100 protein-coding genes and 2 tRNA genes (1 of these 102 only partly in view) are annotated in these 115,343 nt (G+C 41.4%); 75 read left to right on the top strand and 27 right to left on the bottom strand.

What is annotated here, in order from left to right; translation table 11 throughout:
- On the bottom strand, positions 1–366 hold the start of the coding sequence (locus tag Bovatus_RS22355; RefSeq protein WP_004301818.1) for a DNA translocase FtsK. It extends 2,121 nt beyond the left edge of the window; only the first 366 of its 2,487 coding nucleotides appear in the window; it begins with the start codon at positions 364–366; its stop codon lies off the left edge, out of view.
- Between the two features lie 125 nt (positions 367–491).
- Here Bovatus_RS22355 and Bovatus_RS22350 point away from each other — a divergent pair, with 125 nt between their 5' ends.
- The 23 genes from Bovatus_RS22350 to Bovatus_RS22240 all read left to right on the top strand — a co-directional run bounded on the left by Bovatus_RS22350 (position 492) and on the right by Bovatus_RS22240 (position 27,950).
- Positions 492–1,157: a DUF5063 domain-containing protein gene (locus Bovatus_RS22350; RefSeq protein ID WP_004301816.1), complete on the top strand. Its 666-nt coding sequence runs from the start codon at positions 492–494 to the stop codon at positions 1,155–1,157.
- Between the two features lie 2 nt (positions 1,158–1,159).
- A complete protein-coding gene (locus Bovatus_RS22345; RefSeq protein WP_004301815.1) occupies positions 1,160–1,819 on the top strand; it encodes a 3'-5' exonuclease in 660 nt (219 codons plus the stop codon).
- 63 nt (positions 1,820–1,882) lie between these two features.
- On the top strand, positions 1,883–3,061 hold the full coding sequence (locus Bovatus_RS22340) for a class I SAM-dependent rRNA methyltransferase (RefSeq protein WP_004301814.1): 1,179 nt from the start codon (positions 1,883–1,885) through the stop codon (positions 3,059–3,061).
- Between the two features lie 408 nt (positions 3,062–3,469).
- Positions 3,470–4,720, top strand: a complete 1,251-nt coding sequence (locus tag Bovatus_RS22335) for a nucleoside permease (protein ID WP_004301812.1) — start codon at positions 3,470–3,472, stop codon at positions 4,718–4,720.
- A 13-nt stretch (positions 4,721–4,733) separates the two neighbouring features.
- Positions 4,734–5,327 carry a bifunctional nuclease family protein gene (locus Bovatus_RS22330; protein ID WP_004301811.1) on the top strand — a complete coding sequence of 198 codons (594 nt, stop codon included), beginning with the start codon at positions 4,734–4,736 and terminating at the stop codon, positions 5,325–5,327.
- An 8-nt stretch (positions 5,328–5,335) separates the two neighbouring features.
- A complete protein-coding gene (locus Bovatus_RS22325; protein WP_004301810.1) occupies positions 5,336–6,034 on the top strand; it encodes a 16S rRNA (uracil(1498)-N(3))-methyltransferase in 699 nt (232 codons plus the stop codon).
- Positions 6,035–6,085: 51 nt separating this feature from the next.
- Positions 6,086–7,633 (top strand): DUF4836 family protein, encoded by a 1,548-nt coding sequence (locus Bovatus_RS22320; protein WP_004304609.1) that lies wholly within the window; start codon positions 6,086–6,088, stop codon positions 7,631–7,633.
- Between the two features lie 20 nt (positions 7,634–7,653).
- Positions 7,654–8,298, top strand: coding sequence for an ATP-binding cassette domain-containing protein (locus Bovatus_RS22315; RefSeq protein ID WP_004301808.1), 645 nt, complete (start codon positions 7,654–7,656; stop codon positions 8,296–8,298).
- A gap of 88 nt (positions 8,299–8,386) precedes the next feature.
- A complete protein-coding gene (locus Bovatus_RS22310; RefSeq protein ID WP_004320882.1) occupies positions 8,387–9,592 on the top strand; it encodes a hypothetical protein in 1,206 nt (401 codons plus the stop codon).
- Positions 9,593–9,615: 23 nt separating this feature from the next.
- The gene (locus tag Bovatus_RS22305) at positions 9,616–12,267 is read left to right on the top strand and encodes a TonB-dependent receptor plug domain-containing protein (protein WP_004301806.1); all 2,652 of its coding nucleotides are present in this window, start codon (positions 9,616–9,618) and stop codon (positions 12,265–12,267) included.
- Positions 12,268–12,988: 721 nt separating this feature from the next.
- Positions 12,989–13,909, top strand: coding sequence for a tRNA (adenosine(37)-N6)-dimethylallyltransferase MiaA (gene miaA, locus Bovatus_RS22300; protein WP_004301803.1), 921 nt, complete (start codon positions 12,989–12,991; stop codon positions 13,907–13,909).
- A 58-nt stretch (positions 13,910–13,967) separates the two neighbouring features.
- Positions 13,968–14,894 (top strand): diacylglycerol/lipid kinase family protein, encoded by a 927-nt coding sequence (locus tag Bovatus_RS22295; protein ID WP_004301802.1) that lies wholly within the window; start codon positions 13,968–13,970, stop codon positions 14,892–14,894.
- 75 nt (positions 14,895–14,969) lie between these two features.
- Positions 14,970–15,770, top strand: a complete 801-nt coding sequence (gene kdsA, locus Bovatus_RS22290; protein WP_004301801.1) for a 3-deoxy-8-phosphooctulonate synthase — start codon at positions 14,970–14,972, stop codon at positions 15,768–15,770.
- Positions 15,771–15,851: 81 nt separating this feature from the next.
- A complete protein-coding gene (locus Bovatus_RS22285) occupies positions 15,852–18,689 on the top strand; it encodes a M16 family metallopeptidase (protein ID WP_004301800.1) in 2,838 nt (945 codons plus the stop codon).
- A 23-nt stretch (positions 18,690–18,712) separates the two neighbouring features.
- On the top strand, positions 18,713–20,206 hold the full coding sequence (locus Bovatus_RS22280) for a DUF5687 family protein (protein WP_004301799.1): 1,494 nt from the start codon (positions 18,713–18,715) through the stop codon (positions 20,204–20,206).
- Between the two features lie 38 nt (positions 20,207–20,244).
- Complete coding sequence (locus Bovatus_RS22275; protein ID WP_004301798.1) at positions 20,245–20,952, top strand: ABC transporter ATP-binding protein; 708 nt, start codon at positions 20,245–20,247, stop codon at positions 20,950–20,952.
- 25 nt (positions 20,953–20,977) lie between these two features.
- Entirely contained in the window at positions 20,978–21,601 is a 624-nt protein-coding gene (locus Bovatus_RS22270; protein WP_004301797.1) for a C40 family peptidase, read from the top strand.
- Between the two features lie 26 nt (positions 21,602–21,627).
- A complete protein-coding gene (locus Bovatus_RS22265; RefSeq protein ID WP_004301796.1) occupies positions 21,628–22,512 on the top strand; it encodes a TraB/GumN family protein in 885 nt (294 codons plus the stop codon).
- A 38-nt stretch (positions 22,513–22,550) separates the two neighbouring features.
- Positions 22,551–23,189, top strand: a complete 639-nt coding sequence (locus Bovatus_RS22260; RefSeq protein ID WP_004301795.1) for an HAD-IA family hydrolase — start codon at positions 22,551–22,553, stop codon at positions 23,187–23,189.
- Positions 23,190–23,383: 194 nt separating this feature from the next.
- Entirely contained in the window at positions 23,384–23,701 is a 318-nt protein-coding gene (gene rplU / locus Bovatus_RS22255; protein WP_004316691.1) for a 50S ribosomal protein L21, read from the top strand.
- Between the two features lie 21 nt (positions 23,702–23,722).
- Positions 23,723–23,986, top strand: coding sequence for a 50S ribosomal protein L27 (gene rpmA, locus Bovatus_RS22250; protein WP_004301792.1), 264 nt, complete (start codon positions 23,723–23,725; stop codon positions 23,984–23,986).
- A gap of 230 nt (positions 23,987–24,216) precedes the next feature.
- The gene (gene serS, locus Bovatus_RS22245) at positions 24,217–25,491 is read left to right on the top strand and encodes a serine--tRNA ligase (protein WP_004301791.1); all 1,275 of its coding nucleotides are present in this window, start codon (positions 24,217–24,219) and stop codon (positions 25,489–25,491) included.
- Between the two features lie 158 nt (positions 25,492–25,649).
- The gene (locus tag Bovatus_RS22240; RefSeq protein WP_004301790.1) at positions 25,650–27,950 is read left to right on the top strand and encodes a bifunctional dihydroorotate dehydrogenase B NAD binding subunit/NADPH-dependent glutamate synthase; all 2,301 of its coding nucleotides are present in this window, start codon (positions 25,650–25,652) and stop codon (positions 27,948–27,950) included.
- A 210-nt stretch (positions 27,951–28,160) separates the two neighbouring features.
- Here the strand turns inward: Bovatus_RS22240 and panD are convergent, their stop codons facing one another.
- Positions 28,161–28,514, bottom strand: a complete 354-nt coding sequence (gene panD, locus Bovatus_RS22235; protein WP_004301789.1) for an aspartate 1-decarboxylase — start codon at positions 28,512–28,514, stop codon at positions 28,161–28,163.
- A gap of 18 nt (positions 28,515–28,532) precedes the next feature.
- The gene (gene panC / locus Bovatus_RS22230; RefSeq protein WP_004301788.1) at positions 28,533–29,378 is read right to left on the bottom strand and encodes a pantoate--beta-alanine ligase; all 846 of its coding nucleotides are present in this window, start codon (positions 29,376–29,378) and stop codon (positions 28,533–28,535) included.
- A 142-nt stretch (positions 29,379–29,520) separates the two neighbouring features.
- Between panC and Bovatus_RS22225 the strand changes: the two genes are divergently transcribed.
- Together Bovatus_RS22225 and Bovatus_RS22220 are read left to right on the top strand one after the other, a co-directional pair.
- A complete protein-coding gene (locus Bovatus_RS22225; RefSeq protein WP_004301787.1) occupies positions 29,521–30,354 on the top strand; it encodes a glycogen/starch synthase in 834 nt (277 codons plus the stop codon).
- Positions 30,355–30,374: 20 nt separating this feature from the next.
- Positions 30,375–32,081: a DUF4270 domain-containing protein gene (locus tag Bovatus_RS22220; protein WP_004301786.1), complete on the top strand. Its 1,707-nt coding sequence runs from the start codon at positions 30,375–30,377 to the stop codon at positions 32,079–32,081.
- A 224-nt stretch (positions 32,082–32,305) separates the two neighbouring features.
- Here the strand turns inward: Bovatus_RS22220 and Bovatus_RS22215 are convergent, their stop codons facing one another.
- From Bovatus_RS22215 to Bovatus_RS22205, 3 genes are read right to left on the bottom strand one after another with little or no spacing between them, the layout of a single operon-like run.
- Positions 32,306–33,760, bottom strand: a complete 1,455-nt coding sequence (locus Bovatus_RS22215) for a glycoside hydrolase family 57 protein (RefSeq protein WP_004301785.1) — start codon at positions 33,758–33,760, stop codon at positions 32,306–32,308.
- Positions 33,761–33,777: 17 nt separating this feature from the next.
- A complete protein-coding gene (locus tag Bovatus_RS22210; protein ID WP_004301784.1) occupies positions 33,778–35,043 on the bottom strand; it encodes a glycosyltransferase family 4 protein in 1,266 nt (421 codons plus the stop codon).
- Positions 35,044–35,059: 16 nt separating this feature from the next.
- Positions 35,060–36,997 carry a glycogen debranching enzyme N-terminal domain-containing protein gene (locus Bovatus_RS22205; protein ID WP_004301783.1) on the bottom strand — a complete coding sequence of 646 codons (1,938 nt, stop codon included), beginning with the start codon at positions 36,995–36,997 and terminating at the stop codon, positions 35,060–35,062.
- 213 nt (positions 36,998–37,210) lie between these two features.
- Here Bovatus_RS22205 and Bovatus_RS22200 point away from each other — a divergent pair, with 213 nt between their 5' ends.
- Entirely contained in the window at positions 37,211–37,864 is a 654-nt protein-coding gene (locus Bovatus_RS22200; RefSeq protein WP_004320884.1) for a rhomboid family intramembrane serine protease, read from the top strand.
- Positions 37,865–37,992: 128 nt separating this feature from the next.
- On the opposite strand, the gene Bovatus_RS22195 is transcribed toward Bovatus_RS22200, so the two are convergent.
- Positions 37,993–38,592, bottom strand: coding sequence for a MarC family protein (locus tag Bovatus_RS22195; protein ID WP_004301781.1), 600 nt, complete (start codon positions 38,590–38,592; stop codon positions 37,993–37,995).
- A 137-nt stretch (positions 38,593–38,729) separates the two neighbouring features.
- Between Bovatus_RS22195 and Bovatus_RS22190 the strand changes: the two genes are divergently transcribed.
- Complete coding sequence (locus Bovatus_RS22190; protein WP_004301780.1) at positions 38,730–39,398, top strand: Crp/Fnr family transcriptional regulator; 669 nt, start codon at positions 38,730–38,732, stop codon at positions 39,396–39,398.
- 94 nt (positions 39,399–39,492) lie between these two features.
- On the opposite strand, the gene guaA is transcribed toward Bovatus_RS22190, so the two are convergent.
- Both guaA and mscL read right to left on the bottom strand, forming a co-directional pair.
- Positions 39,493–41,016 (bottom strand): glutamine-hydrolyzing GMP synthase, encoded by a 1,524-nt coding sequence (guaA, locus tag Bovatus_RS22185; protein WP_004301779.1) that lies wholly within the window; start codon positions 41,014–41,016, stop codon positions 39,493–39,495.
- 131 nt (positions 41,017–41,147) lie between these two features.
- Positions 41,148–41,594 (bottom strand): large-conductance mechanosensitive channel protein MscL, encoded by a 447-nt coding sequence (mscL, locus tag Bovatus_RS22180; protein WP_004301777.1) that lies wholly within the window; start codon positions 41,592–41,594, stop codon positions 41,148–41,150.
- A 142-nt stretch (positions 41,595–41,736) separates the two neighbouring features.
- On the opposite strand from mscL, the gene gap reads away from it, so the two are divergent.
- From gap to Bovatus_RS22145, 7 genes are all read left to right on the top strand, one after another.
- Positions 41,737–42,747 (top strand): type I glyceraldehyde-3-phosphate dehydrogenase, encoded by a 1,011-nt coding sequence (gene gap, locus Bovatus_RS22175; RefSeq protein ID WP_004301776.1) that lies wholly within the window; start codon positions 41,737–41,739, stop codon positions 42,745–42,747.
- A gap of 172 nt (positions 42,748–42,919) precedes the next feature.
- Positions 42,920–44,980 (top strand): M3 family metallopeptidase, encoded by a 2,061-nt coding sequence (locus Bovatus_RS22170; protein WP_004301775.1) that lies wholly within the window; start codon positions 42,920–42,922, stop codon positions 44,978–44,980.
- A 31-nt stretch (positions 44,981–45,011) separates the two neighbouring features.
- Positions 45,012–45,527: a DUF4847 family protein gene (locus Bovatus_RS22165; protein WP_004301774.1), complete on the top strand. Its 516-nt coding sequence runs from the start codon at positions 45,012–45,014 to the stop codon at positions 45,525–45,527.
- 8 nt (positions 45,528–45,535) lie between these two features.
- On the top strand, positions 45,536–45,985 hold the full coding sequence (locus Bovatus_RS22160) for a dCMP deaminase family protein (protein WP_004301773.1): 450 nt from the start codon (positions 45,536–45,538) through the stop codon (positions 45,983–45,985).
- A gap of 30 nt (positions 45,986–46,015) precedes the next feature.
- A complete protein-coding gene (locus Bovatus_RS22155; protein WP_004301772.1) occupies positions 46,016–47,764 on the top strand; it encodes a S41 family peptidase in 1,749 nt (582 codons plus the stop codon).
- The gene (locus Bovatus_RS22150; RefSeq protein ID WP_004301771.1) at positions 47,742–48,269 is read left to right on the top strand and encodes a 5-formyltetrahydrofolate cyclo-ligase; all 528 of its coding nucleotides are present in this window, start codon (positions 47,742–47,744) and stop codon (positions 48,267–48,269) included. The genes Bovatus_RS22155 and Bovatus_RS22150 overlap by 23 nt, the downstream gene beginning before the upstream one ends.
- The gene (locus tag Bovatus_RS22145; protein ID WP_009000519.1) at positions 48,214–49,005 is read left to right on the top strand and encodes a histidinol-phosphatase; all 792 of its coding nucleotides are present in this window, start codon (positions 48,214–48,216) and stop codon (positions 49,003–49,005) included. Before Bovatus_RS22150 ends, Bovatus_RS22145 begins: the two co-directional genes overlap by 56 nt.
- Here the strand turns inward: Bovatus_RS22145 and Bovatus_RS22140 are convergent.
- Both Bovatus_RS22140 and recF read right to left on the bottom strand, forming a co-directional pair.
- Positions 48,992–49,279, bottom strand: a complete 288-nt coding sequence (locus Bovatus_RS22140) for a DciA family protein (protein ID WP_004301769.1) — start codon at positions 49,277–49,279, stop codon at positions 48,992–48,994. The genes Bovatus_RS22145 and Bovatus_RS22140 overlap by 14 nt on opposite strands.
- Entirely contained in the window at positions 49,266–50,384 is a 1,119-nt protein-coding gene (gene recF / locus Bovatus_RS22135; RefSeq protein WP_004301768.1) for a DNA replication/repair protein RecF, read from the bottom strand. Before recF ends, Bovatus_RS22140 begins: the two co-directional genes overlap by 14 nt.
- Positions 50,385–50,544: 160 nt before the next feature.
- On the opposite strand from recF, the gene Bovatus_RS22130 reads away from it, so the two are divergent.
- The 9 genes from Bovatus_RS22130 to Bovatus_RS22090 all read left to right on the top strand — a co-directional run bounded on the left by Bovatus_RS22130 (position 50,545) and on the right by Bovatus_RS22090 (position 60,670).
- Positions 50,545–51,228: a tetratricopeptide repeat protein gene (locus Bovatus_RS22130; RefSeq protein WP_004301767.1), complete on the top strand. Its 684-nt coding sequence runs from the start codon at positions 50,545–50,547 to the stop codon at positions 51,226–51,228.
- 156 nt (positions 51,229–51,384) lie between these two features.
- A complete protein-coding gene (gene ribH / locus Bovatus_RS22125) occupies positions 51,385–51,879 on the top strand; it encodes a 6,7-dimethyl-8-ribityllumazine synthase (RefSeq protein ID WP_004301766.1) in 495 nt (164 codons plus the stop codon).
- Between the two features lie 50 nt (positions 51,880–51,929).
- Positions 51,930–52,012: transfer RNA gene (locus Bovatus_RS22120), tRNA-Tyr, on the top strand.
- An 8-nt stretch (positions 52,013–52,020) separates the two neighbouring features.
- A tRNA-Gly gene (locus Bovatus_RS22115) sits at positions 52,021–52,093 on the top strand.
- A gap of 63 nt (positions 52,094–52,156) precedes the next feature.
- Positions 52,157–53,416 carry a Gfo/Idh/MocA family protein gene (locus tag Bovatus_RS22110; RefSeq protein ID WP_004301765.1) on the top strand — a complete coding sequence of 420 codons (1,260 nt, stop codon included), beginning with the start codon at positions 52,157–52,159 and terminating at the stop codon, positions 53,414–53,416.
- Positions 53,417–53,722: 306 nt separating this feature from the next.
- Positions 53,723–55,132, top strand: coding sequence for a Gfo/Idh/MocA family protein (locus Bovatus_RS22105; protein ID WP_009000517.1), 1,410 nt, complete (start codon positions 53,723–53,725; stop codon positions 55,130–55,132).
- Between the two features lie 114 nt (positions 55,133–55,246).
- Positions 55,247–56,137, top strand: a complete 891-nt coding sequence (locus Bovatus_RS22100; protein WP_004301761.1) for a YitT family protein — start codon at positions 55,247–55,249, stop codon at positions 56,135–56,137.
- Between the two features lie 72 nt (positions 56,138–56,209).
- A complete protein-coding gene (locus Bovatus_RS22095; RefSeq protein ID WP_369748742.1) occupies positions 56,210–59,551 on the top strand; it encodes a glycoside hydrolase family 2 TIM barrel-domain containing protein in 3,342 nt (1,113 codons plus the stop codon).
- Positions 59,552–59,581: 30 nt separating this feature from the next.
- Positions 59,582–60,670 carry a phosphotransferase enzyme family protein gene (locus Bovatus_RS22090; RefSeq protein WP_004301757.1) on the top strand — a complete coding sequence of 363 codons (1,089 nt, stop codon included), beginning with the start codon at positions 59,582–59,584 and terminating at the stop codon, positions 60,668–60,670.
- 162 nt (positions 60,671–60,832) lie between these two features.
- Here the strand turns inward: Bovatus_RS22090 and Bovatus_RS22085 are convergent, their stop codons facing one another.
- The 3 genes from Bovatus_RS22085 to truA are packed head-to-tail and all read right to left on the bottom strand — an operon-like array spanning position 60,833 to position 63,278.
- A complete protein-coding gene (locus Bovatus_RS22085) occupies positions 60,833–61,498 on the bottom strand; it encodes a DUF3256 family protein (protein ID WP_004301756.1) in 666 nt (221 codons plus the stop codon).
- Positions 61,499–61,542: 44 nt separating this feature from the next.
- Positions 61,543–62,445, bottom strand: a complete 903-nt coding sequence (locus tag Bovatus_RS22080) for a DMT family transporter (protein WP_004301754.1) — start codon at positions 62,443–62,445, stop codon at positions 61,543–61,545.
- A 29-nt stretch (positions 62,446–62,474) separates the two neighbouring features.
- Positions 62,475–63,278: a tRNA pseudouridine(38-40) synthase TruA gene (gene truA, locus Bovatus_RS22075; RefSeq protein WP_004301752.1), complete on the bottom strand. Its 804-nt coding sequence runs from the start codon at positions 63,276–63,278 to the stop codon at positions 62,475–62,477.
- Between the two features lie 129 nt (positions 63,279–63,407).
- Between truA and Bovatus_RS22070 the strand changes: the two genes are divergently transcribed.
- The gene (locus Bovatus_RS22070; RefSeq protein ID WP_004301750.1) at positions 63,408–63,905 is read left to right on the top strand and encodes a hypothetical protein; all 498 of its coding nucleotides are present in this window, start codon (positions 63,408–63,410) and stop codon (positions 63,903–63,905) included.
- Between the two features lie 20 nt (positions 63,906–63,925).
- Positions 63,926–65,578 (top strand): flotillin family protein, encoded by a 1,653-nt coding sequence (locus tag Bovatus_RS22065; RefSeq protein WP_004301748.1) that lies wholly within the window; start codon positions 63,926–63,928, stop codon positions 65,576–65,578.
- A 629-nt stretch (positions 65,579–66,207) separates the two neighbouring features.
- Here the strand turns inward: Bovatus_RS22065 and Bovatus_RS22060 are convergent.
- Positions 66,208–66,645, bottom strand: a complete 438-nt coding sequence (locus Bovatus_RS22060; RefSeq protein WP_004320897.1) for a DUF6078 family protein — start codon at positions 66,643–66,645, stop codon at positions 66,208–66,210.
- 191 nt (positions 66,646–66,836) lie between these two features.
- On the opposite strand from Bovatus_RS22060, the gene Bovatus_RS22055 reads away from it, so the two are divergent.
- The 22 genes from Bovatus_RS22055 to miaA (Bovatus_RS21955) all read left to right on the top strand — a co-directional run bounded on the left by Bovatus_RS22055 (position 66,837) and on the right by miaA (Bovatus_RS21955) (position 88,928).
- Positions 66,837–67,697 (top strand): hypothetical protein, encoded by an 861-nt coding sequence (locus tag Bovatus_RS22055; protein ID WP_004301744.1) that lies wholly within the window; start codon positions 66,837–66,839, stop codon positions 67,695–67,697.
- 84 nt (positions 67,698–67,781) lie between these two features.
- Positions 67,782–68,459: a DUF5715 family protein gene (locus Bovatus_RS22050; protein ID WP_004301742.1), complete on the top strand. Its 678-nt coding sequence runs from the start codon at positions 67,782–67,784 to the stop codon at positions 68,457–68,459.
- Between the two features lie 101 nt (positions 68,460–68,560).
- A complete protein-coding gene (locus Bovatus_RS22045; RefSeq protein ID WP_004301740.1) occupies positions 68,561–69,577 on the top strand; it encodes a PhoH family protein in 1,017 nt (338 codons plus the stop codon).
- Between the two features lie 71 nt (positions 69,578–69,648).
- Complete coding sequence (locus tag Bovatus_RS22040) at positions 69,649–70,593, top strand: phosphoribosylaminoimidazolesuccinocarboxamide synthase (protein WP_004301731.1); 945 nt, start codon at positions 69,649–69,651, stop codon at positions 70,591–70,593.
- 162 nt (positions 70,594–70,755) lie between these two features.
- Positions 70,756–71,493, top strand: coding sequence for a bifunctional demethylmenaquinone methyltransferase/2-methoxy-6-polyprenyl-1,4-benzoquinol methylase UbiE (ubiE, locus tag Bovatus_RS22035; RefSeq protein ID WP_004301729.1), 738 nt, complete (start codon positions 70,756–70,758; stop codon positions 71,491–71,493).
- A 17-nt stretch (positions 71,494–71,510) separates the two neighbouring features.
- Entirely contained in the window at positions 71,511–72,539 is a 1,029-nt protein-coding gene (locus Bovatus_RS22030) for a hypothetical protein (RefSeq protein ID WP_004301727.1), read from the top strand.
- Between the two features lie 6 nt (positions 72,540–72,545).
- Positions 72,546–73,292, top strand: coding sequence for a shikimate dehydrogenase family protein (locus Bovatus_RS22025; protein ID WP_004304542.1), 747 nt, complete (start codon positions 72,546–72,548; stop codon positions 73,290–73,292).
- Positions 73,293–73,310: 18 nt separating this feature from the next.
- Entirely contained in the window at positions 73,311–74,261 is a 951-nt protein-coding gene (locus Bovatus_RS22020) for an alpha/beta hydrolase (protein ID WP_004301723.1), read from the top strand.
- Positions 74,262–74,333: 72 nt separating this feature from the next.
- Complete coding sequence (locus Bovatus_RS22015) at positions 74,334–75,251, top strand: TPM domain-containing protein (protein ID WP_004301721.1); 918 nt, start codon at positions 74,334–74,336, stop codon at positions 75,249–75,251.
- 48 nt (positions 75,252–75,299) lie between these two features.
- Entirely contained in the window at positions 75,300–75,881 is a 582-nt protein-coding gene (locus tag Bovatus_RS22010; protein WP_004301719.1) for a LemA family protein, read from the top strand.
- A gap of 69 nt (positions 75,882–75,950) precedes the next feature.
- Positions 75,951–76,295 carry a hypothetical protein gene (locus Bovatus_RS25340; protein ID WP_130060920.1) on the top strand — a complete coding sequence of 115 codons (345 nt, stop codon included), beginning with the start codon at positions 75,951–75,953 and terminating at the stop codon, positions 76,293–76,295.
- A 34-nt stretch (positions 76,296–76,329) separates the two neighbouring features.
- A complete protein-coding gene (locus Bovatus_RS22005) occupies positions 76,330–77,649 on the top strand; it encodes a toll/interleukin-1 receptor domain-containing protein (protein WP_004301715.1) in 1,320 nt (439 codons plus the stop codon).
- A gap of 33 nt (positions 77,650–77,682) precedes the next feature.
- On the top strand, positions 77,683–79,452 hold the full coding sequence (locus Bovatus_RS22000; protein WP_004301713.1) for a TIR domain-containing protein: 1,770 nt from the start codon (positions 77,683–77,685) through the stop codon (positions 79,450–79,452).
- Positions 79,453–79,580: 128 nt separating this feature from the next.
- Positions 79,581–80,747, top strand: a complete 1,167-nt coding sequence (locus tag Bovatus_RS21995; protein WP_052588016.1) for an AIR synthase-related protein — start codon at positions 79,581–79,583, stop codon at positions 80,745–80,747.
- A 3-nt stretch (positions 80,748–80,750) separates the two neighbouring features.
- The gene (gene prfA, locus Bovatus_RS21990) at positions 80,751–81,863 is read left to right on the top strand and encodes a peptide chain release factor 1 (RefSeq protein ID WP_004301709.1); all 1,113 of its coding nucleotides are present in this window, start codon (positions 80,751–80,753) and stop codon (positions 81,861–81,863) included.
- Positions 81,864–81,945: 82 nt separating this feature from the next.
- Positions 81,946–82,770, top strand: coding sequence for an orotidine-5'-phosphate decarboxylase (pyrF, locus tag Bovatus_RS21985; protein ID WP_004301706.1), 825 nt, complete (start codon positions 81,946–81,948; stop codon positions 82,768–82,770).
- A gap of 30 nt (positions 82,771–82,800) precedes the next feature.
- Positions 82,801–84,030 (top strand): HD domain-containing protein, encoded by a 1,230-nt coding sequence (locus Bovatus_RS21980; RefSeq protein ID WP_004301704.1) that lies wholly within the window; start codon positions 82,801–82,803, stop codon positions 84,028–84,030.
- Between the two features lie 82 nt (positions 84,031–84,112).
- Positions 84,113–85,153 (top strand): UDP-3-O-(3-hydroxymyristoyl)glucosamine N-acyltransferase, encoded by a 1,041-nt coding sequence (lpxD, locus tag Bovatus_RS21975; protein ID WP_004301700.1) that lies wholly within the window; start codon positions 84,113–84,115, stop codon positions 85,151–85,153.
- 3 nt (positions 85,154–85,156) lie between these two features.
- Positions 85,157–86,542, top strand: a complete 1,386-nt coding sequence (locus Bovatus_RS21970; RefSeq protein WP_004301699.1) for a bifunctional UDP-3-O-[3-hydroxymyristoyl] N-acetylglucosamine deacetylase/3-hydroxyacyl-ACP dehydratase — start codon at positions 85,157–85,159, stop codon at positions 86,540–86,542.
- An 18-nt stretch (positions 86,543–86,560) separates the two neighbouring features.
- The gene (gene lpxA / locus Bovatus_RS21965; RefSeq protein WP_004301698.1) at positions 86,561–87,328 is read left to right on the top strand and encodes an acyl-ACP--UDP-N-acetylglucosamine O-acyltransferase; all 768 of its coding nucleotides are present in this window, start codon (positions 86,561–86,563) and stop codon (positions 87,326–87,328) included.
- Between the two features lie 21 nt (positions 87,329–87,349).
- Entirely contained in the window at positions 87,350–87,904 is a 555-nt protein-coding gene (locus Bovatus_RS21960; protein WP_004301697.1) for an IS1096 element passenger TnpR family protein, read from the top strand.
- 121 nt (positions 87,905–88,025) lie between these two features.
- Positions 88,026–88,928 (top strand): tRNA (adenosine(37)-N6)-dimethylallyltransferase MiaA, encoded by a 903-nt coding sequence (miaA, locus tag Bovatus_RS21955; protein ID WP_004301696.1) that lies wholly within the window; start codon positions 88,026–88,028, stop codon positions 88,926–88,928.
- A gap of 6 nt (positions 88,929–88,934) precedes the next feature.
- Here the strand turns inward: miaA (Bovatus_RS21955) and Bovatus_RS21950 are convergent, their stop codons facing one another.
- From Bovatus_RS21950 to Bovatus_RS21940, 3 genes are all read right to left on the bottom strand, one after another.
- Positions 88,935–91,052 (bottom strand): M56 family metallopeptidase, encoded by a 2,118-nt coding sequence (locus tag Bovatus_RS21950; RefSeq protein WP_052588015.1) that lies wholly within the window; start codon positions 91,050–91,052, stop codon positions 88,935–88,937.
- A gap of 23 nt (positions 91,053–91,075) precedes the next feature.
- Complete coding sequence (locus Bovatus_RS21945) at positions 91,076–91,444, bottom strand: BlaI/MecI/CopY family transcriptional regulator (protein WP_004301694.1); 369 nt, start codon at positions 91,442–91,444, stop codon at positions 91,076–91,078.
- Between the two features lie 139 nt (positions 91,445–91,583).
- On the bottom strand, positions 91,584–91,886 hold the full coding sequence (locus tag Bovatus_RS21940; protein WP_004301693.1) for a hypothetical protein: 303 nt from the start codon (positions 91,884–91,886) through the stop codon (positions 91,584–91,586).
- Between the two features lie 154 nt (positions 91,887–92,040).
- Here Bovatus_RS21940 and Bovatus_RS21935 point away from each other — a divergent pair, with 154 nt between their 5' ends.
- From Bovatus_RS21935 to Bovatus_RS21925, 3 genes are all read left to right on the top strand, one after another.
- A complete protein-coding gene (locus tag Bovatus_RS21935) occupies positions 92,041–94,251 on the top strand; it encodes a S9 family peptidase (protein ID WP_052588014.1) in 2,211 nt (736 codons plus the stop codon).
- Positions 94,251–95,099, top strand: coding sequence for a lipoyl synthase (lipA, locus tag Bovatus_RS21930; protein ID WP_004301691.1), 849 nt, complete (start codon positions 94,251–94,253; stop codon positions 95,097–95,099). The genes Bovatus_RS21935 and lipA overlap by 1 nt, the downstream gene beginning before the upstream one ends.
- A gap of 63 nt (positions 95,100–95,162) precedes the next feature.
- Positions 95,163–96,281: a hypothetical protein gene (locus Bovatus_RS21925; protein WP_004301690.1), complete on the top strand. Its 1,119-nt coding sequence runs from the start codon at positions 95,163–95,165 to the stop codon at positions 96,279–96,281.
- Here Bovatus_RS21925 and Bovatus_RS21920 read toward each other — a convergent pair.
- The 3 genes from Bovatus_RS21920 to Bovatus_RS21910 form a co-directional block, all read right to left on the bottom strand.
- The gene (locus Bovatus_RS21920; protein WP_004301689.1) at positions 96,247–96,951 is read right to left on the bottom strand and encodes an SAM-dependent methyltransferase; all 705 of its coding nucleotides are present in this window, start codon (positions 96,949–96,951) and stop codon (positions 96,247–96,249) included. The genes Bovatus_RS21925 and Bovatus_RS21920 overlap by 35 nt on opposite strands.
- Positions 96,952–97,042: 91 nt before the next feature.
- Positions 97,043–98,050 (bottom strand): gliding motility protein GldB-related protein, encoded by a 1,008-nt coding sequence (locus tag Bovatus_RS21915; RefSeq protein WP_004301688.1) that lies wholly within the window; start codon positions 98,048–98,050, stop codon positions 97,043–97,045.
- Positions 98,051–98,056: 6 nt separating this feature from the next.
- Entirely contained in the window at positions 98,057–98,914 is an 858-nt protein-coding gene (locus Bovatus_RS21910; protein WP_004301687.1) for an enoyl-ACP reductase FabI, read from the bottom strand.
- A gap of 351 nt (positions 98,915–99,265) precedes the next feature.
- Here Bovatus_RS21910 and Bovatus_RS21905 point away from each other — a divergent pair, with 351 nt between their 5' ends.
- The 3 genes from Bovatus_RS21905 to Bovatus_RS21895 all read left to right on the top strand — a co-directional run bounded on the left by Bovatus_RS21905 (position 99,266) and on the right by Bovatus_RS21895 (position 104,122).
- A complete protein-coding gene (locus Bovatus_RS21905; protein WP_004301686.1) occupies positions 99,266–100,885 on the top strand; it encodes a glycoside hydrolase family 28 protein in 1,620 nt (539 codons plus the stop codon).
- Between the two features lie 164 nt (positions 100,886–101,049).
- Positions 101,050–102,291, top strand: a complete 1,242-nt coding sequence (locus tag Bovatus_RS21900; protein ID WP_004301684.1) for a DUF4861 domain-containing protein — start codon at positions 101,050–101,052, stop codon at positions 102,289–102,291.
- A gap of 154 nt (positions 102,292–102,445) precedes the next feature.
- Positions 102,446–104,122: a glycoside hydrolase family 43 protein gene (locus Bovatus_RS21895; RefSeq protein ID WP_004301683.1), complete on the top strand. Its 1,677-nt coding sequence runs from the start codon at positions 102,446–102,448 to the stop codon at positions 104,120–104,122.
- Between the two features lie 82 nt (positions 104,123–104,204).
- On the opposite strand, the gene Bovatus_RS21890 is transcribed toward Bovatus_RS21895, so the two are convergent.
- Together Bovatus_RS21890 and Bovatus_RS21885 are read right to left on the bottom strand one after the other, a co-directional pair.
- Positions 104,205–104,633 carry a DUF6575 domain-containing protein gene (locus tag Bovatus_RS21890; protein ID WP_004301681.1) on the bottom strand — a complete coding sequence of 143 codons (429 nt, stop codon included), beginning with the start codon at positions 104,631–104,633 and terminating at the stop codon, positions 104,205–104,207.
- A 2-nt stretch (positions 104,634–104,635) separates the two neighbouring features.
- On the bottom strand, positions 104,636–105,010 hold the full coding sequence (locus tag Bovatus_RS21885; protein ID WP_004301677.1) for a hypothetical protein: 375 nt from the start codon (positions 105,008–105,010) through the stop codon (positions 104,636–104,638).
- A gap of 179 nt (positions 105,011–105,189) precedes the next feature.
- Here Bovatus_RS21885 and Bovatus_RS21880 point away from each other — a divergent pair, with 179 nt between their 5' ends.
- Positions 105,190–105,840 (top strand): HAD family hydrolase, encoded by a 651-nt coding sequence (locus tag Bovatus_RS21880; RefSeq protein ID WP_004301675.1) that lies wholly within the window; start codon positions 105,190–105,192, stop codon positions 105,838–105,840.
- 23 nt (positions 105,841–105,863) lie between these two features.
- On the opposite strand, the gene Bovatus_RS21875 is transcribed toward Bovatus_RS21880, so the two are convergent.
- Both Bovatus_RS21875 and Bovatus_RS21870 read right to left on the bottom strand, forming a co-directional pair.
- Positions 105,864–106,265, bottom strand: a complete 402-nt coding sequence (locus Bovatus_RS21875) for a HEPN domain-containing protein (protein ID WP_004301673.1) — start codon at positions 106,263–106,265, stop codon at positions 105,864–105,866.
- The gene (locus Bovatus_RS21870) at positions 106,262–106,585 is read right to left on the bottom strand and encodes a nucleotidyltransferase domain-containing protein (RefSeq protein ID WP_004301671.1); all 324 of its coding nucleotides are present in this window, start codon (positions 106,583–106,585) and stop codon (positions 106,262–106,264) included. The genes Bovatus_RS21875 and Bovatus_RS21870 overlap by 4 nt, the downstream gene beginning before the upstream one ends.
- A gap of 264 nt (positions 106,586–106,849) precedes the next feature.
- Here Bovatus_RS21870 and Bovatus_RS21865 point away from each other — a divergent pair, with 264 nt between their 5' ends.
- Positions 106,850–107,989 carry a glycoside hydrolase family 88/105 protein gene (locus Bovatus_RS21865; RefSeq protein WP_004301669.1) on the top strand — a complete coding sequence of 380 codons (1,140 nt, stop codon included), beginning with the start codon at positions 106,850–106,852 and terminating at the stop codon, positions 107,987–107,989.
- 65 nt (positions 107,990–108,054) lie between these two features.
- Here the strand turns inward: Bovatus_RS21865 and Bovatus_RS21860 are convergent, their stop codons facing one another.
- Positions 108,055–112,341 (bottom strand): hybrid sensor histidine kinase/response regulator transcription factor, encoded by a 4,287-nt coding sequence (locus tag Bovatus_RS21860; RefSeq protein ID WP_004301667.1) that lies wholly within the window; start codon positions 112,339–112,341, stop codon positions 108,055–108,057.
- Positions 112,342–112,441: 100 nt separating this feature from the next.
- Positions 112,442–114,973 (bottom strand): hypothetical protein, encoded by a 2,532-nt coding sequence (locus Bovatus_RS21855; protein ID WP_004301665.1) that lies wholly within the window; start codon positions 114,971–114,973, stop codon positions 112,442–112,444.
- Positions 114,974–115,343: the final 370 nt, after the last annotated feature.

Raw genomic sequence — 115,343 nt, 5'->3', positions numbered from 1 at the left:
ACGTACAACACGTACACGCATTAACTTCAATCCTGCCACTGCCAGGAAAACAAGTATGAAGAAAGAGGAAACGCCGAAACAGTCATTAATCAGATAACTGGCCAACTGCGCTCCGCGTGAACCTGCATAATTCTTCACTTGATTATTAACAGCTGCCAAATCTGCCGAACTACCACTATCAATAATACTTTGATCGGCAGCCCCCGTGAAGAAGAAGGAAGAAAAAGCCAACAACAGGTAAACGGAAAAGATGACCAGCATCAATCCGATTACAAAATGAATGGTTTCATTCTTAAATACAGCCACAATTTTACTGGGGGAAGAGGGAGTACGTTCCGCCTCCTTATCTAATTTCTTCTTTGCCATGAGTCTTTAATTCTTTTTTATAAAACTGGAATGAGATTCTAAGCTGCAAAAATAATAAAAAAATAACGAGCACTACGCTCATTCAATCCTTTTTCTTACCTTTGCGTTTCAAATCAATATAGATCATGGAAAAAGAAAGCCAAACGATATTTGATAAAAACGTAATTGAGTTCGTAACGGTAGCTGCCGAATTTTGTGCATTTCTCGAACGTGCCAAACGCATGAAGCGTAGCACTTTCGTTGATACATCATTAAAAATACTTCCACTACTCTATCTCAAAGCATCTATGCTGCCCAAATGTGAGACTATCGGGGACGAAGCACTTGAAACGTATGTCACAGAAGAGATTTACGAAATTCTGCGTATCAACCTTTCCGGATTGATGGCTGACAAGGATGATTATCTGGACGTATTCGTGCAAGATATGGTGTATAGCGACCAACCTATCAAGAAGTCTATATCGGAAGACCTGGCCGACATTTATCAGGATATTAAAGATTTCATATTTGTCTTCCAACTGGGACTGAACGAAACAATGAATGATTCATTGGCCATCTGCCAGGAAAACTTCGGTACACTGTGGGGACAGAAACTGGTAAACACACTTCGCGCCCTTCATGACGTGAAATACAACCAGGAGGAAGAAGAAGAGGAAGTAGGTAATGAAGAAGGATTTTACGAACCAAGCGACGACACCGATTGTTGTGAAGAAGATGGCTGTCATTGCCACGATGATGATTGCCACTGTCACGAAGACGGTTGCCATTGCCACGATGATGAATTAAAATAAAAATGATTGTAAGAAGAACCATAGATAAAGATGAACTAAAAGAACTCCCGAAAACAGTCTTTCCGGGACGTATTTATGTTATCCAGTCGGAAGCTGAAACGGAAAAAGCTGTAGCTTACCTCCAATCCAGACCAGTGATAGGTATCGACAGCGAAACTCGCCCTTCCTTTACCAAAGGACAATCGCACAAAGTAGCACTTCTCCAGATTTCTTCCGAAGAATGCTGTTTCTTATTCCGGCTCAATATGACGGGATTGACTCAGCCATTGGTTGACTTGTTAGAAAATCCGGCTGTAATCAAAGTGGGACTTTCACTGAAAGACGACTTTATGATGCTGCACAAACGTGCACCTTTCACCCAACAAAGCTGTATCGAATTACAGGACTATGTGCGTCAATTCGGAATACAGGACAAAAGTCTGCAAAAGATTTACGCCATCTTATTCAAAGAAAAAATATCCAAATCACAACGCTTGTCCAACTGGGAAGCTGATGTATTAAGTGACGGACAGAAACAATACGCTGCTACCGATGCATGGGCATGCCTCAATATCTACAATCTGTTGCAAGAACTGAAACAGACGGGAGATTGGGAGGTTTCTCCGCTGACAGCTACTGTCTCTCCCGCGGAAGAAGTGATAAGTAATAAAATAAGTGATTAATAACCAATAATAAAACGATCTGAAGCCCTCCCCCTTGGGAGAGGGTTGAGGAAAGACTACATTATGCATAAAGTATATCTCAAACCTGGTAAAGAAGATTCTCTTAAGAGATTCCACCCCTGGATTTTTTCCGGTGCTATCGCTCGTTTTGACGGAGAGCCCGATGAAGGTGAAGTTGTAGAAGTGTACACCTCAAAAAAAGAATTTATTGCCGAAGGACATTTCCAGATCGGAAGTATTGCTGTACGCGTACTGTCTTTCCGCCAGGAACCTATCGATCACGATTTTTGGAAAAGCAAACTGGAAATTGCATACGATATGCGTCGCAGTATCGGCATCGCCACTAATCCGACCAACAACACCTACCGTCTCGTTCACGGTGAAGGAGACAATCTCCCCGGACTGGTGATTGACGTTTATGCCAAAACCGCTGTTATGCAGGCACACTCTGCAGGAATGCACGTAGACCGCATGACAATTGCCGAAGCTTTATCCGAAGTAATGGGTGACAAAATCGAAAATATCTATTATAAATCAGAAACAACTCTTCCTTTTAAGGCAGACCTTTTCCCCGAAAACGGTTTTCTGAAAGGAGGAAGCAGTGACAATATCGCACAAGAATATGGCTTGAAGTTCCATGTGGACTGGCTGAAAGGTCAGAAGACCGGATTCTTTGTAGATCAGCGTGAAAACCGTTCTTTGCTGGAACGTTACGCCAAAGACCGTTCGGTACTGAATATGTTCTGCTACACCGGCGGATTCTCATTCTATGCCATGCGCGGAGGTGCGAAACTCGTGCACTCTGTCGACAGTTCAGCCAAAGCGATTGATCTGACTAACAAAAACGTGGAATTAAACTTCCCCGGTGATTCCCGCCACGAGGCGTTTGCCGAGGATGCTTTCAAATATCTCGACCGCATGGGCGACCAGTATGATTTAATCATCCTTGATCCGCCCGCATTCGCCAAACATAAAGATGCACTGCGGAATGCTTTGCAAGGTTACCGTAAACTGAATGCCAAAGCATTCGAGAAAATCAAACCGGGCGGCATCCTGTTTACTTTCTCTTGTTCGCAAGTGGTAAGCAAAGATAATTTCCGTACTGCTGTGTTTACCGCAGCAGCCATGTCAGGGCGTAGCGTACGCATTCTACACCAGCTGACTCAACCGGCCGACCATCCGGTAAACATCTATCATCCCGAAGGAGAATATCTGAAAGGATTGGTACTCTACGTAGAATAACCGGCAAGGTGCCGGAGCCAAGTTTCCATTCGGATATCAGGCATTTCTCCGGAAGTATGGCTGATTAGAGAGGGCAGTAACAGAAAAACGGAAGATTCAAAGTTAATTAGAGTTAACAAATAGAAGATTTTCGAGAAAACATTATGTTGTATAACATAAACCCTATATCTTTGCACTGTGTTTTTCATGGTATTAGATTTAAGGTTAACAAAGATTGGCTGTCTGGGATAGATAGCCTTCTTTTTTTTATACCCCCTTCATTTGTTTTTTCACACCCAAATCTCATCTTTTCTTCGCATTTATGCCATTTTTATCCCCTTTTTATCAAATTACTTATCCACCTATTCAACGAAAATATTATATTTGCAAGGTTTATGAATGTGAAGAGAAACACAAATTAAAAAAGTCATGAGTATAAAAGTTCGTTTGATTATTATGAACTTCCTGCAATTCTTTGTATGGGGGTCATGGTTAATATCATTAGGTGGTTATATGGGAAGAGAACTTCATTTTGAAGGAGGACAAATCGGAGCCATTTTCGCCACCATGGGGATTGCCTCTTTGGTAATGCCGGGTATTATCGGTATTATTGCCGATAAATGGTTTAATGCAGAACGTTTATACGGACTTTGCCATATTGCAGGAGCAGGATGTCTCTTCTACGCTTCCACCGCAACGGGATACGACCAGATGTATTGGGCCATGTTACTCAACTTGTTGGTATATATGCCCACTTTATCCCTCGCCAACACGGTATCGTACAATGCACTGGAGCAATACAAATGTGACCTGATTAAAGACTTCCCTCCTATCCGCGTATGGGGAACAATCGGTTTTATTTGTGCCATGTGGGCTGTCGACCTTACCGGATTCAAGAATTCAAGTGCACAACTTTATGTAGGAGGTGCTTCCGCATTGCTACTCGGACTTTATTCATTTACGCTCCCGGCCTGTCGACCGGCTAAATCTGAAAACAAATCATGGCTCTCCGCTTTCGGACTGGATGCGCTGGTGTTATTCAAGAAAAAGAAAATGGCTATTTTCTTCCTTTTCTCCATGCTTCTAGGTGCAGCATTGCAGATTACGAATACTTACGGCGACCTTTTCCTAGGCAGTTTTGCCAGCATCCCTGAATATGCAGATTCTTTCGGAGTGAAACATTCAGTCATCCTGTTATCCATTTCACAGATGTCCGAAACATTGTTTATTCTTGCCATACCTTTCTTCCTGCGTCATTTCGGAATCAAACAAGTCATGCTAATCAGTATGTTCGCTTGGGTGTTCCGGTTCGGCCTGTTCGGTTTTGGAGATCCGGGATCAGGACTATGGATGCTGATCCTTTCCATGATTGTTTATGGTATGGCCTTTGATTTCTTCAACATTTCCGGTTCGTTGTTTGTTGAACAAGAAGCCAAATCTTCTATCCGTGCCAGTGCACAGGGCTTGTTCTTTATGATGACTAACGGATTGGGAGCCATCATGGGCGGATATGCCAGCGGTGCGGTAGTTGATGCATTCTCTGTATATGCCGACGGCAGACTGGTGAGTCGCGAATGGATGAACATTTGGCTGATCTTTGCCGCTTATGCGCTGGTAATCGGCATTCTGTTTGCCTTGGTATTCAAGTACAAACACCAGCAGGAGAGTAAAACAAATTAAGTAAAAGAGAACGATGGACAAAAAGGTAGAATTACAAGTTATAAATATCACGAACAGCCAGGCGCAAGTAGGCGCGTTTGCTATGCTATTGGGCGAAGTGGACGGTGAAAGGCAACTGCCTATCATCATCGGTCCAGCGGAAGCCCAGGCTACCGCTTTATATCTGAAAGGAGTGAAAACTCCCCGTCCGTTGACACATGATTTATTTATAACAAGTCTTACTATACTGGGAGCCAGCCTGATACGTGTATTAATTTACAAAGCAAAGGATGGTATTTTCTACTCCTATATTTACCTCAAAAAAGACGAAGAAATTATACGTATCGACGCACGGACTTCAGACGCAGTTGCCCTGGCAGTGCGTGCCGACTGCCCGATTCTTATTTATGAATCTATTCTTGAACAGGAATGTCTTCACATGTCGTCAGAAGAAAGAACCCGTTCTGAAGAAACGGACAACGACGAAGTGGCTGAAGAAGAACATGATTTGCCCGGTGCTACTTCCAGAACGCTTGAAGAAGCACTGGAACAGGCTATTAAAGATGAGAATTACGAGTTAGCCGCGCAGATACGCGATCAAATCAATTCAAGAAATAAAAATCAGTAAGTAATATTATGCACGTATTTTATACTCCAGATATACAGAAAAGCAACGAGCTTCCCGAAGAGGAAGCACAACACTGTATCCGTGTTCTGCGGCTAAGTATCGGAGACGAAATCACGCTTACCGACGGTAAGGGTAACTTCTACAAAGCTGAAATTACTGTTGCAACCAACAAACGTTGTTTCGTAAACATCAAAGAAACCATTTTTCAGGAACCGTTATGGCCGTGCCATTTACACATTGCCATGGCACCAACGAAGAATATGGACCGCAACGAATGGTTTGCAGAGAAAGCTACCGAAATAGGTTTTAACGAACTGACTTTCCTCAACTGCCGTTTCTCGGAACGTAAAGTCATCAAGACCGAACGGATTGAAAAGATTCTGGTATCAGCCATCAAACAATCTCTCAAGGCACGACTGCCAAAATTGAACGAAATGATTGAGTTCGATCAGTTCATCAGGCAGGAGTTTAAAGGACAGAAGTTTATCGCCCACTGTTATGAAGGGGAGAAACCTCTATTGAAGAATGTTCTGAAACCAGGAGAAGACGCCCTTGTCCTGATAGGTCCCGAGGGAGATTTCAGTGAAGAAGAAGTGAAGAAGGCCATCGAACGGGGATTCGTTCCGATTAGTCTCGGCAAATCACGGCTCCGTACAGAAACAGCGGCATTGGTGGCCTGCCACACGCTGAATCTGCAAAATCAATAACAGCAGTAAATGTCTGAATCAATGATTATACAACTTTTAAATAACATAAGTATGGCAAAGAAAACGATTTCACGACTCTCGGTACTGGCAGTACTGATTGTTTTTCTGGCAGCATGTTCCAAAACATCGGAATATACAAATGTGATACCGGCTGACGCTTCGGTAGTTGCCTCTATCAACCTTAAATCCCTCGCAAGCAAAGCGGGATTGGATGATAAAGAGAATGAAGCTGCTAAACAAAAAGTACTGGAAGCACTGAAAAGCGGAATGAATGCGGCCACATTCCAACAACTGGAAAAGGTTATGAAGAATCCGGGCGAATCGGGAATCGATGTTGAATCTCCATTCTATGTGTTCTCTTCATCTTCTTTCCCTTATCCTACTGTTGTAGGTAAAGTGAACAATGAAGATAAGTTGCATGCTTCACTCGACGTGATGGCAAAAGAACAGATCTGCCAACCGGTAGGCGAAGCTGACGGTTACAGTTTTACAACGATGAACAGCGGTTTGCTTGTTTTCAATAGTTCTACTATATTGGTAGTCAATGTCAGCGGAACAACTCAAACTGATAAAGCCAAAGAAGCCATTACTAATTTGTTGAAACAGACAGCAAGCAATAGTATCGTGAAATCAGGAGCTTTCCAGAAAATGGAGAAACAGAAAAGTGATATTAACTTCTTTGCTTCCATGACAGCTATTCCTTCAACCTACCGCGATCAGATAACCATGGGATTACCTACTGAAGTGAAAGCGGAAGACATCACTCTGATAGGAGGACTGAACTTTGAAAAAGGAAAGATTGCCCTCAAAACAGAAAACTATACTGAAAACGAAGCAGTGAAAGCTCTCCTAAAAAAACAAATGGAATCTGTTGGAAAAGCGAATAATACTTTCGTTAAATACTTCCCGGCTTCTACCCTGATGTTCTTCAACGTAGGTGTAAAAGGAGGCGAACTGTATAACCTGTTGAGCGAAAACAAGGAATTCCGCAACACAGTATCTATCGCTAAGGCAGACGAAGTAAAAGAGTTGTTCAGCTCGTTCAATGGTGATATTTCTGCAGGATTAATCAACGTAACGATGAGCAGTGCTCCCACTTTCATGATGTACGCTGACGTGAAGAACGGCAATGCTCTTGAAATGATTTACAAGAACAAGGAATCATTGGGATTGAAGAGAGGGGAAGATATCATGCAACTTGGCAAAGACGAATATGTCTACAAGACAAGAGGCATGAATATATTCTTCGGCATCAAGGATAAACAAATGTATGCAACCAATGATGAGTTACTCTACAAAAACGTAGGTAAAGCTGCCGACAAATCAGTCAAAGATGCTCCTTATGCATCGGATATGAAGGGAAAGAGCCTATTTATAGCAATCAATGCCGAAGCAATCCTCGATCTGCCTATTGTTAAAATGGTAGCAGGTTTCGGAGGACAGGAAGCTAAGACATATATCGAACTGGCCAACAAGGTTTCTTACCTGTCCATGAGTTCAGAAGGGGAAGTCAGCGAGATTGACCTCTGCCTGAAAGACAAAGATGTAAATGCCCTCAAACAAATTGTAGACTTTGCCAAGCAATTTGCCGGCATGTAATAAATGTATAAACCAACGGTATGAATAGTATTCACTTACAGCAAACACTTCCCCAAGTGTTTGCTGACCGTAATTCGGTGACTTCGGACGTATGGCATCAGGATCTTTTCTTCCGGAAAGGAGAAATGTATCTGATTGAAGCTGCTTCCGGCACCGGCAAATCTTCGTTGTGCAGCTATATCTATGGCTACCGCAACGACTATCAGGGGATTATTAATTTCGATGAAACCAATATCAAAGCATACTCCGTGAAGCAATGGGTCGACCTGCGAAAGCATTCACTAAGTATGCTTTTTCAAGATTTACGCATCTTCACCGAACTTAGCGCTCTTGAAAATGTGCAATTGAAGAATAACCTCACCGGATGCAAAAAGAAAAAAGAAATCTTATCGTTCTTCGAACAACTGGGGATCGCAGATAAAATAAATGTGAAAGCCGGCAAGCTATCTTTCGGACAGCAACAGCGCGTCGCCTTTATCCGGGCGCTCTGCCAGCCGTTCGACTTTTTATTTCTGGATGAACCGATCAGCCACCTGGACGATGATAACAGCCGCATCATGGGTGAACTTATCATCGCTGAAGCAAAGGCACAAGGAGCCGGAGTGATCGCCACTTCCATCGGTAAACATATCGAGTTGCCTTACAGCCATACACTTCAACTGTAGTAAGCTGGTTAATAACAGGTAGCAGGTAATGAACAACCTCTTTTTCACAGCATCATTTCAAATCGTAAATTGTAAAATCGTAAATAAAATGCCAACTCTTGTCTGGAAGCTTCTCCGCCAACATATCAGTATCGGTCAATTAGCCGGTTTCTTTTTAGCCAACCTATTCGGCATGATGATTGTATTGCTTAGCGTACAGTTTTATAAAGATGTCATTCCGGTATTCACCGAAGGAGACAGCTTTATGAAAAAGGATTTCATCATAGCTACAAAGAAAATCAGTGCTCTCGGTTCTTTTGCAGGAAAGAGTAATACATTCTCTGCCGAAGAAATTGCGGATCTGAAAAAGCAACCGTTTACCAAAACAATAGGAGCTTTCACTCCTTCTCAATTCAAAGTTTCAGCAGGATTGGGAATGAAGGAAGCCGGTATTCATCTTTCCACAGATATGTTTTTTGAGTCTGTTCCCGATGAGTTTGTCGACATCAAACTCGATAAATGGCATTTCGATGAAAACACACATACCATACCCATTATCATTCCGCGCAACTATCTGAACCTTTATAACTTCGGTTTTGCGCAAAGCCGCAGCCTCCCCAAACTATCGGAAGGGTTAATGAGTCTGATTCAAATGGATATTATGATGCGTGGCAACGGACGGGTGGAACAGTACAAAGGAAACATTGTCGGTTTTTCCAATCGTCTGAATACGATTCTTGTTCCCCAGTCCTTTATGAAATGGGCTAATGAGAATTTCGCACCGAATGCAGAAGCCCAACCGGCACGATTGATTATCGAGGTTAGCAATCCGGCAGATTCCGCCATCGCCAGTTATTTTCAGAAGAAAGGATATGAAACGGAAGATGGTAAGCTGGATGCCGGAAAAACAACTTATTTCCTCCGTCTTATCGTAGGTATTGTATTGGGAGTGGGTTTATTTATCAGTATCCTTTCATTCTATATACTGATGTTGAGCATCTTCCTGCTTTTACAAAAGAATACAACCAAGCTGGAAAGTCTATTACTAATCGGATACAGTCCCAACAAGGTAGCATTGCCTTATCAGTTGCTCACGGTAGGATTGAACGTTATTGTGCTTGTATTATCCATCGGATTAGTCTCCTGGTTGCGCAGTTATTACATAGACAGCATCCGCATCCTATTTCCACAGCTGGAAACCGGATCATTATGGGCAGCAATCAGTATGGGTATTCTATTATTTATCGTTGTATCGGTGATTAACATACTGGCAGTAAAAAAGAAAGTGCTTTCGATCTGGATGCACAAATCATAGATGTAGAATCAAACACATAACGTATGAAAAACAAAACTACATTTTCTATCCATAGAGGCTTAATAGCTTTCTTTTTCGGAATACTGTTCTGTTTTGCCCCATTGTCAGGGCAAAACGTACAAGATACAATTATTGCGTATTTTAATCTACTGGAAAAAATCCCACAGGAGAAACTCTACTTACATCTGGACAAGCCCTTTTATGGGGCAGGAGAAAAAATATGGTTCAAGGGATATCTGGTAAACTCTGTTACACATCAAGATAATACACAAAGCAACTTCATCATTACAGAGCTTGTCAACCGTTCCGACTCTATTGTAGAACGGAAAAAGATCCGCAGAGATTCATTGGGTTTTCATAATGCTTTCACCCTCCCTCCCACTCTCCCTGCAGGTGATTATTATTTGCGGGGATATAGCAACTGGATGCTTAATCAGGAACCGGAATTCTTTTATTCACGCAATCTGAAAATCGGTAATTCGATTGATAATACGATTGTTTCAAATATTGAGTATCAGCAAGAAGACGAATCACATTATACAGCCAAGGTAAGATTTACCAGCAATACCCAAGAGGCTTTCGGAAATACTGCCATCCGCTACCGCTACATTGAAAACGGAAAGATTAAAGATAAAGGTAAAAGAAAGACAGACGAGAATGGGTTGATTTCTATTTCCCTGCCGGATTTGAAGCCTATTGCCACACGCCACATTGAAGTAGAGTTCGATGATCCCCAATATATTTATAAAAAGACTTTCTATCTGCCTTCGTTTACAAAAGACTTTGATGTTAAGTTCTTCCCGGAAGGAGGTGCTCTCCTGACCGTTGCTCATCAGAATATAGCTTTCAAGGCTCAAGGATCGGATGGCTTTTCTACAGAAATAGAAGGATTCCTGTTCGATGCCAACGGAGACACATTGACAGCTTTCCGCTCGGAGCATGACGGCATGGGAGTTTTCACACTGAATCCGACTGTGGGAAACTCTTACTATGTGATTGCCAAATCCGGTGACGGTATCAGTAAACGATTCGACCTCCCAGCTGTAGAAGAAAAAGGAATCACACTTTCCATGACACATTATAAAAAGGAAATCCGTTACGAAATCCAGAAAACAGAAGCTACCGAATGGCCTCAAAAGTTATTCTTGATTGCGCACACTCGTGGAAAGCTGGTCATCCTGCAGCCAGTCAGTATCGACAGGACTTTTGGAAGAATGAACGACAGTTTATTCAACGCAGGCATCACCCATTTCATGCTGATCGACCAACAGGGCAACGCACTTAGCGAACGCCTGGTTTTCATACCCGACCGGAATCCGCATCAATGGCAAATTCTTGCAGATAAGCCGACATACGGAAAAAGAGAAAAGGTATCCCTGCAAATTTCAGCAAAAGACGATAACGGTACTCCGGTAGAAGGTAGTTTTTCCATCAGCATTACCGACAGAAAGAGTATCCGCCCGGATTCGCTTGCTGACAATATCGTATCGAATTTTCTATTGACCTCCGACTTAAAAGGATATGTAGAAAATCCCGGATATTATTTTTTGCAGCAAGACCTCCGGACTCTCCGCACGGTAGACTTCCTGATGATGACGCACGGATGGCGCAGACACCATATCCAGAATGTACTGACTGCACCTTCAATGAACCTCACCAACTATATGGAAAAGGGGCAAACTATCAGCGGACGTATCAAAGGTTTCTTTGGAGGTAACGTTAAGAAAGGACCTATTTGTATTCTGGCTCCCAAACAGAACATCATCGCCACTACCACCACAGACGAAAAAGGAGAGTTTATCGTGAACACATCTTTCAGAGATAGCACGACTTTCCTTGTTCAGGCACGTACCAAAAGAGGATTTGCCGGAGTGGACATCGTGATTGACACTCCTCAATACCCGGCAACTTCGCACAAGTCTCCTTTCCATGATGGAACAGCAACGTTTATGGAAGATTATTTGCTCAACACCCGCGACCAATATTACATGGAAGGTGGAATGAGAGTGTACAATCTGAAAGAAGTGGTAGTCACTGGAAGTCGTAAAAAGGCCAGTTCAGAAAGTATTTACACAGGAGGTATCAACACCTACACGATCGAAGGGGACAGACTGGAAGGATTCGGTGCACAAACAGCTTTTGATGCAGTCACCAGACTTCCGGGCATTAGCGTGACAAATGGAAATGAAATACATATCCGCAACAATCCCGAGCAACCTGTCATTGTTGTTGACGACGTGGTGTATGAAGACGATAACGACATCCTGACCATGATACAAACCAGTGATATGTCGAGCTTGAGCCTTCTTCGCGGTGCCGATGCAGCGATCTTAGGTTCCCGCGGTTCGGCAGGTGCTATCGTTATTACGCTGAAAGACGGCAAAGATATCCCGGCAAGACCGGCACAGGGCATTATCACATGTACTCCACTGGGGTACAGCGACTCGGTCGAGTTCTATCATCCTACTTATGATACGCCTGAAAAGAAGAATGACCAACGCTCGGATTTACGAAGTACGATCTATTGGAATCCTACCCTTCAACTGGATGCTAATGGAAAAGCAACCATCGAATACTATACTCCGGACAGCACTGCACCGGAAGATATAACCATAGAAGGCGTGGATAAAAACGGAAAGGTATGCCGGATAGTACAAACGATCAACAACAGATAAATGTGGAAAAGATTTTGAATGTCAGGTTTATAGACTTACGCAAGTAAGCACAACTCTATTAAGGCACCTTTATCTTTATTCTATCAAGCAGGTATACATCTGTTAAGCTACCGATATCATTCATTCACCACGGCCGTGGAGAACTAACAAGAGCGGTACTTTAGCTGAACAATAAAGGCACTCTAGCTGAACAATGCCAGTATCTTTAAGCTACTTTACCCGTATCTCCGTGTTATTCTATCAGCATACTAGAGTTATCACACCTGATTTTTCAACACAACCTTAGTGGTAATATAACGTAAAAACATACAGATATACAGAAGTTATCACAAAAATAGCATCATGATAAAAAAGGAGATAAACAACTGTTTATCAAATAGCTATACTATTTAATCAGCAAAAACAAAGCTGACAATAAAAAACAAGACCTTTATTGTCAGCCTATTGTCAGCTCCTATCATCAGCCATATTCCACTAAAAATCAAAAGATTAGCCACTACCCTGACAGATTGACAATAAAAACAACACAAATATTATAGTAGATAATATCAGATGGCGGTATTCTCATACACTTCATTATTATTAGATTGAATACCACCAATTAGAGGTTAAAATGCAAATTAACCTTCCCTATCCCCTTATTAATCTTGATAAAAAAGCGATTGAATACCAAACAGGTTAAAAATATTTCGTAATTTTGCAGATATAAAAGAATGAAGCTATGCCGGACTATGATTTAATCGCCATACTCGGACCTACAGCCTCGGGTAAAACTCCCTTTGCCGCTGCCTTGGCCTATGAACTCAACACAGAAATTATCAGTGCCGATTCCCGTCAGATATATAGAAGAATGGATCTCGGTACAGGAAAAGATTTGGCCGACTATACCGTAAACGGACGTACAATCCCCTATCATCTGATTGACATTGCAGACCCCGGATATAAATACAATGTGTTTGAATATCAACGTGATTTCTTGAATTCTTACGAAAGCATCAAACAAAAAGGCTGTCTTCCCGTTTTATGTGGAGGGACAGGTATGTATCTGGAATCCGTGTTGAAAGGATATAAACTGATGCCCGTACCGGAAAATCCGGAATTGCGTAACCGTTTGGCAAATCATTCGCTGGAAGAGTTGACGGAAATGCTAAGTCAATACAAGGCTTTGCATAACTCCACCGACGTGGATACCGTGAAACGGGCGATACGTGCGATAGAAATTGAAGAGTATTATGCAGCCCATCCGGTTCCCGAAAGGGAATTCCCGGAACTGAACAGTCTCATCATCGGAGTGGACATTGACCGGGAACTGCGCCGTGAAAAGATCACCCGCCGATTGAAACAACGATTGGATGAAGGAATGGTGGACGAGGTAAGACGATTGATCGAACTGGGAATTGCACCGGACGATCTCATCTACTATGGACTGGAATACAAATACCTGACATTATACGTCATAGGCAAACTGACTTATGAAGAAATGCTCAACGGTTTGGAGATAGCCATCCATCAGTTTGCCAAGCGACAAATGACCTGGTTCCGCGGCATGGAAAGAAGAGGATTTACGATCCATTGGATGAATGCAGAGCTGCCGATGGAAGAAAAGATAGCTTTTGTAAAAGAGAAACTGCAAGGGAATTAGTATCTTTGGCAGTTATTATAGTGCGATTTTTAATACACAATAGGATAGATAAACAAATATGAGTGTAGAACCGAAGAAATGGGGAGTGATTTACAACCCCAAAGCTGGTACCCGAAAGGTAAAGAAGCGCTGGAAAGAAATTAAGGAGTACATGGACAGTAAAGGTGTAGACTATGACTATGTACAATCCGAAGGTTTCGGTTCGGTAGAGCGTCTCGCTAAAATCTTGGCCAACAATGGTTATCGCACGATTGTCATTGTGGGAGGTGATGGGGCATTGAACGATGCCATCAATGGCATTATGCTATCCGATGCCGAAGACAAAGAGAACATCGCCCTCGGCATGATTCCGAACGGTATCGGAAATGACTTCGCCAAATATTGGGGACTTAGTACCGAATACAAGCCGGCTGTCGACTGTATCATCAATCATCGGTTGAAGAAAATAGACGTAGGCTACTGCAACTTCTACGACGGAAACGAACACCAGCGTCGCTATTTCCTCAATGCCGTTAATATCGGACTGGGAGCACGAATCGTCAAAATCACCGATCAGACCAAACGTTTCTGGGGTGTGAAGTTCCTTTCATACGTTGCCGCCCTGTTCTCCCTCATCTTCGAACGGAAACTTTACAGAATGCATCTCCGCATCAATGATGAACATATCCGCGGACGCATCATGACCGTATGTATAGGAAGTGCCTGGGGATGGGGACAAACTCCCAGTGCCGTTCCATACAACGGATGGCTGGATGTATCTGTAATCTACCGCCCGGAATTCCTGCAAATTATTTCCGGGCTATGGATGCTGATTCAGGGAAGAATCCTGAATCACAAAGTGGTGAAAAGCTACCGGACGAGAAAAGTAAAGGTACTCCGGGCACAGAATGCAGCGGTGGATTTGGACGGGCGTTTGTTGCCTAAACATTTTCCTTTAGAAGTAGGCGTGCTCCCGGAAAAGACAACGCTTATCATCCCCAACTAATCAGGATCACTCCACCCAAGGAGAGAAACATATACTCACAATCTAATTGATAATTTGTAATTGGTAAATAATAAAATGATAGAACTTAAGAACAACCCCGCCGGCAACTTTTTCCTGTTGGCCGGTCCGTGTGTGATAGAAGGTGAAGAAATGGCAATGCGCATTGCCGAACGAGTAGTAAAGATCACCGAAGCACTGCAAATACCTTATGTATTCAAAGGTTCTTACCGTAAGGCAAACCGCTCACGTCTGGATTCGTTTACCGGCATTGGCGATGAGAAAGCACTCAAAGTATTGAGAAAGGTACATGAGACTTTCGGAATCCCCACCGTAACCGATATCCATACTGCAGATGAAGCTGCAATGGCAGCCGAATACGTGGACATACTTCAAATCCCAGCTTTTCTTTGTCGCCAGACCGACTTGTTGGTTGCCGCAGCCAAAACCGGAAAAACGATTAACATCAAGAAAGGACAGTTCCTTTCACCGCAGGCAATGCAGTTTGCTGCCGACAAAGTGGTGGAAGTCGGAAACAAGAATGTGATGCTTACCGAACGTGGAACAACTTTCGGCTATCAAGATCTTGTTGTAGACTACCGTGGTATCCCCGAAATGCAGTCATTTGGCTATCCGGTGATTCTGGATGTCACTCACTCCTTGCAGCAACCCAACCAAACCAGTGGGGTAACGGGAGGAATGCCGCAGTTGATAGAGACTGTCGCCAAAGCAGGTATCGCCGTAGGTGCCGACGGAATATTCATCGAAACACATGAAAACCCTGCCGTAGCCAAAAGCGATGGTGCCAATATGTTAAAGTTAGACCTTCTGGAAGGACTGTTAACTAAGCTAGTCAGGATACGGGAAGCTATAAAATAACTCTTTTCCCTGTCTATTTGTGATTTACAACCAAGCACAACGACAAATAACACAGAAATATTTATTTAAACTAAATAGAACATGAAACATTTATTACGTGGATTATTTATTGCAGTCCTTTTTATATGCTGCAATTTCCAGCTCGTACTTGCACAACCCATGCAAGAATTACCTGTGGACAAAAATGTTCGCATCGGTAAACTAGACAACGGGCTTACTTATTACATTCGCCACAACGCCCTTCCCGAAAAACGAGTTGAATTCTACATCGCCCAGAAAGTAGGTTCCATTCTTGAGGAACCGCAACAACGTGGTCTGGCTCACTTTTTGGAGCACATGGCTTTCAACGGAACAAAGCACTTCCCAGGTGATGAAACCGGACTTGGCATCGTGCCCTGGTGTGAAACAAAAGGTATCAAATTCGGCACGAACCTGAACGCATATACCAGTGTCGACCAGACGGTGTACAATATCAGCAACGTACCGACTGAAAATATAAACGTGGTAGACTCTTGTCTGCTGATCCTTCACGACTGGTCGAGCGCTATCAACCTTGCCGACAAGGAAATTGACAAAGAGCGTGGCGTTATCCGCGAAGAATGGAGAAGCCGCAACAGTGGTATGCTTCGCATCATGACTGATGCACAGTCTACTCTGTATCCGGATTCTAAATATTCAGACTGTATGCCTATCGGAAGTATTGATGTTATCAACAACTTCCCTTATCAGGATATCCGCGATTATTATGCGAAATGGTATCGCCCGGACTTGCAAGGAATCGTTATTGTAGGTGATATCAATGTAGATGAAATTGAAGCCAAACTGAAAAAAGTATTCGCAGATGTAAAAGCTCCGGTAAACCCGGCCGAACGTATCTACTATCCAGTGGCAGATAATCAGGAACCGCTGATCTATATCGGTACAGACAAGGAAGTGAAGAATCCTTATGTGAACATCTTCTTCAAACAAGACGCTACACCGGATTCTTTGAAAAATACCATTGCTTATTATGCTACTCAGTATATGGTCAGCATGGCTATGAATATGCTGAACAATCGTTTGAACGAACTCCGCCAAACTGCTAATCCTCCTTTCACTAGTGCAAGCGCAGAATATGGAAACTATTTCCTTGCCAAGACTAAAGAAGCCCTCGCACTTGATGCAAGCAGCAAAATAGACGGTATCGATTTAGCAATGAAAACAGTTTTGGAAGAAGCTGAACGTGCACGCCGCTTCGGATTTACCGCATCAGAATATGAACGCGCACGCGCCAACTATCTGCAAGCCGTAGAATCTGCTTACAACGAACGTGAAAAGACTAAAAGTGGTTCTTACGTCAACGAATACGTTAACAATTTCCTTGAAAAAGAACCGATTCCGGGAATCGAAGTTGAATATACACTGGTAAACAAACTGGCTCCGAATATCCCTGTAGAAGCTGTCAATCAGGTGATGCAACAACTAATCACTGACAACAATCAGGTGGTTTTGCTGGCCGGTCCGGAAAAAGAAGGAGCAAAATACCCTACTAAAGAAGAAATTGCTGCTTTATTGAAACAAATGAAGTCATTCGATCTGAAACCTTATGAAGATAAAGTTTCTAACGAACCGCTAATCTCTGAAGATATTAAAGGTGGCAAGATTGTTTCTGAAAAAGCTGGTGAAATCTATGGTACGACTAAGTTGGTACTTTCCAACGGCGTAACCGTATATGTGAAGCCAACTGATTTCAAGGCTGACCAGATTGTAATGAAAGGTGTAAGCCTCGGTGGTACCAGCGTATTCCCGAACGAAGAAATTATCAATATCTCTCAATTAAACGGAGTAGCTCTGGTAGGTGGAATCGGTAATTTCAGCAAAGTGGATCTGGGTAAAGCTTTAGCCGGCAAACGTGCAAACGTAGGTGCGGGTATCGGCAACACTACGGAAACAGTTTCCGGTAGCTGTGCTCCGAAAGACTTTGAGACAATGATGCAGCTTACTTATCTGACTTTCACATCTCCGCGTAAGGATAATGAAGCATTCGAATCTTACAAGAACCGTCTGAAAGCTGAACTTCAAAATGCGGACGCTAACCCGATGACTGCTTTCAGCGACACTATTACAAGCGTACTATACGGCCACCATCCACGTGCTATCAGAATGAAAGAAAACATGGTAGACCAGATCGACTATGACCGTATTCTTGAAATGTACAAAGACCGCTACAAAGATGCAAGTGACTTCACTTTCTTCCTGGTAGGAAACGTAGACTTGGCTACAATGAAACCGTTAATCGCTAAATATCTGGGAGGTCTGCCATCTATCAACCGTAAAGAGACTTTCAAAGATAACAAGATGGATATCCGCAAGGGAGAGATCAAAAATGTATTTGCAAAGGCACAGGAAACTCCGATGGCTACCATCATGTTCCTTTATAGCGGCACTTGCAAATATGACTTGCGCAACAATGTCCTGCTCAGCTTCTTAGATCAGGCTCTGGATTTGGTTTACACTGCTGAAATCCGTGAAAAAGAAGGAGGTACATACGGTGTAAGCTGTAACGGAAGTCTTGGTAAATACCCGAAAGAGGAACTTGTTCTTCAGATTGTATTCCAAACTGACCCTGCCAAGAAAGATAAATTGTCTGCTGTTGTTGTAGAACAACTTCACAAAATGGCAAAAGAAGGTCCGTCTGCCGAACACATGCAGAAGATCAAAGAATATATGCTGAAGAAGTATAAAGACGCCCAGAAAGAAAACGGCTACTGGCTTAATAATATGGACGAATACCTCTACACGGGTGTGGATAATACAAAAGACTATGAAAAGTTGGTCAACAGCATCACAGCGAAAGAAGTGCAAGACTTCCTCGCCAAATTGCTGAAACAGAACAACGAAATTCAAGTCATCATGACCGTGCCGGAAGAAAACAAATAAAAATTCTCTAGTATATCTACTGAATGATGATATTCAACGAATTACGCAAACATGGAAGGCTTGCCGCCAAACGGCATCCGATGTATGAAAAGAACAAAGTTGCTAAAATACTCGGTTATGTCATGGGCGCATTCTGGGCCGGTTACCTGATATTCTTCGGTACGACGTTCGCGTTCGGATTTTCTGATATGGTTCCCAACCGGGAACCATATCATGTGATGAACGCAGTGGTTCTGATCTTTATCCTGGCACTAGACTTTCTGTTGCGTGTTCCGTTTCAAAAAACACCGACGCAGGAGGTAAAACCTTACCTCCTGCTGCCGGTTAAACGAGTTCGTGTCATCGACTTCTTACTAATCCGCTCGGGACTAAGCCTGTTCAACCTGTTCTGGTTGTTTCTGTTTGTCCCTTTTTCCTTCATCACTATTACCAAGTTTTTCGGTATCCCCGGTGTCATCACCTATCTTATCGGTATCTTGCTATTGATTATTGCCAATAATTACTGGTACTTGCTTTGCCGCACTCTTATCAACGAACATATTTGGTGGATTCTATTACCTATCGCTTTCTACGGTGGAATAGGCTGCCTTCTTTTCATTCCCGAAGATAGTCCTCTCTTCTATTTCTTCATGGATCTGGGAGACGGATATATACAGGGCAACATTCTCTATTTTCTCGGCACCATACTTGTGATTGCCATTTTATGGCTGATTAACCGCAAGATCATGTCCGGACTTATCTATGCAGAGCTGGCAAAAGTAGAAGATAGCCAGATTAAACATGTCTCCGAATATAAATTCTTCGAACGCTACGGGGAAGTTGGCGAATATATGAGGCTGGAACTGAAAATGCTTTTACGCAACCGCCGCTGCAAAGGTGCATTGCGCAATATCGCGATTGTAGTGGTAGCTTTCTCCGTTGCACTTAGCTTTTCCAGTGTTTACGACGGCAATTTCATGACTTCTTTCATTTGTGTATACAACTTTGCCGTATTCGGAATGATTATCCTTTCACAGATTATGTCATTCGAAGGTAATTACATTGATGGCCTGATGTCTCGTAAAGAATCAATTATGAGTCTGCTGAAAGCCAAATATTACACATACAGCATTGGCGAAATCATACCTTTCATACTCATGATTCCCGCCATCATCATGAATAAACTCACTTTACTGGGCGCCTTTGCCTGGTTTTTCTATACCATCGGCTTTATTTATTTCTGTTTTTTCCAACTGGCTGTCTACAACAAACAGACGGTACCCTTAAACGAGAAAGTGGCAAGCCGGCAAACGAATAGCGCTATACAGATGGTGGTTAATTTCGCTGCTTTCGGTGTGCCTCTCATCTTATACAGTCTATTAAATGCATTTTTAGGTGAAACAATCACTTACATAATTCTGTTAGTTGTCGGTCTCGGATTTACCCTGACTTCTCCTTTATGGATTAAAAATGTATATCATCGTTTCATGAAACGGCGATACGAAAACATGGAAGGCTTCAGAGACAGCCGCCAATAAACGCTCATGAATCATTAACCATATAAACATTGAAGATCATGATTATCATTGACAAACTTAAAAAGAATTTCGGTGAGAAGATTGCCGTAGACATAGAACACTACGAAATCAATCAAGGCGATATGCTCGGATTGGTGGGAAACAATGGTGCCGGTAAAACAACTCTCTTCCGAATCATGCTGGATCTGCTAAAAGCAGATGATGGTAAGGTGATTATTAATGATATTGATGTCAGCCAAAGCGAAGACTGGAAAAGCATTACCGGTGCTTTCATTGACGATGGTTTTCTGATTGATTATCTCACTCCGGAAGAATATTTCTATTTCATCGGAAAGATGTACGGACTAAAGAAAGAAGAAGTGGACGAACGTCTGATTCCTTTCGAACGTTTTATGAGTGGAGAAGTGATCGGGCACAAGAAGCTAATCCGCAACTACTCCGCAGGTAATAAGCAAAAGATCGGAATTATTTCTGCCATGCTTCATTACCCGCAATTACTGATACTGGACGAACCGTTCAACTTCCTCGATCCAAGTTCTCAGTCTATCATCAAACATCTGCTCAAGAAATATAATGAGGAGCATCAAGCTACGGTTATTATATCCAGTCACAACCTCAATCATACCGTAGATGTATGTCCGAGGATCGCTTTATTGGAACACGGTGTCATCATCCGGGATATTATCAACGAGGACAACTCCGCAGAGAAAGAACTGGAGGATTATTTTAATGTAGAAGAAGAGTAAACGGTAAATAGGGAATGATAAAATAATGAATGGTAAGTATTCATCCTTACCAAAATTATTGCATAAACTAATTATGATGAGATATATAACAGAAAAGTCTGATACCCATAAGTCTAGTATAAAGAAACCTGATAGAAAGAAAAGATACTTCCTGCAATTCATCCTTTTATTAGGACTGGTTGCCAGCCTTAGTTCCTGCCGCACTTCCGCGCCCCGGCTGGATTATCAAGCATTGGCGCGAGCTTCTATATTGTTGGGGGTAGATATTAATATGGAGGATAACCATAAGCTCTATCTGGAAGCAGCCGACTGGATAGGGGTTCCCTATCGTGGTGGAGGTGATTCGAAACGAGGAGCCGACTGTTCGGGATTAGTTTATCAAGTGTACCGTAAGGTATACCGCACCCAAGTGCCGCGTAACACGGAAGATCTAAAAAAAGAAAGTAATAAAGTCGCCAAACGGAATCTCCGGGAAGGAGACTTGGTATTCTTCACCAGCAGTCGTTCAAAAAATAAAGTAGCTCATGTAGGCATTTACCTCAAAAACGGTAAGTTTATTCATTCCAGCACCAGTAAAGGAGTGATCGTCAGCAACTTGAACGAGAACTATTATACCAAACACTGGATAAGCGGCGGCAGGATACGTTAATTATCAACTTCTAATGATATAAAATTATGAAATCATTCATCGGAGCAGTTCTATTTATTTGCGTGGCATTCAGCGCCAATGCACAGCTTTTATGGAAAGTGTCCGGCAACGGACTGAACCAACCTTCCTATATCATAGGCACTCACCATCTGGCACCGTTCAGCATCATGGATAGCATTGCCGGACTTAAAAAGGCTATGAATGAAACTCAACAAGTATATGGAGAGATGAAAATGTCGGAAATGCAATCGCCTGCCACCATGGAAAAGATGCAAAAGGCAATGATGATTGAAAGTGATACCACGCTGAACTCTCTCCTTTCTCCGAAAGACTTTGAGACTGTTAATAAATTCTGCAAAGAAAACCTGATGGTAGATTTAAATATGGCTCCGAAGCTAAAACCTGCCTTCTTATTAAATAATGTAGTGGTAATGGCTTACGTAAAACATATAGGGAAATTCAACCCGCAAGAGCAACTCGACACATTCTTTCAGAGCCAAGCCATCCAAAACGGAAAAAAGGTGGACGGACTGGAAACTGCAGAATTCCAATTCAACCTGCTTTTCAATGGCAGTTCACTACAACGGCAAGCACAACTATTAATGTGCACTCTTAACCATATAGAGACTGAAGTAGAAAACCTGAAGAAGCTCACAAACGCCTACATGAACCAAGATCTGAACACCATGCTTAAAATCAGCGAAGAGCGTAAAGGCGATCAATGTGACGCACTTCCCGGCGAAGAAGATGCTATGATTTACAACCGTAATAAAGCATGGGCTGAAAAACTACCGGCAATCATGAAGGCTGCCCCGACTTTTGTTGCAGTAGGCGCCCTGCACCTCCCCGGAGAAAAAGGATTATTAAACTTACTAAAAAGACAAGGATACACGGTAGAAGCTGTGAAATAAGAAAAGTATTTAGTACTTTTGCGGAAAAGTTTTCCCCAATGAACTACAAAACCTATTTATTCGATTTCGACTACACACTAGCCGATTCGTCGCGTGGTATCGTTAAGTGTTTCAGAATTGTGCTTACCCGGCATCAGTATTTAACCGTTACTGATGAAGCTATCAAGCGTACAATCGGCAAAACATTGGAAGAATCATTCAGTATCCTTACCGGAATTACCGACCCGGCACAGCTGGAGGCCTTCCGGCAGGAGTACAGACTGGAAGCTGATGTACACATGAATGTAAATACCCGTCTTTTTCCCGACACATTGTCTACGCTGAAAGAATTGAAGAAACGGGGTGCCCGCGTCGGAATTATCTCTACCAAGTATCGTTTCCGGATATTGAGTTATCTGGAAGAATATCTGCCTAAGGATTTTCTTGATATAGTAGTGGGAGGAGAAGATGTAAAAGCACCGAAACCTTCGCCGGAAGGAGTTAAATTTGCATTAGAACATCTGGGAAGTAGCCCCGAAGAGACATTGTATATTGGAGATAGCACCGTAGATGCCGAAACAGCGCAGAATGCAGGAGTCGATTTTGCAGGTGTGCTGAACGGAATGACAACGGCAGAGGAACTTCGTGTTTATCCACACAAAATCATTATGCAGAATTTAGGAGAATTAGTCCAATAGGCTACAATGAGAGCTAAAATGCTCATTTATTTGCCGTAATCATTTTATCTCCTATAAAAAATAAAAGAAATATTTGTCGGGAACGAATAAAAATAGTACTTTTGTGCCCGATTATTCCGCAACGGGTTCGATAAAGAGTTCTTTAAGTGATTAAAGACCACCCGCCGGAGCTAACTTATACATTTATATATAAGATGTACGCAATTGTAGAGATTAACGGTCAGCAATTTAAAGCAGAAGCTGGTCAAAAGTTGTTCGTTCACCACATCGAAGGTGCAGAAAACGGTTCAACAGTAGAATTTGAAAAAGTTCTTTTGGTAGACAAAGACGGAAACGTAACAGTAGGTGCTCCTACCGTAGAAGGCGCTAAAGTTGTTTGCCAGGTTGTTTCAAACTTGGTTAAAGGCGACAAAGTTCTTGTTTTCCACAAGAAAAGAAGAAAAGGACACAGAAAACTGAACGGTCACCGTCAACAGTTCACTGAATTAACAATTACAGAAGTAGTAGCTTAATCAATTAAAAAGTAAGAAGAAATGGCACATAAGAAAGGTGTCGGTAGTTCTAAGAACGGCCGCGAATCACAAAGTAAAAGATTAGGCGTTAAGATATTTGGTGGCGAAGCTTGCAAAGCAGGTAACATCATCGTTCGTCAAAGAGGTACTGAATTCCACCCGGGTGAAAACATCGGAATGGGTAAAGACCACACTCTTTTCGCTTTAGTAGATGGTACAGTTAGCTTCAAAGTTGGCAAAGAAGACAGAAGATATGTTTCTGTTGTTCCTGCTACTGAGGCATAATTGCACAACTGAAAATATTTAAGAGAAGGAGATGTAATCCAATGGATTACATCTCCTTTCTTTTTATGTCTAATTCACTTCATTGTATCAGCACCTAACTAAGATTTCCCTCATAAAATGTGTACTTGATATGCATATATGTATCAGATAATACACATATACTTGCTCGATTATTCGTTTTTTCTTTATCTTTGTAGCCTTAAATAAGAAAGTTCATAAAAAGTATAGATATGCTTACCATTAAACAAATTACAGAAAACACAGAGGCGGTACTCCGCGGACTGGAAAAGAAGCATTTCAAAAATGCAAAGGAAACGATCGACCAAGTGATCGCTCTTAACGACAAGAGACGTAGCACACAAAATGAATTAGATAAGAATCTGGCAGAGGTTAACTCGCTTTCACGCACCATCGGTCAACTGATGAAAGAAGGCAAGAAAGAGGAAGCTGAAACTGCACGTGCCCGCGTTGCCGAACTAAAAGAAGGTAACAAAGAACTAGACGCCGCTATGACACAGGCTGCAACAGATATGCAGAATGTACTTTATACCATCCCCAACATTCCTTACGACAGTGTACCCGAAGGTGTAGGCGCTGAAGATAACGTAGTGGAAAAAATGGGAGGTATGGAAACTGAACTTCCTAAAGATGCACTCCCCCACTGGGAACTGGCTAAGAAATATGATTTAATAGACTTCGACCTGGGTGTAAAAATCACAGGTGCAGGTTTCCCCGTATATAAAGGTAAAGGCGCACAACTTCAACGCGCTCTTATCAACTTCTTCCTGGACGAAGCACGCAAATCCGGATATACTGAAATCATGCCACCGACAGTAGTTAACGCTGCTTCCGGCTATGGCACAGGACAGCTTCCTGACAAAGAAGGACAAATGTATCATTGCGAAGTAGATGATTTATATCTGATCCCGACAGCAGAAGTACCTGTAACCAACATCTACCGTGATGTAATTTTGGAAGAAAAACAGTTGCCAATCATGAATTGCGCCTATACACAATGTTTCCGTCGTGAAGCTGGTTCCTATGGTAAAGATGTGCGCGGACTGAATCGTCTGCACGAATTCTCCAAAGTAGAATTGGTTCGCATTGACAAACCGGAACACTCCAAACAATCTCATCAGGAAATGCTCGACCACGTAGAAGGTCTGTTGCAAAAACTGGAACTTCCATATCGTATCCTCCGCCTCTGTGGTGGTGATATGAGTTTCACTGCTGCCCTTTGTTTCGACTTCGAAGTATATTCAGAGGCACAGAAACGCTGGTTGGAAGTAAGTTCCGTATCCAATTTCGATACCTATCAGGCCAATCGTCTGAAATGCCGTTACCGTAATGCAGAAAAGAAAACCGAACTCTGCCACACACTGAACGGTTCAGCATTAGCACTGCCACGTATCGTTGCTGCCCTACTCGAAAACAACCAGACTCCGGAAGGCATTAGAATTCCGAAAGCATTGGTTCCGTACTGCGGCTTCGACATGATAGACTAAGACTTGATCTGACAGACTAATAAAAGCACCCTTATATAAAGAGCCACTCATCAAAAGAGTGGCTTTTCTTTTATATTTCGCAAATAAGCTGTATCTTTGCCAAAATTTATATCATTCTGATAGCAGTTACGTAATAAAAACAACAAATTAATTAGATAATGAACAAAATCATTAGCAAGGAACGCTTTTCTGAGAAAGTATTCAAATTTGAAATTGAAGCTCCTTTAATTGCTAAATCTCGTAAGGCCGGACACTTCGTCATCGTACGTGTAGGCGAAAAAGGAGAACGTATGCCATTGACTATCGCAGGTTCCGACCTGAAAAAGGGCACCATTACTCTGGTAGTGCAGGAAGTCGGGCTTTCTTCTACCCGTCTCTGCGAGCTGAATGAAGGCGATTATATCACTGACGTAGTAGGCCCACTCGGACAAGCTACCCATATAGAAAAATTCGGAACAGTAATCTGCGCTGGTGGTGGTGTAGGTGTGGCTCCGATGCTTCCTATCGTACAGGCTTTGAAGGCTGCCGGTAACCGTGTTATCACTGTATTGGCTGGACGCAATAAAGATCTTATCATCTTGGAAAAAGAAATGCGTGAAAGCTCTGACGAAGTAATTATCATGACGGATGACGGTTCTTACGGCCGGAAAGGTCTGGTGACAGAAGGTGTAGAAGAAGTTATCAAACGTGAGAAAGTAGACAAATGTTTCGCTATTGGCCCTGCCATCATGATGAAATTCGTTTGCTTGCTGACTAAAAAATATGAAATTCCGACAGATGTTTCGCTAAATACGATCATGGTGGACGGAACAGGTATGTGCGGTGCTTGCCGTATCACTGTAGGAGGAAAGACTAAATTCGTTTGTGTAGATGGTCCGGAATTCGACGGTCACCAAGTGAATTTCGACGAAATGCTGAAACGTATGGGTGCGTTCAAGAATATCGAACGCGAAGAAATGCATAAGCTGGAATCGGAATGTGAAGCAACCAAAGAAATAGATGAAAAAAGTCGTAATGCTGCTTGGAGACAGGAATTACGTAAATCCATGAAGCCAAAAGAACGTACGGCTATTCCTCGTGTAGAGATGAATGAACTCGATGCTGAATACCGTTCACACAGCCGTAAAGAGGAAGTTAATCAAGGATTAACAGCGGAACAGGCTGTTACAGAAGCGAAACGCTGTCTCGACTGTGCTAATCCGGGATGTATGGAAGGTTGTCCGGTAGGCATTGATATTCCCCGCTTCATTAAGAATATCGAACGCGGCGAATTCCTCGAAGCTGCTAAAACATTGAAAGAAACAAGTGCGCTCCCTGCAGTTTGCGGTCGTGTGTGCCCACAAGAAAAACAGTGCGAATCAAAATGTATTCATCTGAAAATGAATGAAAAGCCGGTAGCTATCGGTTATTTGGAACGTTTTGCTGCTGATTATGAACGTGAAAGCGGACAAATCTCCGTACCTGTCATTGCAGAGAAAAACGGCATCAAAATAGCTGTTATCGGTTCAGGACCTGCAGGATTGGCATTTGCCGGAGATATGGCTAAATATGGATATGATGTAACTGTATTCGAAGCGTTGCATGAAATTGGCGGTGTATTGAAATACGGTATCCCCGAATTCCGTTTGCCAAACAAGATTGTAGACGTAGAAATCGACAATCTCGGTAAGATGGGCGTTAACTTCATCAAAGACTGTATTGTAGGAAAGACTATCGGTGTAGAAGACTTGAAAGCGGAAGGTTTCAAAGGAATATTCGTGGCTTCCGGTGCCGGACTGCCAAACTTTATGAATATCCCGGGAGAGAACTCTATCAATATCATGTCTTCAAATGAATACCTCACCCGTGTCAATTTGATGGATGCCGCCAGCGAAGATTCGGACACTCCGGTAGCTTTCGGTAAGAATGTGGCAGTAATCGGCGGCGGTAACACAGCTATGGACTCTGTCCGTACGGCAAAACGTCTTGGCGCTGAACGTGCTATTATTATCTATCGTCGTTCGGAAGAAGAAATGCCTGCACGTATCGAAGAAGTAAAACACGCCAAAGAAGAAGGAGTTGAATTCCTCACTCTGCATAATCCTATCGAATATATTGCTGATGAACAAGGTTGCGTAAAACAGGTTATTCTGCAAAAGATGGAATTAGGCGAACCAGATGCTTCCGGACGTCGTAGTCCTGTAGCCATCCCGGGAGCAACAGAAACAATCGATATAGACCTGGCCATTGTCAGCGTTGGGGTATCTCCCAACCCGATTGTTCCAAGCTCTATCAAAGGACTGGAATTAGGACGAAAAGGAACTATCGCAGTAAATGACAACATGGAATCTTCTATCCCAATGATTTACGCAGGTGGTGACATCGTTCGCGGTGGAGCTACCGTAATTCTGGCGATGGGTGATGGCCGTAAAGCTGCCGCTGCTATGAATGAGCAACTGAAAACAAACGCCGGCAACTAACTGCCGCTTATTAACACCCGGGCTAAACTTCCCTAACACGTGGGATAACTACATCTGACACGTGGGCGGAAGTTTATCGAGAGGTGGGCTAAAACCAACTCACACGTGGGTAGAACATCGATCACCCCCAGCATAAAAAGTAGAATAAGAAAAGCCCCGTTTACAAAATGTAAACGGGGCTTTTCTTATTTCAAATATCAAAGATACTTTCTACTTTACTACTTTGTTCGTCGCAGGATCAGGGAAAATTACAGCCGGTTTAAACGACTTGGCTTCCTCAAAATCCATCAATGCATAGGACATGATTATCACAATATCATCGGGTTGCACCTTGCGGGCAGCAGCACCATTCAGACAAATTTTGCCCGAACCGCGTTCACCTTTGATAATGTAGGTTTCAAAGCGTTCACCGTTGTTATTATCAGCGATATACACTTTCTCTCCCGGAATCATGTTTGCAGCATCCAGCAGGTCTTCATCAATCGTGATACTACCCATGTAGTTCAGATTTGCCTCCGTGACACGTGCACAATGAATTTTCGACTTCAACACTTCAATCATCATAAGGTTTCGTCTTTTTAGTTATTCTTTATATTTAATGTTATCGATCAGCCGGACCTCTCCACAGAACACTGTGATGCATCCTACTGCATAGGAAGTATCTTCCCAATTGCTAATTTTCTGCAATGTGTTTCCGTCTACGATCTCAAAATACTCCATACGCAAACCCGGAGCGGCTTCAATCGCATCTTCAACCATCTTTTGCGTCTCGCTCACTGTATGAGTGGCTGCAAAGTTACGACTTTTAAATAAGGTGCGAGAAATATTTAAAGCATTTTCACGTTCTTCTGCAGATAAACGTTTGTTCCGGCTACTCAATGCCAGTCCGTCTTCCTCACGTACAATTGAACAACCTACAATTTCAAGGTTATATTTCAATTGTCGAACCATCTCACGAATAATCGCTAACTGCTGGAAGTCTTTCTCTCCGAAATATGCACGATCCGGCTGTACAGCATCAAATAGCTTGCTGACAATTTGGCAAACACCGTTAAAATGTCCCGGACGGAAAGCTCCTTCCATCACCGTATCCAATGGTGCATAGCTAAATTGACGGGTATCCGGTTCCGGATACATTTCGCTAACTGAAGGAGAAAAAGCGAAATCCGCCCCGCATTCTTCCAACAAACGGCAATCTGCATCCAATGTACGCGGATATTTCTCCAAGTCATTTTTATCGTTAAACTGTGTGGGATTCACAAAAACACTCACAACAGTTACACCATTCTCACTTACGCTGCGCTTTACCAGAGATGCATGTCCCGCATGTAAAGCACCCATTGTAGGAACCAGTCCCACCTTTTTACCTTGGGCTCTTAGGGCAGTCAATTCTGCCTGTAAGTCCTTGATAGTGTGCACTACTTTCATTTTCGTCAATTGGTTTATGTTTTACTCGTTTGCAAAAACTCTGCAAAATAAACTAATATTTGCCACATAAAGAAAGAATATCTTATTTAATGTGTCTTTTTTTTCGTATCTTTGCAGAATATTATAGTGAACTATTGTTATTATGACAAAGGCGAATAAAGTTTTATTTATTACTCAAGAGATTACACCTTACGTTTCAGAATCCGAAATGGCCAATATAGGTAGAAACCTTCCACAGGCAATACAAGAAAAAGGCCGTGAAATCAGAACCTTTATGCCCAAATGGGGAAATATCAATGAGCGCAGAAATCAACTGCACGAAGTGATCCGCCTCTCTGGTATGAACCTGATTATCGACGATACTGACCACCCCTTGATTATAAAAGTTGCTTCTATCCAATCCGCACGCATGCAGGTATATTTCATCGATAACGACGATTATTTCCAGAATCGTATGCAGACAACGGATGAAAATGGTATAGAATATGATGATAACGATAGCCGTGCCGTTTTCTATGCACGCGGTGTATTGGAAACAGTGAAAAAGCTTCGCTGGTGTCCTGATGTCATTCACTGTCATGGCTGGATGACAGCTTTAGCTCCTCTTTATATTAAGAAAGCCTATAAAGACGAACCTTCTTTCCGCGACGCTAAAGTGGTATTCTCTGTTTATGAAGATGATTTCAAGAGTACACTTAGCGACGATTTCGCAACAAAACTGATGCTGAAAGGTATTACTAAGAAAGATTTAGGTGATTTGAAGGAACCGGTAGACTACGCCGCTCTTTGCAAACTCGCTGTTGACTATTCGGACGGAGTAATACAAAACAGTGAAAAGGTAGACGAGTCTATTATTGAATATGCCCGCCAATCTGGCAAATTGGTACTTGACTACCAGAACCCGGAAAACTATGCAGATGCCTGCAACGAGTTCTACGATCAAGTATGGGAAGCCACTGCAAACGAAGAAGAATAAAAAATCAAGATACGACGATCATGAAAGCAAAATACGCCTTAATAGCTTTACTGGCAATCACCTTTTGGGGTTGTGATGACAACACTGCCGGACTGGGATTGGGAATGTTTCCGGGAAGCGACCAAAATATCAATGGAAAGCTATCTACATTTGATGTAACTACCGAATCCGTTCATGCCGGTGAGATTTATGCAATGACTAATGTGGGGTATGTAGGTAAGTTCACTGATGAAATATTTGGAACTTATCAGGCAGGCTTCTTGGCAGAACTCAACTGTCCGTCAGGAATGACATTCCCTGGAGTATATGATGGTACTGCTTTGGACGAAAAGAAGAAAGCTACCCGCGTAATGGTAGGGGATGATAATGAAGATAATAAAGATGTCACATTCATACGTGATGACAACAATAAAATCATTGGTAACATCCACACTATCGAACTTTATTTATGGTATAGCAGTTACTTTGGAGATTCATTAACAGCTTGTCGTTTGAGTGTCTATGAATTGAGCGAGAACTTAGATACTGAACATGCCTACTATACAAATATTAATCCGGAAAACTACTACGATCACGCAGATCCTAATAGCTTATTAGGCACGAAAGCTTATACAGCAGTCGATCTTTCAGTAAAAGACTCTATTCGTAATCTTAGTACATATGTCCCTAGTGTTCATGTTTCTTTCAGAGACGAAGCTGCCAAGGAAATTGGTAAAGAGATTATAAAAAAAGCCAATGAGTTAGGTGTCAATCTTGACAATAAAGAGTTTAGGAAGATTTTTAAGGGAATTTATGTGAAGAGTGATTATGGTGATGGTACGGTACTTTATATAAATCAAGCTCAGATGAACGTAGTATATAAATGCTATGCTGTTGATACAATTACTGGTGTTAAATTGCAAAAGAAAGTAGCTGAAAATGGAGTATATAAAGACTCTACTTACTATGGATATCGTACGTTCGCTACCACTCGTGAAGTTATTCAAGCAAACCAGTTAGAGAATGATAAAGCAGCCATTCAAAATTGCATCAATAAATCTGAATGGACTTACTTAAAAAGTCCAGCTGGAATCTTTACTCAGTTAACTCTCCCTGTTAGTCAAATAGCAGAAAAGCTTCAAGGAGACACTTTGAATGCGGTAAAATTAGGAATTCCTATCTATAATGAAACCAGTGATAAGAAGTTTGGCATGTCTACTCCTAATAACGTTTTATTAATACGTAAAAAGTATAAAGATAGTTTCTTCAAAGGTAATCAACTTAGCGATGGTATAACTTCATCTCTATTTACTTCTACTACAACTAGCTTTACCCAATATACATTCAACAATATCACTCAAATGATAAATAATTGTTTAGGAGATGGAGAAAGAGAAGAAGCAGAAAAGAAACTCAAGAATGGTACGATAACTCTCCAAATAACTAACTCCGAAGGCAAAACAGAATCTAAAGAGGTTCATAATATTGAAGAATGGGAAAAATATAGTGATTGGAACAAATTCATACTTATTCCAGTACTTGTAACCACAGATTCTTCTTCAAGTAATAGCTATTATGGTTCTTCGAGCAATGTTATTAGCATACAACATGACCTGAAACCTGGTTATGCACGTTTAAAAGGAGGTAGCAAAGGAAGTATACAAGATGCTCAAGGCAACCCTTCATATCCAGAGTATTTACTCAAACTTGAAGTTGTCTCTACAAACTTCGGAACAAAATCGAAATAAAAGACAAGTAAGATAATCTATAAAATAATAGCACAGGTTACATTAGAGTAATCTGTGCTATTGTTTTATAGATATATATTCAGATGAAAACTGCCAAGGTAAATTTCACTCTTTGTATTATACAAAAAAAGACATTCATTGAAATCCCTTAAAATCTCTATCATAAAAAACCGTGAGTGCCTTTTATCTCACCCACGGTTCCATATATAACAATCTTATACTCCTTATTTAGCAGCAACCTTTTTAGCTTTACCTGTAGTCTTCTTCGGTTCCGCAGCTGCTTTCTTAACTTCAGCTTTCTTTGCAGCAGGTTTTGATTTAGCAACAGCTTTTTCTTTTATTACCGGTTCTTTAGCATCAGCAGCCTTTTTGACTGTCGTTTTCTTTGCCGCTTCTGCTTTTGCCTGCCATTTAGCCACTTCTTTTTCTAACTCGGTAATCTCATCCCCCTGGTTCTTAATTGTAGTCAACAAAGAATTTAATTCTTCGCTGTCTACATCAGCAGGATATAGTGCATCTACCCGTTTGATAAAGTCACCTAGAATATTCATATAGTTGGTGAAAGCATCATAAGGAGAATCATAGATTCCGCGATTCAACCACATACCATTATTCTTCGTCGTCATGAAACGGAAGTTATTGCTAGCTTGCAAATAATCCCAATCCTGCTTGATACGGCGGTCGTCACACAAATGAACACGTTCAGCTACACTATACAATTTATTGAAAGCCTCGCGTTGCATAACATTACCCAGCCAACAACTAGTATCTCTTTCCTCATCAACCCATGACATCGGATATGCGACATCAAGCTGTGACACCGATTTCAGTTTCGTTACAATTTCTGTCGGTGTAGAGAAAGTGATTCCCTTAGCCTTTGCACATTCCGGCAACGCTTTCAAGAATTCAAGAATATTAGAAGACAATGGTTGAGCCATACCAAGCGAGCTCAATTCCATGAAGATATTAATCACTTGTTCCTCTTGCGGCAATACATCAATCCAATTAATATATTTATCGGCAAACAAAGGATATTCAGCCCAATCCGAATTGGAGAAGCGCAAGCTGATGTCGTCAGAAAGTTTGAAATCCCTCAACAAAAGCTTAAGACTGGGAGCTTGATTACAGTGATAAACATAATGCGGACTCTTCCATCCCAAGATATGTTTAGCCCCTTCCGTCAACATCCCCTTGAAGCCCATAGAAGCTACCAAGCCACCAATTTCATCAGAATAAATCAGACTAGAGTTGCGGAATACTTTCGGTTCTTTACCAAACATCTGTTTCATCTTATCACGTTGACGAAGCACTTCTTCGCGGAAGCAATCCTCGTTGGCAAGTGAAGACAAACCATGTGAATAAGGTTCACACAAAAACTCACAACATCCTGTTTCATTCAACTGGTGCAATAAATCAATGACTGCCGGAGCATGAATTTCCAATTGTTCCAAAGCTACCCCCGAGATAGAAAGCGCTACTTTAAAAGCACCACCCGAGTTTTTCACCATCTCAATTAAAGCATTGAGAGCAGGAATATACGAACGTTCAGCAACCTCATTCATACCCGTTTCATTCGCATAGTCATCGTAATAATAATGGTCATTACCAATATCGAAGAAACGATAACGTTTCAAATGGATAATTTGATGTATTTCAAAATAAAGACAGATAGTTCTCATTTTTATTTATTGTTTTGTTATTTACCATAGTTTCTTAACACAGCCTCATAGAGAGCACGGATTCTCAAGCCGACTTTCTCCCAAGTAATCCCATCTACTTCCTTCTTTCCCTCTTCCTTGAGGTATTCGAAAAGAGACGGATTAGTACAAAGAGAATGGATAGCGTCAGCCATTGCATGAATATCCCAGTAGTCAGTTTTTATCACCTTATCAAGAATCTCGCCACACCCCGACTGCTTAGAAATAATGGAAGGTGTTCCACACTGCATAGCCTCCAATGGAGCAATACCGAAAGGTTCAGAGACAGATGGCATGACAAATACATCACTGTTCTTATAAACCTCATATACCTGCTTACCTTTCATAAAACCCGGGAAATGGAACCGGTCAGCAATACCGCGTTCAGCCACCAGGTTAATCATGGCATTCAACATATCGCCCGAGCCAGCCATGACGAAACGAATATTACGAGTACGACGCAACACAAGTGCAGCAGCTTCTACAAAATATTCCGGTCCTTTCTGCATCGTAATACGTCCGAGGAAAGTGACCACCTTTTCTTTTGAATGATCGGGACGTGGAATGTCCAACAGCTCCTGCGACAATGGATAAACAGCATTATGCATCGCAAATACTTTTCTGGGGTCCTGATGATACTCGTTAATAACAGTGCGGCGAGTCAACTCGGATACGCACATGATACAATCAGCATGATCCATACCATTCTTCTCAATCGAATAAACAGTAGGATTGACTTTGCCACGAGAACGGTCAAAATCAGTAGCATGCACATGGATACAAAGCGGCTTTCCACTTACCATCTTGGCATGTACGCCGGCAGGGTAAGTCAGCCAGTCATGAGCATGAATAATATCAAACTCCTGCTGACGAGCCACTACTCCGGCAATGATCGAGAAATTGTTAATTTCTTCGTGTAAGTTCCCGGGATAACCACCTGCAAACTCCATACATCCCAAATCATTCACATGCATATAAGAAAAATCGGCATAGATGTGATCACGGAAAGAATAATACTCCTCTGGTGTCATTTCCAACAAGCGGGACTTCAAGTAGTCGTAGTTGACATCACGCCACACGATGGGTACTTGATTCATACCGATTATTTTCAAGAACTTTTCTTCTTCACCGCTCGGTTTAGGCATACAGAAAATCGTCTCCATATCACCTTGCAGACTCAATCCTTTAGTTATTCCATAAGAAGCAACCGCAAGACCACCATATATTTTGGGAGGGAATTCCCATCCAAACATTAAAACTTTCATCTTCGTTCCTCCTTTTTTAATAATACTTAGACAATAGCTTTAAGACACGCAGTATTTCTGCTACATTCATCGCAAACGATACTGCGCCGCGTCCTTTGAAAGGCGGGTTCCCATCGAATAGCTCGGGAATGGAACCAACACAGTGGCTTGTCATTTCGTCATCATAACTAATCAGTTGGCGTTCAACGAATGACAATCCGCTCATCTTATAAATTCGAAGATAAGCTTCCAGATAGAATCCCATCAACCAAGGCCAGGCCGTTCCCTGATGATAAGCATAATCGCGTTGTATCTGCGGACCTACATAGTTCGGATTATATCCGCCACTCTTCGGACTCAACGAACGAATTCCTTTCGGAGTGAGCAGCTCTTTGGTCACAATATCAAGCACCTGTTTCTTTTGTGCACGATCCAAAGGAGAATAATCAAACGCTACGGTAAATATCATGTTAGGACGTACACTCCAATCCATCATATTACCGTCTACATAATCAAGCAGATAACCATATTCGTTACGGAATACCTCGACAAAAGACTTTCCGGTTACTTCTGCCTGCGCATCGAGTTCATCCGCCAAGTATACGTCTCCTCCTTCGCGCACCAAATCAGCTATAAAACGCAACGCATTATACCACAACGCATTAAATTCAACAATATACCCCGTACGAGGAATCACCGGATGTCCGTTCACTGTAGAATTCATCCATGTAATCGCCTTATCCGTACCGTTGGCAAAAAGTAATCCATTATCATGCAAGAAAAGATTCTCATGTTTCCGCTGACGAATAAACTCCATTATATCTTTCAGGAGTTCTCCGTATTTCTGACGACATTGCTCACGGGAAGTTTCTTTTGCATATTGCTGCAAAGCCCAGACAGCCCAAAGCAAAACGTCAGGATGCTCCATTTCATAAATCTTGTAGCCTACTGGTTCTTCATTTATAAAATTGCGAATCGCCTTTTCCGCCGTTTTCATCACATCCTCAAACTGGTCGACCTCATCGAGTGCAAGCGTCAGTCCCGGCAGGGCAATGAACATATCACGTGCACGACATTTAAACCACGGATAACCGGCAAGAATATAATGTTCGTCTTCCTGCTGGTTATGGAACTGATGAGCGGAATTCTTCAGACAATGGTAAAAGCTATCACGAGGGGTACGATCAAGCACTTCAGCCTCAAATGTTTGTTTCAATCTACGGGGAGTCACTTCTGAAGTTCCGGCAGAGAATACGATGCTCTCCCCTTTCTTTATATCCACCTCAAAATAACCGGGAACATAAAGGTCTTCATTGAAGTCATACCCACGCTCTTGTTCTTTCGGGTATTCAATCCCCCGATACCAGTCAGGCATGAAATGAAACTCACACTTTTTATTCAACTGCATATATAGTTCCGGATATCCGGGATACATACAGGTTTTAATACCATTTTCCACAAGTTGATACTCGCGGCTTGCCTGCGCATTTTCATGTGTGTACTCACGTACACTCCTGAAAGCGAGGAACGGGCGGAAGCGCAAAGTCGTAGCCGAATGCGCATCCAGCAAAGTATAACGAATCAGGATTCTATTTTCATGATGTACAAAGATTTTTTCTTTGCGGAGGATAACACCTCCGACACGGTAAGTTGTTGCCGGGATATGCTCACAATCAAACTCGCGGATATACTTGTGTCCGTTAGGACTAAAGTTGTTTCCCTGATATTTGTGCAATCCCAAGTTAAACTCCGCACCGTGTTGAATTACCGTTTCATCAAGAGAAGATAGCAGCACATGATTTTCATCGTCGATATTGGGAACTGGAATTACCAACAGGCCGTGATATTTGCGTGTGTTACAATCAACAATCGTCGTACAATGATAAGCTCCTGCTTTGTTCGTCCGGAGGATTTCTCTTTGAAGAGACTCTTCCAGATTCGTCATGAGGGTCTTGTCAAATCGTAAATAACTCATAGTTGTGCATTATTAAAGGTTAATTATTGGTCATTATATCGTATATCTATTTATTGTTACATACCGCATATATTGGTTGTAGCATCATATACAACGGGTATAACGCCCAAATGTACAAATTATAGATAAAAACAAAAATAAAAAGGCTTTTTATTTTCAGATTTTGTGCAAATATTCGTAGTATTGCGTAAAATATCTAAAGAAAAGAATGTCATGAAGCAAGATATTCAGCGTATCATGCTGGCTGCAGCAAAGCCTTTGTTTCTTATTTTTATTCTCTATATACTCAAGATTATGGAAGTCGGAATGGACTGGAACTTCTCTCGCTTGGGGGTATATCCTATGGAGAAACGGGGGCTGGTAGGTATTTTAACTCACCCATTGATACACAGCGGATTTAGTCATTTACTGGCAAATACAATTCCTTTATTTTTCTTGTCATGGTGTCTTTTTTACTTTTACCGGGGGATAGCAGGTAAGATTTTTATCCTAATCTGGATCGGAGGCGGACTACTTACTTTCCTGATTGGAAAACCGGGATGGCACATTGGCGCCAGCGGATTAATTTACGGACTTACCTTCTTTCTCTTTTTCAGTGGTATTCTCCGCAAATATGTTCCACTCATTGCCATCTCTCTACTCGTTACCTTTTTATATGGAGGGATTATATGGCATATGTTTCCTTATTTCTCCCCCACCAATATGTCGTGGGAAGGACATCTTAGCGGAGGAATTATGGGAACACTCTGTGCTTTCGTTTTCGTAAATCACGGACCGCAACGCCCGGAACCTTTTGCGGACGAAATGGAAGAGGAAGAAAATACAGAAGAAGAAACAACAGCAGCAGAAGAAGAAGAAACGTTATAAATGCCAACTCGTGCCACCACATTGGCACACTTGTGACATCAAAGTGGCACGATTGCGACAAAGACATGTCACAGTTGTGCCAACACGATGGCACATCCGATACAATAGCTTTCAATTTAATAAGAAAATCAAGACCGATGCAACGCCTCAATCAATAACGTTATATTGGCTGTAAACAACCTCACAGAAATAGCTAATAAGATGATACCAAAGAATTTACGAATAATATAGATGCCTCCTTTTCCCAGGAAACGTTCTACACGACCGGTCATACTCACTACAAAGTAAACCCAGATCATATTCAAGACTAAAGCTATAATGATATTAACACTGGCATATTCTGCCCGAAGAGAAAGCAAAGTGGTGAAAGCTCCGGCACCTGCCAACAGAGGAAAGACAAGCGGCACCAAAGTTGCTTCTTTGATAGGACCCTGGTTCTTGAAAATCTCAATATCCAGAATCATCTCCAAAGACATAAGGAAAATGACAAATGCACCGGCTACTGCAAACGATTCAATATCTACATGAAAGAGTTTCAGCATCATATCTCCCGCATAGAAAAATCCGATCAGCAAAGCAAAAGAGATGACAGTAGCTTTCATTGCATTCACATCTTTCCCTTTTTCTTTCAGGTTAATTATAATAGGTATAGAGCCGATAATATCTATCACGGCAAAAAGTACGATAAACGCACTAATCATCTGCTGCCAATTGAAGCCTGCGAACATAATTCCCTCCTTTTTTTCTGCAAATATACTCTATTTTTATGCATTCAAACAATAAAAAAAACAAAAAGAACGGTCAGATGTTGACAGCAGTATTGTATTATGAGTAAATTTGTACGATTAACAAGAGATTACAACATATGGAAACAATGTTCGACACTTTGCTCCAATTGCCTTTATTTCAAGGTCTTTGTCATGAAGATTTCACAAGTATTCTGGATAAGGTCAAGCTACACTTTATCAAGCATAAAGTGGGAGAAACTATCATAGAGAGTGGTAGTCCGTGTAAACAACTCTGCTTCCTATTAAAAGGAGAGGTTTCTATCGTCACAAGTTCCAAAGAAAATATATACACCGTCATCGAACAGATGGAAGCACCTTATCTGCTGGAACCACAGTCGTTGTTTGGCATGAATACCAATTACACTTCTGCTTATGTAGCACATACGGAAGCACATACAGTGAGTATCAGCAAAGCATTCGTACTTAGCGATCTGTTCAAATATGAAATATTCCGGCTGAACTATATGAACATCGTAAGTAACCGGGCACAAAATCTTTACTCACGTTTATGGGAAGAGCCGACACAGGATTTAAGAGAGAAAATCATTCGCTTTTTCCTGTTACATTGTGAAAAGGCGCAGGGAGAAAAGATATTCAAAGTAAAAATGGACGACCTTGCCCGTTACTTAGATGATACCCGGTTAAATACATCGAAAGCACTCAACGAGCTACAAGACAAAGGATTATTAGAGTTACGCCGGAAAGAGATTCTTATTCCGGACGCACAAAAGCTGGTAAGCGAGTAGATACAGATTAAGCAATCAAAAAAGAAACTATCCATCATAAAAATAGCCTCAACAGTAATTTCCGTTGAGGCTATTTTTATGATGGATAATGTTATTATTCCCATTCAATGGTTGCTGGCGGCTTGGAACTGATATCATAGGTTACACGGTTCACTCCTTTCACCTTATTAATAATATCATTCGATACCTTACCCATAAATTCATAAGGTAAATGTGCCCAATCAGCCGTCATGGCATCTGTAGATGTCACAGCACGCAAAGCAACCGCTCTTTCATAAGTACGTTCATCTCCCATTACGCCCACAGACTGTACCGGCAACAAGATAACTCCTGCCTGCCATACTTTATCATACAATCCCCAGTCACGCAATCCCTGGATAAAGATATCGTCAGCATCCTGCAGAATACGTACTTTTTCAGGAGTAATATCTCCCAAAATACGCACTGCCAGTCCCGGTCCCGGGAACGGATGACGAGTAATCAGATGCTCCGGCATACCCAGCTCACGACCTACCCGGCGCACTTCATCCTTAAATAACAAACGAAGCGGTTCACACAACTTCAGATTCATCTTTTCAGGAAGACCACCTACATTATGATGGCTCTTTATCACTGTGCCCGTAATAGACAATGACTCAATACAATCCGGATAAATAGTACCCTGCGCCAACCATTTCACGTCTTTTATCTTGTGAGCCTCCACATCAAATACATCGATGAAGCCCTTACCTATAATCTTACGCTTACTTTCCGGTTCAGCCACACCAGCCAGTTCTGCGAAGAACTTTGCGCTGGCATCAACGCCAATCACATTCAGACCGAGACACTCGTAATCCTTCATCACATTCTTGAACTCATTCTTACGTAGCATACCGTGATCTACAAAGATACAAGTCAAATTCTTACCGATAGCCTTGTTTAACAACACTGCTGCAACTGAAGAATCAACTCCGCCACTCAAACCGAGAACGACTTTATCATCCCCCAACTGCGCTTTCAGCTCGGCAACCGTACTTTCAATGAAAGAAGCCGGCGACCAGTCTTGTTTGCAACCGCAAACATCTACTACAAAGTTCTTCAGGATTTGAGTTCCGTCTTCACTATGGAATACTTCCGGATGGAATTGAACACCCCACACTTGCTCACCTTCTACCTGATAAGCAGCAATCTCTACTTTATCTGTTGAAGCTATTTTCTTGAAATTATCAGGAATAGCAGTAATCGTATCTCCATGACTCATCCATACCTGCGATCCATCACGTACACCTTTAAATAGCACATTATCTTTGCAGAAAGAAGCCAAGTGAGCACGTCCATATTCGCGTGTTCCGGCTGGTTCCACTTTTCCGCCATTGGTGTATGACATAAATTGTGCACCATAACAAATACCCAATATCGGATATTTACCACGAATTTCACTCAAATCTACTTTGAAAGCATCTTTATCGTAAACCGAGAAAGGACTTCCGGAGAGAATGACTCCTTTAATAGTAGGGTCTTCTTTAGGAAATTTGTTATAAGGAACAATTTCACAATACGTATCCAATTCACGTACACGACGGCCTATAAGCTGTGTTGTCTGCGAACCGAAATCAAGAATTATTATTTTTTCCTGCATATCAATGGTTGGATTTTGAATAAATTGAGTTGCAAAAGTAGAAAAAAGTACGCAATCTATATTAATAATGAAGAGAAAAATAAAGGAGATTCACAAGTTTATACTTGGAATCTCCTTTATTTTAATTAGAATCAACTATTCTTTTCTTTCAGCAAATCGCGTATCTCCGTCAACAAGACTTCTTCCTTCGTTGGTGCAGGAGGAGCCGGAGGAGTAGCTGGCACTTCTGCCTGTTTTTTAGTTGTCAGTTTCGTAATCAACCGTATAAATAAGAATATAGCAAAAGCAATAATCAGAAAATCAAAGGTGGCTTGCAGAAACTGACCATAATCCAATGTCACGGCCGGAGCTATCTCTTTACCGTCAGCACCGATCTCTGCCGCTTTCATCACCCATTTCAAATCCGTAAAGTTCACACCGCCAACCAGTAAACCAATCGGAGGCATAATAACATTAGCAACCAATGATGATACGATTTTTCCAAACGCACCACCAATAACTACACCGACAGCCATGTCTATGACGTTACCTTTCATGGCAAACGCCTTAAAGTCCTGTAAAAATGTGCTCTTTCCCATCTTTTTTCAATATTTAATGTGAATTTAATATGCGAATATAAAAACATTTTTGTAATTTTGCACCGCATTTGAAAATAAAACAAGTGCGCAGGTCGAGAGATATTTGAACAAATATTATAAAACCCTTAAAAGTTTAAACAAAATGATTAAAGTAGGTATTAATGGATTCGGACGTATCGGACGTTTCGTTTTCCGCGCTGCAATGGAGAGAAACGATATTCAAATCGTAGGTATCAATGACCTTTGCCCGGTTGATTACTTGGCTTACATGCTGAAGTATGACACGATGCACGGACAGTTCAACGGTACTATCGAAGCAGATGTTGAAAACAGCAAACTGATCGTTAACGGTCAAGCTATCCGTATCACAGCTGAAAGAAATCCGGCTGACTTGAAATGGAATGAAGTAGGTGCAGAATACGTTGTTGAATCTACAGGTTTGTTCTTGAGCAAAGACAAAGCTCAGGCTCACATCGAAGCTGGTGCAAAATATGTTGTAATGTCAGCTCCTTCTAAAGATGACACTCCGATGTTCGTTTGCGGTGTAAACGAAAAAACATATGTAAAAGGTACTCAATTCGTATCTAACGCTTCTTGTACTACTAACTGTTTGGCTCCTATCGCTAAAGTATTGAACGACAAGTTCGGTATCCTTGACGGTTTGATGACTACAGTTCACTCTACAACTGCTACTCAGAAAACAGTTGACGGTCCTTCTATGAAAGACTGGAGAGGTGGTCGTGCTGCTTCTGGCAACATCATTCCTTCTTCTACTGGTGCTGCTAAAGCTGTAGGTAAAGTAATCCCTGCATTGAACGGCAAATTGACTGGTATGTCTATGCGTGTTCCGACTTTGGACGTATCTGTAGTTGACTTGACAGTTAACTTGGCTAAACCGGCTACTTACGCTGAAATCTGCGCTGCAATGAAAGAAGCTTCTGAAGGCGAATTGAAAGGTATCCTGGGTTACACTGAAGATGCAGTAGTTTCTTCTGACTTCCTGGGTGACGCTCGTACTTCTATCTTCGACGCTAAAGCAGGTATCGCTCTGACTGATACTTTCGTTAAAGTTGTATCTTGGTATGACAACGAAATCGGTTACTCTAACAAAGTTCTTGACTTGATCGCTCACATGGCATCAGTTAACGCTTAATTAGAAGCCTGAACAATATAGAAACCGCTGCGGGAAACCGTAGCGGTTTTTTTATACATTTCATTTTATATATTGTTAAAAAGCAACGTGTTATCCGTTGAATAAGCTACAATTTTAGTAGCTTTGTAACTCTATGGAGAGATTATTAATAACATTGATACTAGTTTGCACTATGAACAATATAACAAATGCCCAGAATCCTTTCTACGGGCAATACCATACGCCGCACGAAACCGTGCCGTTTGACCGGATTGAAACTGAACATTATGAGCCTGCTATCCTCGAAGGAATCAAGCTACAAAATGCTGAAATAGAGGCCATTATACAGAATCCGGAAAAGGCTGATTTTACCAATACGATAGAAGCTTTCGAAGAGTCAGGGGAATTACTGGACAAAGTAGTTGCCGTCTTCGGTAATATGTTGAGCGCAGAAACGAATGACGATCTACAAGAACTCGCTCAAAAGATTATGCCGTTGCTTAGTGAACACAGCAATAATATCACACTGAACGAAAAGCTATTCGCACGTGTGAAGGAAGTGTATAACCAAAAAGAGACTTTGCAACTGACACAGGAACAAAAACAGTTACTGGAAAATGCATATAACAGTTTTATTCGTCATGGCGCCAATTTAGAAGGAGAAGCACGGGAAGAATACCGTCGTCTGACTACCGAATTGAGTAAATTGACGCTTACCTTCAGTGAAAACAACCTGAAAGAGACGAATGCTTATCAAATGCTGTTAACGAAAAAAGAGAGCCTCGCCGGACTACCTGAAATTATCATAGAAGCAGCTGCAGAAACGGCCAAGAACGAAGAAAAAGAAGGATGGGCATTCACACTTCACGCTCCGAGCTATATTCCTTTCATGACGTATTCTGACAATCGGGATTTACGTCAAAAACTCTATATGGCTTATAATACCAAATGTACACACGATAACGAATTCAATAATATCGACATCGTAAAAAAGATAGCCAATACACGCATGAAAATAGCCCAGTTACTGGGATACAAAGATTATGCGGAATATACGCTAAAGAAAAGAATGGCTGAAAACAGCAAGTCGGTATACAAGCTGCTCAACCAACTGCTGGAAGCATACACTCCTACTGCACAACAAGAATATAAAGAGATACAAGAACTGGCTCGCAAAGAACAGGGAGCTGATTTCGTTGTCATGCCTTGGGACTGGAGTTATTATTCAAATAAACTAAAGGACAAAAAATTCAATATCAACGAAGAAATGCTCCGCCCTTACTTCGAACTGGAACAAGTGAAGAAAGGAGTGTTTGGCTTGGCAGAAAAGTTATATGGAATCACTTTCCGGAAAAATACAGAAATTCCGGTTTACCATAAAGAGGTGGAAGCCTTTGAAGTGTTTGATAAAGACGGTAAATTTTTAGCCGTCTTATACACCGATTTCCATCCGCGTCCGGGAAAGCGGGCCGGAGCCTGGATGACGAGTTATAAGGACCAATGGATAGATAAAAAGACCGGTAAAAACAGCCGCCCTCATGTATCCGTTGTGATGAACTTCACCAAGCCAACCGAGAATAAGCCCGCTTTATTGACTTTCAATGAAGTAGAAACATTCTTGCATGAGTTCGGGCATAGTCTGCACGGTATGTTTGCCAATTCTACTTACAGGAGTTTAAGTGGAACCAATGTATATTGGGATTTCGTGGAGCTTCCCTCGCAAATTATGGAAAATTTCGCCATAGAGAAAGATTTCCTCAATACCTTTGCCCGCCATTATCAGACGGGAGAAGTATTGCCGGATGAATTGATAAAACGCCTTGTAGATGCATCAAACTTCAATGTTGCGTATGCTTGTCTACGACAAATAAGTTTCGGTTTACTTGATATGGCATGGTATACGCGCAACACTCCTTTTGAAGGAGATGTGAAAGCTTATGAACAAGAAGCCTGGAAGGATGCGCAAATATTGCCGGTAGTACAAGAAGCTTGTATGAGTACGCAATTCTCCCACATCTTTGTCGGTGGATATGCCGCCGGATACTATAGCTACAAATGGGCGGAAGTATTGGATGCCGACGCATTTTCATTATTCAAGCAAAAAGGGATATTCAATCAGGAAGTGGCAGACTCATTCCGCAATAATATTCTGTCGAAAGGAGGAACGGAACATCCGATGATACTTTATAAACGTTTCCGCGGACAGGAACCGAGCATTGATGCTTTGCTAATCAGAAATGGGATAAAGAAATAAGTAGTAAATATTAAGTTATTAGATATTAAATATGAAGAGAAGTATATTTCAAATAGTAGGATTGCTTTTATTGCTTCCTTTATTTTCAGGGTGTAATGATTCGGACGATGTAGCTGCTATCTTTACAGGAAAAACCTGGAAACTAAATTATATCACAGTAGATGGAGGTCATGAGATGTTTGGCTTTTGGGAGAATGAAGAACAAGAGAAAGCAAGTATTAAAGAGCTTAATAAGAACGGTACATATAATATTGTATTTGATGGCACAGTAGATGGAGATGTTATTAACGGAAATATAAAAGGAACTGTAATTGCAACCAGTACTTTTGAAGGAAAATGGAATGCCAACGCCAAAAACAATAGCTTCAAAGCTACAGTTACCACTGCAGGTAGTTATGGCGACGACAAACTCGCCAAAAATTTTATAGAGGGGCTTAATGCAGCTACATCTTACGAAGGAGATAGTAATAACTTATACCTTTTATACAAACCGGCATCCGGTAAACAAACTTTCCGTATGGTTTTCCGGGTAGTAAGCAGTAAATAGTAAACAACATGGACACTGAAAAGAAACAATTAGAACTTGACAAACGTTATATACGTATGGCCAGTATATGGGCTGAAAATTCCTATTGTCAACGCCGTAAAGTAGGAGCTTTAATTGTTAAGGATAAAATGATTATCTCCGACGGATATAATGGAACACCTTCCGGATTCGAGAATGTATGTGAAGATGAAAACAACCTGACAAAACCATACGTTCTGCATGCGGAAGCCAATGCCATTACCAAAATAGCGCGTTCAAATAACAGTAGCGACGGTGCTACCATGTACGTCACCGCCTCTCCTTGCATCGAATGTGCAAAGTTAATCATACAGGCAGGAATCAAACGGGTAGTTTATTCCGAGCATTACCGCCTGGAAGATGGAATAGAGTTATTAAAACGGGCGGGAATCGAAGTTATCTACACAGAGTTAGATGATAATTCCTCTCCAAATAAATAAGAAGACGAACGTTTTAAAAAAGGAATAGACATGAGTACAAAAAACTCTTCACGTTTTACACCTGTCATCATAGCAGTCAGTGTGGTAGTCGGGATTCTTATCGGTACATTTTATGCCAAGCATTTTGCCGGCAACCGTTTGGGTATCATTAATGGTTCCTCCAATAAGCTAAACGCTTTGTTACGCATTGTAGACGATCAATATGTCGACACCGTAAACATGGCCGATTTGGTAGAAAAAGCCATGCCGCAAATTCTAGCCGAACTGGATCCGCATTCAACTTATATCCCAGCCCAAAATCTCGAAGAAGTCAACTCTGAACTGGAAGGCAGCTTCAGCGGAATTGGTATCCAGTTTACCATACAGAATGACACCATTCATGTCAATGCTGTTGTTCAGGGAGGTCCTTCTGAAAAGATAGGATTAATGGCGGGCGACCGTATTGTTACTGTAGACGATAGCTTGTTTGTCGGCAAGAAAGTAACGAACGAACGGGCTATGCGCACCTTGAAAGGTCCGAAAGGCTCACAGGTAAAATTGGGAATCAAACGAACAGGAGAAAAGGACTTATTACACTTCAACATCACACGTGGAGACATTCCTCAAAATACCGTAGATGCTGCTTACATGGTGAACGACGATATCGGTTATGTGAAAGTCAGCAAATTCGGACGTACCAGCCATGTAGAATTGCTTAATGCATTAGCACAACTCAACCACAAAAAATGCAAAGGTCTAATCATTGACCTGCGCGGTAATACCGGAGGATATATGGAAGCTGCCATCCGCATGGTAAATGAATTCTTGCCTGAAGGCAAGTTGATCGTATATACTCAAGGTCGTAAATATCCACGTGCAGAAGAATTTGCCAACGGTACGGGTAGTTGTCAGAAAATGCCGCTCGTTGTATTGATTGACGAAGGTTCTGCTTCCGCCAGTGAAATTTTCACCGGAGCTATTCAAGATAACGACCGGGGTACAGTTGTAGGACGCCGTTCTTTCGGTAAGGGACTTGTGCAACAGCCTATCGATTTCAGTGACGGATCGGCTATCCGCCTGACAATCGCCCGCTACTACACCCCATCCGGACGTTGCATCCAACGCCCATACGAAAGTGGTAAAGATCGTAACTACGAGCTGGATTTATACACCCGTTACGAACATGGAGAATTTTTCTCACGTGATAGTATCAAGCAGAATGAGAGCGAACGTTATAATACCAGCTTAGGACGTACTGTGTATGGCGGTGGTGGTATCATGCCGGATATATTCGTACCGCAGGATACAACGGGAGTCACTTCTTATCTATCGACAGTTATTAACCGGGGACTGACTATTCAGTTCACATTCCAATACACCGACAATAACCGGAAGAAGTTAAGCCAATACGAAACTGAGGAAGAATTACTGAACTATCTTCGTCATCAAGGTTTGGTGGAACAGTTTGTCCGTTTTGCCGACAGTAAAGGAGTGAAAAGAAGAAATATCCTCATTCAGAAATCATACAAACTATTGGAAAAGAACCTCTTTGGCAACATCATCTACAATATGCTTGGACTGGAAGCCTATCTCCAATACTTCAACAAGACAGATGCTACTGTCATTAAAGGTATTGAGATACTTGAAAAAGGAGAAGCTTTCCCCAAAGCTCCGGTAGCCGTTGAAGAAGAAGTGACGAAGGATAAAAAAGATGGAAAGAAAAAAAGAACTGCGCAAGCATATAGCATTACTGAAGACCCAACACGCGGATTCAACTATGCGAAAGCTGCAATCAGCTAATATACTTGCCGCCCTTGAAGCCCATCCGGCTTTCAGGGCGGCAAATACTGTATTACTATACCATTCGCTGAATGACGAAGTAGATACACATGCCTTTATTCAAAAATGGAGTAGCGAAAAACGGATTCTACTCCCTGTAGTAGTAGGCGATGATTTAGAACTACGGATATACACGGGACCGGAAGACATGTCAATCAGCGGCATCTACGGTATAGCAGAACCAACCGGAGAAATATTCACAGACTATGCAGCCATAGAGTTCATCGTCGTTCCCGGAGTAGCTTTCGATGCTAAAGGTAACCGTTTGGGGCGGGGAAAAGGATATTATGACCGTCTCCTGCCACGCATACCATCAGCCTATAAAGCAGGAATCTGTTTCCCATTTCAATTAGTAGAAGAAGTTCCGGCGGAATCATTCGACATCCGCATGGATATAATCATAACAATCAATGAAGACGAATTATCACACCCACACCACCCGCTGCCATCATGCGACAGGGAGTGACGAAGAATTTGTTTTAAGTGCCATCAAAGGCGGCTATCAAGAATTAGGCTTTTCTGACCACACTCCGTGGAAATATCACACTGATTATATATCCGACATCCGGATGCTTCCCGAAGAGTTACCGGGATATGTGGAAAGTATCCGTTCGCTGCAAGAGAAATATAAAAATCAAATCAGCATAAAAATAGGATTGGAATGCGAATACTTTCCTGAATACATACACTGGTTAAAAGGAATCATCAAAGAATATAAACTGGACTATATCATCTTTGGAAATCACCATTTTCACACAGATGAGAAGTTCCCCTACTTCGGCCGGAATACAGATTCGGTAGACATGCTCGAACTCTATGAAGAGAGTGCTATTGAAGGAATGGAAAGCGGACTATTTGCCTACCTTGCCCATCCGGATTTATTTATGCGTTCTTACCCCGAGTTCGATCGTCATTGTAAGCTAGTCAGCAGACATATCTGCCGGACGGCAGTACGGTTAAACTTACCGTTGGAATATAATATCGGATATGAAGAGTACAATGATATTCATGGCATTACTACCATTCCTCATCCGGATTTCTGGAAAATAGCCGCCCATGAAGGTTGCACCGCTATCATCGGCGTAGATGCCCATAACAATCAATATTTGGAAAATCCTTTTTATTACAACCGTGCAACCAAAACACTCCGGAAGCTAGGTATAAAGGTTATAGACAGAATATCTTTCTTCAACGAAAAATAATATTTGTAATTACGGTAGCTCCGACTCTCTGATTCAGCGTGCGCACCAATACCTCACGCCCCATCATCAATTCCTGACGAAGAGCTGCGGAAGTCAGATGCACATATAATGTCTGATTACGAATATAAAGATTGCTGGTATAAGCCGCCGCCGGTCCCAAGATTTGAGGCCAGGCGTCCAGTAGTCTTTGTTCGTTCAGCGGAGATTCCAAACTCTCCTGACGAAGAAACTGTTGAATCAGTTTTCCTATTTGTTCGGCATCATTGCGCTTCATTATCAGCCTCCGTTTCTTGAATTGTGCCCTCTTCTACACGAAATATTTTATAATCGCTGCCTACCTTATGTAAAATACGGTCGAGATGTCCCCGGTTCGTGTCCGTTATAAATATCTGCCCGAAATTGTCTCCAGCCACCAGCTTCACTATTTGCTCTACACGGGAAGCATCCAACTTATCGAAAATATCATCTAATAATAATAAAGGAACAGTCCGGCCGGTACGCTTCAAGAAATCAAACTGCGCCAGTTTCAATGCTACCAGATACGTTTTGTTCTGTCCCTGCGAACCTTCTTTCTTTATCGGGAATTCACCCAACAACATATTCAACTCATCTTTATGAATCCCACGCAAAGAGAATCCCATTATCTTATCCCTCTCCCTGCTTTGCTTCAACACTTCCAACAAAGAAGCATCTCGCGCATGAGACTCATAAGATAATCCCACCACCTCTTTATCCTGCGAGATAAAGGAATAGAAAGATTGGAAAATAGGAATAAACTCCCGGATAAACGCTTCACGTTTCTGGAATACGATTGCACCGGCTTGCGCCATCATCTCCTCCCATACAAGAAACAGCTCCTCCTCCACCGGAAACTCACTCTTCAACAATGTGTTACGCTGCGCCAATACTTTATTATACCGTATCAGCGCTTCAAGATATTCCTTATCATACTGCGAAATCACTACATCCATAAACCGGCGACGCTCCTCACTTCCCCCGGCTATCAATTCGGAATCGGCAGGTGAAACCATCACCAAAGGCAGAAAACCGATGTGGTCCGAAAAACGGCTATATTCTTTCTTATTCCGCTTAAATTGTTTCTTCGAACGGCGTTTCATCCCACAATAAATCTCTTCAGGAGTTCCGTCCTCCGCTTCATAAAAGCCCTGAATCACGAAAAAGTCTTGTTCATGACGAATATTTTGAGAATCAATCGGGTTTCCGGAGCTCTTACAGAAAGACAAGAAATACACCGCATCCAGCAAATTCGTCTTTCCCATTCCATTCAGTCCGAAAAAACAATTCAGCTTAGCAGAGAATCCCAGTTCTACCTCTTCCAGATTCTTATAGTTTAATATGGATATTCGTTTCAGTATCATTGTGTACACGTTAATTTGTTCACAAAAGTAGCAAGATTTTCGTGGTTTTCGGGTGTAAAACAAAAAAAGATGCTTCTAAATTTCGTTTGTAGATATAAAAAAACTACTTTTGCGAGTCGAAATATCAAACTGTGAATAATAACAAAAAGAATCATATAAAATGGCAGAACAAAAGAATCAGAACGAACATCTGAACGTAGAAGATGCACTGACACAATCGGAAGCATTTCTTATCAAGTACAAAAACGCAATTATTGGCGGTGTTGTTGCTGTGATTATTATTGTAGCAGGTTTTATCATGTACAAAAACCTCTATGCTGAACCACGTGAAGAAAAAGCACAGGCAGCTCTTTTCAAAGGACAGGAATACTTTGAACAGGATGCTTTTGAACAGGCTTTGAACGGTGACAGCATCGGTTATACAGGTTTCCTGAAAGTTGCTGATGACTACAGCGGAACAAAAGCTGCCAATTTGGCAAAAGCTTATGCTGGTATTTGCTACGCACAACTTGGCAAATATGAAGAAGCAGTGAAGATGCTGGACAGCTTTAATGGAAAAGACCAAATGGTTGCTCCGGCAATCTTGGGTGCTGCAGGTAACTGCTACGCACAACTTGGCCAATTAGACAAAGCGGCTTCTACTTTATTGTCGGCAGCAGACAAAGCTGACAACAACACATTAAGCCCGATCTTCCTGATACAAGCTGGTGAAATCCTGGTAAAACAGGGAAAATATGACGATGCTGTAAACGCTTACACTAAGATCAAGGATAAATATTTCCAATCTTATCAGGCTATGGACATCGACAAATATATCGAGCAAGCTAAATTGATGAAAAAATAATATACCATCTATTATATAAGGGAATCGAGGCACGGATTACACCGGATTAAGCGGACTATCTATTAAAACCGTGGAATCCGTGAAATCCGTGCCTTTCTTTTTAAATCTCTCATACTCTCAAATCTTCATTTTATAATTCTCAACTTTTAATTAACTATGGCAACAGCTTACCATAACTTATCCGAATATGATTTCAATTCCGTTCCGAATGCAGAAGCAATGAAATTTGGTATTGTCGTATCCGAATGGAATTTCAATATTACCGGTGCTTTACTGAAAGGCGCAGTCGATACATTAAAAAAACATGGAGCAAAAGACGAAAATATTCTGGTGAAAACTGTACCGGGAAGTTTCGAACTTACTTTTGGAGCCAACCAAATGATGGAAAATTGCGATCTTGATGCAATTATTGCAATTGGTTGCGTAATTAAAGGAGATACCCCACATTTTGATTATGTTTGCATGGGAGCAACCCAAGGAATTACCGAATTAAACGCAACTGGCGATATACCAGTTATTTACGGATTAATTACCACAAATACAATGGAGCAAGCAGAGGATCGTGCCGGTGGCAAACTGGGTAACAAAGGAGATGAATGTGCAATTACTGCAATAAAAATGATCGATTTTGTTTGGAGTTTAAATAAATAGTTGTATCTTTGCACCGCAATTGAGAAACAAACCTCCTCAAAAGCAAAAAAGGGCAAATACCAGAGTGGCCAAATGGGGCAGACTGTAAATCTGCTGTCTTTCGACTTCGGTGGTTCGAATCCATCTTTGCCCACAAAAATTGCGGAAGTAGCTCAGTTGATAGAGCATTAGCCTTCCAAGCTGAGGGTCGCGGGTTTGAGCCCCGTCTTCCGCTCTCCAAAGAGAATCTGAGAAATTAGATTCTCTTTTTTTTGTTTTACTTTAGACCGCTAAGCTTATGAAAAATTCTCCGGTACAATCGCACGTACTCCGACTAGCACATCCCCCTATCCTCACTATCCGCATCGGGATTATAGGACTGGGCAATCGCGGATTGCTCACCTTACAACGTTATCTGCAAATTGAAGGAGTAGAAATCAAAGCTCTTTGTGAAATAAGAGAAGGAAATCTAAGTAAGGCCCAACAACTATTAAAAGAAGCCGACCGTTCCGAAGCCACCGGATATACCGGAGTGGAGGGATGGAAGAAGATGTGCGAATCGGATGAAGTAGATTTAATATTCATCTGCACAGACTGGTTAATGCATACTCCAATGGCAACTTTCGCAATGGAATGCAATAAACATGTAGCTATTGAAGTTCCGGCTGCTATGAGCGTGGAAGAATGTTGGCAATTGGTAGACACCGCAGAAAAAACCAGGCGACACTGCATCATGCTCGAAAATTGTTGTTATGATCCCTTTGCACTAATGACTCTCAACATGGCCCAACGAGGATTGTTCGGAGAAATCATGCATGTAGAAGGAGCCTACATTCACGATCTTCGTTCAATGTATTTTGCCGAAGAGAGCGAAGGCGGCTATCACAACCATTGGGGAAAAAGATACAGCATCGAACATACAGGCAATCCTTATCCCACTCATGGGTTGGGCCCCGCCTGCCAGATACTGGATATTCATCGCAGTGACAGAATGGAATATCTCGTTTCCATGTCTACTCATCAGGCAGGAATGAGCGAGTATGCCCGCAGACTATTCGGCGAATATTCACCGGAAGCCCACCAGAAATATCAATTGGGAGACGTAAACACCACTCTTATCCACACGCTCAAAGGAAAGACAATCATGCTTCAATACGACATATCCACCCCACGTCCTTACAGCCGCCTTCAAACAGTATGCGGCACACTGGGATTCGCCCAAAAATACCCTGTCCCCTGTATCGCCCTGGATCCTAATGGAGACACTCCACTTGAAGGAGAACTGCTAGAAAAAATGATGGCACGCTATAAACATCCTTTTAGCGCAACCATTGGCGAAGAAGCACATCGCAGAGGCCTACCCAATGAAATGAATTATGTTATGGATTACCGCCTTATTCATTGTCTGCGCAACGGGCTTCCACTGGATATGGATGTATACGATGCAGCCGAATGGTCGTGTATCACAGAACTAAGTGAAAAATCTGTACTGAATAAGAGCATGGCAGTAGAAATACCGGATTTCACCAGGGGAGCCTGGAAAAAATACAAATACTAGGTTCTATCAGAAGTACAGACGAAGTAGATAGTTTACCCCAACAGGAGTAGTAAACGTTAAGCAATTCTAAAAAGGTGACTTCTTTTTAGGAAGAGCCTTTTTCTGGCATGTCTTTTATATGTATTTGACATCACATAAGCCTACACAAAATCAGGTAGAAAAAGTCAGACTCATCTTTTACCTCATAATAGAAACTTTTGTGATGAAAATATCGGGAACAAATACAAATAGTTGGCTAATTAATTACTATTTTTGACACGTAAATGAAAAACATCGAATAACCCCTATTAAAAACTTTAAAATATGATGAAGAAACTATTTACAGTCACTGCCATCGGCTTGGCTTTGTTAACTTGGCACACCAGTTGTACTCAACAACCAAAGGCTCCCGAAGCCTTTACCCCTATCAAAGTAGAAACTCCTGCCCGCCCTGCCGGACAAGAAGATGTAATCCAACTCGTTACTCCTAAAATTGATACCGTTCGTGTCGGTTTCATCGGATTAGGAATGCGTGGTCCCGGTGCCGTGGCACGCTGGACCCATATCCCGGGAACTAAGATTGTAGCATTATGCGACCTACTTCCCGAACGTGTTGAAAAATCACAAGAAATTTTGAAGAATGCCGGACTTCCTGAAGCTGCTTCTTACAGTGGTTCGGAAGAGGCATGGAAGCAACTTTGTGAACGGGACGATATTGATCTGGTATACATAGCCACCGACTGGAAACATCATGCTGCAATGGGTGTTTATGCCATGGAACACGGTAAGCATGTAGCTATCGAAGTTCCTGCCGCCATGACACTGGATGAAATCTGGCAGCTAATCAATACTTCCGAAAAGACACGTAAGCATTGTATGCAGCTCGAAAACTGCGTATATGACTTCTTTGAACTGACTTCTTTAAATATGGCACAACAAGGCGTATTCGGAGAAGTACTTCATGTAGAAGGTTCATATATCCACAATCTGGAAGATTTCTGGCCTGAATACTGGAATAACTGGCGAATGGATTATAATCATCTACACCGTGGTGATGTATATGCTACCCATGGCATGGGCCCTGCTTGTCAGGTACTTAATATCCATCGTGGCGACCGCATGAAAACATTGGTATCGATGGATACGAAAGCTGTCAACGGACCGGCTTATATTAAGAAACAAACAGGAGAAGAGGTGACCGACTTCCAGAATGGTGACCAGACTTCTACCCTGATTCGCACAGAGAACGGTAAAACGATGTTGATTCAGCACAACGTAATGACTCCACGCCCATACAGCCGTATGTATCAGATAGTGGGAGCCGATGGTTACGCAAGCAAATATCCGATTGAAGAATATTGCCTGAGACCTTCACAAGTTGATTCAAAAGATGTGCCTAATCATGAGAATCTGAATGCACATGGTTCTGTACCTGAAAACGTAAAAAAAGCCTTGATGGATAAATATAAAGATCCTATTCATATAGAGTTGGAAGAAACAGCCAAGAAAGTAGGTGGACATGGTGGTATGGACTTTATCATGGACTACCGTCTGGCATATTGCTTGCAGAATGGACTGCCATTGGATATGGACGTTTATGACCTGGCAGAATGGTGTTGCATGGCTGAACTTACCAGACTTTCTATCGAGAACAATTCAGCTCCGGTAGAAGTACCCGACTTCACTCGCGGCGGATGGAATAAAGTACAAGGCTACCGTCACGCTTTTGCAAAATAAAACAGAATATTTCCTTTTAGCACGAGCATAATGAACCAATCCGGCTTCTCCCCCAAAGCCGGATTATTCATGGGTTCGTGTTTGAACATTTTATAGATTATCATAATCACGTTTATGAAAACAGCTATTCCAAAGCCTTCTAAGCAAAGCATTATCCGTGAAGCCAGAGATTATGTAATGATTGCCATCGGCATGATTTTGTATGGTATCGGTTGGACCGTTTTTCTGTTGCCTAACGATATCACCACCGGGGGAGTACCGGGTATTGCTTCTATCGTATATTGGGCCACAGGTTTTCCGGTACAATATACGTACTTCAGCATCAACTTCTTCTTGCTGCTACTGGCCCTCAAGTTGCTGGGACTAAAGTTTTGCATCAAAACTATTTTTGGTGTATTTACCCTCACCTTCTTTCTGTCCGTCATTCAAAAATTGACGGCAGGTTTCGGGCTTCTCCACGACCAACCCTTTATGGCATGTGTCATCGGAGCATCCTTCTGTGGAGGCGGCATAGGTGTTGCTTTTTCGGCTAATGGAAGTACGGGAGGTACAGATATTATTGCAGCCATCATCAACAAATACCGGGACATCACATTAGGAAGAGTCGTGCTCATCTGCGATATGATTATCATTTCTTCCAGTTATTTTGTCTTAAAAGACTGGGAAAAAGTGGTGTATGGGTTTGTAACTCTTTATATTTGTAGTTTCGTTCTCGACCAGGTAGTGAATAGCGCCCGCCAATCCGTACAGTTCTTTATCATATCTAACAAATATGAAGAAATAGGACGGCATATTAACGAATATCCACACCGGGGAGTAACGATTATCAATGCAACCGGCTTTTATACAGGACGAGAAGTAAAGATGATGTTTGTATTAGCCAAGAAAAGGGAATCGCCTATCATCTTCCGGTTGATAAAAGACATAGACCCGAATGCATTTGTATCGCAAAGTGCTGTCATCGGAGTGTATGGAGAAGGATTCGATCATATCAAAGTAAAATAAAAAAGAAATGAAAAACCAATATTGAGAAACATGAAATTTCGACCAACCCCCAACTTATTAACAGGCATTTTCATGGGAATATTTTCCCTGACAACACTTAGTACAATGGCTGAGAAAGCCGTGAAACCTTATTGGCAGGACGTGCAGGTAGTTGAAGTCAACAAAGAGTATCCACGTACTTCTTTTATGACATACAACAATCGCGCTGATGCCTTGAGTGGCAAGTTCGAACGAAGCAAGTATTACCGCTTGCTGAACGGAACTTGGAAATTCTACTTCGTAGACTCTTATAAAAAACTTCCCGAAAACATTACCGATCCGAACACCAATACAGATTCGTGGGATGATATTCAGGTACCCGGCAACTGGGAAGTACAAGGACACGGAATAGCCATCTACACCAATCATGGTTATGAATTCAAACCGCGCAATCCACAACCTCCTACTCTTCCCGAAGCCAATCCGGTAGGAGTTTATCGCCGGGACATCGATATTCCGGCAGACTGGGACGGGCGGGATATCTACTTGCATCTGGCAGGAGCTAAGTCTGGCGTATATGTATATATCAACGGACAAGAAGTAGGATATAGCGAAGACTCCAAGAATCCGGCAGAATTTCTTATCAACAATTACGTGAAGCCGGGAAAGAACGTACTTACAGTTAAAATCTTCCGTTGGAGCACCGGTTCCTATCTTGAATGTCAAGACTTCTGGCGTATGAGTGGTATTGAACGCGATGTTTTTCTGTATTCACAGCCTAAAGCAGCTCTCAAAGATTTCCGAATTAAGTCTACGCTGGACGACAGTTACAAAAATGGAATCTTCGGTTTAAATGTCGATTTGAGAAATCACGAAAAGGCTGCAACTAATCTTACATTAGTTTATGAACTATTAGATGCACAAGGAAAAGTTGTAGCTACTGAAGAGAAGACAGCCTATATTCCATCGAACGAAGTACGTACACTTTCTTTCGATAAGAATCTGACAGATGTCAGCACATGGACCTCCGAACATCCGAATCTATACAAACTGTTGATGACAGTAAAAGAGAATGGCAAAGTCAATGAAATCATTCCTTTCAATGTAGGATTCCGCCGGATTGAGATCAAGCCTATCGAACAGAAGGCTGCTAACGGAAAACCGTATGTCTGCTTATTCATCAACGGTCAGCCTCTGAAACTGAAAGGGGTAAATATCCACGAACATAACCCGTCAACAGGTCATTATGTAACAGAAGATTTAATGCGCCGTGACTTCGAATTGATGAAACAACATAACTTAAACAGTGTACGCCTTTGCCACTATCCGCAAGACCGCCGTTTCTATGAACTTTGTGATGAATACGGACTTTATGTATATGATGAAGCCAATGTGGAAAGCCACGGAATGTATTATGATCTCCGGAAAGGCGGTTCACTGGGTAACAATCCCGAATGGCTGAAACCGCACATGGATCGTACCATCAATATGTTTGAACGTAATAAGAACTACCCGAGCGTTACATTCTGGTCGCTGGGAAATGAAGCCGGAAACGGATATAATTTCTATCAGACTTATTTGTGGTTGAAAGAGGCAGACAAAGACCTGATGGATCGTCCGGTCAACTACGAACGTGCTCAATGGGAATGGAACTCCGATATGTATGTTCCGCAATATCCGGGTGCCGACTGGCTGGAAAATATCGGAAAGAATGGTAGCGACCGTCCTGTAGCTCCTTCGGAGTATGCACATGCCATGGGAAACTCCACGGGAAACCTGTGGGGACAATGGCAGGCAATTTACAAATATCCGAATCTCCAAGGTGGATATATCTGGGACTGGGTAGACCAAGGTCTTCTCCAAAAAGATAAGAATGGAAGAGAATACTGGGCCTACGGAGGTGACTTCGGCGTAGACGCACCTAGCGATGGTAACTTCCTCTGCAACGGTCTTGTCAATCCGGATCGTGGTCCGCATCCGGCAATGGCTGAAGTGAAATATGTACATCAGAATGTAGGTTTTGAAGCAGTAGATGCCGCAGCCGGTATATTCAAAATCACCAACCGTTTCTATTTCACTAACCTGAAAAAATATCAGATTCACTACAATGTACTTGCTAACGGAAAGACAATAAAAGGTGGAAAAGTATCTTTGGATATTGCTCCGCAAGCCTCTAAAGAATTCACCGTACCGGTAAATGGTCTGAAAAACCAACCGGGAACAGAATATTTTGTCAACTTCAGTGTAACAACCACAGAGCCTGAACCGTTGATTCCAACCGGATATGAAATTGCATACGACCAGTTCCAACTTCCTATCCAGGCAGAGAAGAGTATATATAAAGCAAACGGTCCGGCATTGAAAACAACGATTCAAGGAGATGAATTAATCATTTCTTCCTCCAAAGTAAACTTTGTATTCAACAAGAATAGCGGATTAGTAACCTCGTATAAAGTAGATGGTACAGAATATTTCAAAGACGGATTTGGTATTCAGCCTAACTTCTGGCGTGCTCCTAATGATAATGACTATGGTAACAGCACTCCTAAACGTTTGCAGATATGGAAACAATCAAGCAAAAACTTCCGCATAACGGATGCCACCATGACAGCAGAAGATAAAGCAGTCTCCTTAAATGTAACCTACTTACTGGCTGCCGGCAACTTGTATGTTGTCACTTACAAAATCTATCCGAACGGAATAGTTAACGTAAATGCCAAATTCACATCAACGGATATGCAGCCTACAGAAACAGAAGTTTCCGAAGCTACCCGCATGGCTACATTTACCCCCGGAAGTGATGCTGCCCGTAAGGCTGCCTCCAAACTGGAAGTCCCCCGTATCGGTGTGCGTTTCCGCTTGCCGGCACAGATGAACAATGTACAATACTTTGGCCGTGGCCCGGAAGAGAATTATATCGACCGCAATCACGGAACGCTCGTTGGCGTATATAAGACAACAGCGGATCAAATGTACTTCAACTATGTGCGTCCACAGGAAAACGGACATCACACTGATACCCGTTGGATCGCTTTATCTCCTAATAAAGGAAACGGCCTGGTGTTGGTAGCGGACAGTCTTATCGGTTTCAATGCCTTGCGCAACTCTATCGAAGACTTTGACTCTGAAGAAGCTCTGCCCCACCCTTACCAATGGAATAACTTCAGCCCGGAAGAGGTTGCCAATCACGACGAGAACGCTGCCCGCAACGTATTACGGAGAATGCATCATGTCAACGACATCACTCCCAGAGATTTCGTTGAGGTTTGTGTAGATATGAAGCAACAAGGAGTAGGCGGATATGACAGTTGGGGTGCTCGCCCGGAACCTTTCCACCAGATCCCGGCTAACCGTGATTACCAGTGGGGCTTCACATTAGTACCCGTTCGCTCGGCTAACCAGGCCAACGAAGCTGCTAAATATGATTATCGATAACCTTAGTATAAATTTTTAAAGAAAAAAAACATGAAAGATTTATCTAGCATCGTAGCTAAATTTAAAGTCCAAGGTACGATAGAAGAAATCAAACCTTTGGGTGCAGGACTTATCAACGACACTTATAAAGTAAACACCAAAGAAGCAGATGCTCCCGACTATGTTTTGCAACGCATCAATCATGCCATTTTCCAGAATGTAGAAATGCTTCAATCCAATATTAGCGCTGTTACCAATCACATTCGCAAGAAACTGACGGAAGCCGGAGAATCGGATATAGACCGCAAGGTGTTGAGTTTCCTCGAAACAGAAGAAGGTAAAACATACTGGTTTGACGGTGACAGTTATTGGCGTGTGATGGTATTCATCCCACGTGCAAAAACGTATGAGACGGTAAATCCCGAATATTCCAATTATGCAGGAGAAGCCTTCGGTAACTTCCAGGCTATGCTGGCCGATATTCCGGAAACATTGGGTGAAACCATACCCGATTTCCACAACATGGAGTTCCGTCTCAAACAACTACGTGAAGCCGTTGCGAAGGATGCTGCCGGACGGGTAGCAGAAGTGAAGTACTATCTGGATGAAATAGAGAAACGCGCAGATGAAATGTGTAAGGCTGAACGTTTATATCGTGAAGGGAAACTTCCCAAACGCGTTTGCCATTGCGATACGAAAGTGAATAACATGATGTTCGACGAGGATGGTAAAGTGCTTTGTGTCATTGATCTGGATACGGTAATGCCTAGCTTTATATTCTCCGATTATGGTGACTTCCTACGTACAGGTGCCAACACAGGTGATGAAGACGACAAAGACCTTGATCGTGTAAACTTCAATATGGAAATATTCAAAGCATTTACCAAGGGCTATCTGAAAGGAGCCAAATCATTCCTGACTCAGATCGAGATTGAGAATCTTCCTTATGCGGCGGCTTTATTCCCATACATGCAGTGCGTACGGTTCCTGGCAGATTATATCAACGGAGATACTTATTATAAAATCAAATATCCGGAACATAACCTCGTTCGCACCAAAGCACAATTCAAATTACTTCAAAGTGTGGAAGCAAACACACCGGAAATGATAGCGTTCATCAACGAATGCTTGTTAAATTGAGAATTGAGAATTAAAAATTAAGAAATAAGCTGCGCTGTGGTGTAGCTATTTCTGGATATTCTCAAAATTTTAAAATATAAGGCAACTAATTCTTTACGAGTTAGTTGCCTTTTTGATATCTTTAATCAGAGGGATTATTGAATAATCCCTATTTCTCAATTTTTAATTCTCAATTCTCAATTTAATAAATGCTCCATTTTTCCAATGGTAGACTACAGGGCGGCGGAGAAACGGTTTCAGTTTCTCTGCTGTTTCTTTTGACATATAGTCGGAGGTTGTTAACGTAAGTGTCAGTTCCGTATTTTCTTTATTAAAATCGGCTTTCATCAATAGCATATCTGCCGAACGGCGTGCTTCATCAAACTCATAAACTCCTGCTGAATCGGGAGCATTCAGAAAATCATCCATCAGGGGCAGGGTAATAAAGAGAGATGTTGTAAGCGGTTTCCAGTCGTCCGTATAGAAATGGATGCTGCTATCACAGGCAGGAGCACAAACAGTAGAGACTGTACAGATTACGTTCGTTGAATCATTTAATGCCAACACTTTCATCTGCCAGGTCGATTGAGCTGACATTTGCATACGGATATAGTCTTTACCAAGATCAGTCATCTCCGACTTCTTGCCAAAACGGTTTTCTACTTGCGCTTTCATCTTACTTTCCAGAAAGTCTATGCAATCTTCACGATTCACTTTTGTAAGCAAGGGGCTTAGAGAATCCGGCATATTCACAAACAACGTTTTGGCCTCTTGTGCCTGAAGAGCAGTCGAAACAAAAAGTCCGACAGCAGAGAAGAATATAGTGATAACAAGTTTATTTATTTTCATATCTATCTTATTTAACCTATGACAAACAGTCTTGTGTAACTGTTTTAACTTTTAGACCCCAAATATAAGAATATCATTCCGATTAACACCAGTATAAGGTCAATCGCTTTGCTTTTTAAATTCTTTTCACGGAAGAAAAGCGCACCGAAAGTGAAAGAAACAACCACACTTCCCCGACGAACCATCGAAACAATAGAAATCATCGAATCGTCGTAACTTAATGCGTAAAAGTAAACAAAATCGGCAGCAGAAAGGAAAATGGAGATCAGGATAATCGTCCAATCCCAGCGGAACGGAGTAGTGGACTTTCTTTTAGGCCACCAAAGCAACAACAGGATAGGACACATGATAAACACCTGATAAACATTATACCAGGATTGCACCAACATCGGATTCAGAGACTTCATCAGATATTTATCATACAAACCACTGATAGCACCTGTAATAGCAGCCAGTACAATAAAAAAGATCCATTTGTTATGCTTAAAATCAATTCCTTCTTTCTTTCCCGAACGGCTCAACATAAAGAAAGAGGCAATGGCTAGCATCACACCAATCCATTGATAGAGATTCAATCGTTCACCGAATACCAGCATAGCTCCCACGAGCACCATCACCGGACGGGTGGCATTGATAGGTCCTACAATGGTTATGGGCAAATGTTTCATTCCGAAATATCCGAATATCCACGAAGACAATACGATGAACGACTTGATGATAATATATTTATGCTGTTCCCAACCAGCAACGGGAACATTGAATATTGTTCCTCCTAACAAGTCCGGTTGATAAACGGATATCAGGATAAACGGTAGAAAGATGAGACTGGAAAAGAATGTATTTAGAAACAAAACAGGAAGTACTGCATTATCTTTCAACGATTTCTTCTTGAATACATCATAAAAGCCCAGCAAAGTAGCCGAGAGGAATGCTAATAATAACCACATGAGAATATTTATTATTTACTAATTACCAATTATAAGTTATCAGCGACAGACGGTTCGCCAGTTATAGATGATTGCTGGTCATCACATTCAAATATACTTTCCGGGTATTCCACGTTGACCAGAAACAGGGCTTGTCCCGGAGCAGATGTCCCGGCTTTGCAACGGTCCTGCTGTTCTATAATCCGCCGGAAACCTTCAACAGTCAGTTTCCCGCGTCCCACTTCAATGAGCGTGCCTACAATGGCTCGCACCATATTCCGCAAGAAACGGTCGGCACGAATGGTAAACACCCAGGTAGCATCTTCTTCCTGCGTCCATTCTGCATGAGTGATATGACAAATATTGGTCTTTACATCCGTATGAAGTTTACTGAAACTCGTAAAATCGTTGTACTCGAAAAGGATACGCGCTGCTTCGTTCATGCGTTCATAATTCAACTGGTTATAAAGACGCCAGCGATATTGCCTGTTAAAAGGATATTTCGATGTCGTCACATAATATTTATAAGTTCGCGCAGTCGCATCAAAACGGGCATGGGTATCCGGCCGAACCCGGCAAACACGATAAACGGAAATATCGGGAGGTAGCAGACGATTCAATTTATCAGTAACAGAAGTAGTATCCAACAGTTCATCGGAATCAAAATGAGCAACCATCAGAGAGGCATGCACTCCCGCATCCGTCCGGCCTGCTCCTATTACTTCAATTTCGCGACGCAGAAAGGTAGACAATGCCTTCATCAGACATTCCTGCACACTAATCCCATTCGGTTGAATCTGCCAACCGTGATAGTTGGTTCCGTCGTAAGCCAAATAAATAAAATACCTTTGCACGCTAATTCCTCTTTTTTAGGGTTTTCGCGCGCAAAAGTAGTCATTTTATCTCATTTATCTTTGTATAATTCGCATAAACCTGTATATTTGGAGAACAAAATAATCATGATTCACTAATACCTCACAATTATGAGTAGTACCATTTTCCTTATTATTGCCCTTGTGACAACAGGAATATTTGTAATCCAATTCGTTCTATCCATCTTTTTCGGAGACATAGATGCAGATGTAGACGTAGATGCTGACATCAGTAGCGTAGTTTCTTTTAAAGGACTAACTCATTTTGGAATCGGATTCGGCTGGTACATGTATTTAGCGGGAAACACTGAAATTCAAAGTTATGTCATCGGAATTCTGGTGGGTCTTTTCTTTGTTCTCGCTGTGTGGTTTCTCTATAAGAAAGCTTATCAACTGCAACAAGTGAATCATTCTGAACAGACAGATCAACTTGTGGGACGAGAATGTACCATCTACTTCAAGCAAAGCGACAGCAAATATACTGTACAGACCACCCGGGACGGAGCCATGCGTGAAGTAGACGTCATCTCCGAATCCGGAAAAACATACCAGACTGGAGACCGAACAATCATCACCAGTTACAAAGACGGAACACTGTTCATTCAATAACTATTCAAATACATAATTTTATGACACAAGAAATGTTGATAATGGCTGCTATATTAGTGGCAGTCATTTTGCTTACCTTCATTGGTATCCTTTCCCGTTACCGCAAATGTAAGAGTGACGAGGTACTCGTCGTATATGGTAAAACGGGAGGAGATAAAAAGTCGGCAAAACTATACCACGGTGGTGCAGCCTTCGTATGGCCTATTATTCAAGGCTACGAATTCCTGTCCATGAAACCCATGCAGATCGAATGTAAACTGACCGGTGCGCTATCCGCTCAGAATATTCGTGTAGATGTGCCGACTACAATCACCGTAGCCATCAGCACAGATCCCGAAGTGATGCAGAATGCCGCAGAACGTATGCTGGGTCTGACGATGGATGACAAGCAGAACTTAATTACTGATGTTGTATATGGTCAGATGCGTATGGTGATCGCCGATATGACTATCGAAGAATTAAATTCTGACCGGGATAAGTTCCTGGCTAAAGTGAAAGATAATATTGATACTGAACTTCGCAAATTCGGTTTGTATCTGATGAACATCAACATCAGTGATATTCGCGACGCTGCCAACTACATTGTCAACTTAGGTAAGGAAGCTGAAAGTAAAGCACTGAACGAGGCACAGGCTAACATCGAAGAACAGGAAAAGCTGGGTGCTATCAAAATTGCCAATCAAATAAAGGAGCGTGAAACGAAAGTAGCAGAAACCCGCAAAGATCAGGATATTGCTATTGCAGAAACCAAAAAACTACAGGAAATCTCCGTTGCAAATGCAGATAAGGACAGAATCTCACAAGTAGCCATTGCCAATGCAGAAAAAGAATCACAAGTAGCAAAGGCTGAAGCCGAAAAGAATATCCGTATCGAGCAGGCAAATACAGAAAAAGAAAGCCGTGTTGCCGAACTAAACTCGGATATGGAAATCAAACAGGCGGAAGCTGCCAAGAAAGCTGCTATCGGACGAAATGACGCACAGAAAGAGGTAGCACTTTCCAATGCTGAACTAGCTGTAACACAAGCTAATGCCGATAAGCAAGCAGGTGAAGCTACCGCAAAATCGGAAGCTGCCGTACAAACTGCACGCGAAATTGCGCAAAAGGAAGTGGAAGAAGCTAAGGCACGGAAAGTGGAATCTTCATTGAAGGCTGAAAAGATTGTTCCTGCGGAAATCGCCAGACAGGAAGCTATCCTGCAAGCAAATGCCATCGCTGAAAAGATTACCCGCGAAGCGGAAGCACGCGCAAAGGCTACTTTAGCACAAGCCGAAGCGGAAGCAAAAGCTATCCAATTGAAACTGGAAGCAGAAGCGGAAGGTAAGAAGAAATCATTACTTGCGGAAGCAGAAGGTTTCGAAGCAATGGTAAGAGCAGCTGAATCGAATCCAGCTATCGCTATCCAATATAAGATGGTAGACCAGTGGAAGGAAATCGCCGGCGAACAGGTGAAGGCGTTCGAACACATGAACCTAGGAAATATCACTGTATTCGACGGAGGAAACGGTGGAACTAGCAATTTCCTGAACACATTAGTAAAGACAGTAGCTCCGAGCCTTGGCGTATTGGACAAGCTTCCTATCGGTGAAACAGTGAAGGGTATTATCAATCCGGAAAGCAAAACGGAGGAAAAGCCTGCAACAAAAGCTGACGAGAAAAAAGATAAGAAATAGTTGTAATCCAACATAATATACGCTGATGAGAAAAGCATGATTACTTGTTCTCATCAGCGTTTGTTTTTTATATATAACTCGAATAAATCTTCTTTGAACATTCCGGATTTATTACGTTCTTTATGTTACATAAAATATGTAACACAAAATATGTAATAAGTCGTGAAGCCATATCGCTCATTCTTTGTATACAATTACAATAATCCCGGAATGTCGCGCCACTAGAAATGATTTTGCAAAATCATTTCTCATATTCTCATAATCCATAGAATAATTACCTGTAATTCAAAGCAATAGCACTATGAGAAATACTTTTCAAAAAGCTGTTTCTCATAATATTTTGCCTGAAATGTCATAAAAAACCGGTATTTCTCATACTTTCATCATGCATTTCTCATACCGGGACTGCTATATAATACCTACATAATAAATGTCAACCCAACCCGAAGATAAGAAAAAAGGCAGTCAACTATTATCAGGGTATTACAGTCCCCGGTAGTCCCATATATTATGGGAAAAGATTCCCTAGCTGGAGGGAATTTATTCCCTTATTTTGCGGGAATAAATTCCCATAATATAAAAGAATACTTTCCCACAATATGTGGGACTACCGGAACTAACGGATATACTTACCCAAGATCATAGTATTCTATATATTCGTCAAATTGAGGCGTTTCTGTAACTCCCCGCCTGCGGAAAAGTCCCTGTATGTATTCCTGCTCCTTCGGTTTAATCAGCCGCTCCTTGTTGCAACAACGGTAATAGATCGTTTTGCCAAAGTAGGCTATCATCTGTCGTTTGATAACGGTGGCATCAGCAAGCGGCACCCGATCCAGCAAATGTTTCATACCCCGTGCAAACAACACCGGCTTTTCATCAATAAAGTAAGTGCAGTCTACACCATCGGAAGTGACATGTTCGGGATTAATAACCATTACAGCAGCCCGCTGTTTCGGCATTCGGAGAGTTACTTGTCGCCGCAAACATTTGTCCGCACGCAAACAATGTCCATTCAAGCAATGAGCGAAGCTAACGGGCATAGAATTGTAATCGAAATCTGTTTTCATGTGTGTTATGTTTAGTGGGAAAGTGGCCTATTTTTATAAACCGCTACAAATGTATGAAAATAGCTGGAGGACAGGAAATAAATACACTATTTACTTCAACATATCGATAAAATCTTTATATTTGCCTCCAACGTCAACACAGGAACTTATAAGACTATATCTCTCCTGCAAAACTATAAAACAAAATAATCATGAAAACAAAACATTTACTTGGAGCACTACTGTCATTCCTCTGTACAATTATCTTTTTTAGCTGTGGCAATAATAATGAAGAAAAGATATATCCTTTATCCTTTGAAAAAGAGTATTACGAACAACCTTTATTAAGAGCAACAGATATTACCATTAGAGGTGGAAACAGAGACTATACCGTGACTGTAGAAGAAACTGATATTTTAAGCATCGATGTAGATTTATCCAGCTCAATAGGAATGGGAAGTTTAAAAGTTACCCCCAAAAAGAAAGGAGAAACAAAGGTGAAAGTAAAAGGTAATATCACCAACGAAATAGTTGAATTAAAAATTAAAATTATAGACAGTTATTTGGCATACGCAATAAAAGAAAGTAATCATCCGGCACTGTCCAATGGCACTGTGGTCTATTTGATTAACAATGAATCTAAAGATTGCTATTTCTTCCGATATAGCGACTCCAAAAACGAACTATCCCAAAATCCGATAGCCAAAGGAACATACGATTTTTCAGTCAAATTAGAAAATGGTTTCGGCAACTCATCTCCTACATACGCCATACCTTATTTAACATTAAATTATGCATCTGACGAACAAGGAAATTTCACGGATGCATCAACCCCTCCCACCCCTCACAAATTAAGATTTGAACTATTTGATGGAGTTACAAGTGTAAATGCAGTTATCAATCTTATACAAAGATATTTAAAGATAGATTGGGAGCAACTTATTAACAAGGCTCTTACTAGAAGTGATTATTTAATAATACCAACGCTGAAGACAACAATAGATAACACGGATTATACCATTATAGGCACTCTTGATACCCGTCCGGAAATACCGGAAAATATTTTAGAGTGACCCGTAAAAGATATGAGGCGGAAAATAATGCAAAACATAGAACGTATGAAAAAATAGCGTATATTTGCGGGCAAAAAATACAAAATGACTACTTACAAGCTTCGCATATTACCGCTATTTTTACTTGTTATTGGGCTTACAACGCTTACTTCAAGCTGCAAAAAGAAAGACATGTCACTGAAATTGAACAAGCCGCACAATATTCGTGGCGTTGTCAGTTACAAACGTTCTTTCCCTGATTTGAACGATGCACATCTGGAAGTCGCTAAAAAGATAGGTATTAGCCCGCTGGCAGACCGAGAGGAAGCGGAAGCAATGAAAGAAAAGTTGACTCATATCACTGATAATGAATTTTATGCAGTGGATTCATTGACACATTCCATTCCCTACCTCGTTCCACGTGCCAGCGCATTGCTCGATACAATCGGCTCCAACTTTCTCGATTCATTGGCTGCCAAAGGGCTGAATCCCAATCAGGTAATCATCACCTCCGTACTACGTACTGAAAACGATGTGAAACGTCTCCGCCGTCGCAATGGAAATGCCTCCGCCAACTCGGCACATTGTTTCGGGGCTACTTTTGATGTTAGTTGGAAACGTTTTAAGAAAGTGGAAGATAAAGACGGTCGCCCTATGCAGGACGTGAGTGCCGACACACTGAAACTTGTTCTATCCGAAGTTTTAAGAGATCTACGACAAGCTGAAAAATGCTATATCAAATACGAACTGAAGCAAGGTTGTTTCCATATTACTGCCCGATGAACGGAAGATGAATGTAAATTGCAGTAAAATTCACCTCCAAACAATCAGAGAATCCAAAACGTTTCATTAAATTTGCAGAAATTTTTCTTTAATACAACTTAATGATAGAGAAGCTGATTGTTCTTGAGGACATTGATCCGGTTATTTTTTACGGCGTAAACAACGCCAACATACAGTTAATTAAAGCTTTATATCCAAAGCTACGCATAGTTGCCCGAGGCAATGTCATCAAAGTGCTGGGCGACGAGGAAGAAATGTGTGCCTTCGAAGAAAATATCACCAAACTTGAAAAGTACTGCGCCGAATATAATTCACTGAAAGAAGAAGTTATCATTGACATTATAAAAGGAAATGCGCCGCAAGCAGAACAGACAGGAAACGTGATTGTGTTCAGTGTCACAGGAAAACCTATCATCCCCCGAAGTGAAAACCAGTTGAAACTGGTAGAAGGATTCGCCAAGAATGATATGGTATTTGCCATCGGTCCGGCAGGTTCGGGAAAGACATACACCGCTATCGCCCTCGCCGTACGTGCATTGAAGAATAAAGAAATCAAAAAAATCATCCTTAGCCGCCCCGCCGTAGAAGCCGGAGAAAAGCTCGGTTTCCTGCCCGGCGACATGAAAGATAAGATCGACCCATACCTGCAACCTTTATACGATGCCCTGCAAGATATGATACCTGCTGCCAAGTTAAAGGAATACATGGAATTGAACATTATCCAGATTGCCCCGTTAGCCTTTATGCGCGGACGCACGCTGAATGATGCGGTCGTCATTTTGGACGAAGCCCAGAATACTACCACACAGCAAATCAAAATGTTCCTCACCCGTATGGGTATGAACACCAAAATGATTGTGACGGGAGACATGACACAGATTGACCTCCCCGCTTCACAAACATCGGGATTGGTGCAAGCTCTCCGCATCTTAAAGGGAGTGAAAGGTATCAGTTTTGTTGAACTGAATAAAAAAGATATCGTACGCCATAAACTGGTGGAACGTATCGTGGATGCTTACGAAAAATTCGACAAAGAAGCGAAAGCCGAACGGGAGAAACGGAAAAACGAACAACTGGTTATCAACGGCGAACGTCCGGTGAAACTGGCCAAAGACTAATCGTCTTTAGATTCGAAATCCTATTGCGACTTGTTATTTGTAACTTGTAATTTGTAATTATAATAAAGACAATGAAAGCATTAACAAAAACAGATTTCAACTTTCCGGGACAGAAAAGCGTGTACCACGGAAAAGTGCGCGATGTGTACAACATCAACGGCGAAAAACTCGTCATGGTAGCAACCGACCGTATTTCGGCCTTTGACGTAGTACTTCCTGAAGGCATTCCTTACAAAGGACAAATGCTGAACCAGATTGCAGCTAAATTCCTCGATGCCACTACTGACATCTGTCCGAACTGGAAAATGGCTACTCCGGACCCAATGGTAACGGTAGGTGTATTGTGTGAAGGTTTTCCGGTAGAAATGATTGTACGCGGTTACCTGTGTGGTAGCGCATGGCGTACTTACAAAAGCGGTGTACGTGAAATTTGTGGCGTGAAGTTGCCGGACGGAATGCGCGAAAACCAGAAATTCCCGGAACCCATCGTAACTCCGACTACGAAAGCTGAAATGGGATTGCACGACGAAGACATCTCTAAGGAAGAAATCCTAAAACAAGGACTGGCTACTCCGGAAGAGTATGAAATTCTCGAAAAATATACATTAGCTCTCTTCAAACGCGGTACTGAAATCGCAGCAGAGCGCGGACTGATTCTCGTAGATACAAAATACGAATTCGGTAAGCACAACGGCACTATCTATCTGATGGACGAAATCCACACTCCGGATTCAAGCCGCTATTTCTACTCTGAAGGTTATCAGGAACGTTTCGAAAAAGGCGAACCGCAGAAACAACTTTCTAAAGAATTCGTTCGCGAATGGTTGATGGAAAACGGTTTCCAGGGCAAAGACGGTCAGAAAGTACCGGAAATGACTCCGGCTATCGTACAAAGCATCAGTGACCGCTACATCGAATTGTTCGAAAACATCACCGGTGAGAAATTCGTGAAAGAAGATACTAGCAATATCGCTGAACGTATATTCAAAAACGTCGAAACTTTTTTGAACAGCTGATAAGCGATAAATGACAGATAATAAATGATAGTTGATAGATGATAAATGATAGTTAATATGCAGCTTATCGCATATAACTATTAACTCTGTCATCTTCCAACTATCATTTATCAACTATCTTCTTCAACTATCAACTATCATTTATCAACTATCAACTAAAAAATGGATTACCCGCAACAACATATCAAGCCTTACGACGAAGAAGGAAAAAAGACCGAGCAAGTGGAACGTATGTTCGACAACATCGCACATGCCTACGACAAGCTGAACCATACCTTATCTTTAGGTATCGACCGCAGCTGGCGCAAAAAAGCTATTGCCTGGTTACACCCTTTTCAACCGCAGCGAATGATGGATGTAGCGACCGGTACAGGGGATTTTGCCATCCTCGCCTGCCGCAAACTGCAACCTGCCGAACTAATCGGCACGGACATCTCGGAAGGTATGATGAATGTGGGACGTGAAAAAGTAAAAAAGGAAGGACTGTCGGATAAAATATCTTTTGCCCGGGAGGACTGCACTTCACTCTCTTTTGCCGACAATGATTTTGACGCTATTACTGTAGCTTTCGGTATCCGCAATTTCGAAGATCTCGACAAAGGGCTCTCCGAGATGTGCCGCGTACTGAAACCGGGCGGTCATCTTGTAATTCTGGAACTTACCACTCCGGACCGCTTCCCGATGAAACAACTGTTTTCCATCTACTCTAAAGTCGTCATTCCATTATTGGGCAAGCTTCTCTCCAAAGACAACAGTGCCTACCACTATCTGCCGGACACGATCAAAGTATTTCCTCAAGGGGAAGTCATGAAAGGAGTCATCGCACGAGCCGGATTTAGCGAAGTCAACTTCAAACGGCTGACCTTTGGCATTTGCACTCTTTATACCGCGACAAAATAACCTAATAAATTAACCTTATGAAAACAACAAAATCAATTGGACTATTTCTACTCTGCATTTTTTGTTGTATCAATTTCACCTCTTGTGATCCGGCAAACAACGGAGAAGATGATCTAATATGGGATTTCTCTCCCATAGTTCTTTACATTTCAGTACAGGATGCTCAAGGCAATGACTTACTGAATCCACTCACCAAAGGCTCTATTGCCAATCAAGGAATAAAAGCGATCTACAAAGGGGAGACTTACGAAAAAGATGCTCCGCTAAACGAACGCACCAGAGCTTATATGGCCTATTTCACAGGTCTGCAAACAGGAGTAAGCAAAGACGGAAAATATTATCTGACTTTCGGAGAATTCAATGGCGATCATACATTCGATAATGAGAAAGTAGAAATAGACTGGAATGATGGAAAAGAACCATCTGTCATCACTTTTTCCAGTAAACTGACCTGGAAATCAAAGAAAGAACCCGTATTCGACCGGAAATTCTGCCTGAACGGACAAGAAATTGACCAGAAACAAGGTTTAGTAATTACCAGAACCCCCTCTCAATCTGAACAGAAATTCGATATCGTTGCCATAGAATATGGCATAGATGTAGAAACGGATGAAATTAAAGAAAAAATAAAAGCCGATTTAGAGAGTAAATCTCCCTATACCAATGGAGAATCATACAGTATATCTATTCAGGAAAAGAACTCCGGTACATATACATTACTCAACTCTGATGGCTTTCCTATAACAGAAAAAGAATTCGCAATCGAAGAAGCAGAAGCTCACGGTATGTATGGAATAACGACTGAAATAGCCAAAACTTGCAGACTTATTCCTCCTGACGACCAAATATACAACCATATAAAATTGAAATTAGGCATTGACGGCGAGAAGTCATCTAACACTTTCAATATCTTTATCGGCCGCCCTTATAATTTCTGGATATACGAAGATTTGACGGAATACTATAAAGACAAATACCCTGACGGTAAAGTAAAAGAAATAGTACGTCTTCTAAAAAGTAAACCCAATAACCCAACTAAGCAATAAATGATTATGGAAAAATATGGTTTAATCGGCTACCCTCTGCGACATTCTTTTTCTATCGGATACTTTAATGAGAAATTCAAATCCGAAGGTATCAATGCAGAGTATGTGAATTTTGAAATTCCCAGCATTAATAACTTCATGGAAGTTATCGAAGAGAATCCCAATTTATGCGGGCTTAATGTGACTATCCCCTACAAAGAACAAGTGATTCCTTTTTTGGATGAACTCGACCGTGATACCGCAAAGATAGGTGCTGTGAATGTCATTAAAATCATCCGCCAGCAGAAAGGAAAAGTCAAACTGGTTGGCTACAACTCCGACATCATCGGATTTACTCAATCCATTCAACCTTTATTGCAGCCTCATCACCAAAAAGCATTGATTCTGGGTACCGGCGGAGCTTCCAAAGCCGTCTACCACGGGCTGAAAAACCTGGGTATTGAAAGTATATTCGTATCACGCACCCACAAAGCCGATGATATGCTGACTTATGAGGAACTGACTCCCGAAATTATGGCAGAATATACAATCATCGTCAACTGTACTCCCGTAGGTATGTTTCCTAAGGTAGATTTCTGCCCTAATATTCCTTATGAGCTACTGACTCCAAACCATTTGCTCTACGATTTGTTATATAATCCGAATGTTACACTGTTCATGAAAAAAGGAGAAGCACAAGGGGCTGTTGTTAAAAACGGTCTGGAAATGCTGCTGCTCCAGGCATTTGCCGCATGGGAGATATGGCATAAATAAGGATTAGAGAGAGTTTTTATGAGGAGAAAAGTTGTATATAGCATCATTATTATCATGCTGGCATTGACCGGCTGCACCATCGGAGGAAGTTTTTATATGTTAAACTTTTCATTGACTCCGAATGCCAAGATTTTGTCTAAAGATGCTGACTCTTATCCCTTCATGTATAGAAACTACCCTTTCCTACGTCCATGGGTGGACAGCCTGAAACAAGTGGATGCACTGAAAGATACATTCATCATCAATCCGCACGGAATACAACTTCATGCGTATTATGTTGCTGCTCCCCAACCCACCAGTAAGACAGCAGTCATTGTGCATGGACATACAGATAATGCTATCCGTATGTTTATGATTGGTTATCTGTATAATCGAGATTTAGGATATAACATATTACTTCCCGACCTGCAACATCAGGGAGAAAGTGAAGGCCCAGCCATCCAGATGGGATGGAAAGACCGTTGGGACGTATTGCAATGGATGAACATTGCCAATGAGATTTTCGGAGATAGTACACAAATGGTTGTACACGGCATTTCAATGGGAGGTGCGACAACCATGATGGTGTCCGGTGAGGAACAGAAACCATTTGTTAAATGCTTTGTGGAAGATTGCGGCTACACCAGTGTATGGGACGAATTCTCACATGAGCTTAAAGCTAGTTTCCACCTTCCCCCTTTTCCACTCATGTATACCACAAGCTGGCTTTGCGAGAAGAAATATGGATGGAATTTTAAAGAGGCTTCCTCACTGAAACAAGTAGCCAAATCACAGCTTCCGATGCTGTTTATTCACGGGGATAAAGACACGTATGTGCCTACCTGGATGGTATATTCGCTCTACGAAGCCAAACCGGGACCCAAAGAACTATGGATTGTTCCAGGAGCGGCTCATGCAGTTTCATACAAAGAGAATAAACAGGAATACACCGACCGAGTCCGTGCATTCGTCGGGCGATACATTCATTAAACCTATTATAACAAGGAGTTTTAGATTCATAACAGAAAAAGTTTCTATATTTGCAAACGTAAAATAATCGTTATGAAATCAATATTGACTTTTATACTAGCTACTTTTCTTCTGTTCCCACTACAAGCTCAAGAGAAAGTATACACGGTGGACAACCTCCCAAAAGTTCACCTGCAAAACAAAATGCAATATGTTTGCAACCCGGCCGGCATACTTTCACAGGCAGCTTGTGACAGTATAGACTCCATGCTTTATGCCTTGGAACAACAAACAGGAATTGAAACGGTGGTTGCCGTAGTTCCATCAATCGGAGAAGAAGATTGTTTCAACTTCTGCCATCAGTTACTTAATAAATGGGGTGTAGGGAAGAAAGATAAAAATAACGGATTGGTTATTTTGTTGGTTACAGATCAACGTTGTATCCAGTTTTATACCGGTTATGGTTTGGAAGGAGTGCTCCCCGATGCGATCTGTAAAAGGATTCAAACCAGATATATGATTCCTTACCTGAAAGACGGAAATTGGGATGCCGGAATGGTGACCGGCCTAAAAGCGACTTGTCAGCGGCTTGACGGTTCTATGGAAAATGATGCTCTCTCCGATTCGAACAGCGGTGGTTCTTTTGATTTTGTTCTTGCCATTCTTTGTTTTATTGCTATTGGCGGAGGTCTTGCTTTCTTTTCGGCACGCAAACAAAGCCGTTGTCCGAATTGTGGTAAACATCAATTACAGAGAAGCGGAAGTGCTGTCGTATCCCGAATTAACGGGGTGAAAACCGAGGATGTTACCTATACATGTAGAAACTGCGGACATACCATCATACGTCGCCAACAAAGTTATGATAATGATTACCACCACCGGGGAGGTGGCGGAGGTGGTCCATTTATTGGAGGCTTCGGCGGAGGTAGTTTCGGAGGCGGAGGCGGTTTCGGTGGAGGCAGCTTTGGCGGAGGAATGGGCGGTGGCGGCGGTGCCGGTTCTCGTTTCTAAAGAAAATAAGTAGAAAACAAATTATCAAATTCAATAAAAACAAGAAACATGAAGAAGTCAATTATTATCATCTTAGCCGTTGTGGCTATCCTTGTCATATGGGCAGTAAGTGTATATAACGGTCTGGTTACTATGGACGAGAATGTTACCGGCAAATGGGCAAATGTAGAAACTCAATACCAACGTCGTGCCGACTTGATTCCTAATCTGGTAAACACAGTGAAAGGATATGCGACACATGAGAAGGAAACATTAGAGGGAGTTGTTGCCGCACGTAGCCAGGCAACTCAAATAAAAGTGGACGCTGCCGATCTGACACCGGAAAAGTTAGCGCAATATCAAAAGGCACAAGGTGCTGTAACATCAGCACTGGGCAAGTTATTAGCTATTACCGAGAATTATCCGGACTTAAAAGCTAATCAAAACTTCCTGGAATTACAGGCTCAACTGGAAGGAACTGAAAACCGTATCAATGTAGCGCGCAAAAATTTCAATGATGCTGCACAGGCTTATAACACCAATATCCGCCGTTTCCCCAAAAATATCTTTGCAGGAATGTTCGGCTTTGATAAGAAAGCATATTTTGAAGCAGAAGAAGGAAGTGAGAAGGCTCCGAAGGTAGAATTCTAAAAAGAGGCTAAATCGATCTTTATATTTTACATTTAGAGATACTTAGCAATATAAATAAATCTTTAGCTGGTGGGAAAAGAAGAAACTTTCCCACTATTTTTATTTATATCCACCTCACATTTTACAAAAGATGGCCCAGATAAGCATGGTTTTCTAATAGAAAAGTACATTTATTTTCCATTTAATCACAAATGTCATTTTACAGCATTAAATCATTATATTCGTGATGCAATCTTAAAGCATTCGCTTGGAAATAATCAAGTATCTGTTTCAATAGAGAATCAATTAATTATCAAATTTTCAACAACTATTTTAAGTACTAATATCGAACACTACTTTATGTCGTCTTTTTTTTCACAAAATATTTCTTTGTTATTCTTTATTCCACTCAAAAAGAGTATATTCGCACTATAAATCAGAGGTCACATTTTAGTAAATACAATATAACATGAAATACAAATACGATGTTTTTATAAGCTATTCACGCAGAGATTACGTTGATGAAAGCTACAATGTAATACCTGGTAATGCCATAGCGGAAATCCAAAATGTATTCGATGAAAATGGTATTACCTACTGGTTCGATAAAGACGGAATTTACAGTGGACAAGAGTTCATTGAAATTATCACAGGCGCAATAGCTGAATCTAAGATACTCATATTCATATCCTCCAAACATTCGAACGAATCGATGTGGACTGCAGGAGAAATATTCGAAGCCTTGGACGGAGAAAAAGCAATTATCCCTGTAAAAATTGATAATAGCCAGTATAATAAGAAGTTTAAACTTCTTATACGACCATTAGATTATATTGATTATCTGGAAAATCCCAAAAACGCATTAAAAGATCTACTCCGTGCCATTAATAAAGTCAAAGAAGATATTGCTCAAAAACAGCGGGAAGAAGAAAAGCTTAGAGAAGAGAGAGAGGCGGAAGCAAAGAAAGAAAAAATAAAAAAAGAAATCAGTGTTTTGGCAAAAGACTGCCAACGTTTGACTTTGCAACAAATAGATGTAGTCAACCAAATATTTGAAAAACAAATATATATAGGAAATACAACCAAGATATGTCCTATATGTGACAAGGAAGTATCAATATCTTCTAATTTTTGTAACAGATGTGGTTGGACTTTCCCTATATTATACTGTATTGATGAAAACAACACTTATCCTTTGGATGAAGAACAATTATCCATAGCTCGAACCAATTGGTGTAGTATAATAAAAAACAGTTTAGAGCCCGAAAAACAACCTCTGAAGAGTTCCCCCTTACAAGCTACCGAAGAACATAAAAGTATGACCGATAATAAATATGCTCTACAAAATGCTATGGATGAAATAGAGACATTACGAAAATATCTCCTTGATGAGCGAACTAAAGTTAAGGAAATACAAGAAGAATATGAAAACCTTTTGAAAGTTCAAAAGAATATAGAATTGAAGCAGGAAGTTCCTTCTGCAAGAGAAATAGGAAATATAATATTAGACAAATTCTCTACAACAAATTCAAAGAAATATCAATCATTCAAGAACAAAAATGATGTATTCAATTTTGTTCGTTCCTTTTGCAAAGCAAGGTTTTTAACACTTAATCCTAGCTGTTACGTTGCAGATATTCAATATACAGATCTAAAAGATGCATTATACGAAAAATATAACATCCATATTGGTGAGCATACTCTAAAATGCCACTCTACATTATATAAACTTGTTGATTCTATTTGGAATGAATATACCAAACACAGTAATTCTGACGCCAGTAGATAAATATTAGGTTGAACCAATGAAATATAATATAACATGAAATACAAATACGATGTTTTTATAAGCTATTCACGCAGAGATTACGTTGATGAAAGCTACAATGTAATACCTGGTAATGCCATAGCGGAAATCCAAAATGTATTCGATGAAAATGGTATTACCTACTGGTTCGATAAAGACGGAATTTACAGTGGACAAGAGTTCATTGAAATTATCACAGGCGCAATAGCTGAATCTAAGATGCTCATATTCATATCCTCCAAACATTCGAACGAATCGATGTGGACCGCAGGCGAAATATTTGAAGCTTTGGATGGAGAAAAAGCAATCATTCCTGTAAAAATAGATAATAGCCAGTACAACAAGAAATTTAAACTTTTGATACGTCCATTAGATTATATCGATTATCAAGAAAATCCCCAAAATGCATTAAAAGATTTGCTCCGTGCTATTAATAAAGTCAAAGAAGATATTGCCCAAAAACAACGGGAAGAAGAAAAGCTTAGACAAGAGAAAGAGGCCGAAGCTAAGAAAGAAAAGATAAAAGAAGAAATCAGCGTTTTGGCAAAAGACTGTCAACGTTTGACTTTACAACAAATAGATGTAGTCAAGCAAATATTTGAAAAACAAACATATATAGGAAATACAACCAAGATATGCCCTATATGTGATAAAGAAGTGTCAATATCTTCTAATTTTTGCAACAGATGTGGTTGGACTTTTCCTATATTATACTACATTGATGGAAATAACACTTATCAATTGGATGAGAAACAATTGTCTGTAGCGCGAACCAATTGGCGTAGTATAAATATGGTGAGTGAACTGCAGACCATAAAAAGTAATTTAGAAATCGAAAATCAACGATTGCAACGTTCTCTTTTGCAGGCTACTGAAGATTGCAAGAGTATGACTGAAAATTTAAAAAAGAATGAATCTGCCATACAAAAAGCTAAGATTGAAATCAAGCAGATGCAAATCCTAAATAAAGAATCAGATTCTCGAATCAAAGAATTAGAGTTTTCCATAATAGAAAGCAAAAAAGAAAATGAAAAAATAAAAAATGATTTACTCGATAAAGAGAAGCGTTTATTGTATTCTATAGAGGAAAACAAACAACTACAAAAACGTCTGTCCGATGAACAAACTAAAGCTAGAAAAGTACAGAAAGAATATGAGAATCTTTTAGCAGAGCAAAAAGTTAAAACACAATCTCAATCAAAGCCTATCGTACCCAAACAAGAAGTGTCTTATGTCAACAGATCTACAAATATGGCATCAGGAAATTCGTCTGTAGTAAATTCAAATAAAAACAAAACATTCAAGAACAAGAATGATGTATTTGGATTGGTTCGAAGTTTATGTACAGGATCTTTAATAACTCTTGACACCAATATTATCACTGCAGGTTTACGTATATATCCTTTAATTCAAATCTTAGCTAAAGATTATGAATTAACATATAGTGAGAAAGCAATCAGTAATCTATTTACCATAGGAAATCTTGTTAATGCAATATGGGAAAGAAAGACTTCTACAATTCCCAATACACTTCCACCAGCTCAAAAGAAGAGAAAATTCAGTTCTAAAAATGATGTATTCAATTTCGTTCGCCCTTTCTGCAAGGGAAAACTAATAACACTTAATACAGGTTTCTATGTTGCAGAAATTCAGTATGCTGATTTAAGAAAAGCATTGCTTGAAAAGTACAATATAAACATCAGTGAATATAGTTTGAGGTGTCATGCCACAGTCGGAAAACTGATTGATTCAATCTGGAGTGAACATATAAAATATGCATTATAATCTTGGCTTTACACGCATAGTCGTATTATAATCGAAAGTTTACCCTGGAATTTACCTGACTGTTTTTCTAGGCTGTACCAAAAAAAAGCTGTACTTTTGCAGCCGTATACAAAATAATTCTATAACTCATGAGTAATCAACGATACATGATGCGTGGAGTAAGCGCATCAAAAGAAGATGTGCACAACGCCATCAAGAACATCGACAAAGGAATCTTCCCGAAAGCATTCTGTAAAATTATTCCCGATATATTGGGAGGTGACCCGGAATATTGTAACATTATGCATGCCGATGGTGCCGGAACCAAATCATCTCTTGCTTATATGTACTGGAAAGAAACGGGTGACTTATCCATTTGGAAAGGTATTGCACAGGATGCATTGATTATGAATATTGACGACCTGCTTTGTGTAGGTGCCGTAGACAATATCCTTGTTTCATCTACCATTGGACGTAACAAACTGTTGATTCCCGGAGAAGTAATCTCCGCCATCATCAACGGAACAGACGAATTGCTGGCCGAACTCCGTGAAATGGGTGTAGGCGTATATGCAACCGGTGGTGAAACTGCAGATGTCGGCGATTTGGTACGTACCATCATCGTTGACTCTACCGTAACTTGCCGCATGAAACGTTCAGACGTTATCGACAATGCCAATATTCGTCCGGGTGACGTGATCGTTGGTCTGGCTTCTTACGGACAAGCTACTTACGAGAAAGAATACAATGGCGGTATGGGTAGCAACGGTTTGACGAGTGCCCGTCACGACGTATTCGGCAAATATCTTGCTGAAAAATATCCGGAAAGCTATGATGCTGCAGTTCCTGAAGAGTTAGTTTATTCCGGTAAGTTAAAACTAACAGACAGCGTGGAAGATTCTCCAATTGATGCAGGTAAGTTAGTACTCTCTCCTACCCGTACATACGCACCGGTAGTCAAAAAATTGCTTGATGCATTGCGTCCGGAAATCCATGGAATGGTACACTGCTCCGGTGGTGCACAAACTAAAGTTCTGCATTTTGTAGAAAACGTTCGTGTAGTAAAAGATAATCTTTTCCCTGTTCCTCCTTTATTCAAAACGATCCAAGAACAAAGCGGTACGGACTGGGCAGAAATGTACAAGGTATTCAATATGGGACATCGCCTCGAAGTCTACCTGTCACCGGAACATGCAGAAGAAGTAATAGCTATTTCCGAGTCATTCGGTATTCCGGCACAGATTGTAGGACGTGTTGAAGCATGCGAGCAAACAGAATTAATCATTAAGAGCGAATTCGGAGAATTTAGATATTAAAGAATGGCAGACAATAGTACCATACTAGAAAAATTAGACGGACTCGTAGCCCGTTTTGAAGAAATATCTACCCTTATCACAGACCCGGCAGTGATTGCCGACCAGAAACGTTATGTCAAGTTGACTAAAGAATATAAGGAATTAGACGACTTGATGAAAGCAAGGAAAGAATATATCCAATTACTGGGTAATATTGAAGAAGCTAAAAATATCCTTGCCAATGAATCGGACGCTGAAATGCGCGAAATGGCGAAAGAAGAAATGGACAATAGTCAAGAGCGCCTTCCGGTATTGGAAGAAGAAATCAAACTGATGCTTGTCCCTGCCGACCCGCAAGACAGCAAGAACGCTATTCTCGAAATCCGCGGCGGCGCAGGAGGCGACGAAGCAGCTATTTTTGCCGGCGACCTCTTCCGCATGTATGCCAAATTCTGTGAAACCAAAGGTTGGAAAATGGAAGTCTCCAATGCGAACGAAGGAACAGCCGGCGGATTCAAAGAAATTGTTTGTAGTGTGACAGGCGATAATGTATACGGAATTTTAAAATACGAATCGGGAGTACACCGCGTACAGCGTGTTCCTGCGACGGAAACGCAAGGACGTGTTCACACTTCAGCCGCATCCGTGGCCGTGCTTCCTGAAGCAGAAGAGTTCGATGTAGTCATCAACGAAGGAGAAATCAAATGGGACACTTTCCGAAGCGGCGGTGCCGGCGGACAGAATGTAAACAAGGTAGAATCCGGAGTACGTCTGCGCTATATCTGGAAGAACCCGAACACCGGTATTGCCGAAGAAATCCTTATCGAATGTACCGAGACACGCGACCAGCCGAAAAATAAAGAGCGCGCCTTGGCCCGTCTCCGTACTTTTATCTACGACAAAGAACATCAGAAATATATCGATGACATTGCCTCCAAACGTAAGACAATGGTATCTACCGGAGACCGTTCAGCCAAAATACGAACTTACAACTATCCCCAGGGACGTATCACCGACCACCGCATCAACTATACAATCTATAATCTGGCAGCCTTCATGGACGGGGATATCCAGGATTGTATCGACCACCTGATCGTAGCGGAAAATGCAGAACGCCTGAAAGAAAGCGAACTTTAGAGAAGTGGAGAGTTGAGAATTGAGAGTTGAGAACGGTTTCTTAAAATAGTAAATAGTAAATTGCAAAATAGTAAATAACAAGATGGATAAGCAACAATTATTTGAAAACATAAAGCGCAAAAAATCATTCCTTTGTGTAGGACTTGATACTGACATCAAGAAAATCCCGGAACATCTGTTGAAAGAAGAAGATCCGATCTTCGCATTCAACAAAGCAATCATTGACGCGACAGCTGATTTGTGTATCGCCTACAAACCCAATCTGGCTTTCTATGAAAGCATGGGTGTAAAAGGATGGATCGCATTTGAAAAGACAGTAAAATATATCAAAGATAACTATCCGGATCAATTCATCATTGCTGACGCAAAGCGTGGTGACATCGGAAATACTTCTGCAATGTATGCCCGCACATTCTTTGAAGAATTGGATATCGACTCTGTAACAGTAGCCCCCTACATGGGTGAAGACAGCGTTACTCCGTTCCTTACCTACGAAGGCAAATGGGTGATCCTGTTGGCATTGACTTCCAACAAAGGATCTCATGACTTCCAATTGACAGAAGACGTAAACGGCGAACGTCTGTTCGAGAAAGTATTACGCAAATCACAGGAATGGGCTGGCGATGACCGCATGATGTATGTGGTAGGTGCTACTCAAGGACGTGCTTTTGAGGACATCCGCAAGATTGTCCCGAACCATTTCCTTCTCGTACCAGGCGTGGGAGCACAAGGCGGTTCACTCGAAGAAGTTTGCAAATATGGTATGAACAGTACATGCGGATTGATTGTTAACTCGTCGCGTGGTATTATCTACGTAGATAAAACAGAGAAATTTGCAGAAGCTGCCCGCACCGCCGCACAAGAAGTACAAGCACAAATGGCTGAACAACTCAAAGCAATTCTCTGAAAAGGGAAAAAGGATCTCTAAAGAAAACGAATGCCTTACGAAAGAAAGATAATTAACGACCCCGTATTCGGGTTCATCAATATTCCAAAGGGGTTACTGTACGATATAGTACGGCATCCCCTTTTGCAGCGTCTTACCCGCATCAAGCAAGTAGGATTGTCATCTGTTGTGTACCCCGGTGCACAACATACCCGCTTCCAACACTCCTTAGGTGCTTTTCACCTGATGAGTGAAGCTATCATCCAACTGGCCTCCAAAGGCAATTTTATCTTTGATAGTGAAGCGGAAGCCGTGCAGGCCGCCATCCTGTTGCATGATATAGGACACGGCCCTTTCTCGCATGTACTAGAAGACACGATTGTAAAAGGAGTCTCGCACGAAGAGATTTCTCTCATGTTGATGGAACGGATGAACAAAGAGATGAACGGCCAGCTAAGTCTTGCCATTCAAATCTTCAAGGACGAATATCCGAAACGCTTTCTGCATCAACTCGTAAGCGGTCAGCTGGATATGGACCGACTTGATTATCTTCGCCGCGACAGCTTTTATACAGGCGTAACGGAAGGTAACATCGGCTCTGCCCGAATCATCAAAATGCTTGATGTAGCGGATGACCGTTTGGTTGTCGAATCCAAAGGGATCTATTCTATCGAGAATTTCCTCACGGCACGTCGCCTGATGTACTGGCAAGTATACCTGCATAAGACGTCCGTGGCATACGAAAAGATGCTGATTAGTACTCTCTTGCGTGCCAAAGAACTGGCTTCACAAGGAGTGGAACTATTTGCATCACCCGCATTACGTTTTTTCCTTTACAATGATATCAATCCTACGGAATTCTATAACAACCCCGACTGTCTGGAGAATTTCATCCAGCTGGACGACAACGATATATGGACAGCCTTGAAAGTGTGGAGCACCCACACCGATAAAGTACTTTCCACTTTAAGCACGGGAATGATAAACCGAAATATCTTTAAAGTGGAAATTTCGTCGGAACCTATTAGTGAGGACAGAAAAAAAGAATTAACTTTGCACATCAGCCAACAACTAGGCATAACCCTTTCCGAAGCGAACTATTTTGTCTCTACCCCCAGCATCGAAAAGAATATGTATGACCCGGCAGATGACAGTATTGATATTATCTACAAAGACGGCACTATCAAAAATATTGCCGAAGCATCGGACATGCTGAACATCTCATTATTGTCCAAAAAGGTAAAGAAATACTATCTCTGCTATCAGAGATTACACAGATAAGTATAAAATATTCATGCAATAACACGGAAATCTGAAAAAAAAATCCGTTATTTGTGAACTAATTAAATTTTAAATAAAAGACATGGAGTTCTCGGCTAAGCAAATTGCAGCATTTATCCAAGGGGAAATCATTGGAGACGAAAACGCTACGGTACACACATTCGCTAAAATTGAAGAGGGAATGCCCGGAGCAATTTCTTTCCTGTCAAATCCCAAATATACACCTTACATCTACGAGACACAATCAAGCATTGTCCTGGTTAATAAGGACTTCACTCCCGAACACGAAATTAAAGCTACTCTTATCAAAGTAGACAATGCATACGAAAGTCTGGCTAAATTGCTCAATCTTTATGAGATGAGCAAGCCTAAGAAACAAGGTATAGATTCATTAGCTTTTGTTGCACCCAGCGCCAAAATTGGTGAGAATGTATACATCGGTGCTTTTGCCTATATCGGCGAAAATACCGTGATTGGAGATAATACTCAAATTTACCCGCACACTTTCATTGGAGATGGCGTGAAGATAGGCAACAGTTGCCTGCTTTACTCCAATGTAAATGTTTATCATGATTGCCGCATAGGTAATGAATGTATCCTTCATTCGGGTGCAGTGATCGGAGCTGACGGATTTGGTTTTGCTCCCACTCCAAACGGATATGATAAGATTCCGCAAATCGGAATTGTTATTCTGGAAGATAAAGTAGATATAGGTGCTAATACGTGTGTAGACCGTGCTACAATGGGAGCTACGGTAGTACACAGCGGTGTCAAGTTAGACAATCTGATACAAATAGCACACAATGATGAAATAGGTTCGCATACCGTTATGGCTGCGCAAGCCGGAATTGCCGGTTCTACCAAAGTGGGTGAATGGTGTATGATCGGTGGCCAGGTAGGTATTGCAGGACATGCTAAAATAGGAGATAAAGTTGGATTAGGCGCACAATCAGGTGTGCCGGGAGACATCAAGTCCGGTAGCCAGCTTATCGGAACTCCTCCTATGGAACTGAAGCAATATTTCAAATCATCCATTGCACAAAGAAGCCTGCCGGATATGCAGAAAGAACTGCGTAATCTGCGCAAAGAAGTAGAAGAATTAAAACAACTATTAAATAAGTAACCAATGCTGAAACAAAAAACGCTGAAAGATAGCTTTTCACTGAGCGGGAAAGGTCTTCACACTGGACTTGATCTCACTGTAACATTCAATCCAGCTCCGGACAATCATGGATATAAAATCCAACGCATTGACGTAGAAGGACAACCAACTATCGACGCAGTAGCCGACAATGTAACAGAAACCACCCGTGGTACTGTATTGTCGAAAAATGGAGTCAAAGTAAGCACCATTGAACATGGTATGGCAGCCCTTTACGCATTGGGCATTGATAACTGCCTGATCCAAGTTAACGGACCGGAATTTCCTATTTTAGATGGTAGTGCACAATATTACGTACAAGAAATAGAACGTGTAGGAACAGTAGAGCAAAATGCCGTCAAAGACTTTTATATTATCAAGTCTAAAATTGAGTTCCGGGATGAAACGACTGGTTCTTCTATTATTGTACTACCTGACGAGAATTTCAGTCTGAATGTACTGGTTTCTTACGATTCGACTATTATCCCGAATCAGTTTGCTACCCTTGAAGATATGCATAATTTCAAAGACGAAGTGGCTGCCAGCCGTACTTTCGTCTTTGTTCGTGAAATAGAGCCTTTGCTCTCCGCCGGATTGATTAAAGGTGGTGACCTGGACAATGCGATCGTAATCTACGAACGCAAGATGTCACAGGAAAGCTTCGATAAGTTGGCAGATGTGATGGGAGTACCTCACATGGATGCCGATCAATTAGGCTATATCAATCACAAACCGTTAGTTTGGCCCAATGAATGTGCCCGTCACAAACTGCTGGATGTCATTGGTGACCTCGCTTTAATTGGCAAACCGATTAAAGGCCGTATCATCGCTACTCGTCCGGGACACACCATCAACAATAAATTTGCCCGTCAGATGCGGAAAGAAATCCGTCTACACGAAATACAGGCACCAAGTTACGACTGTAACCGTGAGCCGATAATGGATGTAAACCGTATCCGCGAATTGTTGCCGCACCGCTATCCTTTCCAACTGGTGGACAAAGTAATTGAAATTGGTGCCAACTACATTGTAGGTATTAAAAACATCACAGCCAACGAACCTTTCTTTCAGGGACATTTTCCACAGGAGCCCGTTATGCCGGGAGTACTTCAAGTGGAAGCAATGGCACAAGTCGGAGGCTTGCTCGTCTTGAATTCTGTCGATGATCCAGAACGTTATTCTACCTATTTCATGAAAATAGACGGAGTGAAATTCCGCCAGAAAGTAGTGCCGGGAGATACAATCATCTTTCGCGTAGAACTGCTGGCACCTATTCGTCGCGGTATTTCTACCATGAAAGGATATGCGTTTGTCGGCGAGAAAGTTGTTTGCGAAGCAGAGTTCATGGCACAAATAGTAAAAAATAAGTAATAATTGATATTTAAAAGCATGATAAGTCCTTTAGCGTATATCCATCCCGAAGCTAAGATTGGGGAAAATGTAGAAATTGCGCCTTTTGTATTTATAGATAAGAACGTAGTTATCGGCGACAACAATAAAATTATGGCTAACGCCAATATTTTATACGGTTCACGTATTGGTAACGGAAACACGATTTTTCCGGGTGCCGTTATCGGAGCCATTCCGCAAGACCTCAAGTTTCGCGGTGAAGAATCGACAGCCGAAATCGGAGATAATAATCTGATTCGTGAAAATGTAACAATCAACCGTGGTACGGCAGCTAAAGGGCGCACGATTGTGGGAAATAACAATTTATTGATGGAGGGTGTACACGTAGCACACGACGCATTGGTTGGTAACGGATGTATCATCGGTAACTCTACCAAGATGGCAGGCGAAATCGTCATTGATGATAACGCGATTGTCAGTGCCAATGTATTGATGCATCAATTCTGTCATGTAGGCAGTCATGTAATGATTCAGGGCGGATGCCGTTTCAGTAAAGATATTCCTCCTTACATCATTGCAGGACGCGAACCAATCGCTTTCAGCGGAATCAATATCATCGGCTTGCGCCGTCGTGGTTTCTCCAATGAAGTGATCGAAAATATTCACAATGCATATCGTATCATTTACCAAAGTGGTTTGAACACGACGGAAGCATTGAAAAAAATAGAAGATGAATTCGAAAAGAGCCCGGAAATTGACTATATCGTCAATTTCATCCGTAATTCAGAACGTGGTATTATTAAATAAACAGTTCAAAATAGTCATATTATGATATACAGATTTACTATCATATCTGATGAAGTTGACGATTTTGTCAGAGAAATACAAATTGACCCGGAAGCAACTTTTTATGACTTCCATGAAGCAATACTGAAATCAGTAGGGTACGCAAACGACCAGATGACTTCTTTCTTTATCTGCGATGACGACTGGGAAAAAGAAAAAGAAGTAACCTTGGAAGAAATGGACGACAATCCGGAAATGGATAGCTGGGTGATGAAAGAAACTACTATCAGCGAATTGGTAGAAGATGAAAAACAGAAACTGTTATATGTATTCGATTACATGACAGAACGTTGTTTCTTCATCGAACTATCCGAAATTATCACCGGAAAAGATATGAATGGTGCCAAATGTACCAAGAAATCAGGAGATGCTCCCAAACAAACGGTAGACTTTGAAGAAATGACCGCTACCGGAGGTTCTCTTGATCTGGATGAAAACTTCTATGGAGACCAGGACTTCGACATGGAAGACTTCGATCAGGAAGGATTTGACATAGGTGGTGACACTAGCAGCCCATACGAAGAAGAAAAATTTTAAGTATTAAGCATCAAGTATTAGGTATTAATTGCTATGTAGTGTCAGGCAGTTAATACCTAATATTTTTTTAGTCCCGTACGCTTTAATACTTAATACTTCTATACTTAATACTTAAAAATCTATGCCTACTCTCATTGTTCTTATAGGTCCTACAGGTGTGGGGAAAACGGAGTTGAGCCTGCGCTTGGCAGAAACATTTCAGACAAGCATTGTATCTGCCGATTCGAGACAGCTTTATGCCGAATTAAAAATAGGCACAGCAGCTCCTACTCCCGATCAACTTAAACGTGTCCCCCATCAACTGGTCGGCACGCTCCACCTCACAGACTATTACAGCGCTGCTCAATACGAAACAGAAGCACTGGATATTCTGGAGAAATTATTCACGCAACACGAAGTAGTGATTCTCACTGGTGGCTCAATGATGTACGTAGACGCTATCTGTAAGGGAATTGACGATATTCCTACCGTTGATGCGGAAACCCGTCAACTCATGCTACAAAAGTATGAAGAGGAAGGCCTTGAACAACTCTGCGCAGAACTTCGCCTGTTAGATCCGGAATATTACCGGATTGTAGATCTGAAGAATCCCAAGCGGGTAATTCATGCGTTGGAGATTTGCTATATGACCGGACGCACTTATACTTCTTTTCGCACCCAACAAAAAAAACAGCGTCCTTTCCGTATTCTGAAAATCGGCCTGACTCGTGATCGGGAAGAACTTTATGACCGTATCAACCGTCGGGTAGACCAGATGATGGAGGAAGGATTATTGGAAGAAGTACGTTCCGTACTTCCCTATCGTCACCTCAATTCACTCAATACAGTAGGCTATAAAGAACTGTTCAAATATCTGGACGGAGAATGGGAACTCCCCTTTGCTATAGACAAAATCAAGCAAAACTCCCGCATTTATTCGCGTAAACAGATGACCTGGTTCAAAAGAGATGAAGAAATAAAATGGTTTCACCCGGAACAAGAAACGGAGATACTAGCGTACCTCCGTCAACAAATCAATACATGATTTCTCTTATCTTTTGTTCTGACGGGCCTGATATTCATCATCCGTCAACATTTCTACAATAATCACCCCATTCTTTCCTTTGTCTCCGTAGACAACCTGTGCTGATTTATCTTTCAGCACAGAAATACTTTTTATATGGTCCGGCGCAAGCTTAGACAACGCATCTTTCTCCATAGTTTCTTTCCCGTCTATAATGACTAAAGGCTCTTCGCCTTTTATCCCATGCACAGTTACACCATTATTCACCTTAAACCCTGAATTTCCATTTTTCACACTGCCTGAAAGTTCAGGAAACAGGTCAACCACTTCCTGCTCCATTCGTATATTCATCGTAGAAGATACAGAAGCTTTTACTGGCTTATATCCAATAAATGAGAACCACAGATTGCCGTCTTTCATTGCTTTCAGACTAAAATGACCATTTATATCCGTTATCGTACCATGATTTGTATTAGGCACAATAATGCTGACTCCAGCCTTCGGACGCCCCTGCTCGTCAACAACAGTTCCACTGACCGGAAAATCGGGAACAGCATCCGTACTGGTTGTTTTTTGTGAAAAACTGATTTCCTTATTCTGTATTTTAGTCTTACTGCCTCGTTGAGTATTCACAAGTATCACCCCGTTCGCACCCCGTTTACCATACACTTTTATCGAAGTAGAATCTTTCAACACAGATATACTTTCTATTGTTGACGGGTCCAGCTTTTCCATAGCATCCATACTAATCTCCTTGCCATCAGCAAAAATCAGAGGCTGCTTATTCTCTGCAAATCTGATATTCCCAAATCTTATAGGGACAGTATATTTCACTGGTACAGGTCTGCCTCGTTGCTTTCCGGGAATCCAATCCGGCATTTCACTGACAATTCTTTCGGCTTCCTGATTTAATGACGCTTCATCCGACTGAAGTACACGTACATCTTTTATCTTCCCGGTTTCAGCCACAGTGAAACCTACCATCACTCTACCGCCCGCTTTACCCTTCATCGGAGAACCAGCTATTTTCTCCGACAGATATTTTTGCAGTGCACTCATACCACCAGGATATTCCGGCATCTGCTCTACAACCTCAAAAATAACAATTTCTTCCTCCTCTTTCGATTTCACGCCGGACACCACCAAATCATCTTTCTTCTCGTCTTTAGATACTTTTACTGTATCTTGCAGCACCTTTTCTTGCACAATTTCCGCCAAATCATTAACTTTGACAGCAGAAATCTCTTCCATTTTTTCAGAGATTTCAGGACGGGCAAAAGCAGTTACTGCAATAGCTGCCAACGGAAGTACATACAAATACTTCAACCGTGCCCACGGATTCGATTTTTCTTTTAACATCATAGTGATACGTTTTTTAAGTTTACTGTGATTAAAGCTGTTGGCCATAGAGTAGAGCCTTGTGCCAACGGCTTTTTTTATCAATAATAGTTGATATTCTTTCGCGTTTACACCCTCATTAATGACGGTCTCGTCCGCTTCATATTCGTGAACGTTCTGCAACTCCTGTTTCAACAACCATGCACCAGGATTGAACCATTGGAAAAAGATGCAAATATCCGCCACCAATAAATCTACTGAATGACGATGGTGGATATGAGCCATTTCATGAATAAGGATTTCCCTCCCGTTTTCCTCCAGGTCTTTCCGGCTGATGACAATATAGTTCATCCAACTGAACGGAGCTATCTCCTGATTGTGCACCACAAGTGTAACCCCTTTCTCCAACTTCTCATGTTTGCCGGAATGTATCAACCGGAAGAGACAAATCAAAGAATAGATATTGCGACAGGCAAGAAACAGAATACCCGCCAGATAGACCAACAGAACAATCTGTACCCAAGATATGGCCGACGTCTCCTGCACTGCACCGACATTGGCAGGAGTAGCCTCCAACTCTGCCATCAATAACAATTGCTCAATGGAGAGCACAGCCTGCTGCACTTCAACCTGATGCCGGGTAGTTACTTCGATACAAGGAATGAGTAATGAAAAGAACAACACTCCCAATAAAGCCATACGATTGAAACGATGAAAGGTTTCCTTGCTAAGTAATAACCGGAAAAACAGGTAAAACAGAACAAGACAAACAGATGATTTTAATATATAAATGAAGAAAACTCCCATAGCATAGATTTTCGTTTAATAGATTAGTGTTTTTTGTCAGCCTGTTCCACTTCCTCGATGAGCTGTTTCAATTCATCCAAGGAAATATCTTCCTCTTTAACTAAAGAAGAAACGGCATTCAGGTAAGAATTATTAAAATACTTACTAATCACATTCCGCAGCGTTCCTTTACGAAAATCTTCTTCACTGACTACGGGATAATATTGATAGGTATTTCCGAAAGTATAATGAGCTAGAAAACCTTTTTCTTCCAACCCACGCACAATCGTAGATAGTGTATTGAAATGTGGCTTGGGATCTTCATAGAAAGCCAACATTTCCTTCACGAACAAGGGACCTTTTTCCCAGAAAAAGCCCATGATTTCTTCTTCTTTTGCTGTTAATCCTTTCATATCTGCAACTTTGTTTGCTGCAAATAACGAAAAGTTTTAGTTCATAAACTAATTTATCTAGTTAAAGTAAACTAAAAGTTATAGTTAAGACGAAGAATCTACTATTAAACACCTGTGAAACAGATTTATTACATCTCTTTTAGCTCCACAGTTTATTGACAATAAAGTTGCCGATAAAGAACAAGTCGCCCATAAAAATAATGCTGAATACCAGGAAAGTGAAACAAGTACTCCACCGGGCTCCTCCCTCCTCTTCGCCACGTTTGATACGAAGCAGGGAACTATGTAAACAATCACCTGCTATGAACAGTACAAACAAACTCGGTATCAAGTCACCCCATGACACCAACCACAGATTATCACCCTTCCCCATCAGGAATGTCAATGCCACGGCCAATAAGAAGACAGAAGCATATTGCAAGTCTTTTCTTTTTGAATTCATAGTGGTAATGTTTAAAGTCCTTTTCACAAAGATATTGAATCTCACCCAATAATCCTTATCAAATCTATATAAAAATCGGTCAGGCTTTGTTGAATCTAAGTTTATTGTTACTTTTGCAAGTACGAATTAAAACCAAAACCGATTATAAACGCAGATGAAAAAGATCAGCATCACTTTATTACTCTGCCTTCTCTGTCTGACCGGAATGGCACAAGGACAAAAGGCACTCGATTTAAAAGATATTACTTCCGGACGTTTCCGCCCGGAAAATATTCAGGGAGTAATCCCTATGCCTGATGGCGAACACTACACACAGATGAACGCTGACGGCACGCAAATCATTAAATACTCTTTCAAGACAGGCGAGAAAGTAGAAGTGATTTTCGATGTAAATACCACACGCGAATGTGACTTCAAGAACTTCGACAGTTACCAATTCTCGCCCGACGGTCAGAAATTGCTGATTGCTACTAAAACAACACCTATTTACAGGCATTCATACACAGCTGTACATTACATTTACCCTTTGAAACGAAATGATAAGGGCGTTACGACAAACAACATTATTGAACGGCTGTCTGACGGTGGACCTCAACAGGTCCCCGTCTTTTCTCCGGACGGTACCATGATTGCATTTGTACGCAACAATAACATATTTCTTGTTAAGTTGCTTTACGGCAACAGCGAAAGCCAGGTCACAGAAGATGGCAAACAGAATTCGGTAATCAACGGTATTCCTGACTGGGTGTATGAAGAAGAGTTCGGCTTCGACCGTGCTTTGGAATTCAGCGCCGACAATACGCTGATTGCTTTTATCCGTTTCGACGAGTCGGAAGTTCCCTCCTACTCTTTCCCGGTATTTGCCGGACAAGCACCCCGCATTGATGCTTTAAAAGATTATCCGGGCGAATATACATACAAGTATCCGAAAGCCGGATATCCGAATTCGAAAGTAGAGGTACGCACGTATGACATCAAATCACATGTCACCCGTACAATGAAACTCCCATTGGATGCAGATGGATATATTCCGCGTATACGCTTCACAAAGGATGCCAATAAACTGGCTATCATGACATTGAACCGCCATCAAGACCGTTTTGATCTTTACTTTGCCGATCCTCGTTCCACACTTTGCAAACTTATACTTCGTGATGAGTCTCCTTATTACATAAAGGAGAATATTTTCGATAATATCCAGTTCTATCCGGAATATTTCAGCCTGCTTAGCGAACGTGACGGTTACAGTCACCTCTATTGGTACAGCATGGGAGGTAATCTGATTAAAAAGGTTACTAACGGTAAGTTTGAGGTAAAAGATTTTCTGGGATATGATGAAGAAGACGGTTCTTTCTATTACACCAGCAATGAAGAAAGCCCTCTGCGCAAAGCTGTCTATAAAATAGACAAGAAGGGCAAGAAGCTCAAACTATCCCAACAGACAGGAACCAATACACCGCTCTTCAGCAAATCGATGAAGTATTACATGAACAAGTTCTCCAACTTGAATACTCCGATGCTGGTTACACTGAATGATAATTCGGGCAAAACACTCAAAACGCTTATTACCAATGACGGATTGAAACAAACATTGTCCGGATATGCTGTGCCGCAAAAAGAATTCTTCACTTTCCAAACCACAGATGGCGTGAAGTTGAACGGTTGGATGATGAAACCGGTTAATTTCTCCGCATCCAAAAAATATCCGGTACTGATGTATCAATATAGCGGTCCGGGCTCTCAACAGGTATTGGATACCTGGGGAATCAGTTGGGAGACATACATGGCAAGCCTCGGTTACATCGTGGTATGCGTGGACGGTCGCGGCACAGGAGGTCGTGGAGAAGCTTTTGAGAAATGCACTTATCTGAAAATCGGAGTCAAAGAAGCCAAAGATCAGGTAGAGACTGCCTTGTATCTCGGCAAACAACCATACGTGGATAAAGATCGCATCGGTATCTGGGGCTGGAGCTACGGCGGATACATGACTCTTATGAGCATGAGCGAAGGAACGCCTGTATTCAAAGCAGGAGTAGCAGTGGCCGCACCCACCGACTGGCGTTTCTATGATACGATTTATACCGAACGCTTCATGCGTACTCCGAAAGAGAACGCGGAAGGATATAAGGAATCATCAGCCTTCACACGTGCTGACAAACTACATGGAAACTTGTTGTTGGTGCATGGTATGGCAGATGACAATGTGCACTTCCAAAATTGTGCGGAATATGCCGAACAGTTGGTTCAGCTTGGAAAACAATTTGATATGCAAGTGTACACGAACCGCAATCATGGAATATATGGTGGCAATACCCGCCAACACCTATACACACGGTTGACCAACTTTTTCTTGAACAATTTATAATGACGGACAGAGTACGTAAGCCCGAATGGCTGAAAATTAATATCGGTGCCAACGAACGATACACCGAAACCAAACGGATTGTCGACTCCCACTGCTTGCATACTATATGCAGCAGTGGGCGTTGCCCTAATATGGGGGAATGCTGGGGAAAAGGAACTGCCACCTTTATGATCGGTGGTGACATCTGTACGCGCAGTTGCAAATTCTGCAACACACAAACCGGCCGCCCGCACCCGTTAGACATAAACGAACCTACCCATGTAGCAGAATCCATCGCACTGATGAAACTGGATCATGCTGTCATCACATCCGTAGACAGAGATGATCTACCGGATTTGGGAGCAGCACATTGGGCACGTACCATTCAGGAAATAAAACGGCTGAATCCACAAACAACAATCGAAGTGCTTATTCCTGATTTTCAAGGCAGGATGGAGTTGTTAGATTTGGTAATCGAAGCCCGTCCCGACATTATTTCACACAATATGGAAACCGTACGCCGCATTAGTCCGCTAGTGCGCAGCGCGGCAAATTATGATACAAGTTTGCAAGTCATCAGACACATTTCCGAGAAGGGAGTTAAGTCTAAAAGCGGCATTATGGTCGGACTGGGTGAGACCCCGGAAGAAGTTGAAACATTGATGGATGATCTGTTAGCAACCGGTTGCCAGATTCTTACCATAGGCCAATACCTTCAACCGACTCACCGGCATTATCCCGTTGCAGCATACATCACTCCACAGCAATTTGCAGATTATAAAACTGTAGGTTTAGAGAAAGGATTCAACATCGTAGAGAGTGCTCCTCTTGTTCGTTCCTCCTACCACGCAGAGAAACATATTCGTTAGCAAACAAAACATATCCCCTATTTGTTTTATTGATAGAACCGACAAATAAACATAAATATAGAGATGGCTCATAAAGGAACACTTTCTTCCACATTTAACATGTCGCTGGGTTTTATCCCCGTTATTATTTCCATTTTATTGTGTGAACTTATAACGCAAGACACGGCTATTTACATCGGTACAGGCATAGGTATTATAGGTATATACCTTTCTTATCGACGTAAAGGATTGTTAATTCCTAATTTTATCCTCTATATAGCGACCGGAGTGTTAGCACTATTATCCGTAGCAGCTCTCATTCCTGGTGATTATGTTCCCCCCGGTGCGCTTCCACTTACACTGGAAGTCAGTATTCTCATTCCGATGCTAAGTCTTTACATGCATAAGAAAAGGTTTATCAACCACTTCTTAAAACAGATAGGTTCTTGCAACAAACGTTTATATGCGCAGGGAGCAGAAGCAGCCGTTGTATCCGCACGTATCGCTTTGATCTTCGGTATATTGCATTTTATTATAATCAGCATTACCATCGTTTTTCAAGATCCGTTGAGCAAGACAAGTATCTTTGTACTCTATAAGGTGCTGCCCCCTACCGTCTTTCTGATGAGTATTCTGTTCAACCAGATTGCCATCCGTTTCTTCAATCACTTAATGTCACACACGGAATATGTTCCTATTGTGAATACCAAAGGAGACGTGATCGGGAAAACACCTGCAATAGAAGCTGTTAATTACAAAAATGCATACATCAATCCGGTGATAAGAATTGCCATATCCACTCACGGAATGTTATTCCTTTGCGACAGGCCATCAACAGCCATTCTGGATAGAGGGAAAGTAGATATTCCCATGGAATGTTATCTTCGCTACGGAGAATCTCTGGAAGCAGGCGCCACTCGTTTAATCAACAATGCTTTTCCTCATGAAAAAGGTATCAAACCTGAATTCAACATCGTTTATCACTTCGAGAATGAAGTAACCAACCGTCTTATCTATCTATTCATTGTCGATATCAAAGACGATTCCATCCTTTGTACCCCCCGCTTTAAAAACAGTAAGCTGTGGAATTTCAAACAGATAGAGGAAAACTTAGGAAAAGGCTTCTTCAGCAGCTGCTTCGAAGATGAATATGAACACCTGAAAGGCGTTATTTATATAAGAGAAAAATACAGGGAATCTTAGATAAATCGGGCACGTGTCCTTTCCAGTCCTTCACTGTACGCGTCTGTATATATTCTCCTTCACAAGTAATATTGGCAGCGATACAGAGCTTTGTTTGAGGACGGCAATTCAACAAAATATCCTCTACCATTTTATGATTCCGGTAAGGCGTCTCTATGAAAAGTTGCGTTTGATTTTCAGCATACACACGCTGCTCCAGTGCTTTTAGTTTCTTGGCACGTTCTCCCGGTTCAATCGGCAGATAACCGTGAAACGCAAAACTCTGCCCGTTAAAGCCGGAAGCCATCACGGAAAGGATAATGGAAGAAGGTCCGACCAAAGGAACCACTTTCAGCTTTTTACGTTGTGCGATAGCAACCACATCCGCTCCCGGGTCAGCTACTGCCGGACAACCTGCTTCGGAGATAACCCCCATTGAAGCTCCACCCACCAAAGGTTGCAGATAACCGGAAATATCATTAGGAGAAGTATGCTTGTTCAACGGGTAAAATGTCAATGCATCAATATCAATCTCCCGGTCCACCTTTTTCAGGAAACGCCGGGCAGAACGAACATCTTCGACTATAAAATACTGGATACCAGAAATGATCTCCTTATTATAAGAAGGCAATACCTTTTCAATAGACGTATCACCTAACGTCACGGGCAACAAATAGAGGGCAGTTTCCACTTTTTAAATTGAGAATTAAGACTATACTTTAATATTAAAAATCAAATAAGGTTTTGAGCGAAGCTAATTAAGAATTGAAAAATGCAACAGTTTAGGAAGCCAGATAGTTGGATTCACTTAACATCACATGATAATCAGTAAATTCCAGGAGATCTTTCAGTTTCATATCCTTATGCTTTTTCATATAAGAAGCGATGATTCTTGCTCCCATCCATGTCCCGATCAATGCCGGAGCTTGAGCACCCAACATATCGACAGCAGGAGCAGGCTTCATATAATAGCGGATCACCATCGGGTCTCGTGCATGCAGATGATCGTTGGTACAGATATAATTCCATATCTCCTTTTCATTCTCCTTACACCAGTCGTTTTCCTCCTTGGAATATCCCATCGCTTCGCCGATATCACTATATCCTAATAAGTTCTGCACGACGTAGTTGATTTTTCCGGAGTGCATCATCAAGTCAATCAAACAAGTACCCTCATGATAGTTCATTCCGTAACGGCTCAAAAGATAAAAAGCAAAACAATCCGGCACAATCCGTTCCGGACGCATCGAGCGACATTGATAATCGTAATAGAAACGCTTATAAAGAGGATAATCTTCCCCCATATATTTATCAAGACTGATCCCTAATAAAGAATCCACCAAAATAATAGATTCGTTGAAGGCAGACACTTGCGAATAGATAAACGGCACTTTTGTATCAGGCACTTCCTTCTTCAGTTTCCAGAATCCTTTGTTAAGTCCTTTTTCCACCTCATCCAGATTAGGGTACTTTGCTTCTACGTCGCTAAGCAAACGGACTAAAGTCGTATCCGAATAGAATTTCTGCAGACGTTGCGAAATGGTATCATCTTTCACCGTACCGATAGACAATACATCCTCAATCAGGATTTTCGTCGGCATACGGTAGTCCATCGTCAACTTCTGCATAGCAGAAAAGCTGTTGGAGCGAACGTATTCGCTCAACAGCTTATCATATCTTAGAACAGAAATCTCCTCTTCCTTCTGCTCCGTACCCTTTCCCGTGCTTATCCCGCAGGAGGCGAAAAGCATACTCATTAAAATAATAAGAAGAGAGATCCGTAGTTTCATATTTTTTTATCCGTAAATGATGTTACCATTTTCGTCCATATACTCATCGAGTCCTTTCTCGTAAGTAGCCATGGCACGAAGACTCATACCTACACTGGAGAATCCACCGTCATGGAATAAGTTCTGCATAGTTACCTTACGGGTAAGATCGGAGAACATCACGATGCAATAATCGGCACATTCGTCAGCCGTAGCATTTCCGAGAGGAGACATACGGTTGGAGAAATCAAACAGTTTATCCATACCCTTCACGCCCGAACCGGCAGTAGTAAATGTAGGAGACTGCGAGATAGTATTCACACGTACGCTATGTTCGCGTCCGTAGATGTAACCAAAGCTACGTGCAATAGATTCCAGCAATGCCTTTGCATCTGCCATATCATTGTAGCCGTAGAAAGTACGCTGCGCGGCCACGTAGCTCAAAGCAACGATAGAACCGTAATCAGCAATAGCGTTCAATTTCTTGGCCGACTGAATCATTTTATGGAATGAAACAGCTGAAATATCCAATGTCTTATCCAACATTCCATAGTCAAGGTCATCGTAAGTACGTTTTTTGCGCACGTTGGGAGACATACCGATAGAGTGGAGTACAAAATCAATTTGTCCACCCAGTATATCCATGGAGGTCTTGAATACATTTTGCAAATCTTCTACACTGGTGGCATCTGCCGGAATAACCTGGCAATTTAATTTCTGGGCCAAAGCGTCGACTTCTCCCATACGGATAGCCATCGGAGTATTTGATAATGTAATAGTTGCACCTTCTTCTACGGCACGCTCTGCTACTTTCCAGGCAATAGACTGATCGTTCAAAGCACCGAAGATAATACCTCTTTTTCCTTTCAACAAGTTATAACTCATATCTTTTAATAGTTAAATTTTGTGCAAAGATAGGAACTTTCTGCATAAAAACACGAGAAGTGTGCAAATAATAGACAGAAATGACAAAAAATACACGTATTCTATCAATTAGTCCACATCCTCTTGGGGTTTGCCACCTATCTTTGCAATCGATAATTAAGAGGTTTTTTCATAATATTTATTTAAGGTTAGAATTAGGTTAACATGAATTTGTCTTATTCCTCTCCTGCAGGCTGCCTGCGACAGATCGCCTGCGGAAGGACATAAGAATTATGAAATCGCCCTCATTAATCATCACCCAATTACCAAGAAAAACAATAGATGTATAACCCTATAGAAATAAGTTACTAAATGAACACATTGACAAAAAGACTCTTCTGGATGGCCCTATGCTGTTTACCGTTTATCTCATCAGGATGTAAACAAAGCGAGACTACCGTAAAAGAAAGCTCCATCAGTGACGCTCTTTACCAGAATTTACCTTTTGAAATGCCGAAAGTACAGCAACCGGTTTTCCCTGCTTACGAAGTAAACATTGAGAAATTCGGAGCCAAAGGAGACGGTCTGTTCCTGAATACCAAAGCTATCAACGATGCTATTAAAGACGTGAATCAACGCGGAGGGGGTAAAGTGATTATCCCGGAAGGTGTCTGGTTGACTGGTCCGATCGAGCTGTTGAGCAATGTAAATCTATATACGGAACAAAATGCGCTGGTACTTTTTACCGGTGATTTTGAAGCATATCCTATCATTGCCACTTCTTTCGAAGGACTCGAGACTCGTCGTTGCCAATCACCGATTTCAGTACGCAATGCAGAAAATATAGCTATCACCGGACATGGTACATTTGACGGAAACGGTGACTGCTGGCGTCCGGTAAAAAAAGGAAAGCTGACTGCTTCACAATGGAAAAAGCTGGTAAACTCGGGAGGTGTTCTCGACGAGAAACAAGAGATATGGTATCCCACTGCCGGCTCACTGAGAGGTGCAATGGCTTGCAAAGACTTCAATGTCCCCGAAGGTATCAACACAGATGAAGAATGGGCTGAAATCCGTCCATGGTTACGTCCGGTGTTGTTAAGCATCGTCAAAAGCAAGAAGGTGCTGTTGGAAGGAGTTACTTTCAAAAACTCACCAAGCTGGTGTCTGCACCCATTGTCTTGCGAAGATTTCACAGTAAATAATATCATGGTCATCAACCCCTGGTATTCTCAAAACGGTGATGCTATCGACTTGGAATCTTGTAAAAACGCTCTAATTATCAATAGTGTGTTTGATGCGGGAGATGATGCCATCTGTATCAAATCCGGTAAAGACGAAGATGGACGCCGTCGTGGAGAACCTTGCCAGAACGTTATCGTGAAAAACAATACAGTATTGCACGGACATGGCGGATTCGTGGTAGGTAGTGAAATGTCCGGCGGTGTGAAGAATATCTATGTAGAGGACTGCACATTTATGGGTACAGATGTAGGTTTACGTTTCAAGAGTACCCGCGGACGTGGCGGTGTGGTAGAAAACATCTACATTAACAATATCAATATGATTAATATTCCGAATGAACCCTTATTGTTCGACTTGTTCTACGGTGGAAAAGGTGCCGGTGAAGAATCGGAAGAAGATCTGTTGAGCCGTATGAAAACTGCCATTCCTCCGGTGACAGAAGAAACACCAGCTTTCCGCAATATTCATATTTCCAATATTGTTTGCAGAGGTTCGGGACGTGCCATGTTCTTCAACGGACTGCCGGAAATGCCCATCAGCAATATTACCGTTAAAAACGTTGTGATGACGGAAGCTGCGGATGGAGTTGTTATCAGTCAGGTAGACGGAGTTACTTTGGAAAATATTTATGTAGAATCTTCTAAAGGTAACAATATATTAAACGTTAAGAATGCCAAGAATCTGACTATAGACGGAAAGGTATATGAGGAATTAGGTGCAAAAGAGGAGATTTTAAGTCTCAAATAAAAACTCATTGCCATTCTGTGATGCAAAATAGAAACCACAATATCATTATATAGAGTAAAAAGCTCAAATAGCAGACTATAATCTCCTCAAAAGAGACACAGTCTGCTATTTTTTCTGCTATTTTTGCAAGGAGAAATACGACGTATAATTTCAGCCTTAGAAACATGAAGAAGAATCTTTTTATTATTACTTTCTTTTTAGGAGCTTTCAGCCTGTCTGCCCAAACGCAGAAACAGGAGAAAACCATCACAGTTGAAGTACAAAACAACTGGAATCAGCCCAAAGCGGATGCTCCGGTTGTTATCAATCTACATGAGTTGCACGCTGGTTTCAAAGTAAAATCAGCCGTTGTCATGGAAGGAAGGAAGGAAATTCCTTCGCAGTTGGACGATTTGAACCGGGACCGCAAGATGGACGAACTGGTCTTTGTTGCCGATCTTCCTGCCCATGGTAGAAAAACATTTCAGGTTACACTTTCTTCGGAAAAGAGTACAAAGACTTATCCTGAACGAGTTTATGCCGATATGTTTATTGTAGACAACAAGAAAGGTAAACATCAACGGGTACAGGCTATCACCGTTCCCGGCACTAGCAATATATACAGCATGGTACGTCCTCACGGTCCGGTTTTGGAATCGGAACTGGTAGGATACCGTCTTTATTTCAATGAAAAACAGACACCGGATATTTACGGCAAGTTCAACAAAGGACTGGAAATCAAAGAATCGCAGTTCTATCCGACGGATGAGCAGTTAGCTAAAGGATTCGGAGATGACGTACTTCGCGTGTTCGACAGTTGCGGACCGGGTGCATTGAAAGGTTGGGACGGACAAAAGGCAACCCATATTACTCCAGTGGACACTCGTACAGAACGTATCGTCTCTTATGGACCGGTACGTGTAATTGCAGAAATAGAAGTAACCGGATGGAAATATCAGGACCAGGAACTGAATATGATGACACGCTACACGCTTTATGCCGGACATCGCGATCTTCATATCGAAGCATTCTTTGACGAACCGCTCGATAAAGAAATTTTCTGCACAGGTGTGCAAGACATCGTAGGTACTTCCAAATCTTTCTCCGATCATAAAGGACTCGTAGGAAGTTGGGGAACGGACTGGCCGGTAAACGATACCGTAAAATATGCTAAAGAAACTGTAGGGCTGGGCACTTGTATTCCCCAACGTTATGTAAAATCGGAAGAAAAGGATAAAGCCAACTTCCTTTATACAATTACCGCCCCGGGAAATAAATATTTCCAGTATCACACGACTTTCACCTCGATGAAAGAGACATTCGGATATAAAACGCCGGAAGCATGGTTTGCTCATCTCCGCGAATGGAAAGAAGAGCTGGCTCATCCGGTGACAGTGAGAATAAAAGATAACCGCCCCAATAAATAGGGTAGAAACAAATACAACTAAACAAAAATTACGAGGTATCTACCAATTTTTCTATGACTCTGCACAAATATTCCTCCTTGTGCAGAGTCTTTTTATTTACCTTTGCCATCAGATAAAACCAACGAATCATATCTATAAATAATCTATCTATAACATGAAACGATTGACACAGACTTTAGCCTTTTGCTTATTAACGGTTTTCACCGCAGTAGCACAGAAGAACTATGTATCTGAAGTATGGGTTTCCGACCTCGGAAACGGTAAATACAAAAATCCGGTGCTTTATGCCGACTATTCCGATCCGGATGCTTGCCGTGTAGGAGATGATTTCTATATGACTTCATCCAGTTTCAACTGTTTGCCGGGATTGCAAATCCTTCATTCTAAAGATTTAGTCAACTGGACAATCATCGGTGCCGCAGTTCCCAATGCCCTCTCCCCTATCGAAACTCCAGAACGGCCGGAACACGGCAATCGTGTATGGGCTCCGGCTATTCGTCATCACAACGGTGAGTTTTACATCTTTTGGGGAGATCCCGATCAGGGAGCTTTTATGGTGAAAGCCAAAGATCCGAAAGGTCCGTGGAGCGAACCGGTCTTGGTGAAAGCGGGAAAAGGTATCATTGACACTTGCCCGTTCTGGGATGAAGACGGAAAAGTATATATGGTACACGCATACGCAGGAAGTCGTGCCGGACTGAAAAGTGTAATCACTATCTGCGAACTGAATGCAGAAGCAACAAAAGCGATCACTCCTTCCCGTATAATTTTCGACGGTCACGAAGCACATCAGACTTGCGAAGGTCCTAAAATGTACAAGAGAAACGACTATTATTATATCTTTCATCCGGCCGGCGGTGTGCCGACAGGCTGGCAGGTCGTATTACGTTCTAAAAACATCTACGGTCCTTACGAATGGAAAACAGTACTTGCGCAAGGTAACTCTCCTGTCAACGGTCCTCACCAAGGTGCATGGGTAGATACTCCTACCGGAGAAGACTGGTTCCTCCACTTTCAAGATGTCGGTGCTTACGGACGCATTATGCATCTCCAACCGATGAAATGGGTGAACGACTGGCCTATTATCGGTATTGATAAAGACGGTGACGGCTGCGGAGAACCTGTTTTGACTTACAAGAAGCCAAATGTCGGTAAAACATATCCTATCTGCACTCCACAAGAAAGTGACGAATTTGATGGGTATACACTTTCTCCGCAGTGGCAATGGCATGCTAACATTAATGAAAAATGGGCGTATTATGCAGGTGACAAAAGCTATGTCAGATTATACTCTTATCCGGTAGTAGAAGATTATAAGAACCTGTGGGATGTAGCCAACCTCTTATTACAAAAAACTCCTTCTGATAATTTTACCGCAACAATGAAACTGACGTTCAGCCCTAACCAAAAGAATAAAGGCGAACGCACCGGACTTGTCGTTATGGGCAGGGATTATGCCGGACTTGTTCTAGAAAATACAGACAAAGGTTTGGTTCTGTCGCAAGTTGAATGTGACAGAGCAGATAAAGGCAAACCAGAAGAAGTGAAAGCCGCTGTTGATCTTTCGCAAAACACGGTTTATCTGAAAGTGCGTTTCAGTTGTGACGGAAAGAAAATCAAGGGTAGTGAAGGCGGACATGACCTCATTGTGATGTGTAATTTCAGCTATAGCCTCGACGGAAAGAAATATGAATCATTAGGTGTTCCTTTCCAGGCAAGAGAAGGACAATGGATTGGTGCCAAAGTCGGTATGTTCTGTACGCGTCCGGCTATTAAAACGAATGACGGCGGTTGGGCAGACGTTGACTGGTTCCGTATTACGAAGAAGTAATCAAAGTATATATAAGGATGAAAAAAGATTGTCCCACAACTTTCAAGCAGTAGCGGGACAATCTTTTTTATCTTCTTTAAACTTACATACAAGCCCAGCCAAATTTACGAACAAGCTCTGCAAGCAGACTACGGTCTTTTATTGGCAAATTAATGACCACATTCTCGCGCTTCTCTCCAGATAAAACATATCCCTCAGCCGGCAATTTATCTTCCAACAATACACTTTCCTTTAATAACGTTTTCTGGTATTCACCCGATTGAAACACAACATCGTAATACTCATGTTCATTTTCAGGCTGTAGATAGAGTAAACGCAAATCGGCTTTACCTGCTAAGAAGGATTCAAGTCTACGTGTAGAGATACGTATTCCCGTATAGCGATAAACCGTCTCATCATCATATAAAAGACAAAGATACAGTGTATCAAAGGCATCTCTTGCCACAAAAAGCTGAGGCACATCACAGAAATCCAGAATTTTGTCTATCCTTAACACATCTTCCATTCCCATAATCAGACTATTTTAGCTTGTAAAACATTAAAATCCTTTGTTCTCCACCAAGAATAATGTGCTATATCAAATGTTTTCTTTAACACTCCATCTTTTGGTTCCAATATGACTAAAGCAATATTTGCCTTCTTGAACTTAGGAAGCTTTAATCTTTTCTCCGCTTCTTCCCTCTCTGAAAATAGAGAGACTGCCCTTGTCACACATTCATCTATTCCTAATCCTTTAAAGACCTTATCCGGCTGCATTTTTCTTTGCGAAAAGAAATCTTCTGTTGTAACAGGATTACCATTTGCAATTCTATAATAACAGCCTTCGCACCGCTTCGCATCCGTTGGGGGACATTGTTCAGGCAATGCCTCAAACCATTCTGCATTCATTATTCTTTAGTTTTTCGCAAAGTTAAGCCAATCTGGTAGAATAACAAATATATTTCCGGCTTTGTTGTTCATTCGATATTCTCTAAACTATTGCCTCATTCTTCCCAATCTCATTTTTTTAGTATACCTTTGCAGAATAAAAGATTTAAATATAGAATTAACTATAAACATAAGCCTTAATGAAAAAACTAATAATATTCGATTTGGACGGTACATTATTAAATACTATCGCAGACCTCGCCCATAGCACTAATTATGCTTTGAATAAATTAGGATACCCCACACACGATGTAGAAAAGTATAACTTCATGGTAGGAAATGGTATCAACAAACTCTTTGAACGTGCATTACCCGAAGGAGAAAAGACAGAAGAGAATGTGCTCCGGGTAAGAAAAGAGTTTATTCCTTATTATGATATTCACAATGCAGACGATAGTCGTCCTTACCCGGGTATTTCAGCGTTATTGTCTTATCTGCAATCCGCAGGCATTCAGATTGCCGTAGCCTCCAACAAATATCAGGCCGCTACCGAGAAACTGGTTGCCCACTACTTTCCGGAAATTCATTTCACTGCCGTTTTCGGCCAACGGGAAGGAGTAAATGTCAAACCTGATCCAACAATCGTTTTTGATATATTAAAACTTGCCGATGTACGAAAAGAAGATGTTCTTTATGTAGGTGATTCCGGTGTAGACATGCAAACAGCAGCCAATGCCGGTGTAACCGCTTGCGGAGTGACATGGGGATTCCGACCACGCACGGAACTAGAAGAATTTAATCCGGCATATATGACAGATGTGGCCGAAAAAATAAAAAAAATGGTCTTTTAACGATGATATCCTTACAAGAATAATTATGATTCGGCAAGTAAAACTTCAATAGTCTCAATAAGTTCTCTTGCCGGAGCTTTTATCGTACTGATTTCATCCTCCGATATTGAATAAATGCAATTATAATCCCCTTTTTGCCGTAATTGTTCCATACGCGCCAAAAAACTTCCCAAACGTGCACTAATTTTGCCTGTTTTTATAAAATTCAAGCCAAAGCAAGCTATCAACCCATCATGGGTTTTACATGATAATCCATTTTGTATTAATAAAGCCTGAACAGCATGAAAACAGGCATAATAATATCTATTGGAAGCAATATCCCAATACTTCAGATCAAACATCTCATCTGCTTGTTTCAAAAATACTTTAGCTTTCTCCAACTGTAATATCACCAAAGAATTACGTTCTTCATCTGTCAATTTCATACTAATTCAATTCCTTCCTGCTCTACATTTTTATAAAATGGTGTAATACAACTTGCAGCCCATTCTTTCATCGTATACATAATCGGATTAATTCGCGCTCCCAAGTCCCATCCCAACATAGTTAAGGGAAAGCTTACCTTATCATAATCTTCAGGCTCCAATTTTTCTTTATCTAAGATAATCAAAATATCCCAATCAGAATCAATCCGTGCATCCCCACGAGCTTGAGAACCAAACAACAAAGCCTTGCCACCTTTTGGTAAATGCTCTGTCAATGCCTGCTTAATAGACTCTAATATTTTATTTGTATGACTTTTCATATTCGTCTCCCCTTACTCTTCTACAAATATACAATAAATATCAATACAACAATATGACTTACAAAAAAATCGCTCTTGCTAATTATTCATACTTGGTTCTTATCCATGACTAATATGAATAAAGAATAAAGTCTAATATTACATATTTTCCGTACAAATTTCAATATCACTTTCCTTACAATGCATTTTCTTTGCAACAGGTAAAGAAAGGCTCACCTTTGTGTGCCTAAATCTAAGAACAATAGTAATCTAATTTATTATAAAATGAAAAAGCATCTTATACTATTTTTTGCAGGAGTAATATTGAGTTACGGGAACATAAAAGCACAGACAGTTCCCGATAAAAAAGAAATTCTGAAAGTAACTCTTCATGTGAACGACTATTTCATGAAGAAATATGCCAACTATCGCACTCCTTCCTTTGTGAAAAAAGTAGTTCGCCCCAGTAATATCTGGACACGAAGCGTATATTACGAAGGCTTAATGGCACTCTACTCCATCTATCCCGCAGACGAATATTATCTCTATGCCAAAGAATGGGCGGATTACCACCAATGGGGCTTCCACCGTGGGACAACCACCCGTAATGCAGATAATTACTGCGCCAGCCAAATCTATCTCGATTTATACAACATTTGCCCCGATCCTGAAAAAATACGGAAAACGAAAGCCAATATGGATATGCTGGTCAATACTCCACAAATAAACGACTGGTGGTGGATAGATGCTATCCAGATGGGGATGCCTATATTTGCCAAAATGGGGAAACTTACAGGCGAACAGAAGTACTTCGACAAAATGTGGGATATGTACGAATATACCCGTAATAAACACGGAGAGAACGGAATGTTCAATGTCAAAGAAGGTTTGTGGTGGAGAGACCATAATTTCGATCCTCCATACAAAGAGCCTAATGGCGAAAACTGTTATTGGAGCCGTGGTAACGGATGGGTATACGCAGCTTTGGTGCGGGTAATGAACGAAATTCCATCTGATGAAAAACATCGCCAAGATTACATCAATGATTTTATGGCTATGAGCAAAGCACTGAAACAATGCCAGCGTGAAGATGGCTTTTGGAATGTCAGCCTCCACGATCCGTCAAACTTCGGAGGCAAAGAGACTTCCGGCACAGCTCTTTTCGTATATGGTATGGCTTGGGGCGTACGCAACGGTCTATTGGATAAAAAGACCTATCTGCCTGTAATCATAAAAGCATGGAATGCTATGGTGAAGGATGCAGTTCACCCGAATGGTTTTCTTGGTTATGTACAGGGAACCGGCAAAGAACCGAAAGACAGTCAACCTGTCACATACGACAAAGTTCCTGATTTTGAGGATTTCGGAACAGGATGTTTCCTTCTTGCCGGAAGTGAAATCTATAAATTAGACCTCAATATGTAACTGATAAACATACTTATCTTGAATCCGGTCTATCCTTCACAAACCGGATTCAAGGTAAGTATATACTACGTTTTACTTCTCTCCCCTTTCTGGTAAGCCGAAGGAGATACTCCAAACTGCGCTTTAAAACATTTACTGAAATAAAGAGGATCGTTAATACCCACTTTATAAGAAACTTCCGCAACAGTCAGATCCCTTTCGGTCAAAAACAGTTCGGCAGCCTTCTTCATTCGTACGACACGCAAATACTCATTCGGTGAGTATCCTGTCACTCCGCGTAATTTTTTATAAAACACAGTTCGTCCCATCCCCATCATCTGCGCAAATTCATCAATAGAAATGTTGTATTGAGAATAAATCTTTTCCACCACAGCCACCAACTGATCTGCAAACTCCTTATCCCGGTCCGTGTTACATAAAGCAGGACGCACTACCCCCGGTTCACTGGAAAACTTCTTCCGTAACTTTTCGCATTGCTCTATCAGCCGGAACACCTGCGCAAGCAAAAGCTTAAAACTAAATGGCTTTGTAACATAAACATCCGCTCCCGCTTCAAGTCCTTCCAGGTGCTTATCCGGTGAAGTCAAGGCAGTCAGCAGAATAATAGGAATATGACTTGTCGCAAATTCAGTTTTCAGTTTCTTTGTCACTTCGAAACCGGTCATCCCAGGCATCAATACATCGCAGATAATCAAGTCTGCGTCATAGTTGCATGCCTTTTCAAATCCGGATATTCCATCCGCAGCCACTTCTACTTCAAAATAAGCACTAAGCTCCTCCTGCAGGAACCCACGAATATCATTATCGTCTTCGATGACTAATATTTTATGTTTTCTTGATGTGGTGACTGTCTTTTCATGTTCCTGACATTCCTCTGAAAGCTCCTGCAAATGGTGAGTCTGCATATTCGCTTCTTCCAACAGGAGATTGCCGGGAACCAGGAAGTCTTTTTCCGAATAAACAGTTTTATCAGTCGGAATACATACCGTAAATACGGAACCTCCCCCTTCATTATCTTTATATTCAATCGTTCCCTTATGCACCTGCACCAATTCATGGCTCAAATGCAACCCTACTCCAATGCTATCTCCGGAGAAACTACTTTGCATGAAACGTTTAAACAATTCTCCCTGCTTTTCTTTAGGAATACCTACTCCGGTATCCGCTACCTGAATGTATAAACACTTCTTCACCTCATCCACATTCACAGAAAACAGAATTGTCCCACCCGAAGGAGTATACTTAAAAGCATTTGAAAGTAAGTTATACACCACCTTATCCAAATTACCTTTATCAATAAACATTTTATAGGATGGCACAGACGGCAAAAAGCGGAAATCCATATTCTTCTGTTCTGCTACGCCACTGAAACTTAAATATATTTCGTACAGGAAAGCAACTACATCAGTTTCCTGCAGAGAAAGAGCCAACTTGTTGTTCTGCATTTTTCTGAACTCCAGCAACTGATTAATCAGCCTCAACATACGTTGTGTACTTTTATCCATGACTTTCAACGGATGCAATAAGGCTTGTGGAATATCATCCATCCGGTACATTTTCTCCAATGCTCCTTGGATCAATGTAAGCGGAGTACGGAATTCATGAGAGATATTTGTGAAAAATACCAGTTTATACTCTGTCAGTTGTTTTTCAACATTGATGCGGTTGCGCAACCTATTGAAATTAAAAATGATACGATATGTAAAGTACAAAGCTATTAATATCAGGATGAAATATCCGAGCATAGCCCAATTCGTTTTCCAAAACGGAGGCACGATAACAATCTTCAAGGTTGTTTCAGTATCATTCCAAATACCGGCACCATCACAATATTTCACATGGAAAATGTAACTCCCCGGCTCCAGATATTTATAAGTGGCAAAACTTAAAGAAGACGGAACATTCCATCCCTTGTCATAGTTTTCCAGCCAATACATATACTTGATTTGACCATTATCCGAATAATCGAGAGTAGAAAAATCAAGCATAAAAGAATTCTGGAAATATTTCAATGTAATCTTATCCGAATAGGCTAAAGATTCTTGCAAAGGAGAACCCGGCATATTAGGCTTCACCTGAATTCCATTAACGGACAATCCTGTGATAACAATAGGAGAAAGCAATCTCTCTGTTGGAATCTTCTTCGGGTCAATAATCGTCAATCCGTAGTTTGTTCCAAAAATCAGTTTACCGTCTGCACCCATACACGCACTGTTCTCGCTATACACATTTCCTAATGTATAAGATGAGAAGAAATAATTCTCGAAAGAATGGCTGTTGGGATTGAACCTTGAAATTCCATATTCCGTAGCAATCCATAATTGTCCCGAATGATCTTCTAAAATAGATTGCACCATATTATTAACCAGTCCTTCCGCTATTCCATAATGTGTATATTTCAAAGACTGACAGTCGTCTGACAGTTCGCATAGATTCAGCCCGGCACCCGAAGTTCCTACCCACATGCGCCCTTTGCTATCACGAAACAGGCAACGAATCTCATTGCTGCAAAAATTGCCATCGGTGTAGCTGAACAAATGATAGTTATCTTCATTAGCAATCAATGAGTCAGGGTGGAAAATGCAGATACCTTCACTTGTGCCCATCCATATCATCCCTTTCTCATCTTCTGCCATTACTCTGACTATCCGTAAGCCATACTTCTTTCCTTGAAAAAAACGACGGAACTTATATTGTCCTTTTTCCGTTGATTCTGCCAGATCCAGTCCTCCTCCAAATGTTCCCACCCACATACGATCTTTCTTATCGCGAAGAATGGAATAAATATTAGAATGAGATAAGGCAAAAGGATTAGACGGATCCGTTTTATACCACGTATCTCCTATTTTTAGTCCGTCTCCCCGGGTTCCTATCCATATATTCTCCTGACTATCTTCTGAAATCGCATAAATATTATAGGGCAAATAATGATTATCTATCTTAGTTTTCAGATGAGAATCATAATTATACAATCCACCTCTTCGCGTTCCTACCCATATATCTCCATTCGACATTTTAGTTAGTAACCGGATTGTATTCGAACGGTCAAAAACATCCGGTGATTCTGGATAGACATGTGTAATACCTTTATTTGAAATGGAAATATGAGACAAACCGGAATATTCGGAGCTTACCCATATTCCTCCTGTCCTGTCTTTCATCAAACATAACAAGAAATCTGACCCTATAGGTCCCGCATTCTTTCCTTCCGAAACAAAGTGTTCCAACCGGTCCTCCTGAATATCGTAGGTGAAAAGTCCGTTTCCATAAGTTGAAATCCACACAATCCCCCGGTCATCACGCACCACATGATAGCGTTCATAATCTATATATTTCATCTTCTCTTCAGGGATCAGTTGAAAATTCTTTATTTCTCCGCTCTTCGAGTTTATATAATAAATTCGTCCAGTGTTATTGTAAGCCCAACAATCTCCATAATTGTCATGAATAACTTTTCCATTATTTATTTTCAATTCCCGGCAAGGAGTTATTTGAAAATTCTGAAAATCAAATTCATATACCCCTTCGCTAGAAGTAAATATAACCCATTTATCTTTTATCAATGAATGTGTACTGACAGATGTATTACCGGCAATAGCAGACAGCGACGTTAAACAGTCTATTTTTTTCGATCCATTTACACAGCGATACACATCTCCACTCTTTGTCAGAAAATACATATCCTCTCCATGAGGGAAAGAAGAAGAAAAATTCAATTTCCTATCGATAAATTCAACTTTCCCTTTATAAACAAACGCAAGTCCCTGCATGGTACCAATCCAGATCCTGCCACTAGAATCTTCATTTATAAATTTAATCCGGTCATCGGGCAGGTTTCCAAATTTCGTTCTAAACTTCACAGAGGTCATAGTCCGATCGTCCTCACAAACAATTTGACGTACACCATTCCTTCTATGCCAAAGCCACACATCTCCATTAGCGGACATAAATATTTCTGAATAGTTCTCTCCATCACTTCCGGTACCGGTAAAATCTACAAAACAAGCTTTCTGTAGATCATAACAGCTGAATAATTCCGGCACAGTCTTTATCCACAAAAAACCATTCTTATCCTCTGCCACATGTTTTATTCTGTTATCTGCTAAAGAAATCCGATCGTGTTTCCCGCTTTCCAACTGATAAGTAAGAAAAGTATTTCCATCATAACGGGTCAATCCGTCTAAAGTACCCAACCATAAGAACCCTTTACTGTCCTGAAACATGCATCGTACAGAATTACTAGGTAGCCCATCACTGGTTCTCATTTGTTTGGAACTAAGTTCAATATCAGCATACAAATCCGATATAGAAAAACTAAACAAAACGAAAAGGCATAATAATTTATATTTCATATAGTGGTTGGGGTTATTTTGATTGCTGGTTACAAAGATACATCTTTTGCACTGCAACATAGAATGTAACACTATGAAAAAGTAAAATCTCCATATAAATTTATTCTTTAATAATACACTTCCCACGATTTATCCCCTCTGCATTGATCGTCATTTGTCGACAAGTAGCATTATTATAAAAACTAACGTTCACTTTTCCATTATTATCAGTCCTCACATCAGGATTCCAATACAAAGTTCGACGAAAATCGATATCTCCCGGAACACTATTACTATGATTTACCTGATAGAATTCTCTTACAGGAGAAAAGGCTTTGAAAAAAGTATAACGCATTCCCTTCTTATACTTGTCATGCAACACATCGTTATATAAACGGACGATGAATAATACCAGCCTTTGGTTAGCCTGAAAAACAGCATCATGTAAATGTCTCATACTATAAAAATCTGATGTCGGATCACTCGGAGGATAATAGCCATAATTACTATCTATGTTTCTCACTATCCAAGCCCGAAGATTTCCATCATACACTTCTATTGTTTTTATATTCTCTATCGGATGATCGGAAGCACCGATGCCCTTTCGCGGATTAACAGAACCTCCACCATCTAAAATATAACAAATAGCACTATTAGCATACGTATACGCAGTATCTACCATGTTTACGGCAGAAATATTTCTTTCCATATATTCCCCCAATGTTCCTGGATAATCCTTCCCTTGATCCATTAGCCTACTAATATCCTTTTCCACATCACAAACCAGATCCGGAAATATCTCATTCTTTATCTGTTTTTTCTTTATCACCACTTGGGGAAGATTCTGTATCATACCTAAAACATTACTATTGGCCAGACTATCTGAAGTGTCTGCAAAAACAATAACCGTATCCTTCACCTGAAAGTCCGAAATAGAATAACTGCGGGCTTCCGGACTAAAAAGGCGGTCGAGCATAATCCTGCAATGTTTCGGTTTGCCTTTCGAAGTCACAGAAAGAGCCAGCTGCCATTCACCGTCTACTGCCGCATGATCCGGCAACAGGAAATGGAAACGCCCTTTTTTGTCAGTTTTGCAATGACCATGGAAAGAAGCACTATCCTTAACAATCCAAAATACAACATCCACATTCGCTTCCACCTTATTCTTGAGTAAAGATTTCACTACACCACTCACTGGTAAACCCTCTTCAGCATAATGTGCCACATGAAAAGGAGATACCCCCGCCATCACCTGCCAATTGTAACGGCGCCACCCCTGTACCATCATCAACAAGTCCAACTTCATACGATTACTACGGTCGTCCGTCCCGAAATATTGCATCGGATGAGCGATGTAACCTCGTATTTCAGAAGAGAGCAACAAGTCTGTCAGGATATTCTCATGATAACCAGTATGAATTTCTGTGCCGGCATCACGCACAGACAATGAAAAACTGCCTGATACAGGATTACCGGACAAATCTTTCACAGCAAGTGATAGTCTCACCTTTTCTAAAGGTTTATAGAAAGGTTTATCCGCCTCCACCGTAACACGGCAATATTCTAACGGAGCACGATTAAAAGCCAAACGGTCTGCCAAAATTTTGCCATCCTGATTATAAAGAGTAAATTGAAGGCAACCGGCAGGAAGTTTTCCTTTATCCAATTGATAAATATAAGGTTTATCACCCAAAATTAAAGCTTCTGCTGAATAAACTGTACCACGACATGATACAGAAACGGCTAAAGTATCAGCCGGCAAGTCCGGAGATTTTTGCAGATGTACCTGATAAGTCTCTGCATCCAAATCTGTCACACGCATCACATATCCTGAAGAAATAATGTTTGAAAAAGCAAAGTCATATTTCTTTCCATCATAATCGGCTACAATTTTATATGTAGTCTTATCAGGAATCATTTCAAAAAATCCCATACCTTGGTGATAAGTGGAGAAATATGAAACCAGTTCACCGGAAGAATCATATACCGCACCTGTTATATTCAAATCTTCTCCATTCTCTCCTGTAGCTTTGAAACCGATTCTCGAACGTAACCCAACCACAGCATTTCCTCCTTCAGGATAAAAGGAAAGGTTGACTTTCTTAGCTTTTGTGTTTTTTTTACGTTCGTCTTTCAAGCCAAAACCACTATCCATCTTCCGATCAGTATAATGCCCTTCTATTTCCGGAGAATCATAAACAGGAAATACACGAGAAAAAATACAATCGTCACCAAAATTCAACATACTTCGAGTGTAAGCACGAACTTCATAGAAACCACTATGATAACGGGAACTCAAGGCAAATTCACCATGACATTCACCATTTTCAAGCTTCAATTGGCGGTCATCCACTACCATGCCTTGTGGAGTCAACAGCTCTACATGTAACACTTTGCTTAAAGTTGTAGGACGAAGTTGCTCGGCAAATACCACATAAGCCTTAAACCAAATAGTATCACCCAAATAATATCCGGTATTGTCAAAATGAAGATACACCTTTTCTTGAGGGTTCAGTTGGTTGAATTGATTTATCGCTTTTACATAGCCAGGTAATGAACGGACACTTATAGATTGGGCATATAATGGTGGAACTATTATGATATATAATAGTAAAATAGCGAAAACTGTTTTTATTTTAGTTATGTGTTCCATGGCTTTTTAAGATTTACACAAGCAAAACTAGCCAAAAGGAATAATGAATACAAAAAACTTAGCAGGCTATTTCGAAACAAGGATTATTATCCATATTTATGTCATTTTTTCCATATACCGACCAATGATTTGCATTGGTTCATAATCGGTACGGTTTTGAACAATTCAATGCTTTTCTCTATAACATGGTCAATTCTTCCATCTCCTTCACTTTTCTCTGTTTCTTCGATAAATAAGGAGTTTGCAGGTGAATAGTCGGTCTTTCACCTTCTCTTCATCGTGAATCAAATCAAATAGCTGCTTCCTGATTTAACCATTGAACAAGATTAGTAAAGCTATTTCGTAATTAGTTTCAACCCTATTTGAAACT

It is taken from the genome of Bacteroides ovatus (assembly GCF_001314995.1).
Classification (GTDB): Bacteria; Bacteroidota; Bacteroidia; order Bacteroidales; family Bacteroidaceae; genus Bacteroides; species Bacteroides ovatus.
The sequence above is the reverse complement of the archived record's forward strand: the minus strand, read 5'-3'. Positions and strand labels throughout refer to the sequence as shown.

Excerpts from the sequence above, each read along its gene's own strand:
- Bovatus_RS21935 (WP_052588014.1), top strand. The coding sequence starts at position 92,041 with ATGAAAAAGATCAGCATCACTTTATTACTCTGCCTTCTCTGTCTGACC.
- prfA (WP_004301709.1), top strand. The coding sequence starts at position 80,751 with ATGGCAGACAATAGTACCATACTAGAAAAATTAGACGGACTCGTAGCC.
- panD (WP_004301789.1), bottom strand. The coding sequence starts at position 28,514 with ATGATGATTGAAGTGTTGAAGTCGAAAATTCATTGTGCACGTGTCACG.
- Bovatus_RS21880 (WP_004301675.1), top strand. The coding sequence starts at position 105,190 with ATGAAAAAACTAATAATATTCGATTTGGACGGTACATTATTAAATACT.
- Bovatus_RS22220 (WP_004301786.1), top strand. The coding sequence starts at position 30,375 with ATGAAAGCAAAATACGCCTTAATAGCTTTACTGGCAATCACCTTTTGG.
- Bovatus_RS22330 (WP_004301811.1), top strand. The coding sequence starts at position 4,734 with ATGGACAAAAAGGTAGAATTACAAGTTATAAATATCACGAACAGCCAG.
- Bovatus_RS21910 (WP_004301687.1), bottom strand. The coding sequence starts at position 98,914 with ATGAGTTATAACTTGTTGAAAGGAAAAAGAGGTATTATCTTCGGTGCT.
- Bovatus_RS22140 (WP_004301769.1), bottom strand. The coding sequence starts at position 49,279 with ATGAAGCGCAATGATGCCGAACAAATAGGAAAACTGATTCAACAGTTT.
- gap (WP_004301776.1), top strand. The coding sequence starts at position 41,737 with ATGATTAAAGTAGGTATTAATGGATTCGGACGTATCGGACGTTTCGTT.
- Bovatus_RS22105 (WP_009000517.1), top strand. The coding sequence starts at position 53,723 with ATGAAGAAACTATTTACAGTCACTGCCATCGGCTTGGCTTTGTTAACT.
- miaA (WP_004301803.1), top strand. The coding sequence starts at position 12,989 with ATGCCGGACTATGATTTAATCGCCATACTCGGACCTACAGCCTCGGGT.
- Bovatus_RS21875 (WP_004301673.1), bottom strand. The coding sequence starts at position 106,265 with ATGAAATTGACAGATGAAGAACGTAATTCTTTGGTGATATTACAGTTG.
- Bovatus_RS22040 (WP_004301731.1), top strand. The coding sequence starts at position 69,649 with ATGAAAGCATTAACAAAAACAGATTTCAACTTTCCGGGACAGAAAAGC.
- Bovatus_RS22335 (WP_004301812.1), top strand. The coding sequence starts at position 3,470 with ATGAGTATAAAAGTTCGTTTGATTATTATGAACTTCCTGCAATTCTTT.
- Bovatus_RS21995 (WP_052588016.1), top strand. The coding sequence starts at position 79,581 with ATGAGTAATCAACGATACATGATGCGTGGAGTAAGCGCATCAAAAGAA.
- Bovatus_RS22190 (WP_004301780.1), top strand. The coding sequence starts at position 38,730 with ATGGAAACAATGTTCGACACTTTGCTCCAATTGCCTTTATTTCAAGGT.
- Bovatus_RS22320 (WP_004304609.1), top strand. The coding sequence starts at position 6,086 with ATGGCAAAGAAAACGATTTCACGACTCTCGGTACTGGCAGTACTGATT.
- Bovatus_RS22055 (WP_004301744.1), top strand. The coding sequence starts at position 66,837 with ATGAAAACAAAACATTTACTTGGAGCACTACTGTCATTCCTCTGTACA.
- rpmA (WP_004301792.1), top strand. The coding sequence starts at position 23,723 with ATGGCACATAAGAAAGGTGTCGGTAGTTCTAAGAACGGCCGCGAATCA.
- Bovatus_RS22340 (WP_004301814.1), top strand. The coding sequence starts at position 1,883 with ATGCATAAAGTATATCTCAAACCTGGTAAAGAAGATTCTCTTAAGAGA.
- Bovatus_RS22215 (WP_004301785.1), bottom strand. The coding sequence starts at position 33,760 with ATGAGAACTATCTGTCTTTATTTTGAAATACATCAAATTATCCATTTG.
- Bovatus_RS22260 (WP_004301795.1), top strand. The coding sequence starts at position 22,551 with ATGAACTACAAAACCTATTTATTCGATTTCGACTACACACTAGCCGAT.
- Bovatus_RS22295 (WP_004301802.1), top strand. The coding sequence starts at position 13,968 with ATGAGTGTAGAACCGAAGAAATGGGGAGTGATTTACAACCCCAAAGCT.
- Bovatus_RS22060 (WP_004320897.1), bottom strand. The coding sequence starts at position 66,645 with ATGAAAACAGATTTCGATTACAATTCTATGCCCGTTAGCTTCGCTCAT.
- Bovatus_RS22080 (WP_004301754.1), bottom strand. The coding sequence starts at position 62,445 with ATGTGGTTATTATTAGCATTCCTCTCGGCTACTTTGCTGGGCTTTTAT.
- Bovatus_RS22030 (WP_004301727.1), top strand. The coding sequence starts at position 71,511 with ATGAAAACAACAAAATCAATTGGACTATTTCTACTCTGCATTTTTTGT.
- Bovatus_RS22010 (WP_004301719.1), top strand. The coding sequence starts at position 75,300 with ATGAAGAAGTCAATTATTATCATCTTAGCCGTTGTGGCTATCCTTGTC.
- Bovatus_RS22095 (WP_369748742.1), top strand. The coding sequence starts at position 56,210 with ATGGGAATATTTTCCCTGACAACACTTAGTACAATGGCTGAGAAAGCC.
- Bovatus_RS22275 (WP_004301798.1), top strand. The coding sequence starts at position 20,245 with ATGATTATCATTGACAAACTTAAAAAGAATTTCGGTGAGAAGATTGCC.
- Bovatus_RS22090 (WP_004301757.1), top strand. The coding sequence starts at position 59,582 with ATGAAAGATTTATCTAGCATCGTAGCTAAATTTAAAGTCCAAGGTACG.
- Bovatus_RS22015 (WP_004301721.1), top strand. The coding sequence starts at position 74,334 with ATGAAATCAATATTGACTTTTATACTAGCTACTTTTCTTCTGTTCCCA.
- lpxD (WP_004301700.1), top strand. The coding sequence starts at position 84,113 with ATGGAGTTCTCGGCTAAGCAAATTGCAGCATTTATCCAAGGGGAAATC.
- Bovatus_RS21885 (WP_004301677.1), bottom strand. The coding sequence starts at position 105,010 with ATGAATGCAGAATGGTTTGAGGCATTGCCTGAACAATGTCCCCCAACG.
- Bovatus_RS21870 (WP_004301671.1), bottom strand. The coding sequence starts at position 106,585 with ATGAAAAGTCATACAAATAAAATATTAGAGTCTATTAAGCAGGCATTG.
- Bovatus_RS22165 (WP_004301774.1), top strand. The coding sequence starts at position 45,012 with ATGAAGAGAAGTATATTTCAAATAGTAGGATTGCTTTTATTGCTTCCT.
- lpxA (WP_004301698.1), top strand. The coding sequence starts at position 86,561 with ATGATAAGTCCTTTAGCGTATATCCATCCCGAAGCTAAGATTGGGGAA.
- Bovatus_RS22345 (WP_004301815.1), top strand. The coding sequence starts at position 1,160 with ATGATTGTAAGAAGAACCATAGATAAAGATGAACTAAAAGAACTCCCG.
- Bovatus_RS22210 (WP_004301784.1), bottom strand. The coding sequence starts at position 35,043 with ATGAAAGTTTTAATGTTTGGATGGGAATTCCCTCCCAAAATATATGGT.
- Bovatus_RS21860 (WP_004301667.1), bottom strand. The coding sequence starts at position 112,341 with ATGAAATATAAATTATTATGCCTTTTCGTTTTGTTTAGTTTTTCTATA.
- Bovatus_RS21915 (WP_004301688.1), bottom strand. The coding sequence starts at position 98,050 with ATGAAACTACGGATCTCTCTTCTTATTATTTTAATGAGTATGCTTTTC.
- Bovatus_RS22050 (WP_004301742.1), top strand. The coding sequence starts at position 67,782 with ATGACTACTTACAAGCTTCGCATATTACCGCTATTTTTACTTGTTATT.
- Bovatus_RS21925 (WP_004301690.1), top strand. The coding sequence starts at position 95,163 with ATGGCTCATAAAGGAACACTTTCTTCCACATTTAACATGTCGCTGGGT.
- recF (WP_004301768.1), bottom strand. The coding sequence starts at position 50,384 with ATGATACTGAAACGAATATCCATATTAAACTATAAGAATCTGGAAGAG.
- Bovatus_RS21970 (WP_004301699.1), top strand. The coding sequence starts at position 85,157 with ATGCTGAAACAAAAAACGCTGAAAGATAGCTTTTCACTGAGCGGGAAA.
- pyrF (WP_004301706.1), top strand. The coding sequence starts at position 81,946 with ATGGATAAGCAACAATTATTTGAAAACATAAAGCGCAAAAAATCATTC.
- ubiE (WP_004301729.1), top strand. The coding sequence starts at position 70,756 with ATGGATTACCCGCAACAACATATCAAGCCTTACGACGAAGAAGGAAAA.
- Bovatus_RS22150 (WP_004301771.1), top strand. The coding sequence starts at position 47,742 with ATGCGAAAGCTGCAATCAGCTAATATACTTGCCGCCCTTGAAGCCCAT.
- Bovatus_RS22070 (WP_004301750.1), top strand. The coding sequence starts at position 63,408 with ATGAGTAGTACCATTTTCCTTATTATTGCCCTTGTGACAACAGGAATA.
- Bovatus_RS22145 (WP_009000519.1), top strand. The coding sequence starts at position 48,214 with ATGAAGACGAATTATCACACCCACACCACCCGCTGCCATCATGCGACA.
- Bovatus_RS22350 (WP_004301816.1), top strand. The coding sequence starts at position 492 with ATGGAAAAAGAAAGCCAAACGATATTTGATAAAAACGTAATTGAGTTC.
- mscL (WP_004301777.1), bottom strand. The coding sequence starts at position 41,594 with ATGGGAAAGAGCACATTTTTACAGGACTTTAAGGCGTTTGCCATGAAA.
- Bovatus_RS22280 (WP_004301799.1), top strand. The coding sequence starts at position 18,713 with ATGATGATATTCAACGAATTACGCAAACATGGAAGGCTTGCCGCCAAA.
- Bovatus_RS22085 (WP_004301756.1), bottom strand. The coding sequence starts at position 61,498 with ATGAAAATAAATAAACTTGTTATCACTATATTCTTCTCTGCTGTCGGA.
- Bovatus_RS22270 (WP_004301797.1), top strand. The coding sequence starts at position 20,978 with ATGAATGGTAAGTATTCATCCTTACCAAAATTATTGCATAAACTAATT.
- Bovatus_RS22200 (WP_004320884.1), top strand. The coding sequence starts at position 37,211 with ATGAAGCAAGATATTCAGCGTATCATGCTGGCTGCAGCAAAGCCTTTG.
- Bovatus_RS21900 (WP_004301684.1), top strand. The coding sequence starts at position 101,050 with ATGAAGAAGAATCTTTTTATTATTACTTTCTTTTTAGGAGCTTTCAGC.
- Bovatus_RS21865 (WP_004301669.1), top strand. The coding sequence starts at position 106,850 with ATGAAAAAGCATCTTATACTATTTTTTGCAGGAGTAATATTGAGTTAC.
- rplU (WP_004316691.1), top strand. The coding sequence starts at position 23,384 with ATGTACGCAATTGTAGAGATTAACGGTCAGCAATTTAAAGCAGAAGCT.
- Bovatus_RS22225 (WP_004301787.1), top strand. The coding sequence starts at position 29,521 with ATGACAAAGGCGAATAAAGTTTTATTTATTACTCAAGAGATTACACCT.
- Bovatus_RS22265 (WP_004301796.1), top strand. The coding sequence starts at position 21,628 with ATGAAATCATTCATCGGAGCAGTTCTATTTATTTGCGTGGCATTCAGC.
- Bovatus_RS22305 (WP_004301806.1), top strand. The coding sequence starts at position 9,616 with ATGAAAAACAAAACTACATTTTCTATCCATAGAGGCTTAATAGCTTTC.
- Bovatus_RS22000 (WP_004301713.1), top strand. The coding sequence starts at position 77,683 with ATGAAATACAAATACGATGTTTTTATAAGCTATTCACGCAGAGATTAC.
- Bovatus_RS21855 (WP_004301665.1), bottom strand. The coding sequence starts at position 114,973 with ATGGAACACATAACTAAAATAAAAACAGTTTTCGCTATTTTACTATTA.
- lipA (WP_004301691.1), top strand. The coding sequence starts at position 94,251 with ATGACGGACAGAGTACGTAAGCCCGAATGGCTGAAAATTAATATCGGT.
- Bovatus_RS22155 (WP_004301772.1), top strand. The coding sequence starts at position 46,016 with ATGAGTACAAAAAACTCTTCACGTTTTACACCTGTCATCATAGCAGTC.
- Bovatus_RS22195 (WP_004301781.1), bottom strand. The coding sequence starts at position 38,592 with ATGTTCGCAGGCTTCAATTGGCAGCAGATGATTAGTGCGTTTATCGTA.
- Bovatus_RS22005 (WP_004301715.1), top strand. The coding sequence starts at position 76,330 with ATGAAATACAAATACGATGTTTTTATAAGCTATTCACGCAGAGATTAC.
- miaA (WP_004301696.1), top strand. The coding sequence starts at position 88,026 with ATGCCTACTCTCATTGTTCTTATAGGTCCTACAGGTGTGGGGAAAACG.
- Bovatus_RS22110 (WP_004301765.1), top strand. The coding sequence starts at position 52,157 with ATGAAAAATTCTCCGGTACAATCGCACGTACTCCGACTAGCACATCCC.
- serS (WP_004301791.1), top strand. The coding sequence starts at position 24,217 with ATGCTTACCATTAAACAAATTACAGAAAACACAGAGGCGGTACTCCGC.
- Bovatus_RS21890 (WP_004301681.1), bottom strand. The coding sequence starts at position 104,633 with ATGGGAATGGAAGATGTGTTAAGGATAGACAAAATTCTGGATTTCTGT.
- Bovatus_RS22100 (WP_004301761.1), top strand. The coding sequence starts at position 55,247 with ATGAAAACAGCTATTCCAAAGCCTTCTAAGCAAAGCATTATCCGTGAA.
- Bovatus_RS21905 (WP_004301686.1), top strand. The coding sequence starts at position 99,266 with ATGAACACATTGACAAAAAGACTCTTCTGGATGGCCCTATGCTGTTTA.
- Bovatus_RS21980 (WP_004301704.1), top strand. The coding sequence starts at position 82,801 with ATGCCTTACGAAAGAAAGATAATTAACGACCCCGTATTCGGGTTCATC.
- Bovatus_RS22310 (WP_004320882.1), top strand. The coding sequence starts at position 8,387 with ATGCCAACTCTTGTCTGGAAGCTTCTCCGCCAACATATCAGTATCGGT.
- Bovatus_RS22160 (WP_004301773.1), top strand. The coding sequence starts at position 45,536 with ATGGACACTGAAAAGAAACAATTAGAACTTGACAAACGTTATATACGT.
- Bovatus_RS22045 (WP_004301740.1), top strand. The coding sequence starts at position 68,561 with ATGATAGAGAAGCTGATTGTTCTTGAGGACATTGATCCGGTTATTTTT.
- Bovatus_RS22020 (WP_004301723.1), top strand. The coding sequence starts at position 73,311 with ATGAGGAGAAAAGTTGTATATAGCATCATTATTATCATGCTGGCATTG.
- Bovatus_RS22315 (WP_004301808.1), top strand. The coding sequence starts at position 7,654 with ATGAATAGTATTCACTTACAGCAAACACTTCCCCAAGTGTTTGCTGAC.
- Bovatus_RS22240 (WP_004301790.1), top strand. The coding sequence starts at position 25,650 with ATGAACAAAATCATTAGCAAGGAACGCTTTTCTGAGAAAGTATTCAAA.
- Bovatus_RS22025 (WP_004304542.1), top strand. The coding sequence starts at position 72,546 with ATGGAAAAATATGGTTTAATCGGCTACCCTCTGCGACATTCTTTTTCT.
- Bovatus_RS22170 (WP_004301775.1), top strand. The coding sequence starts at position 42,920 with ATGAACAATATAACAAATGCCCAGAATCCTTTCTACGGGCAATACCAT.
- Bovatus_RS21940 (WP_004301693.1), bottom strand. The coding sequence starts at position 91,886 with ATGAATTCAAAAAGAAAAGACTTGCAATATGCTTCTGTCTTCTTATTG.
- kdsA (WP_004301801.1), top strand. The coding sequence starts at position 14,970 with ATGATAGAACTTAAGAACAACCCCGCCGGCAACTTTTTCCTGTTGGCC.
- panC (WP_004301788.1), bottom strand. The coding sequence starts at position 29,378 with ATGAAAGTAGTGCACACTATCAAGGACTTACAGGCAGAATTGACTGCC.
- Bovatus_RS22285 (WP_004301800.1), top strand. The coding sequence starts at position 15,852 with ATGAAACATTTATTACGTGGATTATTTATTGCAGTCCTTTTTATATGC.
- Bovatus_RS22065 (WP_004301748.1), top strand. The coding sequence starts at position 63,926 with ATGACACAAGAAATGTTGATAATGGCTGCTATATTAGTGGCAGTCATT.
- Bovatus_RS21960 (WP_004301697.1), top strand. The coding sequence starts at position 87,350 with ATGATATACAGATTTACTATCATATCTGATGAAGTTGACGATTTTGTC.
- Bovatus_RS22205 (WP_004301783.1), bottom strand. The coding sequence starts at position 36,997 with ATGAGTTATTTACGATTTGACAAGACCCTCATGACGAATCTGGAAGAG.
- Bovatus_RS21950 (WP_052588015.1), bottom strand. The coding sequence starts at position 91,052 with ATGGGAGTTTTCTTCATTTATATATTAAAATCATCTGTTTGTCTTGTT.
- ribH (WP_004301766.1), top strand. The coding sequence starts at position 51,385 with ATGGCAACAGCTTACCATAACTTATCCGAATATGATTTCAATTCCGTT.
- guaA (WP_004301779.1), bottom strand. The coding sequence starts at position 41,016 with ATGCAGGAAAAAATAATAATTCTTGATTTCGGTTCGCAGACAACACAG.
- Bovatus_RS21945 (WP_004301694.1), bottom strand. The coding sequence starts at position 91,444 with ATGAAAGGATTAACAGCAAAAGAAGAAGAAATCATGGGCTTTTTCTGG.
- Bovatus_RS22325 (WP_004301810.1), top strand. The coding sequence starts at position 5,336 with ATGCACGTATTTTATACTCCAGATATACAGAAAAGCAACGAGCTTCCC.
- Bovatus_RS21895 (WP_004301683.1), top strand. The coding sequence starts at position 102,446 with ATGAAACGATTGACACAGACTTTAGCCTTTTGCTTATTAACGGTTTTC.
- Bovatus_RS22130 (WP_004301767.1), top strand. The coding sequence starts at position 50,545 with ATGGCAGAACAAAAGAATCAGAACGAACATCTGAACGTAGAAGATGCA.